This window comes from Actinospineispora eucalypti (genome assembly GCF_039543365.1).
GTDB lineage: Bacteria > Actinomycetota > Actinomycetes > Mycobacteriales > Pseudonocardiaceae > Pseudonocardia > Pseudonocardia eucalypti.
On sequence record NZ_BAABJP010000001.1, the window covers coordinates 562,916 to 675,930 of the forward strand.

At 71.1% G+C, this 113,015-nt stretch carries 102 protein-coding genes (2 of these 102 running past the window's edge); 54 read left to right on the forward strand and 48 right to left on the reverse strand.

What is annotated here, in order from left to right; genetic code table 11:
- On the forward strand, positions 1-470 hold the end of the coding sequence (lpdA, locus tag ABEB12_RS02700; protein ID WP_185058779.1) for a dihydrolipoyl dehydrogenase. The gene continues 937 nt to the left of window position 1, outside the view; the window shows 470 of its 1,407 coding nt (coding positions 938-1,407); its start codon lies beyond the left edge, outside the window; its stop codon occupies positions 468-470.
- A gap of 82 nt (positions 471-552) precedes the next feature.
- Here the strand turns inward: lpdA and ABEB12_RS02705 are convergent, their stop codons facing one another.
- From ABEB12_RS02705 to dapA, 3 genes are all read right to left on the reverse strand, one after another.
- Complete coding sequence (locus tag ABEB12_RS02705; protein ID WP_185058780.1) at positions 553-1,170, reverse strand: LysE family transporter; 618 nt, start codon at positions 1,168-1,170, stop codon at positions 553-555.
- A 2-nt stretch (positions 1,171-1,172) separates the two neighbouring features.
- Positions 1,173-1,475 (reverse strand): helix-turn-helix domain-containing protein, encoded by a 303-nt coding sequence (locus ABEB12_RS02710; protein ID WP_185058781.1) that lies wholly within the window; start codon positions 1,473-1,475, stop codon positions 1,173-1,175.
- 511 nt (positions 1,476-1,986) lie between these two features.
- The gene (dapA, locus tag ABEB12_RS02715) at positions 1,987-2,829 is read right to left on the reverse strand and encodes a 4-hydroxy-tetrahydrodipicolinate synthase (RefSeq protein WP_185058782.1); all 843 of its coding nucleotides are present in this window, start codon (positions 2,827-2,829) and stop codon (positions 1,987-1,989) included.
- A gap of 118 nt (positions 2,830-2,947) precedes the next feature.
- On the opposite strand from dapA, the gene ABEB12_RS02720 reads away from it, so the two are divergent.
- The 3 genes from ABEB12_RS02720 (at position 2,948) to ABEB12_RS02730 (ending at position 7,194) form a co-directional block, all read left to right on the forward strand.
- A complete protein-coding gene (locus ABEB12_RS02720; RefSeq protein WP_345702538.1) occupies positions 2,948-4,237 on the forward strand; it encodes a glutamate-5-semialdehyde dehydrogenase in 1,290 nt (429 codons plus the stop codon).
- A gap of 95 nt (positions 4,238-4,332) precedes the next feature.
- Positions 4,333-5,733, forward strand: coding sequence for a M20/M25/M40 family metallo-hydrolase (locus ABEB12_RS02725; RefSeq protein WP_345702539.1), 1,401 nt, complete (start codon positions 4,333-4,335; stop codon positions 5,731-5,733).
- Between the two features lie 42 nt (positions 5,734-5,775).
- Positions 5,776-7,194 carry a M20/M25/M40 family metallo-hydrolase gene (locus ABEB12_RS02730; RefSeq protein ID WP_221497532.1) on the forward strand — a complete coding sequence of 473 codons (1,419 nt, stop codon included), beginning with the start codon at positions 5,776-5,778 and terminating at the stop codon, positions 7,192-7,194.
- On the opposite strand, the gene boxB is transcribed toward ABEB12_RS02730, so the two are convergent.
- Complete coding sequence (gene boxB, locus ABEB12_RS02735) at positions 7,191-8,603, reverse strand: benzoyl-CoA 2,3-epoxidase subunit BoxB (protein ID WP_185058786.1); 1,413 nt, start codon at positions 8,601-8,603, stop codon at positions 7,191-7,193. The two genes, ABEB12_RS02730 and boxB, sit on opposite strands and share 4 nt — an antisense overlap.
- 68 nt (positions 8,604-8,671) lie before the next feature.
- Positions 8,672-10,360: a 2,3-epoxybenzoyl-CoA dihydrolase gene (gene boxC / locus ABEB12_RS02740; protein ID WP_185058787.1), complete on the reverse strand. Its 1,689-nt coding sequence runs from the start codon at positions 10,358-10,360 to the stop codon at positions 8,672-8,674.
- Positions 10,361-10,664: 304 nt separating this feature from the next.
- Between boxC and ABEB12_RS02745 the strand changes: the two genes are divergently transcribed.
- The 3 genes from ABEB12_RS02745 (at position 10,665) to ABEB12_RS02755 (ending at position 15,716) form a co-directional block, all read left to right on the forward strand.
- Positions 10,665-11,198 (forward strand): cupin domain-containing protein, encoded by a 534-nt coding sequence (locus ABEB12_RS02745; RefSeq protein WP_185058788.1) that lies wholly within the window; start codon positions 10,665-10,667, stop codon positions 11,196-11,198.
- Between the two features lie 136 nt (positions 11,199-11,334).
- On the forward strand, positions 11,335-12,012 hold the full coding sequence (locus tag ABEB12_RS02750) for a hypothetical protein (RefSeq protein WP_185058789.1): 678 nt from the start codon (positions 11,335-11,337) through the stop codon (positions 12,010-12,012).
- Between the two features lie 257 nt (positions 12,013-12,269).
- Entirely contained in the window at positions 12,270-15,716 is a 3,447-nt protein-coding gene (locus ABEB12_RS02755; RefSeq protein ID WP_221497533.1) for a carboxyl transferase domain-containing protein, read from the forward strand.
- Here ABEB12_RS02755 and ABEB12_RS02760 read toward each other — a convergent pair.
- Positions 15,694-16,611 (reverse strand): LysR substrate-binding domain-containing protein, encoded by a 918-nt coding sequence (locus ABEB12_RS02760; protein WP_185058790.1) that lies wholly within the window; start codon positions 16,609-16,611, stop codon positions 15,694-15,696. The genes ABEB12_RS02755 and ABEB12_RS02760 overlap by 23 nt on opposite strands.
- A gap of 72 nt (positions 16,612-16,683) precedes the next feature.
- Here ABEB12_RS02760 and ABEB12_RS02765 point away from each other — a divergent pair, with 72 nt between their 5' ends.
- Positions 16,684-17,265, forward strand: a complete 582-nt coding sequence (locus tag ABEB12_RS02765) for a hypothetical protein (protein WP_185061410.1) — start codon at positions 16,684-16,686, stop codon at positions 17,263-17,265.
- A 561-nt stretch (positions 17,266-17,826) separates the two neighbouring features.
- Here the strand turns inward: ABEB12_RS02765 and ABEB12_RS02770 are convergent.
- Positions 17,827-18,696: an ABC transporter ATP-binding protein gene (locus tag ABEB12_RS02770; RefSeq protein WP_345702501.1), complete on the reverse strand. Its 870-nt coding sequence runs from the start codon at positions 18,694-18,696 to the stop codon at positions 17,827-17,829.
- A gap of 9 nt (positions 18,697-18,705) precedes the next feature.
- On the opposite strand from ABEB12_RS02770, the gene ABEB12_RS02775 reads away from it, so the two are divergent.
- The 3 genes from ABEB12_RS02775 (at position 18,706) to ABEB12_RS02785 (ending at position 22,453) form a co-directional block, all read left to right on the forward strand.
- A complete protein-coding gene (locus ABEB12_RS02775; protein ID WP_185058792.1) occupies positions 18,706-19,500 on the forward strand; it encodes an IclR family transcriptional regulator domain-containing protein in 795 nt (264 codons plus the stop codon).
- A 69-nt stretch (positions 19,501-19,569) separates the two neighbouring features.
- Entirely contained in the window at positions 19,570-20,781 is a 1,212-nt protein-coding gene (locus ABEB12_RS02780; RefSeq protein WP_185058793.1) for an MFS transporter, read from the forward strand.
- Position 20,782: 1 nt separating this feature from the next.
- Positions 20,783-22,453, forward strand: coding sequence for a thiamine pyrophosphate-dependent enzyme (locus ABEB12_RS02785; protein ID WP_185058794.1), 1,671 nt, complete (start codon positions 20,783-20,785; stop codon positions 22,451-22,453).
- Between the two features lie 2 nt (positions 22,454-22,455).
- Here ABEB12_RS02785 and ABEB12_RS02790 read toward each other — a convergent pair whose 3' ends face one another.
- The 3 genes from ABEB12_RS02790 to ABEB12_RS02800 all read right to left on the reverse strand — a co-directional run bounded on the left by ABEB12_RS02790 (position 22,456) and on the right by ABEB12_RS02800 (position 25,873).
- On the reverse strand, positions 22,456-23,265 hold the full coding sequence (locus ABEB12_RS02790) for an enoyl-CoA hydratase-related protein (RefSeq protein WP_185058795.1): 810 nt from the start codon (positions 23,263-23,265) through the stop codon (positions 22,456-22,458).
- Positions 23,266-23,292: 27 nt separating this feature from the next.
- A complete protein-coding gene (locus tag ABEB12_RS02795) occupies positions 23,293-24,543 on the reverse strand; it encodes a L,D-transpeptidase (protein WP_345702502.1) in 1,251 nt (416 codons plus the stop codon).
- A gap of 178 nt (positions 24,544-24,721) precedes the next feature.
- Entirely contained in the window at positions 24,722-25,873 is a 1,152-nt protein-coding gene (locus ABEB12_RS02800) for an acyl-CoA dehydrogenase family protein (RefSeq protein WP_185058796.1), read from the reverse strand.
- A gap of 176 nt (positions 25,874-26,049) precedes the next feature.
- On the opposite strand from ABEB12_RS02800, the gene ABEB12_RS02805 reads away from it, so the two are divergent.
- Positions 26,050-26,391: a hypothetical protein gene (locus ABEB12_RS02805; RefSeq protein ID WP_185058797.1), complete on the forward strand. Its 342-nt coding sequence runs from the start codon at positions 26,050-26,052 to the stop codon at positions 26,389-26,391.
- Here ABEB12_RS02805 and ABEB12_RS02810 read toward each other — a convergent pair.
- A complete protein-coding gene (locus tag ABEB12_RS02810; protein ID WP_425572191.1) occupies positions 26,388-27,641 on the reverse strand; it encodes an aminotransferase family protein in 1,254 nt (417 codons plus the stop codon). The two genes, ABEB12_RS02805 and ABEB12_RS02810, sit on opposite strands and share 4 nt — an antisense overlap.
- 118 nt (positions 27,642-27,759) lie before the next feature.
- On the opposite strand from ABEB12_RS02810, the gene ABEB12_RS02815 reads away from it, so the two are divergent.
- The gene (locus ABEB12_RS02815) at positions 27,760-29,454 is read left to right on the forward strand and encodes a PucR family transcriptional regulator ligand-binding domain-containing protein (RefSeq protein WP_185058798.1); all 1,695 of its coding nucleotides are present in this window, start codon (positions 27,760-27,762) and stop codon (positions 29,452-29,454) included.
- On the opposite strand, the gene ABEB12_RS02820 is transcribed toward ABEB12_RS02815, so the two are convergent.
- The 5 genes from ABEB12_RS02820 to ABEB12_RS02840 are packed head-to-tail and all read right to left on the reverse strand — an operon-like array spanning position 29,444 to position 33,667.
- Entirely contained in the window at positions 29,444-30,787 is a 1,344-nt protein-coding gene (locus tag ABEB12_RS02820; protein ID WP_185058799.1) for an acetyl-CoA carboxylase biotin carboxylase subunit, read from the reverse strand. The genes ABEB12_RS02815 and ABEB12_RS02820 overlap by 11 nt on opposite strands.
- Positions 30,784-31,023 carry an acetyl-CoA carboxylase gene (locus ABEB12_RS02825; RefSeq protein WP_185058800.1) on the reverse strand — a complete coding sequence of 80 codons (240 nt, stop codon included), beginning with the start codon at positions 31,021-31,023 and terminating at the stop codon, positions 30,784-30,786. The genes ABEB12_RS02820 and ABEB12_RS02825 overlap by 4 nt, the downstream gene beginning before the upstream one ends.
- A 4-nt stretch (positions 31,024-31,027) precedes the next feature.
- Positions 31,028-31,999, reverse strand: coding sequence for a 5-oxoprolinase/urea amidolyase family protein (locus ABEB12_RS02830; protein WP_185058801.1), 972 nt, complete (start codon positions 31,997-31,999; stop codon positions 31,028-31,030).
- On the reverse strand, positions 31,989-32,891 hold the full coding sequence (locus ABEB12_RS02835; protein ID WP_185058802.1) for a carboxyltransferase domain-containing protein: 903 nt from the start codon (positions 32,889-32,891) through the stop codon (positions 31,989-31,991). The genes ABEB12_RS02830 and ABEB12_RS02835 overlap by 11 nt, the downstream gene beginning before the upstream one ends.
- Positions 32,888-33,667 carry a 5-oxoprolinase subunit PxpA gene (locus ABEB12_RS02840; protein ID WP_221497534.1) on the reverse strand — a complete coding sequence of 260 codons (780 nt, stop codon included), beginning with the start codon at positions 33,665-33,667 and terminating at the stop codon, positions 32,888-32,890. The genes ABEB12_RS02835 and ABEB12_RS02840 overlap by 4 nt, the downstream gene beginning before the upstream one ends.
- Positions 33,668-33,834: 167 nt before the next feature.
- Here ABEB12_RS02840 and ABEB12_RS02845 point away from each other — a divergent pair, with 167 nt between their 5' ends.
- Entirely contained in the window at positions 33,835-34,557 is a 723-nt protein-coding gene (locus ABEB12_RS02845) for an FCD domain-containing protein (protein ID WP_185058803.1), read from the forward strand.
- Between the two features lie 142 nt (positions 34,558-34,699).
- On the opposite strand, the gene ABEB12_RS02850 is transcribed toward ABEB12_RS02845, so the two are convergent.
- On the reverse strand, positions 34,700-35,632 hold the full coding sequence (locus ABEB12_RS02850; protein ID WP_185058804.1) for a PfkB family carbohydrate kinase: 933 nt from the start codon (positions 35,630-35,632) through the stop codon (positions 34,700-34,702).
- Between the two features lie 237 nt (positions 35,633-35,869).
- On the opposite strand from ABEB12_RS02850, the gene ABEB12_RS02855 reads away from it, so the two are divergent.
- Entirely contained in the window at positions 35,870-36,109 is a 240-nt protein-coding gene (locus ABEB12_RS02855) for a hypothetical protein (RefSeq protein ID WP_185058805.1), read from the forward strand.
- Between the two features lie 77 nt (positions 36,110-36,186).
- Here the strand turns inward: ABEB12_RS02855 and ABEB12_RS02860 are convergent, their stop codons facing one another.
- Entirely contained in the window at positions 36,187-36,633 is a 447-nt protein-coding gene (locus tag ABEB12_RS02860) for a VOC family protein (protein ID WP_185058806.1), read from the reverse strand.
- A 115-nt stretch (positions 36,634-36,748) separates the two neighbouring features.
- Positions 36,749-37,507, reverse strand: coding sequence for an IclR family transcriptional regulator domain-containing protein (locus tag ABEB12_RS02865; protein WP_185058807.1), 759 nt, complete (start codon positions 37,505-37,507; stop codon positions 36,749-36,751).
- A 90-nt stretch (positions 37,508-37,597) separates the two neighbouring features.
- Between ABEB12_RS02865 and ABEB12_RS02870 the strand changes: the two genes are divergently transcribed.
- The 3 genes from ABEB12_RS02870 (at position 37,598) to ABEB12_RS02880 (ending at position 40,859) form a co-directional block, all read left to right on the forward strand.
- Positions 37,598-38,509, forward strand: a complete 912-nt coding sequence (locus ABEB12_RS02870; RefSeq protein WP_185058808.1) for an acetaldehyde dehydrogenase (acetylating) — start codon at positions 37,598-37,600, stop codon at positions 38,507-38,509.
- Positions 38,506-39,546, forward strand: coding sequence for a 4-hydroxy-2-oxovalerate aldolase (gene dmpG / locus ABEB12_RS02875; RefSeq protein WP_185058809.1), 1,041 nt, complete (start codon positions 38,506-38,508; stop codon positions 39,544-39,546). Before ABEB12_RS02870 ends, dmpG begins: the two co-directional genes overlap by 4 nt.
- A gap of 206 nt (positions 39,547-39,752) precedes the next feature.
- Positions 39,753-40,859 (forward strand): nitric oxide synthase oxygenase, encoded by a 1,107-nt coding sequence (locus ABEB12_RS02880; RefSeq protein ID WP_425572205.1) that lies wholly within the window; start codon positions 39,753-39,755, stop codon positions 40,857-40,859.
- 528 nt (positions 40,860-41,387) lie between these two features.
- On the opposite strand, the gene ABEB12_RS02885 is transcribed toward ABEB12_RS02880, so the two are convergent.
- Together ABEB12_RS02885 and ABEB12_RS02890 are read right to left on the reverse strand one after the other, a co-directional pair.
- Complete coding sequence (locus tag ABEB12_RS02885; protein ID WP_185058811.1) at positions 41,388-41,786, reverse strand: limonene-1,2-epoxide hydrolase family protein; 399 nt, start codon at positions 41,784-41,786, stop codon at positions 41,388-41,390.
- A 15-nt stretch (positions 41,787-41,801) separates the two neighbouring features.
- Entirely contained in the window at positions 41,802-42,233 is a 432-nt protein-coding gene (locus ABEB12_RS02890; RefSeq protein ID WP_185058812.1) for a MarR family transcriptional regulator, read from the reverse strand.
- Between the two features lie 194 nt (positions 42,234-42,427).
- Here ABEB12_RS02890 and ABEB12_RS02895 point away from each other — a divergent pair, with 194 nt between their 5' ends.
- From ABEB12_RS02895 to ABEB12_RS02905, 3 genes are all read left to right on the forward strand, one after another.
- On the forward strand, positions 42,428-43,234 hold the full coding sequence (locus ABEB12_RS02895) for an SDR family oxidoreductase (protein ID WP_185058813.1): 807 nt from the start codon (positions 42,428-42,430) through the stop codon (positions 43,232-43,234).
- A gap of 39 nt (positions 43,235-43,273) precedes the next feature.
- On the forward strand, positions 43,274-43,933 hold the full coding sequence (locus ABEB12_RS02900) for a TetR family transcriptional regulator (RefSeq protein ID WP_185058814.1): 660 nt from the start codon (positions 43,274-43,276) through the stop codon (positions 43,931-43,933).
- Positions 43,934-44,045: 112 nt separating this feature from the next.
- Positions 44,046-44,258, forward strand: a complete 213-nt coding sequence (locus ABEB12_RS02905) for a biotin/lipoyl-containing protein (RefSeq protein WP_345702541.1) — start codon at positions 44,046-44,048, stop codon at positions 44,256-44,258.
- Positions 44,259-44,311: 53 nt separating this feature from the next.
- Here the strand turns inward: ABEB12_RS02905 and ABEB12_RS02910 are convergent, their stop codons facing one another.
- A complete protein-coding gene (locus ABEB12_RS02910; protein ID WP_185058816.1) occupies positions 44,312-44,506 on the reverse strand; it encodes a ferredoxin in 195 nt (64 codons plus the stop codon).
- A gap of 113 nt (positions 44,507-44,619) precedes the next feature.
- Between ABEB12_RS02910 and ABEB12_RS02915 the strand changes: the two genes are divergently transcribed.
- From ABEB12_RS02915 to ABEB12_RS02930, 4 genes are all read left to right on the forward strand, one after another.
- Positions 44,620-44,943, forward strand: a complete 324-nt coding sequence (locus ABEB12_RS02915; RefSeq protein WP_185058817.1) for a 2Fe-2S iron-sulfur cluster-binding protein — start codon at positions 44,620-44,622, stop codon at positions 44,941-44,943.
- A 60-nt stretch (positions 44,944-45,003) separates the two neighbouring features.
- Positions 45,004-45,684, forward strand: a complete 681-nt coding sequence (locus ABEB12_RS02920; RefSeq protein WP_185058818.1) for a TetR family transcriptional regulator — start codon at positions 45,004-45,006, stop codon at positions 45,682-45,684.
- A 25-nt stretch (positions 45,685-45,709) separates the two neighbouring features.
- Positions 45,710-47,242, forward strand: a complete 1,533-nt coding sequence (locus ABEB12_RS02925; RefSeq protein ID WP_185058819.1) for a long-chain-fatty-acid--CoA ligase — start codon at positions 45,710-45,712, stop codon at positions 47,240-47,242.
- Positions 47,243-47,582: 340 nt separating this feature from the next.
- Positions 47,583-48,491, forward strand: a complete 909-nt coding sequence (locus ABEB12_RS02930; RefSeq protein WP_185058820.1) for an SDR family NAD(P)-dependent oxidoreductase — start codon at positions 47,583-47,585, stop codon at positions 48,489-48,491.
- Positions 48,492-48,543: 52 nt separating this feature from the next.
- On the opposite strand, the gene ABEB12_RS02935 is transcribed toward ABEB12_RS02930, so the two are convergent.
- On the reverse strand, positions 48,544-49,341 hold the full coding sequence (locus tag ABEB12_RS02935) for an enoyl-CoA hydratase-related protein (RefSeq protein WP_185058821.1): 798 nt from the start codon (positions 49,339-49,341) through the stop codon (positions 48,544-48,546).
- A 2-nt stretch (positions 49,342-49,343) separates the two neighbouring features.
- Entirely contained in the window at positions 49,344-49,757 is a 414-nt protein-coding gene (locus ABEB12_RS02940) for a nuclear transport factor 2 family protein (RefSeq protein ID WP_185058822.1), read from the reverse strand.
- A gap of 88 nt (positions 49,758-49,845) precedes the next feature.
- On the opposite strand from ABEB12_RS02940, the gene ABEB12_RS02945 reads away from it, so the two are divergent.
- Positions 49,846-50,814 carry a DUF7065 domain-containing protein gene (locus tag ABEB12_RS02945; RefSeq protein ID WP_185058823.1) on the forward strand — a complete coding sequence of 323 codons (969 nt, stop codon included), beginning with the start codon at positions 49,846-49,848 and terminating at the stop codon, positions 50,812-50,814.
- Here ABEB12_RS02945 and ABEB12_RS02950 read toward each other — a convergent pair.
- Positions 50,811-52,496 (reverse strand): FAD-binding protein, encoded by a 1,686-nt coding sequence (locus ABEB12_RS02950; protein WP_185058824.1) that lies wholly within the window; start codon positions 52,494-52,496, stop codon positions 50,811-50,813. The two genes, ABEB12_RS02945 and ABEB12_RS02950, sit on opposite strands and share 4 nt — an antisense overlap.
- Before the next feature lie 236 nt (positions 52,497-52,732).
- Here ABEB12_RS02950 and ABEB12_RS02955 point away from each other — a divergent pair, with 236 nt between their 5' ends.
- Positions 52,733-53,872, forward strand: coding sequence for a GNAT family N-acetyltransferase (locus ABEB12_RS02955; protein WP_185058825.1), 1,140 nt, complete (start codon positions 52,733-52,735; stop codon positions 53,870-53,872).
- A gap of 131 nt (positions 53,873-54,003) precedes the next feature.
- Here ABEB12_RS02955 and ABEB12_RS02960 read toward each other — a convergent pair whose 3' ends face one another.
- A complete protein-coding gene (locus tag ABEB12_RS02960) occupies positions 54,004-54,669 on the reverse strand; it encodes a TetR family transcriptional regulator (protein ID WP_185058826.1) in 666 nt (221 codons plus the stop codon).
- 4 nt (positions 54,670-54,673) lie between these two features.
- Positions 54,674-56,506 carry an AMP-binding protein gene (locus ABEB12_RS02965; RefSeq protein ID WP_185058827.1) on the reverse strand — a complete coding sequence of 611 codons (1,833 nt, stop codon included), beginning with the start codon at positions 56,504-56,506 and terminating at the stop codon, positions 54,674-54,676.
- A gap of 183 nt (positions 56,507-56,689) precedes the next feature.
- On the opposite strand from ABEB12_RS02965, the gene ABEB12_RS02970 reads away from it, so the two are divergent.
- From ABEB12_RS02970 to ABEB12_RS03010, 9 genes are all read left to right on the forward strand, one after another.
- Positions 56,690-58,099 carry an SRPBCC family protein gene (locus ABEB12_RS02970; RefSeq protein WP_185058828.1) on the forward strand — a complete coding sequence of 470 codons (1,410 nt, stop codon included), beginning with the start codon at positions 56,690-56,692 and terminating at the stop codon, positions 58,097-58,099.
- On the forward strand, positions 58,099-59,457 hold the full coding sequence (locus tag ABEB12_RS02975) for a cytochrome P450 (protein ID WP_185058829.1): 1,359 nt from the start codon (positions 58,099-58,101) through the stop codon (positions 59,455-59,457). Before ABEB12_RS02970 ends, ABEB12_RS02975 begins: the two co-directional genes overlap by 1 nt.
- On the forward strand, positions 59,454-61,064 hold the full coding sequence (locus ABEB12_RS02980) for a PEP-utilizing enzyme (RefSeq protein WP_185058830.1): 1,611 nt from the start codon (positions 59,454-59,456) through the stop codon (positions 61,062-61,064). The genes ABEB12_RS02975 and ABEB12_RS02980 overlap by 4 nt, the downstream gene beginning before the upstream one ends.
- Before the next feature lie 158 nt (positions 61,065-61,222).
- A complete protein-coding gene (locus ABEB12_RS02985; protein WP_185061091.1) occupies positions 61,223-62,251 on the forward strand; it encodes an ATP-binding cassette domain-containing protein in 1,029 nt (342 codons plus the stop codon).
- A 579-nt stretch (positions 62,252-62,830) separates the two neighbouring features.
- On the forward strand, positions 62,831-64,429 hold the full coding sequence (locus tag ABEB12_RS02990) for an AMP-binding protein (RefSeq protein WP_185058831.1): 1,599 nt from the start codon (positions 62,831-62,833) through the stop codon (positions 64,427-64,429).
- A 108-nt stretch (positions 64,430-64,537) separates the two neighbouring features.
- Positions 64,538-66,136, forward strand: coding sequence for a PEP-utilizing enzyme (locus tag ABEB12_RS02995; protein ID WP_185058832.1), 1,599 nt, complete (start codon positions 64,538-64,540; stop codon positions 66,134-66,136).
- 322 nt (positions 66,137-66,458) lie between these two features.
- A complete protein-coding gene (locus ABEB12_RS03000; RefSeq protein ID WP_221497538.1) occupies positions 66,459-67,613 on the forward strand; it encodes an acyl-CoA dehydrogenase family protein in 1,155 nt (384 codons plus the stop codon).
- Positions 67,613-68,608, forward strand: a complete 996-nt coding sequence (locus ABEB12_RS03005; protein ID WP_185058834.1) for an acyl-CoA dehydrogenase family protein — start codon at positions 67,613-67,615, stop codon at positions 68,606-68,608. Before ABEB12_RS03000 ends, ABEB12_RS03005 begins: the two co-directional genes overlap by 1 nt.
- Before the next feature lie 159 nt (positions 68,609-68,767).
- Positions 68,768-69,448 carry a TetR family transcriptional regulator gene (locus ABEB12_RS03010; RefSeq protein WP_185058835.1) on the forward strand — a complete coding sequence of 227 codons (681 nt, stop codon included), beginning with the start codon at positions 68,768-68,770 and terminating at the stop codon, positions 69,446-69,448.
- A 10-nt stretch (positions 69,449-69,458) separates the two neighbouring features.
- On the opposite strand, the gene ABEB12_RS03015 is transcribed toward ABEB12_RS03010, so the two are convergent.
- Entirely contained in the window at positions 69,459-70,238 is a 780-nt protein-coding gene (locus ABEB12_RS03015) for an SDR family oxidoreductase (RefSeq protein ID WP_185058836.1), read from the reverse strand.
- Between the two features lie 117 nt (positions 70,239-70,355).
- Between ABEB12_RS03015 and ABEB12_RS03020 the strand changes: the two genes are divergently transcribed.
- The 4 genes from ABEB12_RS03020 to ABEB12_RS03035 all read left to right on the forward strand — a co-directional run bounded on the left by ABEB12_RS03020 (position 70,356) and on the right by ABEB12_RS03035 (position 75,191).
- Positions 70,356-71,120, forward strand: coding sequence for a hypothetical protein (locus tag ABEB12_RS03020; RefSeq protein WP_185058837.1), 765 nt, complete (start codon positions 70,356-70,358; stop codon positions 71,118-71,120).
- A complete protein-coding gene (locus ABEB12_RS03025) occupies positions 71,120-72,316 on the forward strand; it encodes a phosphotransferase (protein ID WP_185058838.1) in 1,197 nt (398 codons plus the stop codon). The genes ABEB12_RS03020 and ABEB12_RS03025 overlap by 1 nt, the downstream gene beginning before the upstream one ends.
- Positions 72,313-72,873, forward strand: a complete 561-nt coding sequence (locus ABEB12_RS03030; RefSeq protein WP_185058839.1) for a nuclear transport factor 2 family protein — start codon at positions 72,313-72,315, stop codon at positions 72,871-72,873. Before ABEB12_RS03025 ends, ABEB12_RS03030 begins: the two co-directional genes overlap by 4 nt.
- A 731-nt stretch (positions 72,874-73,604) precedes the next feature.
- Positions 73,605-75,191 carry an alpha/beta fold hydrolase gene (locus ABEB12_RS03035; protein ID WP_185058840.1) on the forward strand — a complete coding sequence of 529 codons (1,587 nt, stop codon included), beginning with the start codon at positions 73,605-73,607 and terminating at the stop codon, positions 75,189-75,191.
- Positions 75,192-75,242: 51 nt separating this feature from the next.
- Here the strand turns inward: ABEB12_RS03035 and ABEB12_RS03040 are convergent, their stop codons facing one another.
- On the reverse strand, positions 75,243-75,734 hold the full coding sequence (locus tag ABEB12_RS03040) for a MarR family transcriptional regulator (RefSeq protein WP_185058841.1): 492 nt from the start codon (positions 75,732-75,734) through the stop codon (positions 75,243-75,245).
- Between the two features lie 179 nt (positions 75,735-75,913).
- Here ABEB12_RS03040 and ABEB12_RS03045 point away from each other — a divergent pair, with 179 nt between their 5' ends.
- From ABEB12_RS03045 to ABEB12_RS03075, 7 genes are read left to right on the forward strand one after another with little or no spacing between them, the layout of a single operon-like run.
- A complete protein-coding gene (locus ABEB12_RS03045) occupies positions 75,914-77,479 on the forward strand; it encodes an FAD-dependent oxidoreductase (protein WP_185058842.1) in 1,566 nt (521 codons plus the stop codon).
- Positions 77,480-77,492: 13 nt separating this feature from the next.
- Positions 77,493-77,957 (forward strand): TIGR03618 family F420-dependent PPOX class oxidoreductase, encoded by a 465-nt coding sequence (locus ABEB12_RS03050; protein ID WP_185058843.1) that lies wholly within the window; start codon positions 77,493-77,495, stop codon positions 77,955-77,957.
- 18 nt (positions 77,958-77,975) lie between these two features.
- Positions 77,976-78,989 carry an ATP-binding cassette domain-containing protein gene (locus tag ABEB12_RS03055; protein ID WP_185058844.1) on the forward strand — a complete coding sequence of 338 codons (1,014 nt, stop codon included), beginning with the start codon at positions 77,976-77,978 and terminating at the stop codon, positions 78,987-78,989.
- A complete protein-coding gene (locus tag ABEB12_RS03060; RefSeq protein ID WP_185058845.1) occupies positions 78,982-80,034 on the forward strand; it encodes an extracellular solute-binding protein in 1,053 nt (350 codons plus the stop codon). Before ABEB12_RS03055 ends, ABEB12_RS03060 begins: the two co-directional genes overlap by 8 nt.
- Positions 80,031-81,725, forward strand: coding sequence for an ABC transporter permease subunit (locus ABEB12_RS03065; protein WP_185058847.1), 1,695 nt, complete (start codon positions 80,031-80,033; stop codon positions 81,723-81,725). Before ABEB12_RS03060 ends, ABEB12_RS03065 begins: the two co-directional genes overlap by 4 nt.
- Before the next feature lie 58 nt (positions 81,726-81,783).
- Positions 81,784-83,082 carry an MFS transporter gene (locus ABEB12_RS03070; RefSeq protein WP_185058848.1) on the forward strand — a complete coding sequence of 433 codons (1,299 nt, stop codon included), beginning with the start codon at positions 81,784-81,786 and terminating at the stop codon, positions 83,080-83,082.
- The gene (locus ABEB12_RS03075) at positions 83,075-83,806 is read left to right on the forward strand and encodes an SDR family oxidoreductase (RefSeq protein ID WP_185058849.1); all 732 of its coding nucleotides are present in this window, start codon (positions 83,075-83,077) and stop codon (positions 83,804-83,806) included. Before ABEB12_RS03070 ends, ABEB12_RS03075 begins: the two co-directional genes overlap by 8 nt.
- Here the strand turns inward: ABEB12_RS03075 and ABEB12_RS03080 are convergent.
- The gene (locus ABEB12_RS03080; protein ID WP_185058850.1) at positions 83,803-84,447 is read right to left on the reverse strand and encodes a M15 family metallopeptidase; all 645 of its coding nucleotides are present in this window, start codon (positions 84,445-84,447) and stop codon (positions 83,803-83,805) included. The two genes, ABEB12_RS03075 and ABEB12_RS03080, sit on opposite strands and share 4 nt — an antisense overlap.
- A gap of 158 nt (positions 84,448-84,605) precedes the next feature.
- On the opposite strand from ABEB12_RS03080, the gene ABEB12_RS03085 reads away from it, so the two are divergent.
- Positions 84,606-85,232: a hypothetical protein gene (locus ABEB12_RS03085; protein WP_185058851.1), complete on the forward strand. Its 627-nt coding sequence runs from the start codon at positions 84,606-84,608 to the stop codon at positions 85,230-85,232.
- Positions 85,233-85,234: 2 nt separating this feature from the next.
- Here ABEB12_RS03085 and ABEB12_RS03090 read toward each other — a convergent pair whose 3' ends face one another.
- A complete protein-coding gene (locus ABEB12_RS03090) occupies positions 85,235-85,609 on the reverse strand; it encodes a nuclear transport factor 2 family protein (RefSeq protein ID WP_221497539.1) in 375 nt (124 codons plus the stop codon).
- A 233-nt stretch (positions 85,610-85,842) separates the two neighbouring features.
- Between ABEB12_RS03090 and ABEB12_RS03095 the strand changes: the two genes are divergently transcribed.
- Complete coding sequence (locus ABEB12_RS03095) at positions 85,843-86,748, forward strand: EamA family transporter (protein ID WP_185058852.1); 906 nt, start codon at positions 85,843-85,845, stop codon at positions 86,746-86,748.
- Positions 86,749-87,085: 337 nt separating this feature from the next.
- Here ABEB12_RS03095 and ABEB12_RS03100 read toward each other — a convergent pair whose 3' ends face one another.
- On the reverse strand, positions 87,086-87,469 hold the full coding sequence (locus ABEB12_RS03100; protein WP_185058853.1) for a hypothetical protein: 384 nt from the start codon (positions 87,467-87,469) through the stop codon (positions 87,086-87,088).
- A gap of 131 nt (positions 87,470-87,600) precedes the next feature.
- On the opposite strand from ABEB12_RS03100, the gene ABEB12_RS03105 reads away from it, so the two are divergent.
- The 3 genes from ABEB12_RS03105 (at position 87,601) to ABEB12_RS03115 (ending at position 90,153) form a co-directional block, all read left to right on the forward strand.
- Positions 87,601-88,830 carry a serine hydrolase gene (locus ABEB12_RS03105; protein WP_185058854.1) on the forward strand — a complete coding sequence of 410 codons (1,230 nt, stop codon included), beginning with the start codon at positions 87,601-87,603 and terminating at the stop codon, positions 88,828-88,830.
- Positions 88,830-89,231 (forward strand): phage holin family protein, encoded by a 402-nt coding sequence (locus tag ABEB12_RS03110; protein WP_345702503.1) that lies wholly within the window; start codon positions 88,830-88,832, stop codon positions 89,229-89,231. The genes ABEB12_RS03105 and ABEB12_RS03110 overlap by 1 nt, the downstream gene beginning before the upstream one ends.
- A 148-nt stretch (positions 89,232-89,379) precedes the next feature.
- Positions 89,380-90,153 carry a DUF559 domain-containing protein gene (locus ABEB12_RS03115; RefSeq protein ID WP_185058855.1) on the forward strand — a complete coding sequence of 258 codons (774 nt, stop codon included), beginning with the start codon at positions 89,380-89,382 and terminating at the stop codon, positions 90,151-90,153.
- Positions 90,154-90,199: 46 nt separating this feature from the next.
- On the opposite strand, the gene ABEB12_RS03120 is transcribed toward ABEB12_RS03115, so the two are convergent.
- Both ABEB12_RS03120 and tenA read right to left on the reverse strand, forming a co-directional pair.
- Positions 90,200-91,510, reverse strand: a complete 1,311-nt coding sequence (locus ABEB12_RS03120) for a cytochrome P450 (protein ID WP_185058856.1) — start codon at positions 91,508-91,510, stop codon at positions 90,200-90,202.
- A gap of 38 nt (positions 91,511-91,548) precedes the next feature.
- On the reverse strand, positions 91,549-92,211 hold the full coding sequence (tenA, locus tag ABEB12_RS03125) for a thiaminase II (protein ID WP_185058857.1): 663 nt from the start codon (positions 92,209-92,211) through the stop codon (positions 91,549-91,551).
- A 157-nt stretch (positions 92,212-92,368) separates the two neighbouring features.
- On the opposite strand from tenA, the gene ABEB12_RS03130 reads away from it, so the two are divergent.
- Positions 92,369-92,587 (forward strand): hypothetical protein, encoded by a 219-nt coding sequence (locus ABEB12_RS03130; RefSeq protein ID WP_345702504.1) that lies wholly within the window; start codon positions 92,369-92,371, stop codon positions 92,585-92,587.
- Between the two features lie 46 nt (positions 92,588-92,633).
- On the opposite strand, the gene ABEB12_RS03135 is transcribed toward ABEB12_RS03130, so the two are convergent.
- From ABEB12_RS03135 to ABEB12_RS03160, 6 genes are all read right to left on the reverse strand, one after another.
- On the reverse strand, positions 92,634-94,229 hold the full coding sequence (locus ABEB12_RS03135; RefSeq protein ID WP_185058858.1) for a hypothetical protein: 1,596 nt from the start codon (positions 94,227-94,229) through the stop codon (positions 92,634-92,636).
- 894 nt (positions 94,230-95,123) lie between these two features.
- Positions 95,124-96,743: a class I adenylate-forming enzyme family protein gene (locus ABEB12_RS03140; protein WP_345702505.1), complete on the reverse strand. Its 1,620-nt coding sequence runs from the start codon at positions 96,741-96,743 to the stop codon at positions 95,124-95,126.
- Positions 96,740-98,005, reverse strand: a complete 1,266-nt coding sequence (locus ABEB12_RS03145; RefSeq protein ID WP_185058859.1) for a cytochrome P450 — start codon at positions 98,003-98,005, stop codon at positions 96,740-96,742. Before ABEB12_RS03145 ends, ABEB12_RS03140 begins: the two co-directional genes overlap by 4 nt.
- Before the next feature lie 67 nt (positions 98,006-98,072).
- Positions 98,073-99,332, reverse strand: coding sequence for a cytochrome P450 (locus tag ABEB12_RS03150; protein ID WP_185058860.1), 1,260 nt, complete (start codon positions 99,330-99,332; stop codon positions 98,073-98,075).
- 73 nt (positions 99,333-99,405) lie between these two features.
- Positions 99,406-100,566 carry an alpha/beta fold hydrolase gene (locus tag ABEB12_RS03155; protein WP_185058861.1) on the reverse strand — a complete coding sequence of 387 codons (1,161 nt, stop codon included), beginning with the start codon at positions 100,564-100,566 and terminating at the stop codon, positions 99,406-99,408.
- A 10-nt stretch (positions 100,567-100,576) separates the two neighbouring features.
- Positions 100,577-101,398, reverse strand: a complete 822-nt coding sequence (locus ABEB12_RS03160; protein ID WP_185058862.1) for an alpha/beta fold hydrolase — start codon at positions 101,396-101,398, stop codon at positions 100,577-100,579.
- Between the two features lie 470 nt (positions 101,399-101,868).
- Between ABEB12_RS03160 and ABEB12_RS03165 the strand changes: the two genes are divergently transcribed.
- Positions 101,869-102,912, forward strand: coding sequence for an RNA polymerase subunit sigma-70 (locus ABEB12_RS03165; protein ID WP_185058863.1), 1,044 nt, complete (start codon positions 101,869-101,871; stop codon positions 102,910-102,912).
- 33 nt (positions 102,913-102,945) lie between these two features.
- On the opposite strand, the gene ABEB12_RS03170 is transcribed toward ABEB12_RS03165, so the two are convergent.
- The 8 genes from ABEB12_RS03170 to ABEB12_RS03205 form a co-directional block, all read right to left on the reverse strand.
- Positions 102,946-104,475, reverse strand: a complete 1,530-nt coding sequence (locus ABEB12_RS03170) for a tripartite tricarboxylate transporter permease (RefSeq protein WP_185058864.1) — start codon at positions 104,473-104,475, stop codon at positions 102,946-102,948.
- Positions 104,475-105,020, reverse strand: coding sequence for a tripartite tricarboxylate transporter TctB family protein (locus ABEB12_RS03175; RefSeq protein ID WP_185058865.1), 546 nt, complete (start codon positions 105,018-105,020; stop codon positions 104,475-104,477). The genes ABEB12_RS03170 and ABEB12_RS03175 overlap by 1 nt, the downstream gene beginning before the upstream one ends.
- A gap of 5 nt (positions 105,021-105,025) precedes the next feature.
- Positions 105,026-106,021 (reverse strand): tripartite tricarboxylate transporter substrate-binding protein, encoded by a 996-nt coding sequence (locus tag ABEB12_RS03180; RefSeq protein ID WP_185058866.1) that lies wholly within the window; start codon positions 106,019-106,021, stop codon positions 105,026-105,028.
- Between the two features lie 129 nt (positions 106,022-106,150).
- Positions 106,151-106,960, reverse strand: a complete 810-nt coding sequence (locus ABEB12_RS03185; RefSeq protein WP_185058867.1) for a prolyl oligopeptidase family serine peptidase — start codon at positions 106,958-106,960, stop codon at positions 106,151-106,153.
- A 73-nt stretch (positions 106,961-107,033) separates the two neighbouring features.
- Positions 107,034-107,807 (reverse strand): 5-formyltetrahydrofolate cyclo-ligase, encoded by a 774-nt coding sequence (locus ABEB12_RS03190; protein ID WP_185058868.1) that lies wholly within the window; start codon positions 107,805-107,807, stop codon positions 107,034-107,036.
- A gap of 76 nt (positions 107,808-107,883) precedes the next feature.
- Positions 107,884-108,897 (reverse strand): TAXI family TRAP transporter solute-binding subunit, encoded by a 1,014-nt coding sequence (locus tag ABEB12_RS03195; protein ID WP_185058869.1) that lies wholly within the window; start codon positions 108,895-108,897, stop codon positions 107,884-107,886.
- Complete coding sequence (locus ABEB12_RS03200; RefSeq protein WP_185058870.1) at positions 108,898-111,009, reverse strand: TRAP transporter fused permease subunit; 2,112 nt, start codon at positions 111,007-111,009, stop codon at positions 108,898-108,900.
- Positions 111,010-112,095: 1,086 nt separating this feature from the next.
- Positions 112,096-113,015: the 3' portion of a metallophosphoesterase gene (locus ABEB12_RS03205; RefSeq protein ID WP_185058871.1), read on the reverse strand. It continues 904 nt past the right edge of the window; only the last 920 of its 1,824 coding nucleotides appear in the window; the start codon falls outside the window, past its right edge; the stop codon is at positions 112,096-112,098.

Consider the following 113,015-nt stretch of genomic DNA (forward strand, 5'->3'; position numbering starts at 1 on the left):
CCAAGCTGATGCTGGCGCACGTCGGCGAGGCGCAGGGCGTGGTGGCCGCGGAGACCATCGCCGGGGCGGAGACCCAGGAGCTGGACTACGTGATGATGCCGCGCGCCACGTTCTGCCAGCCGCAGGTGGCCAGCTTCGGCTACACCGAGGCGCAGGCCCGGGAGTTGGCGGCGGAGCGCGGCTGGAAGATCAAGGTGGCCCAGTTCCCGTTCACCGCGAACGGCAAGGCACAGGGCCTGGCCGAGCCGAACGGCTTCGTCAAGCTGATCGCCGACGACCACTACGGCGAGCTGCTCGGCGGCCACCTGATCGGCCCCGAGGTCACCGAGCTCCTACCCGAGCTCACCCTGGCCCAAAAATGGGACCTCACCGCCCACGAACTGGCCCGCAACGTCCACGCCCACCCCACCCTCTCGGAAGGCCTCCAGGAAGCCTTCCACGGCCTCCTCCACGGCATGATCAACTTCTAATCCCGGTTCAGTGGGTTTGGCACGCTGATTCAGTGGTTGCAGCACGCTGATTCAGTGGTTTTGGCGGGGGTTGCCCTGGGGTTCAGGCCGCCGGGCGGGCCAGGGCGGCGCCGAGCGCGACGAACAGCCCGCCGGTGACGGCATCCACCGCCCGGCGGGCCTTCCGGTACCCGGCGACCGCCGCCGGCACGCTGGCCATCGCGGCGACCAGCACGAACCACGCCAGGCCGGTGCCCAGCATGATCGTCACCACCTCGGCCTGGCCGGCCGTGTCCACGTCCGGCGGGAGCAGGCTGGCGAACAGTGCGCCGTAGAACACCAGAGCCTTCGGGTTGGCCAGGTTGGTCAGCAGGCCGAGGCGCCAGGACCGCCAGCCGGACCTCGGCGCCTCGGCGCCGGCCCCGGGTTGCTCCGGCGCGCGGCGCCACGCGGAGCGCAGCGTGGTCAGCCCGTACACGATCAGGAACGCCGCGCCAGCCAGGCGCAGTACCAGGTAAAGCTGCTCGTAGCGGGCGACCAGTGCGGTCAGGCCGGCCAGTGCGGCCAGCGCCCAGCATGCCTGCCCGGTCACTACGCCGGCGGCCACCAGCATCCCGGCCCGGCGTGAACGGGCCACGGACACCCGCAGCACGGCCAGGAAGTCCGGTCCGGGACTGACCAGCGCGACCATCCACGCAACCAGCAACGGCAGATACTCCATGGCTACCAATCCCCGCCCAACTGGGCCTTCGCCGCCGCGATCCGCTCCTCGTCGCGCTGGTAGAACACCCATTGCCTGATTTTCTTGGCCCGCAGCAGGCCGACCTGGCGGAGCAGCTTGAGATGCTCGCCGCAGCTGGGCTGGCTGATGCCCAGCTTGTCCGCGATGAACACCGAGCAGACGCCGTCCTCCACCAGATCGCCGTCCCGCTGCGGCGGGAAGTGCGCCTCCGGGTCACGCAGCCAGTCCAGAATCAGTAGCCGCTTGTCGTTGGACAGCGCCTTCGCGAGCTCTACCTCCAGCACGGCCTCCACACTAAGGCAATTAGCTAATTTTAGGCGGGTTGCGGTTTAAAGACTCAGCTTGGACGGCCCCGGTTGGGTTTCTTGCTGGCTCGGGTGCCGGCCGTGGCGGTTCGGGGGTTGGTTCACGGAGGGTGGCGGCCACTTTCGTCGAGAGCAAGCTCAGTCCGCTGGAGACCCGCCCGTGAAGCGGACTCACCTTGCTCTCGCCGTCCGGCGCTCCGCCGGCGCCCCACGCCGCCGTCCCACCTGCCCCACCCGTCACGTCGCGGTGACCCTGGGTGACCACCGGCGGGGCGGTCGGCGCGGGTCCGGCGCCGAGCGGTGGCGGGGTCGTCCGGATCCATGATCGAAAGGCGACTGGACTGCCACTCGGCGAAGCCGACCGCGACAACTCCGCCACCGCGGCCACGCAACGTGAACGAAACCGGCGGCGCCGGCACTCAAGCCCAAACGAAACCCACCGCGGCCGTCCAAGCCGATCTTCAAACCCGCACCTACCGGGAACTCGAACTCAGAGCAGGTGCAAGTTCTCCAGCGCCTGCCGGATCACCGCCAGCTCGGACCCGTCGGCCTCGACCAGCGGCAACCGCAGTCCGCCGACGTTGTGCCCGAGCAGGTTCAGCGCCGCCTTCACGCCGATCGGGTTGGTGGTCACGAACAGTGCGGCGAACAGCTCCTGGAGTGAGGAGTTGATCTCCGCGCGCTTTTCCGGTTCGTCGACCATGCGGCGCATCGCGTCGCCGGCGACGTGGCTGGACACCAGGATGCCGCCGCAGCCGCCGATGTCCAGCACCGGCGCGAACAGGTCGTCGTTGCCGGCGTAGACGCCGAGGCCGTCAATGAGTGCAAGGTTGTCGTTGTTGGCCTGCTTGACGTAGTCCACCCGATCGATCTCCGCCAGCTGGGTCAACAGGGAGTTTGGCAGGTCGATGGCCGCCCGGGAGGGGATGTTGTAAAGGATGACCGGCTTGTCGGTGGCGGCCGCGATCTCCCGGTAGTGCGCGGTGATCCCGCGCGCGTTCGGCTTGTTGTAGTACGGGGTGACGGACAGGATCCCGTCCACGCCGAACTCGGTGCACATCTCGGTCATCCGGCAGGCGTGTCGGGTGTTGTTGGAGCCGGTGCTGGCGATGACGGTGGTGCCAGCGGGACGGTTCTGGCAGGCCAGCTCCACCAGGCGCAGGTGCTCGGCGCTGTACAGGGTGGACGGCTCGCCGGTGGTCGCGCACACCACGAACCCGTCCGAGCCGTGCCCGGCCAGGTGCTGCATGAGGTCCACGAAGGCCTGTTCGTTCACGGCCCCTTCGGCGTCGAACGGGGTGACGATGGCGGTGAGTACGGCGCCCAGCGACATGCCCCGCAGCATCTCGCATTCCGGCCGACGCGTCGAGCCGCTTAGTGCTCGCCAATCCACAGCAGATCACAAAAGAGTATATGCAAAATCGTTATATCGATCTTATAATGCGGTGACTATGGGACCGCCCGGCTGGACACCTCGCCTGCAGGCGAAGGCGTACGGCGAGGTGCACGAGGCCGGGGAGCGGGCGCGGCAGGTCTCGGTGCAGCTGCGCGGGCTGGACCGGGCGGCGCGGGACAAGGCGCTGCTGGTGCTGGCCGACGCGCTGACCGGGCGGCGTGAGGAGATCCTCGAGGCGAACCGGGCGGATCTGGCGCGGGCGCCGGAGGACGAAAACCTCCTCCGCGAGCTCACCCTGGACGGCCGGCGCATCGACGACCTGGCCTACGAGATGCGCACGCTGGCCGCGCTGCCGGACCCGCTGGGCGAGGTGGTGCACGGCATGCGGCAGCGCTCCGGGCTGCGCCGGGCGCAGGTGCGCGCGCCGATCGGGGTGATCGCGGTTCTGCACGAGGGCATGCCGTGGGTGCTCCCGCACGCGGCCGGCATGCTGCTCAAGACCGGCAACGCGGTGCTGCTGCACGACGCCAAGGGGTTCGCGGCGGCCACCGACGAGGCGCTGGCGCGGATCATCCGGGACGCGTTGAACACCGGCGCGGTGCCGCCGGACGCGGTGCAACTGATCCCCAGCACGCACAAGGCGGCGGTGCGCTACCTGCTGGGCGCCGAGGAGCACGTGGACCTGGTCATCCCGTTGCTGCCCCGGGGCATACCGGCGCAGATGTTGCCCGAGGCGCGGGTGCCGATCCTGCGGCTGGGTCGCGGCGGCGGGCACATCTACGTGGACGCCGAGGCCGATGTCGAGCTGGCGCAACAGATCGTCTGCGACTCCAAGATCGGTTACGCCTCGTTCCCGCACACCGCGACCACCGTGCTGGTGCACGCGGAAATCGCGCGGAAACTGGTGCCCGGGCTGCATCAGGCGCTGCTCGACAACGGGGTGGCCATCCACGCGGACGAACGGTTCGCCGCGCTGGCCCCCGGCTGCCCGCCGGCCACCGAGGACGACTGGCGCGCGGACGGCCCGTCCGCGGTGCTGGCCGCCGCCGTGGTGGACACCCTGGGCGACGCGCTGACGCACATCGACACCTACGGCACCGGCCACACCGAGACCGTGGTCACCGGTGATCCTGCGGTGGTCCGGCGGTTCACCACCCAGGTGGACGCGGCAACGATCACCGTGAACGCGCCGATCACGCTCACCGACCCGTCGAGCAACCCGCTGGACCCCGCGCTGGCCTACTCCACGCAGCGATTACGCCCGAGGGGTCCGCTCGGCCTGCAGGAGCTGACCAGCACGAAGTGGCTGGTCTGGGCCTCGGGGCAAGGTTTCGACCTCGATTGACTTAGCGCTCAGGGATAGCGTGATCAAAGTCAAAGTGGTACGAACCAGAGGTGCGGATAACCTCGGTTGTTGCCGGTGTGATAGGTGTGCTTCTAGTGGCGGGTTGTGGCTCCGCGCCCCCGCAAAACTCGGCGCCGCCACCCGGCGGAACCGCCCAGGTGGGCACCGACCGGCCCGCGTTCCGGTCGATCTACCAGGAGCTGGTGGAGACCAACACCACCGCCTCGGCCGGTGACTGCACCCTGGCCGCCCAGCGCATGGCCGACCGCCTCAAGAAGGCCGGCTACCCGGACGACCAGCTGAACGTCTACGTGCCGCCGGACCACCCCAAGGAAGGCGGCCTGATCGCCACCCTGCCCGGCACCGACCCGTCGCAGAAGGCGGTGCTGCTGCTGGCGCACATCGACGTGGTGGAGGCCAAAGCCGAGGACTGGGGCCGCGACCCGTTCAAGCTGGCCGAGGACGCCGAGTACTTCACCGCGCGGGGTTCCAACGACGACAAGGCGATGGCCGCGATCTGGGTGGACAGCCTGGTCCGCTACCGAGTCGAGGGCTTCCAGCCCAAGCGCACCATCAAGGTGGCGCTGACCTGCGGCGAGGAGGGCAGCCACCAGCTGAACGGCGTGCAGTGGCTGCTGGCCAACCACCGGGACTGGGTGGACGCGGCGTTCGCGGTGAACGAGGGCGCGGACGGCGCGCTGGACGCCCAGAACAACCGGGTCTTCCTGGAGATCCAGGCCGGCGAGAAGGTGTACCAGGACTTCACCCTGCAGGTCACCGACCCGGGCGGGCACAGTTCCCAGCCCCGCCCGGAGAACGCCATCCAGACCCTGGCGGCCGCCCTCGGCCGGATCAGCATCAACGCCTTCCCGGTCGCGCTGAACGACGTCACCAAGGCCTACTTCGCCCAGCGGGCCGACCTCACCGGGGGCGACCTGGGCGCCGCGATGAAGGCGCTGGTGGCCAACCCGGGTGACGCGGCGGCGGCCGGCAAGCTGGCCACCGACCCGCTCTACAACGGCACCATGCGCACCACCTGCGTGGTCACCATGCTCAACGCCGGCCACGCCCCCAACGCGTTGCCGCAGCTGGCCAAGGCCAACGTGAACTGCCGGATCCTGCCCGGCACGCCCGGCCCCGAGATCCAGCAGGCGCTGGTGAACGCGATCAACGACCCGAGGGTGAACGTGTCGCCGGCCGAGCCGTTCGAGACCGCCGCCCCGTTGCCCACGCTGTCCGACGAGATCCTCGCGCCGGTGCGCGACGTCTCCGGGCGGCTGTGGCCGGGCGTCCCGCTGCTGCCCACGATGGCCCTCGGCGCCACCGACGGCCGGTTCCTGAACGCCGCCGGCATCCCCACGTACGGCCTGAGCGGCACCTTCTTCAAGCCCGGGGACAACCACGACCACGGGCTGAACGAGCACATCTCGGTCCGCTCGCTCTACGAGGCGCGCGATTTCCTTTACGACGTGGTGAAGCGGTACGCCAATCCGTAGAAAACCGTTTTCGAGGGGGGCGGATCAAGGATGATCCGATCGATGTCGACGGCGCTGCTGTGCGCCGGGGCAATGGTGCTGGCCGGGTGCGGATCTCCGCCGACGGCACCTTCCGGAGCACCGTCGGCGCCGGCGGCGCAGGACGACCGTGCGGCTTTCCACGACCTCTACCAGGAGCTGGTGGAGACCAACACCACCGCCTCGGCCGGTGACTGCACGCTGGCCGCCCAGCGGATGGCCGACCGGCTGAAGAAGGCCGGCTACCCGGACAACCAGCTGAACGTCTACGTGCCGCCGGACCACCCCAAGGAAGGCGGCCTGATCGCCACCCTGCCCGGCACCGACCCGTCGCTCAAGGCGGTGCTGTTGCTGGCGCACATCGACGTGGTGGAGGCCAAGGCCGAGGACTGGGGCCGCGACCCGTTCAAGCTGATCGAGAAGGACGGCTACTACCAGGCCCGGGGCGCCAACGACGACAAGGCGATGGCCGCCGTGTTCACCGACAGCCTGATCCGCTACCGGGCCGAGGGCTTCCAGCCCAAGCGCACCATCAAGATGGCACTCACCTGCGGCGAGGAGGGCAGCTTCCCGCTGAACGGGGTGGAGTGGCTGCTACAGAACCACCGGGACTGGATCGACGCGGCGTTCGCGCTGAACGAGGGCGCGTACGGCAACCTGGACGCCCAGAACAACCGGGTGTCCCTGGACATCCAGGCCGGCGAGAAGGTGTACCAGGACTTCACCCTGAAGACCTCCGACCCGGGCGGGCACAGCTCCCAGCCGGGCGCCGGCAACGCGATCCAGTCGCTGGCCCGGATCGGCGCCTACACCTTCCCGGTGCGCCTGAACGAGGTGACCAAGGCCTACCTGGACAAACAGGGCGACCTGACGAAGGGTCCGGTCGGCCCGGCGATGAAGGCGGTCGCGGCCAACCCGGACGACGCGGCGGCCGCCGCCACGGTGGCCGGCACCTCGCCCGGCCTGAACGCCACGCTGCGCACCACCTGCGTGGTCACCCAGATCCAGGGCGGGCACGCGCCGAACGCGCTGCCCCAGGCGGCCAGCGCCAACGTGAACTGCCGGATCCTGCCCGCCACCCCGGTGGCCGAGGTGCAGCAGACGCTGGCCGGCCTGGTCAACGACCCCAAGGTCACGCTGGAGGCCAAGCAGCCGCCGGCCGTGGTGTCCCCGGTTCCGGCGATGTCCGAGGAGGTCCTGGCCCCGGCGCGCGAGGTTTCCGCCCGGATGTGGCCGAACGTGCCGCTGGTGCCGGCGATGTCGGTGGGCGCCACCGACGGCCGCTACCTGAACGCCGCCGGCATCCCCACCTACGGGTTGAGCGGCCGCTTCTTCAAGTCCGGCGACCACCACAACCACGGCCTGAACGAGCAGATCCCGATCAGCTCGCTCTACGAGTCCCGCGACTTCCTGCACGAGGTGGTGAAGCGCTACACCAGCTAGGGCAGGTGCACGTACTCGTAGTCGATGGGCTTGTTGTTGATTCCGGTGTTCGGCGGGCTGACCCAGCTGGCGATCTTGCCGGGCTCGTAGACCGGGCGCATCAGGCTGCGGACGTGCGCCTTGTCCGCCTCGGTGGGCAGCCAGGCGTCCCGCTTGGCGTTCCACGCGTCCGCGCCGACCAGGTCGCCGGCCGGGGTCACGTTGTGCCCGGCGAACTCGCCGACCTGCCGGTTGAAGCCGACGTGCGGCAGGCTCAGGCGGCGGTCCATGCCGGCGCGTTCCAGGATGCGGTTCCAGCGCTTCATGCCGCTCTGGCAGTCCTTGACGTACTCGGAGCGCAGGTCGTGGTTCAGCGCGAGCAGGGCCGAGACCTCGTCGGTGGTGATCGCGCCGTCGCGGACCACGGCCACCTCGGCGGCGTCCTCGGTCAGCGTGTGGTCGTCGTCCCGGCGCTCCTCCTGCCAGCGGCCCTTGAGGCCGGCGGTGAAGTAGTTGGCCGCGTTGGTGGACCGCTCCGAGCCGAACAGGTCCAGCGACACCGAGTAGTGGAAGTTGATGTACTTCTGGATCACGTCCAGCGGGATCCCGCCGTGCGCCGCGATGTCCTCGGAGTCGTGCTCGCGCGTCAGCTCGGCGGTGCGGGCGACCACCCGGTCGACACCGGTGGTGCCGACGAACATGTGGTGCGCCTCTTCCTTGAGCATGAACTCGCAGGTCCGGGACAGCGGGTCGAACGCGGACTCCTTCAGCGAACCGAGCTGGTACTTGCCGTCGCGGTCGGTGAAGTAGGTGAACATGAAGAAGGACAGCCAGTCCGGCGTCTCCTCGTTGAACGCGCCCAGCATGCGCGGCGAGTCCAGGTCACCGGAGTTGCGCTGCAGCAGGGCCTCGGCCTCCGTGCGGCCGGTGCGGCCGAAGTAGGCGTGCAGCAGGTAGACCATCGCCCACAGGTGGCGGCCCTCCTCCACGTTCACCTGGAACAGGTTGCGCAAGTCATACAGCGACGGCGCGGTCTCGCCCAGGCGGCGCTGCTGCTCGACGCTCGCCGGTTCGGTGTCGCCCTGGATGACGATCAGGCGCTGCAGGTCGGCGCGGTACTCGCCGGGGACCTGCTGCCAGACCGGCTCACCCCGCCGCTCGCCGAAGGCGATCCGCCGGTCGTGGTTGCGCTCGGCCAGGAAGACGCCCCAGCGGTACTCCTCCATGGCCACGTGCCCGAAGTGCGCCCAGCCCTCCCGGCCGACGTCCACCGCGGTGCGCAGGTACACGTCCTCGGTGGGCAGCGCCGGGCCCATGGTCTTCCACCAGTTGAGGAAGTTGGGCTGCCAGGACTCCAGTGCGCGCTGCAGCTTCCGGTCCCCGGCCAGGTCCACGTTGTTCGGGATCTTCTCGGAGTAGTCGATGCTCATGATGTCCCTTCGGGACCCGTGAGTGGCGAGTGTCGCTATAGCGCTACTCGCCACTCACGAGCGTGGGGTCAGACTCGCTTGCGGTCGAATTCGGCGCGGCGGCCGGTGCCGTAGCGGCGTAGGGCGCCGTCCGGGCCGCTGGCGTTGGGGCGGACGAAGATCCAGTTCTGCCAGGCGGTGAGCCGGGAGTAGATGCGGCTCTCCATGGTCTCCGGGCCGACGAACCGGTGGTTGGCCTCCATCCCGGTCAACGCGTCCGGGGAGAGGCTGGCCCGTTCCTCCAGGGTGATCCGGATCTCGTCTTCCCAGTCGATGTCGTCCGGCGCGTCGGTGACCAGGCCCAGCTCCAGGGCGTCGGCGGCCAGCAGCCGGCGGCCGGTCTCCTGGCGGAGCTTGGCCAGGTAGTCCTCGTCGCCGTAGAACCGCGACTCCAGTCGGGACAGCCCGTTGGCCATCGGGAAGGCGCCGAAGTTGGACTCGGACAGCACGATCTGGGCCGGCTCGCCCTCCTCGTCGCCGTCCTCCATCAGGCCGTCCAGCATGTACTGGCGGTCGCAGGCCAGGGCCAGCTCGAGCAGCGCGCCGGCGAAGCAGGAGCCCGGCTCGATCAGCGCGATCAGGCTGCGGGAGGTCAGGTCCAGGCGCTTGAGAGTGCGCTTGAAGTAGTGCCGGATCTCGTTGACCAGCCAGTCGTCCCGGCTGTGCTCGGCGATCAGGCGCTCGAAGGCCAGCGCGTGGGCCACGTCGCCCTTGGTGCGGACCAGCCAGGTGCCCAGCTCCAGCTCGTTGGTGCGCAGCCAGAGGATCAGGTCGTCCAGCTCGCGGGTCATGGCCAGCGGCCAGAAGTCGGCGCCCAGCTCGTGCACCCGCTCGACGGTCTCCGGCAGGTCGCCGGTGGGGCCGTGCACGGTGATCTCCACCTGGCGCTGTGCCCGGTCCAGCCGGGCGTGCACGTGCCGGTAGCGGATCTCGTCCTCGGTCTGCTCCACCTCGAGCGGGGGCAGCGCGACGCCGCGCGCATCCTTGGGCCGGGTGGAACGGGCGACCGCCTCGGCGGCCCGCTCGGTGACCTTCTCGTCCCAGACCCGGTGCGGGAACACCGCGTCGACCAGCTTCCAGTCCACCGCCTGGGTGCCGCGCACGCCCTCGGACTTGGTGGCGAACACGTCGGCCCGGTCCTTGCGCACGCGGCGCTTGTCGGTCACCCGGGTGAGCCCGCCGGTGCCGGGCAGCACGCCCAGCAGCGGGATCTCGGGCAGCGCGACGGCGGACGAGTTGTCGTCGATCAGCAGGATCTCTTCACAGGCCAGGGCCATCTCGTAGCCGCCGCCGGCGGCGGTGCCGTTCAGCGCGGCGATCCAGGTCTGCCCGGAGTTCGCGCTGGCGTCCTCGATGGCGCACCGGGTCTCGTTGGTGAACTTGCAGAAGTTCACCTTCCACGGATGGCTGGACTGGGCCAGCATCCGGATGTTCGCGCCGGCGCAGAAGTTACGGTCCTTGGCGCTGGTCAGCACGACCGCGCGCACCTCGGGGTGCTCGAAGCGCAGTCGCTGTGCGGCGTCGTAAAGCTCGATGTCCACGCCGAGGTCGTACGAGTTCATCTTGAGCTCGTAGCCCTCTACGAGGCCGCCGTCCTCGGCGACGTCCAGGCGCAGGTAGGCAACCCCGGTCTCGGCGCTGTGCTCGGTGTCGAGCCGCCAGTGCCGGTACTGCTCGGGCGCGGTGCGGAAACTCACGCGTAGTGGGTTGGCGCTCATCTCGCCGTCCGCCTTTCGTGGTCGGCGTCTACGGTCGGTCAATAGTCTACAGATTCATTGCGAATCGTCAAGTAGTTGTAGAGGATCGTTCGAGCGTTTCCCTCGGATCTATGCCGAGCGAGCGGTGGTCCAGAGGGATGCATCGCAAGGCGGACGACGAGCCGATAGCGGAGCTATCGGGGAGGAGGACAACGCCGCGAGGCGCCCTCTGGGCACCGCGCAGCCGGCTGGATGATCCGTGGGAAACGCTCTAGGTCAAATAGCGTTGAATGGAGGGGTACGCGGGAGAAGAGTGGGGGGCGTCATGTCTGGTCCGTCATCGTTGTCGGGGGACGCGCGGCCGGCGGAGGGGGCGCTGCCGGCCGGCGCGGTGGTGGTGCGCGCGGCCGACGTGGAGACGCTCACCGGCGGGCCGGCCACCATTCGCCTGCTCGCGGACAGCGAGGCCACCGGCGGGGCGCTGAGCACTCAGCGGGTGACCCTGGCCCAGGGCGCGGACGGTGCGATGCCGCACACCCACAAGCTGTCCACCGAGCTGTTCTACGTGCTGGACGGTTCACTGGACGTGCTGGTCGGCGACCGGGTGTTGACCGCCGCCACCGGCGACGTGCTGGTCGTGCCGCCGGAGCTGCCGCACGCGTTCGCCGCGTCCCGGGACTCCACCGCCGACCTGCTGATCGTGCTCACCCCCGGGGTGGAGCGGTTCGAGTACTTCCGCCAGCTCGGCCGGATCGTCCGGGGTGAGCTGGCCGCCGAGAGCCTGCTGGACATGCAGGACCGGTTCGACACCCACTTCCTGGTCAGCCCGCCGTGGCGGGCGGCTCGCTCTTCCAGGTGATCTGGTCGCATCGGCCGGCTGAACGCCTTTCGGGTCACCTGTTCCGGCCCGCCGCCGCGCAGCCGTGGGTGGAGTCACCCCGGCCGTTCCTGAGTTTCTCAGCAAACGCCTAGGTGGCCCGGATAACTTCGAGTTCATGCCCGTGACCGCCCCCAAGCCCCTGATCACCACGCCGCCGCCGGCGCTGCTCGGCTCCATCCGGCTGGCCGCCGTGGGGCTGGCCATGCTGCCGGCCGGGCTGATCGTGCAGCTGTGGCGGCACGATGCGCTGCTGGGCGGCCGGGTGGCGCGGTCGGCGATCCCGCGTGACGAGCGGGCCTGGCGCTGGCCGCACTTCGTGGCCAACGGCGTATCCATGGTCGGCGGCACCGTGATCGTCCCGGCGCTGCTGCTCACCCTGGCCGCGGTGCTGGCCATGCGCACCGCCCGGTGGCGGCCGATCCTCGGTGCGACCTCGGCGGTGCTGCTGCTCGGGGTCAGCCTGGCCGCCGGCAAGGAGCTGCTCGGCGGGTCGGCCGTGTCCGGCCCGGCCACCACCAGCCTGGTCTGCTGGGGCGTGGCCGCCTGGCTGCTGCACCCTTACCTGCCCACGGTTCTGTGGCGCGCACTGCACTGGCTGGCCGCTCCGGCCGCATTGGCCATCGGCGCCGCCCAGCTCTACCTGGGCCATCCCTGGTGGGCCGTCCTCGGCAGTTGGCTCCTCGGCACCCTCCTCCTGGGCGCGCTAGCCACCGCCGCACTGATCACCCGCCCTTCCCTCTTGCCCGCGAGTCGGCGCTCTCATCGGCGCGAGTCGACGTTTCCAGCACCCTGAGTTGACGTTCCTGGCACCCTGAGTCGAGTTCCAGCACGCCGAGTCGACGTTCCTGGCGCACCGAGTCGAGGTTCCAGCACACCGAGCCGACGTTCCGGGCACTCTGAGTCGAGGTTCCAGCACACCGAGCCGACGTTCCTGGCACACCGAGTCGACACCCGCGACCCCTTGAGCCGACGGTTTCCGGTTCTCGGCGGTGCCCCCGGACGGCCGGCGTTCACGGGGCACGGCGGTGGCGGCGCGGTTAGGGTCGGCCGATGACGGCGATCACGCGGCTGCTGGTGGCGAACCGGGGTGAGGTGGCGGTTCGGGTATGGCACACCGCCGAGTCGCTCGGGATCCCGTGCGTCGCGGTGCACGCCGCCGACGAGGCCGACGGCGGGCACCTGGCGGGCGCGTCGGACGCGGTGCGGCTGGATGCCGCCGGGCCGGCGGCGTACCTGGACGCGGCCGCGATGGTCGAAGCGGCTCGGCGGACCGGGTGCGACGCGGTGCACCCCGGTTACGGGTTCCTGTCCGAGCGCGCGTCGTTCGCCGAGGCCTGCGCGCGGGCCGGGCTGACCTTCGTGGGGCCGTCGCCGGCCGCGTTGACGCTGTTCGGGGACAAGGCGGCGGCCCGGGCGCGCGCGGCCGAACTGGCGATCCCGCTGCTCGCCGGCAGCCCGGTACTCACCGGCGAGGACCCAGCGGCGGACGAGCGGGCGGCGGCCCGGTTCGCCGCCGCGCACGGCGGGCAGGTCATGGTCAAGGCGGTCGCCGGTGGGGGCGGCCTCGGCATGCGCCCACTGACGATCAGCGCCGCGACGCCGCGCTCCCGCGCCGAGACGAACGCCGTCGCCGAGACGAACGCCGTCGCCGGGACGCAAGCGAACTCCGTCACCGAGACCCAGGCGAACTCCGTCGGCGAGACCGAGTCAGACCAGCGAACTGCCTCGAATGTTGCGTTTTTGCACGCAGAGCAGGAGGGGGTCGCCGGGGTACTCGCCCGGTGCCGGTCGGAGGCCGAGCGAGCGTTCGGTAGCCCGGCGCTGTATCTGGAGCGGTTGCTGCGCGGGGCGCGGCACGTGGAGGTGCAGCTGCTGGGCGACCGGACCGGTGCGGTGGTCGCGCTGGGCGATCGGGACTGCAGTGCGCAGCGGCGCCGGCAGAAGCTCGTGGAGATCGCGCCGGCGCCCGGCGTGCCCGACGGGTTGCGCGAGCGGTTGCATGCGGCGGCGGTACGGCTGGGTGAGTCGGTCGACCGGTTGGGGCTGGCCACCGCCGAGTTCCTGGTGTACCGGGACGAGTTCGTGTTTCTCGAGGTCAACGCCCGATTGCAGGTGGAGCACACGGTGACCGAGGAGGTCACCGGGCTGGACCTGGTGGAGCTGCAGCTAGCGGTGGCCGCCGGCGCCACGCTGGCCGACCTGGGCCTTACCGAAAGCCCGCCGTGCCGGGGTGCGGCGGTGCAGGCGCGGGTGAACGCGGAAACGCCGCGCGCCGACAGTGAGGTGCATCCGGCCGCCGGCACGCCGACCCGGTTCGAGCCGCCGTCCGGGCGGGGCGTCCGGGTGGACACCGCCGCCGGACAGGGGGTTCCGGTGAGCCCGAGGTACGACTCGCTGTTGGCCAAGGTGATCGTCACCGGCATTGACCCGGGCGCCGCGCTGACCGCGACCGAGCGGTCGCTCGGTCGCTTCCGGGTGGAGGGGGTGGCCACCAACCTGGGCGTGCTGCGCGCATTGCTGCGGCACCCGGACTTCCGGCCCGGCGAGGTGCACACCGGGTTCGTGGACGAGCACCTCGCCGAGCTGCTCGAGCCGCGGCCGGAGTCTGAGTCGGAGCCGCCAGGATCGGGGCCTCAGCCGCGCTCGGGCCTAGGGGCGGAGTGGCGGCCGGAGCTTGAGTCGGGGCCGCCGCCAGGGTCGGGGCTCGAGCCGCGGCCGGGGCTGGGGGTTGAGTGCGGGGTCGACGGGGAGGTCGTGCGGGCGCCGCGGGCGGGCGTGGTGGTGGAGCTGCCGGCGGCGCCGGGCGACGCGCGGCCGAAGGGTGCGCCGCTGGCCGTGCTCGAGGCGATGAAGATGGAGCACGAGATACCCGCACCCGGTCCCGTCGAAGTGATGGAGCTGTTGGTCAAGGTGGGTGACGCGGTCGGCGAAGGCACCCCGTTGGTGCGCGTCGAACCGGCCGGCCACGCCGCCGAGGACGAAACCGACCGGACCGAGCACGACCCGGACCACATCCGCGCGGACCTGGCCGAGACCCTGCACCGGCACTACACCGGCAGCGACGAGGGCCGCCCGGAGGCGGCCGCCAAGCGGCACGAAAAGGGCCGGCTGACCGCCCGGGAGAGCCTGGACGCGCTGTGCGACCCGGACAGCTTCGTGGAGTACGGCGCACTGGTCATCGCCGCGCAGCGTCGCCGGCGCAGCGTGGCGGAGCTGATCGAACGCACCCCGGCCGACGGCATGGTCACCGGAACCGCGCGCATCCACGGAACGCGCTGCGCGGTGATGTCCTACGACTACACGGTGCTGGCCGGCACCCAGGGCGTGCAGAACCACCGCAAGACCGACCGGCTGCTCGAGCTGGCCCGCCGGGAGAAGCTGCCGATGGTGATCTTCGCCGAGGGCGGCGGCGGGCGGCCCGGGGACACCGACCAGGCGGGGTTCACCGGGCTGGACGTGCCGACCTTCCACACGGCGGCCGCACTGGTCGGCGAGGTGCCCACGGTCGCCGTGGTCGGCGGTTACTGCTTCGCCGGGAACGCCGCGCTGGCCGGGGTGTGTGACGTGCTGATCGCGGTGGAGGGCGCCAGCCTGGGCATGGGCGGCCCCGCGATGATCGCCGGCGGCGGGCTGGGCCAGGTGGCGCCGGGGGACGTCGGGCCGATGTCCGTGCAGGTGCCGAACGGCGTGGTGGACCTGCTGGTCTCCGATGACCGGGCGGCGGCGGACGCCGCCCGGCGGTATCTGGACTACGCCACCGGCACTGTATACAGCGAGTATACCCATGAAGATCAACGCCTGTTGCGGGCGATGGTGCCGGAGAACCGGGTGCGCGCCTATCCGGTACGCGGGGTGCTGGACGCGCTGTTCGACACCGGCAGCGTGCTGGAGCTGCGGCGAGGGTTCGGCATCGGCATGGTCACCGCGTTCGCGCGGCTGGCCGGCCACCCGGTCGGCGTGATCGCCAACAACCCGCTGCACCTGGGCGGCGCGATCGACTCCGACGCCGCCGACAAGGCCGCCCGGTTCCTGCGGATCTGTGACGCCTACGGACTTCCCGTGGTCTCGCTGTGCGACACGCCGGGGTTCATGGTCGGCCCGGAGGAAGAGGCGAGGGGTGCGGTGCGGCGGTTCGGCGCGATGTTCGTCGCCGGGGCCAAGCTGCGGGTACCGCCGGTGGTCGTGGTGCTGCGCAAGGGTTACGGGCTGGGCGCGATGGCCATGGCCGGCGGCGGCTTCCGGGCCACCCGGATGACCGCGAGCTGGCCGACCGGCGAGTTCGGCGGGATGAACCTGGAAGGCTCGGTGGAGCTGGGCTACCGCGCCGAGCTGTCGGCGATCGAGGACCCGGTGGCCCGGCGGGAGCGGTACGAGGAACTGGTCGCGCGGCTGTACGAGCACGGCAAGGCACTCAGCGTGGCTTCCACCTTCGACCTGGACGACGTGATCGACCCGGCGGACACCCGGACCGTGCTCACCCGCGCACTCGGCTTCTGAGCGCGATCTCGGCCAGCGCGTCCAGGCCGAGCGCGATGGCCCGCTGCTCCCGGCTGCCGCGCCGGGTGCAGGTGAGCAGCCGCCGGCGGGGCACCGGGTCGCGCAGGGCCAGCCGGACCACGGCCATGCCGCTCGGGATCGGCACCAGCCGGGGCAACAGGCACACGCCCAACCCGTGCGCGACCATGGCGATGGTGGCCGCCCACTCCTTCGCCTGGTGCCGCACCTTCGGCGTGAAGCCGGCGGCGGCGCAGGCCACCGAGGCCAGCTCGAACTGGTCGCAGCTGTGCGCCACCGGGAGCACCCACTCGTCGAACTTGAAGTCCTCCAGCGAGACGGCCGGTTTTCCGGCCAGGGGGTGGTCGGCCGGAACCAGCATGTCCTGCGGCTCGTCCAACAGCCGTTGCTGGTCGAACTTGGGGTCGTCGGCCACCGGCCGGTCCAGGTTGGGCAGGGTGATCGCGATGTCCACCTCGCCGACCAGCAGCAGCTCGAAGGCGTTCTGCGACTCGACCTCCATGATGTGCAGGTCGAGATCCGGTTCCCGCTCGCGCAGCAGCGACGCGGCCGGCGCGATCACCGCCGGCAGCACCGAGGGGAACCCGCCCAGCTGCAGCGACCCGCCGCTCTGTTCGCCGTAGGCCCGCAGCTCGGCTCGCGCCTGCTCCCACTGGGTGGCCAGGCTGTCCGCGTGCTTGAGCAACAGGTGCGCCGCCGGGGTCAGCCGGACCCGCCGGCCGTCCGGTTCGAGCAGCGGGACGCTCAGCTCGTGCGCCAGCGAGCGCAGTTGCTGGGACACCGCCGACGGCGTCAGGTGCAGTGAACCGGCCGCGGCGGTGATGGTGCCGAGCTGGTCGACGACGCGGAGCACGTGCAGACGGCGCAGGTCAATCATGTAGTCAGATTGTACGTTGCTAGTAAGAAATGTGAAATGGACACGAGGGGTTTTCGAGCCGATCCTGGAGTCATGAACACCCAGCGCTGCCGTCGTTGTGGCTGGCCGGAGGCCGAGCCGTTCGAGATTGTGTCCCGCCACGAGACCGCCGAAGGGATCGTTGTATACACGCGGTGTGCATGCGGCCGGCTGCAGGTGCGCCGGGATGGCCCGGCGGAACCGGTGCTGGTCGGCCGGGGCGGTTCCCTGGCGCTGATCGGTGACGGCGTCTCGGTGCGCACGCTGGGTGGGGTGGCGCCGCCGGTCGGTGGCCTGAGCGCGTTGGTCCGGGCCGGGGTGGTGGTCGCGGTTGGCGCGCTCGCCGTGGTAGCGGCGCCGGTGCTGCCGGCCTCGGCTGTGGCGGCGCTCGGCGCGTTGTTCCTGGTCGCGGTGCTGTGTGGCGGCGCGTGGGCGTGGCTGAACTCCAGCCGTCGACCGATCTGGTTCGCGCTGCGCACCGGTGTCGCCGTGGTCGCCGCCGGGTTGACGGTGGCCGGCCTGGCGGCGCTGCTGGATGCCGTCGCCGTGCCAGTCTTGGTCGGCCTCTACCTGGTAGCCGCACTCTGGTTCTGGCGCACCCGTATAACCCGCCCCAACCCCCACCCCTGCCCCTAACCCCACCACCCTCGGCGAGTCGGGGATTCAGGTACAGCGAGTCGGGCTTTCGTGCCCCGGTGAGTCGGGGATTCGGGTACAGCGAGTCGGGGATCTGGGTACGGCGAGTTGGGGATTCGTGTGCGTCGTGGAGCGGGTTGAGGCGGGGCTCGGGCCGGGTACGTGGCCGGTACCTGGTAGCGGCGCCGGTTCGCAGAGTGCTTGGACGGCGGGCTGAGCTGTTCGCGCGGCCAGGAGTCGGCCGGGGGAGGCCTCGCGACTCTGCCGATAGCGACTGTCAGCGAGCAAGGCGGCGCTGGGATGAGCGATTGCCGAGCACTAGCTAGTGCGCTAGCTAGCGCACTAGCTGAGCATTAGCTAGCGCACTAGCTGAGCGAAAGACGAGTCGGACGGGCTGACCGGCAGGAGGCGTCCTCGCCCGCCCCGTCGTCAAAGCGATCCGCGGACCGGCACAGCGGACGAACGCTCCGCGCGCCAGCCATCCGCACCGTGCCCGGGTTCCCAACTCGCTGTACCCAGATCCCCGACTCGCCGTACCTAGATCCCCGACTCGCCTAGGGGTTAGCGGTGGAGGGGGTTGGGGTGGGGGTCGTCGGTTGGGGTGTCGGGGGTGTAGGTGGGGAGATCGGTTTCGGGTATTGGGGCGGCTTGGGCGGTCCAGCGGTTCAGCGAGTGCTTGATCAGCACCGGGTGGTCGAAGCAGGTGCTCACCAGTGAGCTGGTCAGCACGTCGGCCACCGGGCCGGAGCTCAGGGTGCGCCCGCCGCGCAGCAGCATGGCGTGCGTGGTGCTGGCCGGCAGCTCCTCCAGGTGGTGGGTGACCAGCACGCTCGCCAGCGAGGGGTACTCCGCGCGCAGTGTGTCCACCGAGGTGAGCAGGCGTTCCCGGGCGGCCAGGTCGAGGCCGGTGCTCGGTTCGTCCAGGAGCAACAGGTGCGGCTGGGGCATGAGTGCACGGGCGACCAGGGTCCGGCCCCGTTCGCCCTGGGACAGCGTGGCCAACCCCGCGTCGCGCAGCCGCGCGACGCCGAGCAGCTCCATCAGGTCGTCCGCCCGGCGCAGCGCGGTGGCGCTGGGCTTCCACCGGGGCACCCAGCCGTTGCTGCCGGTGACCCCGGTGAGCACGGCCTGCTCCACGCTCAGCCGGGGGTCCAGCGGCTGGCGCGGGTCCACGTGGCCGATCCAGCCCCGCAGCTCGCGCATGTCCACCCGGCCCAGTCGGAACCCGAGCACCTGCACGGCGCCCCGGGTGGGGTGCGCGATCGCGCCGCACAGGGAGAGCAGCGTGCTCTTGCCGGCGCCGTTGGGGCCGAGCAGCGCCCAGTGCTCGCCGGCGTGCACGGTCAGCCGGATGCAGGCCAGGATGTCCCGGCCCTCCCGGACGAAATCCACGTCCACGATGTCCAGCACGGGTTCGGATTCACGGGGCACCCTTGAATCATGAACCATCGCACCGGCAACCGCCCGGGGCGCTCGGTGCTGAGCCGCGCGCTGGCCGTGCTCGGCGTGTTCTCCTCGGAACGCCCGGAGCACACGATCACCTCGATCTCCCAGGCCACCGGGCTGGCCCCGGCGACCACCCACCGGCTGGTCGCCGAGCTGGTCGAATGGGGTGCGCTGGAGCGGGTGGCGCGGGGCCGGTACCGGATCGGCATCCGGCTCTGGCGGGTCGGCGCGCTGGCCCCGGCCGCCCGGGACCTGCGGGACGCCGCGCTGCCGTTCCTGCAGGACCTGGCCTCGGCCACCGGGCACTACGTGCACCTGGTGGTAGCGGACGGACCACACGCCCTGTTCGTGGAGCGGCTGCCCGGGCGGATCGAGGCCGCGGTGCGTTCCCAGGTCGGCCGGCGGATGCCGATGCACGCCAGCGGGCCGGGCAAGGTGCTGCTCGCGCACGCGCCCGCCGACCTTGTCGCCGAGGTGGTGGCCCGAGGCCTGCCCAGGCTGGCCAGCGGCACCATCACCGACCCGGCCGAGCTGGCCGGCGCCCTGGCCGACATCCGCACCACCGGCTACTGCCTGAGCCGCGACGAGATGACCGAGGGCGCCTCGTCGGTGGCCGCGCCGGTGGTCGGCGGTTCCGGCCAGGTGGTCGCGGCGATCTCCGTGGTGCTGAACTCGGATTCGAAGAATCTGCAACCACTGGTGCCGGTGGTGCGGGTGACCGCCGCCGCCGTCTCCCGCGCGTTGGGCGCTCCGGGGGAACGTTTTCCGGTGAGTGAGAGAAGCCGCTGACAAGGGGTTCACCGCTTCCGATACTGCCAACTCCTGTTCCGGAGGGGTACGCGATCGAGGAGGTGACCCATGTCGACCAACTCAACGGCGAGTTCGGTGGGCGAGGGAACGCGAAACGCGGGCTGGGTGCTGCCGCTGTGCTGGGCGGCGGTAACCCTGGAGGGCGCCGACCTGGTGGTGCTGGGCGTGGTGATGCCCTCGCTGCTGCGCTACCCGGAATGGGGGCTGCACCCGGCCACCGGGTCGATCATCGCCACCGTCGGGCTGCTCGGCGTGATGGTCGGCGCGCTGTCGGTCGGCCCGCTCACCGACCTGATCGGCCGCCGCCGAGGCATGCTGATCACCGTCGTCGCGTTCTCGCTGCTGACCCTGCTCTGCGCGGTGGCGCCCGACCCGTGGACGTTCGGCGCCTTGCGCTTCCTCGCCGGGATCCCGCTGGGCGGGGTGCTGCCGGTGGCGCTGGCGCTGGTCAACGAGTACGCCAAGGGCGGCCGGGTGGGCACCGCGACCACCACGCTGATGATCGGCTACCACGTCGGGGCGGTGCTCACCTCGCTGTTGGGCATCGTGGTGATCCCGAACCTGGGCTGGCGGCTGATGTTCGTGCTGCTTGCTCTGCCTTCGTTGGTGCTGGTCCCGCTGCTGCTGCGGTTCCTGCCGGAATCCACCTGGTACCTGGCCGAGCGGCCGGAGGCCAACCCGGTGCGCACGCTGTTCCAGCCCGGCTACCGGCGGGCCACGCTGGCCTTCTGGCTGGCCTCGATCATGGGGTTGCTGCTGGTATACGGGTTGAATACCTGGCTGCCGGAGATCATGCGGGCGGCCGGCTACGGGCTGCGGGCCGGGTTGGCCCTGCTGCTGGTGCTGAACCTGGGCGCCATCCTGGGCATGTTGGTCGCCGGCTGGGTGGGCGACCGGATCGGGCTGCGCCCGGCCACCATGCTGTGGTTCGTCGGCGCGATGGTGTTCCTGGCGCTGCTCACCGTGAAGGTGGCCGGGGTGGGCATCGCGGTCAGCGTGCTGCTGGCCGGGGTGTTCGTGTTCAGCGCCCAGGTGCTGGTCTACGCGTACATCGGGCAGCGCTACCCGACCTGGGCGCGCGGCACCGCGCTCGGCTCGGCCAGCGGCGTCGGCCGGATCGGCGCGATCAGCGGCCCGCTGGTCGGCGGCGCCCTGCTCTCCGCCGGCATCGCCTACCCGTGGGGGTTCTACCTGTTCGCGGCGGTCGCGGCGGTGGCCGCGCTCGCGGTTTTCCTGGTGCCGGCGACTGTGAGGGAGTGACATGCGCACGGTTCGGGACGCGGCGCTGGATGTGCTGCGCCACCGGGGGTTGACCACGATCTTCGCCAACCCCGGCTCCACCGAGGTGGCCTTCCTGGCCGACCTGCCGGACGACTTCGACTTCGTGCTCGGGCTGCACGAGGGCGCGGTGGTCGGCATGGCCACCGGGTGGGCCACCGCCGCCGACCGCCCGGCGTTCGTCAACCTGCACACCACCGCCGGACTGGGCAACGCGGTCTCCGCGCTGGCCACCGCCCGGGCCAACCGGGTGCCGCTGGTGGTGCTGGTCGGCCAGCAGGACCGCCGGCACCTGGCCAACCGGCCGTTCCTCACCGGCGACCTGGAAGGCTTGGCCGGTGTATACCCGGTGTATACCAACCAGCCGCCTCGTCCACAGGACGTCCCGGGCGCACTGGCCCGGGCCTGGCACGAGGCCCGGCTGGGCCGAGGGCCGGCACTGGTGATCGTGCCCAGCGGGGACTGGGCCGAGCCGGCGGAGGACGTGGAGCTGCCCGCGCCGGACGCCATGCGCACGGCGTCCTCGCTGGAGGAACGGGAGCTGGACGAGCTGGTCGCCCTGGTCGGCGGCGCCGCGCGCCCGGCGCTGGTGGTCGGCGCCGACGCGGACCGGCCGGACACCTGGACCGCGCTGGTCGAGCTGGCCGAGCGGCTGGACTGCCCGGTCTGGCAGGAGGCGTTCGCCGCGCGCGCCGGCTTCCCGCAGGACCACCCGCGCTTCGCCGGGCACCTGCCGTCCGGCCGGTCCCGGCTGCGCGACACCCTGGACGGGCACGACGTGGTGTTGGTGGTCGGCGGGCCGGTGTTCCGGCAGTACCTGTACGAGCCGGGACCGCTGCTCCCGCCGGGCGTGAGAGTGGCCCTCCTCACCGACGACCTGGAAGACGCCAAACACAGCCCCGCCGAACTGGCGCTCGTCGCCGAGCTCCCCTCCCTCTGCCAACGCCTGACCGAGCGGCTCCCACCCCGATCCAGCCCGATTCAGCCACTTCAGCAGGGTGGTTCAGCCACTTCAGCGGGGTTGGCGGCCCAATCGGGGATACCGGCCGGCGTGGGGATGGCCGCCGGCGCGGCGGCGGATCCCGGCTCGGCAACCGGGCCGGCCCTGCGCGCGGCGGATGTGATGACGGCACTGGCGCGGCGGCTGCGCCCGGACACCGTGGTGGTGGAGGAGACCCCTTCCAGCCGGCCGCAGCTGCACCGGTTGCTGCCGGCGCGGGAGTCGCTGGGCTACCTGAGCGCGGCCATGGGCGGGCTGGGTTTCGCCTTGCCGGCCGCGATCGGCGTGCGCATGGCCCGGCCGGACCGCCCGGTGGTCGCGGTGGTCGGCGACGGGTCCTCGCTGTACGGCATCCAGGCGCTGTGGAGCGGCGCGCACTACTCCTGCGGCGTGCTGTTCGTGGTGCTGGCCAACGGCCGCTACGCGATCATGGACCGGCTGGCCGAGCAGCACGGCGGCAAGCCGCCCTGGCCGGCGTTCTCCGAGGTCAGCGTGTCCGCCCTGGCCCGGGGGCTGGGCTGCCCGGCGGAGTCGGTGCACACCCAGGAGGAGCTCGGCGACGCGCTGGACCGGGTGGTGCCCACGTTGCCCGCGCGGACCAACCCGCTGGTGTTGGAGGTCGCGGTCCGCCCGGATCCGACGTTCCAGCAGTAACTTTACGAGTCCGTGAACCGGGGTTGCCGGCCTTCCAGGAATGCGGTCATGGCCTCGCCGGCGTCGGCGGTCAGGCTGGCGGTGGCCTGGGTGCCGGCCTCCATGGCGATGCCGGCGCCCAGCGACCCGGTTTCCAGCTGGTGCCACATCACCTGCTTGGTCAGGCGCACGCCGAACGGGCTGTTCCCGGTGATCTCCCTGGCCACGCCCAGCGCGGCGTCGATCAGCGAATCGTCCGGCACCACCCGGGAGACCAGGCCGATCCGGTCGGCTTCGGCCGCGTCGATCAGCCGGCCGGTGAGCATCAGCTCGAACGCGCGGGACGCACCGATCAGCCGGGGCAGCAGCCAGCTCACCCCGATCTCGCAGCCGGACAGCCCGATCCGCACGAACCCGTCGGCGAACCGGGCCGACGCCCCGGCCAGCCGCACGTCGGAGGCCACGGCCAGCGCCAGCCCGCCACCGGCGGCCGCGCCGTTGATCGCCGCGATGACCGGCTGCGGCAGCGCCCGCAGCTCGGTGACCAGCGAGGCGATCCGTTTGATCAGGCGCATCCGGTCCTGGGGTGAGGAACCCGGCAGCCGGCCGTCCTGGCCGGGCGCGTAGCCCTTGAGGTCCAGGCCGGCGCAGAACCCCCGGCCCCGGCCGGTCAGGATCACCACCCGGCAGGAGTCGTCGGCGGCCAGCAGGCCCAGTTGCTCGTGCAGCTGGTCGACCAGGTTCTCGGTCATCGCGTTGAGCCGGTCCGGGCGGTCCAGCTCCAGCAGGTGGATCCCGGGTTCCAGCTCCCGCCGGTGCACGACCTGTGTCATGCGGATCACGATAACGGGGTTACGCGGTCACCGCAGGGCGGATCCGGACTGCCAGTGCGGCCAGTCGAGCTCCCAGTCGCCGTAGGTGTCGTACACCGGAAGCGCCGGCCCGCCCGAGTTGGTGATCTCCACGACGTCCCCGACGTTGAAGTGGTCGAAGAACCACTTCGCGTTGGCCGGGCTCAGGTTCACGCAGCCGTGCGAGACGTTGGAGTCGCCCTGCTGCCCGGTGGACCACGGCGCCGAGTGCACGAACTCGCCGTCGTTGGAGATCCGCAGGTCCAGGTCGACCTTCTCCTTGTAGTAACCCGGGTCGCCCTCGCACACCCCGTAGGTGCACGAGTCCATGGTCATCGTGGGCATCTTGTCGGAGACCACGTGCGGCCCGAGGTGCGACGGGTGGCCCGGCGAGCCGAGGCTGATCGGCATGGTGTTGACCAGTGCGCCGTTGTGGAAGATCTGCATCTGCTCGACCTTGCCGTCGGCCTTGGCGACCCACGAGTCGTGCACGTGCACGGTGAGGTCCCGGTTCAGCTCGCCGAACGTGCCCTTGCCCAGGTCGACGCCGAACATCCCGGCGTGCAGGGAGATCGTGGTGTTCGGCTGCCAGTACTCCTTGCCCCGGTAGTGCGCCTCGCTGGGCGAGATCCAGTACCAGGAACCCGGCTGTTCGGGGCTGGTGGTCACCTTCAGCGCGCGCTCGGCGGCGGCCCGGTCGGTCACCGGGTGGTCGAACTTCACCACCAGCGGCTGGCCGACCCCGACGCTCTGCTGCCCCGGCGCCGGGATGAACGACGGGTAGGCCAGCAGCGCCGGCTTCACCGTGTTCACCGTGCGGGTCTGGTGCACCGGCTGGCCGTCCGCGCCGACCGCGGCCACGTCCACCCGGTAAGCCGTGCCGTAGGCCAGCCCGACCGTGGTGTGCCAGCCGCCCTTGACCGCCTCGCCGGGCACCGACGCGCCGCGCGGGTCGGTCACCTTCACCGTCTGGACCGTCCCGTCGGCCACCGCGACGCTGATCGGCGTGGCCGGGTTGGCGCCGTTGATCGCCCCCGCATCGGTCGGACTCCCCGGCGTGGCGGGCGCCGGAGTGATGGCCGGCAGCGTGGCGGCGGAGGCGATGGCGACGCGGGCGACCGGCGCCGGCGGCGCGCTCTCCGGTAGCGCCTGCTCGATCGCTCCCGGCCCACGTGTCGCCGTGACCAGTGCGGCCACCCCGATCAGTACCGATGCGATACCGAGCGCCCCGGACGCCCACCGCCGAGGCGCGGGCGCCACGGCAAACCCACTAGCACTCCCCACAACACCCCATCCTCACCGACCAAACCTGAGAACCCCCCACCGGGTCCACCCCCGCGAGTCGGGGATCCAGGTACGGCGAGTCGGGATTTCGTGCTCGGTGAGTCGGGGATTCGTGCTCGGTGAGTCGGGGATTGGGGTACGGCTGGGTGGTCGTTCAGTCCAGGCCGCCGCGCTTGACCAGTTGGGCGGCGATGACGTTGCGCTGGATCTCGTTGGTGCCCTCGCCGACGATCATGAGCGGGGCGTCGCGGAAGTAGCGTTCCACGTCGAACTCGGTGGAGTAGCCGTAGCCGCCGTGGATGCGCACCGCGTTCAGCGCGACCTCCATGGCCACCTCGGAGGCGAACAGTTTGGCCATGCCCGCCTCCATGTCCACCCGCTGGCCGGCGTCGTAGCGGCGCGCGGCGTAGAGGATCAGCTCGCGTGCGGCGGTCAGCTTGGTGCCCATGTCGGCCAGGTAGTTGCCGATCGACTGGTGCTGCCAGATCGGCTTGCCGAAGCTCTCCCGCTCCTGCGCGTAACGCAGCGCGTCATCGAACGCCGCGCGTCCGACGCCCAGCGCCCGGGATGCAACCTGTATACGCCCGGTCTCCAGGCCCTTCATCATCTGCCCGAAGCCCTTGCCCTCGACCCCGCCGAGCAGGGCGTCCGGCCCGGCGCGGTGGTCGTCGAAGGAGAGCTCGCAGCTCTCCACGCCCTTGTAGCCGAGCTTGGGCAGGTCGCGGGACACGGTCAGGCCCGGGCCGTGCTCCACCAGCAGGATCGAGATCCCGGAATGCTTGGGCGACGCGGCCGGGTCGGTCTTGCACAGCAGCGCGATCAGCTGGGAGCGGCGCGAGTTGGTGATCCACGTCTTGGACCCGTTGACCAGGTAGCCGCCGTCGTCCTGGCGGCGCGCCGTGGTGGTCATGGCCTGCAGGTCGGAGCCGCCGCCGGGTTCGGTGAGTGCCATGGTGGCCCGGATCTCACCGGTGGCCATCTTCGGCAGGTACCGGTCGCGCTGGGAATCGGTGCCGAACTGGAGCAGCAGCTTGGCCACCACGGTGTGTCCGCCCATCGCCCCGGCCAGCGACATCCAGCCGCGCGCCAGCTCGGCGGTGACCAACGCGTAGCACGGCATGGACACCGGCGCCTCGCCCCACGGCTCCGGGATCGCCAGCCCGAAGATGCCGAGCGCCTTCATCTGCTCGATCAACTTCTCCGGGTACTCGTTGGCGTGCTCCAGCTCGCGCGCCACCGGCCGGACGTCGCGGTCCACGAAGTCCCGCACCGTGTCGACAACGGCCTGCTCCTCGGCACTCAGCATGCCCCATACAATATAGAAAGTAGACGCCGAGCGGCCCCCGATGTCGCGCATCCCACCCAGATCGACGTACGCCGAGCGGCCGCGCACCCCGCGAGAGAATGCCGGCGGCGGCCGTCGGAAATTGTTTCCGAATTCGGTGCTAAACGGCCGCCGGTTGCTGAAGTTTCGATTAAGGATTGGCGCTCTCCGGCCGGCCGGGCGATACAGTGATCGCCATCACGCCGAAGAAGGGGAGCGTCGATATGCGCGCGCGACGAGCATTGGTTCGCATCGGTGTGCCGGTGGTGGCCGCGGTCTGCGCGGTCGGCCTGACCAGCGCACCCGCCCTGGCCATGACACCGAACGCCGGCAGTGGGGCGGCGTTCGAGTCGGTCAGCCCGAAAAGGTGCGTACTGGGTGGCGGGCACATCGTCTATCGCGGCCACAAGTACCGGGGCAACCGGCACCGCGATTGGGACCGCTGGGTGCAGCTGCGCTGCAAAGGCGGTCGCTACTCCGGCGAAAGCATTCGCTACTAAACCTCGTCCAGCGCCGCACGGAGCGCCTCGGCCAGCAGGTCCAGGTGCTCCGTGGTCGCGGTGAGCGGCGGGGAGAACGCGATGGCGGAAATGGTCGCGCGGGAGAGCACCCCGTGTGACCGGGCCGCCGCCGACACCGCGCCCGGCAGGCCGGGGTTCGCGGCCAGCCGCTCCGGGTCGAGTTCCACCGCGCCGAGGAAGCCGACGCCGCCGCGCGCCGACGCGACCAGCGGGTGGTCGGTGAGCGCGGTCAGCCGGGTGTACAGCTCGGTCTCCAGGCCGCGCGCCCGGGTCAGCAGGTCCTCGCGCTCCATCACCGCCAGGTTGGCCAGGCCGGCGGCACACGCGGCGGGGTGGCCGGCGTAGGTCGGGCCGTGCCGGAACGCCACGCCCGGGGTGTCCCAGAACGGCGCGGCCACCTCGGCCGACGCCAGCACCGCGCCGAGCGGCTGGTAGCCGCTGGTCACGCCCTTGGCGCAGGTGATCAGGTCGGGCCGCGCGTCGAACCGCTCGATGCCGAACCAGTTGCCCAGCCGGCCGAAACCGCAGATCACCGCGTCCGCGATGAACAGCACGCCGTTGCGGTGGCAGATCTCCGCGACCGCCTCCAGGTAGCCGGGCGGCGGGGGCAGCACGCCGCCGGCGCCCATCACCGGCTCGGCGAAGAACGCGGCGACCCGCTCGGCGCCGATGCCCGCGATGGTCTTCTCCAGTGCGACCGCGTCGTCCCACGGCACCTGGATGACGTCCGGCACGAACGGCCCGCCGATCCGGTTCGGCGCGATGCCGCCCAGCGCGGTGCCCAGCCCGTGGGTGCCGTGGTAACCACTCTCGCGGGAGAGGAGGACGGTGCGCTCCGGCTGGCCGGTGAGCGCGAAGTGCTGGCGGGCGATCTTGCCGGCGGTGTCGATGGAGTCTCCGCCGCCGCTGGTGAAGAACACCTTCGCCCCGGTCATCGGGGCTCGCGCGGCCAGCTCGTCGGCCAGGCGCAGTGCCGGCTCGTTGGCCATGTCACCGAAGGTGTGGTAGGCGTCCAGCTGGTTCATCTGCTTGGCGACCGCTTCGATGATCTCCTTGCGGCCGTGCCCGACGTTCACGTACCAGAGCGCGGCGGTGCCGTCGAGGTACCGGTTGCCCTCGGAGTCCCAGACCCAGACGTCCTCCGCTCTGACCATGGTCACGCGCTGCTTGCGGACCTGGTTCATCGCGGCGAAGGGGTGCCAAAGGGTTTCCGCTCCGGGGTTGCTCACCGTGGTCTCCTCCGCTGGGCGCCAAATTGTCCGGTTGTTGACAGTAGCCGGGGCGGGGAAAGCAACGACATGATGGAATCCGAAACCGATCCGTACTCGCGTTGTGGATTCCCTAATCATGATCTTTCAGGATGTGTTGGACCACCGGGAGTTCGGCCTGCGCGAACTGGTGCGCGGCCCCCGCTCCCACGGGCGGGCGGTGCTCGGCGCGCACGTGGTGGAGGCGGCCAACCCGTCCCGCTGGGTGCCGCCGCAGTGGATCGTGCTGACCACGGGGCTGCGCCTCTGGCGGGACCCGGCGGCACAGCGGGAGCTGGTCGCCGAGCTCGCCGAGGGCGGCGTCGTCGCGCTGGGCTTCGGCACCGGAATCGTGTTCGACCAGGTGCCGAAGGCGCTGTTGGAAGAGGCGGAGCGGCGCGCCTTCCCGGTGTTCGAGGTGCCCGAGCGCATCCCGTTCCGGGAGATCGTGCGGATGGTGGACACCGCGCTGCTGGGCCAGGACCTGCGCACCTTCCGCCGCACCGCCGCGATCACCGACGGCCTGGTGCAGGCGCTGGGCGAGCCGGACCCGGAGACCGCGCTGGTCGCGGCGCTGGCCGGGGCGCTGCGCGCGGAGGTCTCGCTGCACACCGAGGTCGGCGCGGTGCTTTTCACCACCGGGTCCTACACCACCGGGTCCGGCGCCGAGGCCCGCTGGCGGCGGCTGCGCGAGCTGCCGCTGAACGCGCCGCCGGTGGAGGTGATCGACGCGGACGGGCTGTTCGCCACGGCGGTGGAGGTGGACGGCGACATCACCGGGTGGGTGCTGGTCGAGGTGTCCCGGGGATCGCTCGCGGTGCCGGTGATTCTGCGCGCGCTGACCGTGGTGGGGAAGTTGTTGGAGGGGCTCGGCACGGTTCGCGGGCGTGAGCTGGCCCGGCGGCGAACGGCCCGGGCGGAGTTGTTGCACCGTGCGCTGGCACTGCGGCCCGAGTTGCCGGCCGGTGTGGTGGCCGAGCTGCGTGATCACGGCCGGGCGCTCGGGGTCGACCCGGACGTGCCCGGTCGGGTGCTGGCGTTGCGCCTGGCTGGCGTGGCGCCGGAACCGGAGGCTCCGCGTACCTCAGATCCCGACTCGCCGTACCCGGATTCCCGACTCGCGGGGCGGGAATCCGCGGCCCGACGTACCCAGAATCCCGACTCGCCGTACCCAGATCCCCGACTCGCCGAGCGCGGGAGCCCGACTCGCCGGGGACGAGAGGCCGACTCGCCGGTGGAGGTGGCGGGGGTGGAGCGGGTGTTGGCGGAGTGGCGGGTGTCGTATTTGGTGGCGGGTGATTCCGGGCGGGTGGTGGTTTGGGTGGTCGAGGGGGCGGGGTGGACGGGGGAGGAACTCGGTGAGGCGTTGCTGGGGGTCGCCGACGTCGTCGCGGTGGGGGTTGGGGCGCGAGTCACCGGGCTGGCCCGGGCGCGTGAGGGGTTGGCGGACGCGGAGTTGGCGCTGGCGTCGGCGACCACTGCCCGGCCGGTGGTCAGTGCGGATCGGCTGGGGGTGGCGGAGTGGTTGGTGCTGGCGGTCGGCCCGGAACGGGTGAAGGAGCGGGCGGCCACCGTGCTGGCGCCGCTGCGCGAGCAGGGGTTCCTGGTGGACACGTTGCGGGAGTACCTGCGGTGCGCGCTGTCCGTGCCGGCCACCGCCCGCGCGCTGCACGTGCACGAGAACAGCGTCCGGCACCGGCTGGCCCGGGTCCGCGCGCTGCTCGGCCGGGAGCTGCACGCCCCGGACACGCTGGCCGACCTGCACCTGGCGCTACTACTGGAGGTCAGCCGTTGAGGAAGGCCTCCAGCGAGCCGGTGTGGTAGCGGCCGGCGACGAAGTCGGGCCAGTCCAGGATGCGGCCGTGCAGGGCGGCGGTGGTGGCCACCCCCTCCACCCGCAGCTCGGCCAGCGCGCGGCGGGCGCGGGCCAGAGCGGCCGGCCGGTCGGGCGCCCACACCATCAGCTTGGCCAGCAGCGAGTCGTAGAAGGGCGGCACCACCCGGCCGGACTCGAACCCGGTGTCCACCCGCACCCCCGGGCCGGCCGGCGGGCGCATCAACGACAGGGTGCCGGGGGAGGGGAAGAAACCGCGCGCCGGGTCCTCCGCGTTGATCCGGAACTCCATCGCGACGCCCCGCGCGACCACCTCGTCCTGGGCGAACGGCAGGGGCGAGCCGTCGGCGATGCGCAACTGCGTAGCCACCAGGTCCACGCCGGTGACCAGCTCGGTGATGCCGTGCTCCACCTGGATGCGGGCGTTCACCTCGATGAAGTAGTACGCCCAGGTCGACGGGTCGACCAGGAACTCCACCGTTCCCGCGCCCCGGTAACCGACCTCGCGGGCCAGGCGCACCGCCGCCGCGCCGATCTCCTTGCGCAGCGCCTCGGGCAGCCCGGGGGCCGGCGCCTCCTCGACCAGCTTCTGCCGGCGGCGCTGCAGCGAGCACTCCCGCTCGCCCAGGTGCACCACCGAGCCGTGAGCGTCGGCCAGCACCTGGATCTCCACGTGCCGGGCGTCCACGATGCACTTCTCCACGAACAGACCGCCGTCGCCGAACGCGCTCTCCGCCTCTCGGGCGGCGGAGGTGAACTCGGCCGGCAGCTCTTCCGCCGACCCGACCCGGCGGATACCCCGGCCGCCACCGCCGGCGGCCGCCTTCAACAGCACCGGGAAGCCCACCTCGGTCGCGTACTCGAGCGCGGCCCCGGCGGACGCCAGCCGGCCGCTGCCCGGTACCACCGGAACGTGCGCCGCCTCGGCGGCGGCCCGCGCGGACACCTTGTCGCCGACCCGTTCGATCACCTCGGCCGGCGGCCCGACGAACACCAGCCCGGCCGCTTGACACGCCCGGGGCAGCGCGGGGTTCTCCGCGAGGAAGCCGTAGCCGGGGTGCACCGCGTCGCAGTTTGTGTCGCGCGCCGCGCCAACCACCTGGGAGACGTCCAGGTAGCTGGACCGGGCCGGCGCCGGCCCGATCGGAACGGCCTCGTCGGCCAGCGACACGTGCAGCGCGTCCGCGTCGGCCTCGGAGTACACGGCGACGGCGGTGAGCCCGAGGTCCCGGCAGGCCCGGATCACCCGGACCGCGATCTCGCCCCGGTTGGCGACCAGTACCCGGGAGATCACGTCAGGCGGACCAGCGGCTGGCCGGCGTCCACCGCCGTCTCGTTCTCCACCAGGAACTCGGCCACGGTGCCGGACTCCTCGGCCTGGATCTCCTGGAACATCTTCATCACCTCGATCAGCCCGATCACTGTGCCGGCGTCGACCGCGTCGGACTCGGCGACGAACGGCGGCGACTCCGGATCCGGCCGGCGGTAGAACACCCCGGGGAACGGGGCCGCGATCACGTGTTCGCTCATTGAGTTAGCTCCCCAGTGCTTCGCGGACCCGGGCGATCCGGGCGGTCTGCTCGTGCCGGGCCTCGAGCGCCTCGTCCAGGGTGACCTGCACGAACCGGGTCACGTCGTTGGTCTTGGACTGGCCGGCGCGGCCCAGGTCGGCGCTGATGATGGTGGCGATGGTGGCGTAGCCGCCGCCGGTCACCGCGTCGTTCAGCAGCGCGATCGGCTCGGCCCCGCCGGGCACCTGGATGGAGCCGATCGGGTAGCCGATGTCCACCACGTTGGCCGGGTCGCTGCCCGCTCCGGCCGGCGGGGTGCGCGGCTCGAAGTCGATCGAACCGCCCCGGTACCGGTAGCCCACCCGGTTCGCGTCGGGGGTGACCCGCCAGTCCGTGGTGAAGAACGCGGCCAGGCTGTCCGGCACCACCCGGTAGCTGGACAGCCCGACGACCACCCGCAGCTCCACCTGCGCCGGGTGGCGGGTGCGCAGTTCCTCCGGGACGCTCGAACCCGGCCTCGACGCCTTGGACGCGCCCAGTTTCAGCTCGTCACCGGCCCGCAGCTGACGTCCGTCCAGGCCGCCCATGCCGATCAGCGTGTAGGTGGCCCGGCTGCCCAGCACGGTCGGCACCTCGATCCCGCCGGCCACCGAGAGGTAGGCCCGCGCGCCGGCCCGCAGGTAGTCGAAGGACAGCACATCGCCGGAGCGAACGGCATGCGCGGTCCACCCGTCCACCGGCTCGCCGTTGATCTTCGCCGGCATGTCGGCGCCGGTCACCGCGAGCACCGTCGGCTCGGTGAAGACCAGCTCCGGACCCAGGTACGTGCACTCCAGGCCCGCCTCGCCGCCGGCATTGCCGACCAGCATCGCCCCCACCTCGTAGGCGTACCGGTCCATCACCCCGGACGGCGGCATGCCCAGGTGGTAGCCGCCGATCCGGCCCCGGTCCTGCACCGTGCTGAACAGGCCGGGTTTGCGCACCTCAATCGGCATCGAGCGCTCCTTCCAGCCGGCCGGTGGTGGCGGCGGGGTCGGCGAACCAGTCCGCCGGCACGAACTCCACCTCCCGGATCCGGTAGCGGAACGTGCCGTTCTCCACCGCCTCGCGGGTCGCGTCGTACTCGGCGCGGTCCACCGACCGGTAGCGGTGGACGTCCCCCGGCCTGGGGAAGGTGAACTCCTCGCGGAAGTCGTACAGGCGTTGCGTCGGGTCCACCATCGGCGTGGCGACCCGGCCGAACAGCTGGTAGCCGCCGGCCCCGTCCACCGGGTAGATCGCGCTGAACCCGCCGCCCCAGCCCAGCGCCCGCTCCGGGGTGAAGGTGCGCGGGCGCACGTACTTGGGCACCTCGATCTGCCGGTCGGCCGGGGCCAGCTGGTAGCCCCAGGGCAGCCCCGGCACGAAGCCGATCATGGACACGATGAACGGGGTGCCCACGATGGCCTGGACGAACGCGTCTTTGTCGGGGTAGCCGTTCAGCTCGGCGGCGAACTCCAGATCGGTGCGGTCCGGGGTCTGGTGGCGGTCCCGGAAACGCATCAGCGCCTCGTGCGTCCACTCGTCGGCGAACAGCACCGGGATGTCCACGATCCGGGTGTGCAGCGCGATGTCGTGCGCGTCGCCGACCTCGTCGGCCAGCTCACGCAGCCGTTCCATGATCGCGGCCGGGTGGGCGGCATCCGGGTCGACCCGCACCATGTAGGAGGCGTTGGACGGGCAGATCTCCAGCACGCCGGGCAGTTTCAGCTCGGCCAGCCGGTTGGTGATGGCCTGCGCGCGCAGGTGGGTTTCCAGGCTCATCGCCTCGGCCAGCTGGGCGACGATCCACTCGTCCCCGCCGTGGCTGTAGAGCACACCGTTCGCGTCCGGCTTGGCGGCCGTCATGCGATGGCCTCGATGGCCGCGCCGCACTCGGTGACCGCCGCGCGCACCGTGTGCGCGACATCCACCGCGTTCGGGCCGTCCGAGTGGATGCACACGCTGCGCGCCTCGTGCCGGATCGGCGTGCCGTCCTCGGCCCCCACCAGGCCCTCGGTGAGGAACCGCTTGACCTGCGAGGACGCGAACGCCAGGTCGGTCTTCAGCTTGCGCCGCTGGATGATCAGCCTGCCCTCGGGGGAGTAGGTCAGATCCGGGTAGATCTCCGGCACCACCTCGTGCCCGAGCGCTCCCAGCTCCTGGCAGAACGCCGACGTGCCGGCCGGCGCCGGCCAGTAGGCCTTGGTCTCCGGGGCTAGCTTGTGCACCGCCTTGGCCGCCGCCGCGCCGGCCGCCTGGTTGTCCCGCAGGTAGGCGTACAGCGCTCCGTGCGGCTTGACGTGGTGCAGCGGCATGTCCCGGGCGCGCAGGAAGCCGGTCAGCGCGCCGACTTGGTAGGTGACCAGTGCGGCCACCTCCTCCTCGTCCAGCGGGATGAGGCGGCGGCCGAAGCCCTCCAGGTCGTGGTAGCCGGGATGGGCGCCGACCACCACGCCGTGCTGGTCGGCCAGCGCCACTGTGCGGCCCATGATCACCGGGTCGCCGCCGTGGAACCCGCAGGCCACGTTGGCGGTGGTGATCAGGGGCATGATCTCGGCGTCGGCCCCCATGACGTAGTTGCCGAAGCCCTCGCCGAGGTCGCAGTTGATGTCCATGGTCCGGGGTGGCTGGTGATCGCTCATGCTCCCGTGCCTCCTGCCGTTGCCAGCTGGTGTCCGAAGGCTTCCGCGCCGGACGTGACATGGGCAATGTCGAAAACTCTCACAGCTGGCGGGCGGATTGGTGAATCTCCAAGCCGGGCGCTCGACCATGCTGCCCCGGCCGAACGAATGACGGTTAGCCTGTGCCGATGACCGACCCGAAGCTCGAGGCCGGACTCGGTTCGCCCAGGTTGGGGGAGAAGCGGCAGCTGTCCGAGCGGGTGGCCGCCTACCTGCGTGAAGCGATCATGGTGGGCGAGCTGCCCACCACCGGGTACGTGCGCACCGAGCATCTGGCCGCCCGGTTGGGGGTGAGCGCCACCCCGGTGCGCGAGGCGTTGATGATCCTGCAGAGCGAGGGCGCGGTGCGCTGGGAACCGCGCCGGGGGTTCCGCATGCTCCCGCCCACCCGCCAGGACGTGGACGACCTGTTCAACGTGCAGGCCTACGTGGCCGGTGAGCTGGCCGCACGGGCGGTTTCCGGGCTCGACGCCTCGGAGGTGGCCGCGCTGCGCGCGACCCAGGACGCGCTGGTCGAAGCCGTGCTGCGGGGCGAGACCGAGCGGGTCGGCGAGCTGAACCACCAGGTGCACCGGACCATCAACCGGGCGGCCGGCTCACCCCGGCTGAGCAGCCTGCTCAACCTGTTCGTGCACTACGTGCCGCGTAACTACTACGACCGGGTGGCCGGCTGGGCGGACGCCAGCAAGCGCGACCACGAGGCCGTCCTCGCCGCACTGGAAGCCGGCGACCCGGAAGCCGCCCGCGCCGCCATGGTCGAGCACATCGAGAACATCGGCCGCCTCCTGATCGCCCACCTGGACCGCACCGGCGCCTTCACCCGCACCGACCTATCCCCCACCCCCACCTGATCCAGTCGGTTCAGCAGGCTGGTTCAGTCGGTTCAGCAGACTGGTTCAGTCGGTCTAGCAGGCTGATTCAGTGGGTTCAGCAGGCTGATTCAGTGGGTTCAGCAGGGCGATTCAGTCGGTTTAGCAGGCTGGTTCGGTCGGTTCAGCACGGTGACCCGAGCACGGTGCGGCGGAGGGTTTCCCGGTCGGGGTAGGACTCCTGGGCACCGGGGGCGCGCACGGCCAGCGAACCGGCGGCGCTGGCCCAGCGCGCCGCCTCGCGCAGCGGGTCACCCGCCGCCAGCCGGGCGGCCAGCACGCCGGCGAACGCGTCGCCGGCGCCGGTGGTGTCCACGACCTCCGGCGCGGGTATCGCCGGCACCCGGGCGGTGGAGCCGTCGAAGTCGGTGATCACGGCGCCGGCCGGGCCGAGCGTGGTCACCACCGCGCCCGCGCCCCGCTCCCGCAGCCGCCGGTGCGCGGCCTCGATGCCGTCCTCCTCGGGCAGCCCGGCGACCACCGCCTGCTCGTGCTCGTTGACGATCAGCACCGCGCACCGGGCGATCAGCTCGTCGGGCAGTTCGGCGGCCGGCGCGGCGTTCAGCAGGAACCGGCCCCGGCAGGCCTCGGCGGCCCGGGTGACCACGCCGAACGGGATCTCCAGCTGGGCCAGCACCACGTCGTCCTCGGAGCCGGGCGTGCCCGCCAGCGGGTTCCCGGAGTCCGGCCAGCGGTGGTTCGCCCCGGAAACCACGATGATCGTGTTGTCCTGCTCGGCGACGGTGATCCAGGCGGTGCCGGTGTCCACGCCGTCGACCACCGCGACGCCGGAGGTGTCCACGCCGTGCCGGGCCATTCCGGCTCGCGCCCGCTCGCCCTCGGCGTCCGCGCCCACCCGGCCGATCATGGTCACCCGCGCGCCGGCCAGCGCCGCCGCGACCGCCTGGTTGGCGCCCTTCCCGCCCAGGGTGACCAGCGCCTGCTGGCCGAGAATTGTCTCGCCGGGAGAGGGAAATTTGGCCGCAACCACCACGTGGTCGATGTTGATCGAGCCAACCACGGTGACTCGGCCGGCGGCGGCGGGTCGTTCGGTCACGGCGAACTCTGACACGGCGCGCCGCCGAATGGGAAGAGCGCCTCAGCTTTTGTTCGACTCGTCACGCCGCGCTGAGGTCGACAAACGACAATTCTGATAATTGCTTGAAGCTCGTTCTGTGGCAATTCCTTGATCGGTCGCTATGGTTCCGGGCGTTCCGCGTTCCAGCCCTGAAAGGAATTGTTTATGCGAGCGAAGGAAATTTTGCGTGGAATGGGCCGCATCGGATTTCCGGTGATGGCCGCGGTATTCGCGGTCGGCCTGGCCAGCTCCCCGGCCATGGCGGCCACCCCGGGCGCCCTCGGCGCCTCGGCGGCACCGGTCGCCCAGGTGGCACCGGCCGCGCTCGGCAAGCCGCCGGTGCGGCACCGCACGGTAAGCGCCAAGGAGTGTCGGGCCAACCACGGGCGCGTCGCCGGGCCGCGCAACCACCTGGCCTGCCGGGGCGGCAAGTTCAACGGCGACGAGGTCCGCTAGCACTCGGCGCGAGGCGCGGCTCGCCCCGGAACGGGCCGCGCCCACCCGGCCGCTTCCTCGCGCACACGAACAGCCCGTCAGTTGATGTCGAACTCGTTGCCCTCGGGATCCTTCATACCCACCGCGTAGTGGTCGAGGACGCCGTCCTCCAGCAGGGCGCCTACGGTGGTGGCGCCCAGGTCGACCAGCCGGCGGGCCTCGGCGTCGACTCGCTGTTTGCGGGTCTCGATCGGGTCGGCCCGCCCGCCGCTGGCATGAATGTCGAGGTGCAGCCGGTTCTTGACGGTCTTGACCTCCGGGACCGCGTGGAACCAGATGCTCGGCCCGTGGCCGTGGGGATCGCTGATCCGGTCCGCGCCGTCGACAAGTTCCTCCTCGGGCAGTCCGAGTTGACGGTAGAAGTCGTTCCAAGTGGCGAAGCCGGCTGGTGGCGGCGCCAGCTCGTACCCGAGCGCGGCGGCCCAGAAGCGGGCGAGCCGGTCGGGATCCGCGCAGTCGATGACGAGCTGGAATCTGACGGCCATGGTGCCTCCGTTCGTTGTCTGCGCGGCAGCCTGCCCGGGCACCCCGACAGTTTCACTTGTTCGCGCAGGCGTTCCACGCCCGGGATAAAGCCTTTTCTGTGGTTTATCAGAATGGTCAGGCGCGCAGGGTCCGGGCGAGACCGATTGCGGCGGTACGTACCGCCGCCGCGAGCCGGTTGGTGTCCAGCCGGTTGGCCCAGCCGGTGATGGAGATGGCGGCCAGCGGGCGGCCGTCGGCGGTGAGCACGGGCGCGGCCACGCAGGCGATGCCGACGGCCGACTCCTCGTGCTCCTCGGCCACGCCGCGCTCGCGCACGTTGGCCAGCTCCCGCTCCAGCAGCCCGGGCGCGATCACCGTGCGCGGTGTGCGGCGGGGCAGCCCGGCGGCGAACACCGCGCGCAGCTGTTCCGGTGGCAGGAACGCGAGCATCGCCTTGCCCACCCCGGTGCAGTAGGCGGGCATCCGCCCGCCGATCCGGCTGGGGATGCGCGGCCCGGACGCGGCGCCGTACTTCTGCACGTAGACCACCTCGGTGCCGTCCAACACGGCCAGGTGCACGGTCTCGTGGGTGGCCTCGAACAGGTCGGCGAGCATGGGCGCGGCGGCCTCGGCCAGGCCGCGCTGCCGGGGGGCCAGCTGGCCCAGCTCGAACAATCGCATGCCCAGCCAGAACCCGCTCGCGGTGCGTTCCACCACGTCCCACTCGGCCAGCTCGGTGAGCAGCCGCAGCGCGGTGGGCTTGGCGATCCCGGTGCGCCGGTGCAGCTCGGCCAGGGTGAGCTCGGCGTCGCCCGGCCGGAAGGCGGTGAGCAGCGTGAAGGCCCGGCCGAGTACCGAGTTCGGCCCGTCATCATTCCGGTGAGTGGAACGCACCGCTTCATCGTGGCCGGTCGGAGGGGTCATTGTCTAGCGGAACGCTAGGCGAGCACGCGCCCAGTTTGGCGCGTGCGGGGGAGGGAGTGCATGAGCGCGGAGGCGAAGGTACCGGCGGCGATCGTCGGCCCGGGCAACATCGGCACCGACCTGCTGGCCAAGCTTCGGCACAGCAAGCTGATCGACGTGCGCTACATGGTCGGCGTGGTGGAGTCGCAGGGTCTGGCCAGGGCGCGTGAGCAGGGCGTCGCGGCCAGCGCGGAGGGGGTGGACTGGCTGCTCCGCCAGGACCCGCCGCCGCGACTGGTCTTCGAGGCCACCTCGGCGGCCGCGCACAAGGCGAACGCGCCGCGCTACGCCGAGGCCGGTATACAAGCTGTGGACCTGACCCCGGCGCACCTGGGGCCGATGGTCTGCCCGCCGGTCAACCTGCGCGAACACCTGGACGCGCGGAACGTCTCGATGATCACCTGCGGCGGCCAGGCGACCATCCCGATGGTGCACGCGGTGTCCCGGGTGACCCCGGTGCCGTACGCGGAGATCGTCGCTTCCGTGGCCTCCCGCTCCGCCGGACCGGGGACCAGGGCGAACATCGACGAGTTCACCGAGACCACGGCCCGCGCCGTGGAGTCCGTGGGCGGTGCCCAAAAAGGCAAGGCGATCATCATCCTGAATCCGGTGGAACCGCCGATGATCATGCGCGACACGGTCTTCTGCATGATCTCCGCCGATGCCGACCGGGTCGCCCTCGTCGACTCGCTGCACGCCATGGTCGCCGAGATGCAGCAGTACGTGCCCGGCTACACACTGCGCGCCGAGCCGCAGTTCGACGAGCCGCAACCCGGCTGGCGGGGCCACGCCCGGGTGGCGATCTTCCTCGAGGTGAAGGGCAACGGCGACTACCTGCCGCCCTACGCCGGCAACCTGGACATCATGACCGCCGCCGCCGCCCGCGTCGGCGAGCTGATCGCCGCCGCCACCGACCAGGAGGTGCCCGCATGACCCGCCCCGCGCTGGCCCACGACGTCCGGATCACCGACACCACGCTGCGCGACGGGTCGCACGCGATGGCCCACCAGTTCACCGAGTCCCAGGTGCGGGACACCGTGCGCGCGCTGGACGCGGCCGGCGTCGAGGTGATCGAGGTGACCCACGGGGACGGGCTGGGCGGCAGCTCGTTCAACTACGGGTTCTCGCACACCGACGAGCTTCGCCTGATCGCCGCCGCCCGGGAGGAGGCGCGCAACGCGAAGATCGCCGTGTTGCTGGTGCCCGGCATCGGCACCGTCGCCGACCTCAAGCGCGCCCACGACGCCGGCGCCGAAATGGTCCGCGTGGCCACCCACTGCACCGAGGCCGACGTCTCCCCGCAGCACTTCGCCGCCGCCCGTGACCTGGGAATGGAGACCGTCGGCTTCCTGATGATGGCCCATAAGACGCCGCCCGAGAACCTGGCCAAGCAGGCCCGGATCATGGTCGACGCGGGCTGTCAGACGCCGTACGTCACCGACAGCGCCGGCGCGCTGCTCATGCACGAGGCGCGCGAGCGGTTCGAGGCACTGGTGGCCGAGGTGGGCGACGAGGCCTGGGTGGGCTACCACGGGCACCAGAACCTGAGCCTCGGCGTGGCCAACTCGGTGCTGGCCTACGAGGCCGGGGTGCGCTACATCGACGGGTCGCTGTGCGCGCTCGGCGCGGGCGCGGGCAACTCGCCGACCGAGGTGCTCGCCGCCGTGTTCGACCGGCTGGGCATCTCCACCGGCCTGAACGTGCTGGGCCTGCTGGACGCGGCCGAGGACGTGGTGCACCCGTACCTGAACCGCTGGCCCAAGATGGACCGCAACGCCGTGGTGCAGGGCTGGGCCGGCGTGTACTCGAGCTTCCTGCTGCACGCCGAGCGGGCCGCCGAGCGGTACAAGGTCCCCGCGCACGCCATCCTGCGCCGGTGCGGCGAGCTGGGTTACGTCGGCGGCCAGGAGGACATGATCATCGACGTGGCCATCCAGCTGGCGGCGGACGCGGACGCGGGCCGGAGTTGACCCGACACGCGCGGTAATGCTGGCGATCACTAGGTGTCACGTAGTACAACTGGGGTCCCCCGATTCAGTGACTACGGCTTTACCTCGCTCGTGGAGGGCGACCCTTGACCCAGCTCCCCCACAGCGTGCTCGAGCGCGCGCGTTCCGTTCCGGATCCGGCCGACCGGTGCCCGGTGCACCTGGTGCCGGACGCGCCCGCGGGCCCGGTGGAGGTCGCCGAGGCGAAGGACTTCCTGGAGCGGTTGTACGCCGAGAGCAAGCCGGCGACCCCGTTCGACCAGCGGCTCAGCCAGGTCGCCTCGGAGATCGACCGCACCGGTAGCTACCTGCACACCGCCGGTGAGCTGCGCTTCGGCGCGCGGCTGGCCTGGCGGAACGCGGCGCGCTGCATCGGCCGGCTGTACTGGCAGAGCCTGGCCGTGCGGGACCGCCGGCACCTGGACGCGCCCGCCGACGTGGCCGCCGAGTGCATCGAGCACCTGCGTGACGCCACCCGCAACGGGCAGATCCGCGCCACCCTGACCGTGTTCGCCCCGGACCGCCCGGGCCGGCCCGGCCCGAAGATCCACAACGAGCAGCTGATCAGGTACGCTGGGCACCGGCTGTCCGCCGACCGGTCCGGAGCGGTGTGCGGCGACCCGCGCATGGTCGACTTCACCGAGCGGGTGAAGGGCCTCGGCTGGCGGCCCCGCGCGCGGCACGGCGAGCCCCGGCGCGAGGGGGCGTTCGACGTGCTGCCGCTGATGGTCTCCGGCGATGATGTTGAACCGGAGCTTTTCGACCTGCCGGGGGACGCGGTGCTGGAGGTGCCGCTGCGCCACCCCGAGCACCCGTGGTTCGCCGATCTCGGACTGCGCTGGTACGCGGTGCCGGCGATCAGCAACATGCCGCTGGTGATCGGGGGCGTGCGCTACCCGGCGGCGCCGTTCAACGGCTGGTACCTGAACACCGAGATCGGCGCGCGCAACCTCGCCGACCAGGACCGCTACGACCTGTTACCGCTGATCGGGCGGCTGCTGCGGCTGGACGTCAGCTCGCCGCGCACCCTCTGGCGGGACCGCGCGCTGGTCGAGCTGGTGCGGGCGGTCCAGTACTCGTTCGACGCCGACGGCGTGCGGATGGCCGACCACCACACCGAGTCGGAGCGCTTCATCACCCACGTGGCCAACGAGGAACGCGCCGGCCGCCCCTGCCCCACCGACTGGAGCTGGATCGTCCCGCCCATGTCCGGCGGCCTCACCCCGGTCTTCCACCGCTACTACGACCCGCCGGACGACGCCCTGCGCCCCGCCTTCCTCCCACCCGAGGGTTGACCCTCCCGGCGACTCGGGGATCCGGGTACGGCGAGTCGGGGATCCGGGTACGGCGAGTCGGGAGTTCGTGCTCGGTGTGTCGGGGATTCCGGTACGGAGTGTCGGGGTTTGGCGCACGACGGGTCGGGGTTTGGTGCACGGCTCGGGCGGCGCCGCGTGGCGGCGGACCTCCCCGGTTCTTCGGCGCCTGTCCACCGGTGGGTCGTGACGATCGGCGCCGGCGCGGCCGCGTTGAGCGGGATCTTTCATCGAGATGGACAGGACGGTTGTACCTACCGAGATCAAACAACCTTGGTGTCCATCTCGATGGCCACCAAGGTTCCTGCTTGCCGAAAATCCAGCCACGCTCCGGAGCCAGCCACGAACCACACGGTCGGGCGGCGCCCGAGCCGCGTTAGTTGGCCAGCATGCCGTGCCGGCGGTCGTGAATCTCCGCCGCGTCCGGAGCCGCCACGCGTCACCCACCCCGAGCCGTACCCGAATCCCCGACTCGCCGTACCCGGATCCCCGACTCGCCGAGGTCGGGGGTCAGGTGGTGGCTTCGAGCATTGGGCGGGGGTCGAAGTACTCGCGCCACTCGGTGATGCGGCCGTCCCGGAACTTCATGACCCCGAGGAGCTCGACGGTGTAGGCGTGGTTTCCTTCGGCGTCCAGGTGTCGGTCACTGCGCTCGCTGAACACCAGGTCACCGACCGCCTCGATGGTGCGTACGGTGGCGATGATGGCGCCGACCGGCTGGGCGGCGGCGAGCCCGTCGATCAGCCCGAGGATCTCCGCCTTGCCGCGTACCACGGGTAGCCCGCTGTTCTGGTACACACAGTCGTCGGCGATGAACTCCTGGTAGGCGCCGCGCAGGTCGGCCCAGGTGCCCTTGCCCCAGCGCTCGATGAATGCGCGCGCGGTGTCCAGGTTGGCCTGTTCGGTCACGGTGTCTCCCCGGGGTCAGTACAACGCGTGCAGCATGGACTCCAGTGCCTGGCGGAGCACCGCCCGGCTCTCGGCCGGGAGGTCGGCCAGCGCGGCCCGCTCGGCCGCGTGGGCGATCGGCGTACTGGCGGCCAGTGCGGCCTCGCCGGCCGGCGTGATGGAGATTTCCAGGGGCAGCCCGGGTTCGCTGCCCCGCCGCTTGACCAGCCCGGCGGACAGCAGCCGGCGGACCACGCCGCCGACCGCCTGCGGGGAGATCTGCAGGATCCGGGCCAGGTCGGCGCGGCTGACCTGGCCGGCCTCGGCGATCACGCTCAGCGTCACGTACCGCCGGAAGGACAGCTGGTGGGCCATCAGCGCCCGGTCCAGGTGACGCTCCAGGTGGTGGCTGACCTGGGTGATGCGCACGGTGGCCAGGACCTCGCGCAGTTCCACAGCGGCGGTCATGTGGTCTCCCGTCATTGGGCGGCCGGGCGGCGTTAAAGATGAGTAGGCTACTTTGAGTAGTATCTACTTACTACAATGGAGCCGCCGGAGTCAAGCATAGTTAGACAGCAATCGCTACCTTGCGCTCACCGGACATATGAGTAGTTTGTGCTCACTCCCGAAACGCAGCGGCACCAACCACATGGAGGTACGCCATGGCCGTCCCCGACGTCTCCGGCCGCTCGCTGGCCGACCTGCTGTCGCTGAGCGGCCGCCGGGCACTGGTCACCGGCGGCGCCAAGGGAATCGGCCTGGCCTGCGCCCGCCGGCTGGCCGAGGCGGGCGCCCGGGTGGCCGTCGGCGACCTGGACAAGGCCGAGGCGCAACAGGCCGCCGCCACCCTCGACGGGGACGCGATCGGCCTGGCCCTGGACGTGCGCGACACGGCCTCGGTGGACGCCGCCGTCGAGCAGGTCAGGACCGAGCTGGGCGGGCTGGACATCCTGGTCAACAACGCCGGGGTGTTCCCGATCATGCCGGTGCTGGAGACCACCGACGAGCAGTGGGAGAAGGTGCTCGGCACCAACGTGGACGGCGGCTTCCGGTGCGCCCGCGCGGCCGGCCGGGCGTTCGCCGAGGCGGGCACCGGCGGCGTGATCGTGAACCTGGCGTCCATCCAGTCCTTCCGGGCCACCGCGCCCGGCCTGACCGCCTACTGCACCAGCAAGGGCGCCGTGCTCGGGCTGACCCAGTCGCTGGCGCTGGAGCTGGGGGCGCTCGGCGTGCGGGTGGTCGGGGTGGCGCCGACGGTGGTCGACACGCCCGGGCTGGCGCTGAACAAGCCGGTCTACGAGGCCGCCGGGCTGAGCGACGTGATCGCCGCGTTCTCCGCGCAGCTGCCGCTGGGCCGCGCCGCCGTGCCGGACGACGTCGCGCGGGTGGTCCTGTTCGCGGTCAGTGACCTGGCCGTCCTGGTCAGTGGGACCACCCTGGTGGTGGACGCGGGCCACTTGACGCTGTAGTGCGCCGGTTACCCGCGAGCGAAAGGTATCCTCGGCGACGTGGCCAACGAGGCGGAGAGTGCCGGGTCGAGTTCGGAGCGTGCGCGGGCGCCCCGGCGGGCGCCGGGCGAGGTGCGCGAGCTGTTGCTCGAGTCGGCGAAACAGATGTTCTCCCGGCACGGCTACGACTACTCGAGCACCAAGCGGATCGCCGAGCGCGCCGGCGTGGCCGAGGCGTTGCTGTTCCGGCACTTCGGCAGCAAGGCGCAGCTGTTCCGGGAGGCCATCGTGGAGCCGATGGTGACCACGCTGCAGGCCTACGCGGACCAGTGGTCCGGCTACGACCGGCCGCACCAGGTCGAGTCGCCGGTGCACGACTTCGTGAAGACGTTCTTCGGCACGTTGTCGGACCGGCGCGGTTCGGCGTTGGCCCTGACCGCGGTGTCCAACTACTCCACCGACATCGTGACCGACGCCGGCGCGCCGTTGGCCAACGTGCTCACCGCGATCGAGAAGATCGTGGTGCAGGAGGCGGCACAGTTCGGCTACTCGGGGCTGAACCCGCCGATCACCGGGCGGGTCGGCGTGGGTTCGGTGCTGGCCGCCGCCGTGTTCCGGTCCTGGCTGTTCGACCGGATCGTGCCGGAGAGCACCGACGACGACCTGATCGCCGAATTGCAGACCATGCTCATCCACGGCGTGCGCAACCGCCCGGCTTAGGCGCGTTGACAGCTCACGGGTACCCCGCTAGCGTCCGCTGCACTAGAAAGTGCGTGCTTGCCCCACTGTGGCGGCCGCCGGAGCGGGAGGAAGTCGCGTGGCGGATCTGATCGTGCCTCGGGTCGGTGTCAGCGTTAAGGAAGTGACGATCGTCGAGTGGTTGGTGGAGGACGGCGCCACCGTCACCACCGGTCAGCCCATCCTGGTGGTCGCCACCGACAAGACCGAGGTGGAGATCGAGGCGACCATGGACGGCACCCTCAAGCACGGAGCCGCCCCCGAAGAGGACTACGTGGTCGGCGCGGTCATCGGCGCCATCGATTAGGCCGTGTTTAAGAAGTCCCGGTCGATGGGCTTCGTGATCCAGGTGGTTTCCGCCTAGTCCTTCTCGACGATGATGGCCATGTTCGGGCATTCGTAGGCGACCTTCTCCGCCTGTTCCAGGGTGAGCGTGCCGGCGTCGGTGACTTCGGCGATGCCCTCCTCGGTGAGGTCGAACGCCTCGGGCGCGAGGAACATGCAGCGCTGGGCGCCCATGCAGAGCTCGTCGTCAACCTTGATTTTGAACGACATACTGAGTCACTCCCGCGTGGTGGTGTGCCGCTGGCCATGCTGCCAGTGCCTTGCTTGACGGGCCATCCAGCTCGCGCGTAGCGTACATCAGGTTGTAAGTGCATACTTCTTTAATGGAGCGTTCGCGGATGGCCGGTCGGATACGGGTACTCCCGTCCGGCGTGACCTTCCACGTCGCCGACGACGAGTCCGTCTTCGCGGCGGCCACCCGCCAGGGGGTCCGCTGGCCCTCGGTCTGCCAGGGCGACTGCGAGTGCGGGGTCTGCTACATGGTGGTCGAGGACGGCGCCGACCGGCTGAATCCCCGGTCCCGGCAGGAGGCCGACCGGCTCGCGCTCGGCCTCAAGGCGAACGAGCCCCGCGCCCGCCTGGCCTGCCGCACCCACCTGCACGGTGACGTGACGGTGACCCGTCGGGGGGTGCGCGCGCATGGCTGACGCGCCCGTTGCCGGTCTGAGCATGAGGGATACAGAATCCGGCATACTAGGATTGCTCAGGTGACAGAGGCCGAAGTGGACAGACCGCGTCTGCGGCGCAGCTCCGACGAGATCCGGGGGCTGCTGCACGCCGCGGCGACCACGTTCTTCGCGCGCAACGGTTACGCCGGCACCAGCACCCGGGCCATCGCCACCGAGGCCGGGGTCTCCGAGACCTTGCTGTTCCGGCATTTCGGTACCAAGTCGGGGCTGTTCGAGGCCACCACGCTGGAACGCCTGCGCACCGGGGTGGACCAGTTCCTGGCCCGCTGGGAGCGCAACCACCGGCGCAACGACGCCGGCATCGGCACCGAGGCGCATGCCCGCGAGTTCCTCGCCGACCTGCTGCGGTTCACCCGCGACCAGCGCGGGGTGATGTTCGCGATCATCACCGTGGACGCGGCGGAGGACGAGGACATCGTCACGATCCAGGCCACCGCCCTGGCCACCTTCCAGAAGCTGCTCGCCGCCGTCCAGCGGCACGTGCTCACCGATGCCGACGGCGAACTGTTCCCCGGGGTGAAACCCGAGCTGACCGCGTCGGCCGTCGCCGCCTGCGTGATGTGCGTGACCGTGCTGGACGACTGGTTGTTCCGGGAGGGCATCTGCCAGCCCGGCGTGGCCGAGATTGACCAAGAAGTTATCGACTACGTACTGGACGGAGTCGGTCACCGCGGCGAACATGGGGCACCCCCAACCTGAGAGTCTTCACAGCTACGGAGGCGCGATGGCCCAGCACCTGGCGGATCTGGTACTGCGTTGGGAGGCCGAGCGGCCGGATCACCAGGCACTGCGCTACGGCGACCGGTGCTGGACCTGGGCGCGGTGGGCCGACCGCATCCGGCGCAACGCGGCCGCGCAGCGGGCCCTGGGCCTGAGCCCCGGTGACCGGGTAGCCACGCTGGACAAGAACCACCCCGCCGGCCTGGAGACCACCCTCGGCTGCGCGATGGCCGGCACGGTGAACGCCAGCCTCAACTTCCGGCTGGCCCCCGAGGAGTACGTCTACCTGCTCAACAGCAGCGGGGCGCGGCTGCTGCTGGTCGGGGCCGAGTTCGCCGGCGTGATCGAGTCCATCCGGGACCGGTTGACCCACCTCGAGCACGTGGTGGTGGTCGGCGACGGGACGGAGGACGACGAGTACGAGCGGTGGCTGGCGTCCGCTTCACCGGATGTCGCGCCGGTTGCCGCCGCGCCGGACGAGGTGGTGCTGCAGCTGTACACCTCCGGCACCACCGGCCGGCCCAAGGGCGCCATGCTCACCCACCGGGGCCTGCTCGCGCACAGCGCGGCCGCCGCCGAGGCGTTCCGCATCGGCCCGGACAGCGTCGCCCAGGTGGCCATGCCGCTCTACCACGTCGGCGGGACCAGCTGGGCGCTGATCGTGGTCTACGTCGGCGGCACCATGGTGCTGGACCGCGAGGTGGTGCCGGACGCCGTGCTGGCCGAGCTGGCCAGCGGAGTGACGCACACCTTCCTGGTGCCGGCGGTGCTCGCCGTGCTGCTCGGCATGCCCGGCGTGGGCGAGATGGACTTCTCCTCGGTGGAGGTGATCTCCTACGGCGCCTCGCCCATCACACCGAAGGTGCTGGCCGGGTGCCTGGAGGTGTTCGGCGCCAACTTCCTCGGCCTCTACGGGATGACCGAGGCGTCCGGCATCCTCACCGCGCTGCCCCCGTCGGCGCACCGGGACGCCGCGCACCCGGAGCGCCTGCTCTCCGTCGGTCTGCCCATGCCCGGGGTGGAGATCCGGGTGGTCTCGCCGACCACTGGCGGCGATGTGGGCGTCGCCGAGGTGGGCGAGGTGTGGGCGCGCAGCTCGCAGCTCATGCTGGGCTACCACAACCGCCCGGAGGAGACCGCCGACGCGTTCGCCGAGGGCGGTTGGTACCGCACCGGTGACGCCGCCAAGCTGGATAGCGCCGGCTACCTCTACCTCACCGACCGGATCAAGGACATGATCATCAGCGGTGGGGAGAACGTGTACCCGGCCGAGGTGGAACGGGTGCTGTCCGAGCACCCGTCGGTCGCCGAGGTGGCCGTGATCGGCATCCCCAGCGACCGCTGGGGTGAGGTCCCGCTGGCCTACGTGGTCCCCGCGCCGGGGCTGACGGTGGACGAGCCGGCCCTGCTCGCCTTCTGTCGCGAGAGCCTGGCCAAGTACAAGTGCCCCGCCGTCATCCGCACGCTCGCAACCCTCCCCCGCAACCCCACCGGAAAAATCCTCAAAACCGAACTCCGCAAACTCCCCACCCCCTAACCCCCCGCCCTCCATATCGCGCCCCTCCACCCGCCCATATCGCGGATTCCACCCGCCCATATCGCGGATTCCACCAGGCCATGTCGCGGATTCCACCAGGCCATGTCGCTGGTGCGTGAGGGTGTTGTCGCGGGATTTCCGCCATCGGGCGGGCGCTGTTGCGCCGGCTTGCCCGCGCCGACCAGTGGAATCCGCGACGTGGCCTGCTGGAATCCGCGACATGGCCTGGTGGAGGGAGCGATATGGGCGGGCGAGGGGCGCGATGTGGGGTGGGGTGGCGCGGGGTGAGAGGTGAAGTTAGTGTTCACTTCAAAGCTGTCGAGATGGGGAGGCGAGTTGCGTGGGGAGTTTGGACGGGCTGGTTGCGGTGGTGACCGGCGGCGGGCGGGGCATCGGGCGCGAGCATGCGCTCTTGTTCGCGGCCGAGGGCGCGAAGGTTGTCGTGAATGACCTCGGCGGTGGGGGTGACGGGACCGGCGCGACGGCCGGGCCCGCCCAGGAGGTCGCCGACGAGATCGTGAAGAACGGCGGCCAGGCGGTGGCCAGCCCGCACAACGTGGCCGACGAGGCCGGCGCTCAAGGCATCGTGGACACCGCCGTCGAGGCGTTCGGCAAGCTCGACATCCTCGTCAACAACGCCGGCGTGCTCCGGGACAACGTGCTGGTCAACGTCACGCCCGAGGACTGGGACGTGGTCGTGGCGGTCAGCCTGCGCGGCACCTACCTGGTCACCAGGGCGGCGGCCAAGCACTGGCGCGAGCGGTCCAAGGCCGGCGACCAGCCAACCGCCTCGGTGATCAACACGACCAGCGAGTCGGGCCTGTTCGCCAATCCCGCCCAGGCCAACTACGCCGCCGCCAAGTCGGGCGTGTCCACCTTCACCCAGGTCATCGCCAAGGAGCTCAAACGGTACGGCGTGCGGGCCAATGCGATCGCGCCCCGCGCCCGTACCAGGCTGACCGAGGTGATCGGCGGCAAGGTGGTGGAGCAGATCCAGCCCAAGGAGGGCAAGTTCGACGCCTGGCACCCGGCCAATGTGGCGCCGTTCGTGGCCTATCTGGCCAGCCCGGGCTGCCCGCTGACCGGCGAGTCGTTCGTGGTCGGCGGCGGCCGGGTGCACCGCGTCCGCCCGTGGCAGCTGGACGACAACTGGCAGCTCAAGACCGACGGCCGGTGGTCGGTGGACGAGCTCACGAAAGCGGTCGACGAGCTCGGCCCGCCGGAGCGGGTCAAGGGCCTCGGCGAATAGGTCGTGAGTGGCGAGTGTCGCTATAGCGACACTCGCCACTCACGGGGGCGCGTCAGCGCCCAGTGAATTTTGGCGGGCGCTTGTTCTTGAAGGCGTCGATGGCCTCCAGCATGTCCTGCGAGGTCATCGTCGCGCCTTCCAGGTAGAAGGCCAGGTCGAGCACCTCGTTGCCGCGCAGCGCCAGGTGCCGGTTGAGCGCCCGCTTGGTGTACTGCACGGCCAGCGGCGGCAGCTCGGCCAGCCGCACCGCCAGCGCCAGCGCCGCGTCGTACACCTCATCACGTGACGCGACCAGGTCGCTCACGATGCCGAGGGCGTGGGCGTCCGCACCGGTCATCGGGTCGCCGGTGAGCAGGTGTCGCTTGGCCCGGGCCAGCGGCATGTTCGCCGGCCACACCACCGCGCCGCCGTCGCCGGCCACCAGCGCCATCCGCACGTGCGTGTCGGCGATCTTCACGTCCGGCGCGGTGACCACCGCGTCGCCGAGCAGGACCACGGTGGCGCCCAGCCCGTAGGTGTCCCCGTGCAGCGCCACCACCAGCGGCTTCGTGAAGTCGGCGAAGGCGTAGAACAGCCGCCGGCCCTCGTCGATCAGCTGCATCCGGCGGGTCGGGTCGGCCGCCGCCGAAAGCATCAGCTCGGTGTCGCCGCCGGCGGAGAAGAACTTGCCCTCGGCGGTCAGCAGCACGGCCAGCACCGACGGGTCGTCGGCCAGTGAAGCCATCGCCTCCGTCAGCTCCACGTGCATCGCCGCGTCGAACCGGTTCATCACCTCCGGCCGGGTCAGCCGCAGCTCGGCGACGCCGGGGTGGTTCTCGAAACGGGTGATCGCCAGCGTCCGGTAGGTCATGCTCAGCCTCCGGCCGGCGCGGGCGCCAGGCCCCGGGTCAGCGCGACCGGGTCGAAGAACTCGATGGTTTCGACGATCTTGCCGTCGCGCAGCCGGAACAGGTTGGCGTAGGTGTTCGCGTACGGCTGGCCGTTGGCGAAGGTGCCGCGCGAGGTGTACTCGGCGATCACCCGGTTCGGGTCGGCCTCGGCCCGGATGTCCATGGTGGGGAAGACGATCTCCTGCCACAGCCCGCCGGTGACCGGCGCGAGGAACGCCTCGAACGCCGCCTTGCCGTCGATCCGCTTCGGCATGCCCTCCGGGGCGAAGGGCAGCAGCAGCGCCACGTCCTCGGCGACCTCGGCGACCATCGCGGCGGCGTCCAGCCGCTTGAGGCCATCCAGGTAACGGCGGACGGTTTCCACCGGTTCGCTCATGTCCGGCTCCTCTTCGTCGGCGGCAGACGAAACACTAGTCTGTGTAGCGAGTACCCGCTACACAAGCCGGCCAAAGGGAGCGAGAGGCATGATCCGACCCGAGGACGACAGCTTCCACCCGGGCTCGCCCGACCCGTACTGGAACGAGAGCGCCTGGTTCGGGTTCGGCGTGCCGGAGCGGTCGATGACCGGCTGGGTCTACTTCTACCACCGGCCGAACATGAACTTCACCGTTGGCGGCGTGGCGCTGTGGGATCCCACCGGCGAGTACCCGTGGACCTGCCGGCACTACGACTGGGGTCAGCCGATGCCGCTGCCGGACGGCGCGGACATGTTCGACTTCAAGTTGCCCAACGGGCTGGCCGTGGCCTGCCGCGAGCCGTTGCGTTCCTTCCAGCTGGACTACGACGGGCCGGGGCTGGGGGCCGAGCTGACCTGGGAAGCGCTCGCGCCGCCGCAAGCCGCCGGGCGGGCCGGCGCTTCGGACATGCCGACGGGCAGCGACGGCTGGGGCAAGGGCCACTACAACCAGCCCGGCCGGATCCGGGGCGAGCTGCGGCTGGCCGGCGAGCGCATCGAGGTTGACTCGCTGTACCTGCGCGACCACTCCTGGGGCACCAGGCGGCCGGCGCGCAACCCGCGCGGCAACTTCGCCTCGGCGGTCGGTGACGGCGGGCGCAGCGGCTTCTGCGTGTTCGCCGCCAGCGACCTGGACTGGGCGGAGGACCCCGGTGTCGGGGTCGCCGACCCGCTCTCGTTCGGCTGGTACCTGCGGGACGGGGTGCCCAGCCGGCTGGTCGCCGCGACCCGGACGGTGGTGGCCCGGGACGGGCGCGGCCGACCGCTGGCCGTGAACCTGGAGGGCACCGACGAGCTCGGCCGCACCCTGCGCGCGGAGGGACGGCTGCGCAACTGGCTGTGGTGGCAGGGCTACGCGAACATCCTGATGTTCTGGTCCATGGCCGACTGGACCTACGACGGGCGGACCGTGGTCGGCGAGGAGCAGGACATCCTCCCGCTGGACCAGGCCCGCCGGCTGTTGCGTCGAACCAGCTAGGCCGAACCTGAGGCCGAACCGGCCAGGTGGTTCGCGGCGATGTAGGCGAAGGCGGCGGCGGCGCCGATGGAGGCGCCGGCGCCGGGGTAGGTGCGACCCATCACCGTCGCGCTGCAGTTGCCGGCGGCGTAGACGCCGGGGATCGCCTCCCCCGAGGTGCTCACCACGCGGGCGTGCTCGTCGGTGAGCAGGCCGCCACAGGTGCCCACGTCACCCGGATAGACCGGCACCGCGTAGAACGGCGGCCGGTCGATCGCCCCCAGGTTCGGGTTGGGGCGCACCCGGGGGTCGGAGAAGTACCGGTCGTAGTAGCTCTCGCCCCGGTGGAAGTCGGCGTCCCGGCCGGCGGCGGCCATCGCGTTGAACCGGCGCACCGTGTCGCGCAGCCCGGCCGGGTCGATGCCGCACGCCGCGGCCAGCCCCTCCAGCGTGTTCGCCTTCTTCAGGTAGCCGTTGCCGAGCAGTGAGCGGGGCGTGACGCCGGGCAGGATGTCGCCCAGTGAGTAGCGCCTGCGGTGCCGGCTGTCCAGCACGAACCAGCTCGGGACGGCCGGCACCCGTTCGTGGCGGGCGTAGATCGCCCGGCCGAACCGCGAGTAGTCGGTGGCCTCGTTGACGAACCGGCGGCCGGAGGAGTCGACGACGATGCAGTGCGGCATGGAGCGGTCGAAGACGTGCATCTCGCGGGTGCCGTCCGGGCGCTGTCCGGTGCCCATCCAGATCGCCTCGTCCATCAGGGCCACCGCGCCGCCGATCGCCTGCGCGGCGGTGATGCCGTCGCCGGTGTCGCCGGGGTTGCTCATCGTCCACTCGGTGGAGGACGGGTGCGGACCGTACTCCTTGCGCATCGCCTCGTTGTGGGAGAAGCCGCCGCAGGCCAGCAGCACCGCGCGGGCACGCACCGCCACCGTGGTCCCGTCCGGCCGGGCGAGCTCGGCTCCGGTCACCCGTCCTTCGCGTGAGACCAGCGAACGCAGGCCCAGCTCGGTGTACAGGGGGATGCCCCGTTTGGTGAGCGCGAGCAGCAGCTGTCCCATCAGGCTGGCCCCCAGCCCGTCCACCCGCCGGCCGCGCAGCAGCCCGCCCAGCGCCCGGCCGGCGATCCGGGCGGCGGTGGCGGCGCCGTGTCCGGTGCGGGTGGCCACGCCGGCCGGGCTGACCTCCTCCATGTGGATCGGCACGCCGGGGAACAGCTGCCGCGCGCGCAGCCGTTCCCGCATCGGGCCGAGCCGGCGCAGGTCGAACGTGGCGCCGCGCACCGAGCGGCCCTCGGGCAGCCCGCCCGGGTTCTCGGGGTAGTAATCGCTGTAGCCGTAGCAGCGCTCCAGCTCCAGCCCCTGCTCGCGCAGGAAGCCGATCATCTTCGGCCCCTGCGAGATGAACGCCGCGCGGCGCTCCCTGGACGACGCCGGCCCCGGGTCCCCGCCGCCGTCGATCACCGAGTCCAGGTAGGCGTGCGCCCACTCCGCGGAGTCCGCGACGCCGTCCTCGACCAGTAGCGGGTTGTTCGGGATCCACATCAGGCCGCCGGAGAGCGCGGTGTTGCCGCCCAGCACGTCGGTCTTCTCCACCACCACGGTGCGCAGGCCGGCGGCGAACGCGGCCAGCGCGCCGGTCATCCCGGCCACGCCGGACCCCACCACCAGCAGGTCGGTCTCCTCGGGCAGGGCCGGCTGAGTCATGGCGCTGTTCTACTCCGCCGGCCGTTAGACAGCAAGTGCTCTCTTTCTGTCGCGAACGATAGGATTACTACTGTAGGGATTCGACATACCTTGAGGGGTCGCGATTCACCTGGCCGTGCTGTGCCGAGGTCACGGTCCGGTCACGTTGGGCCTATCCTTCTGGGTTCGTCCACCCGCCAAACTCGCCAACCGGACGACCACAGCGCTGGGCCGCGGTCCAGCGGAGGAGGAACTGCGTGCCTGACAAGGCAGTCCGCGAACAGTTGACGATCACCCTCGAGGACCGGCCCGACGACGAGTGCCTCGCTAGCTGGGACCGGCTGGTCGCCTCGGCGGGGGACAGCGATGTGACCCAGCTCAGCGCGTGGGCGCGGGTGCGCCGGTTGGCCGGGTTCGAGTCGCTCTACCTGCACGTGTGGCGGGGCGCGGAACTGGCCGGCGGCGCGTTGGTGCTGCGCAAGAAGGTCGGCCCGCTGGGGCGCGTCGGCTATCTGCCGTACGGGCCGGTGCTGGTCGACGAGCCGGGGGAGCCGGGTGAGCCCGGGCGGGACCGGCGATCGGTGTGTGAGCGGTTGGCCGCCGGGCTGGCGGCGATCGGCCGCCGGGACGTGGCGCTGTTCGTGCAGCCGCCGGGTGGTGGCGAGGACATGGCGCTGGAGCTGTTGCGCCGGGGTTTCCGGTTCTCCCGGGACGGCGGTGCCCGGGTCGCGCCGGCCGAGACCATCCGGGTGGACCTGCGGGTGCCGGAGGACCAGCTCCGCTCGCGGCTCAGCCGGCGGCTGCGCACCTGGGCCAACCAGTGGCCGCGCAAGGGGGTCACCGTCCGGACCGGCGACGAACGGGACCTGCCCCGGCTCACCCTGCTCGCCGAGGCGACCGCCAAGTTCCAGGGGTTCCCGCCGTTCGCCGAGTCCTACCTGCGCGCGCTCTACACCAACCTCAACGGGCACGCCGTGCTGCTGATCGGCGAGGTGGAGGGGCGGCCCGTCGCCGCCGAGCTGTTCACCGGCTGCGGTGGCGTGTTGAAGAGCCGCATCCGGGGCCTGGACCGGGCCGACCCGCGCGCGGAGAGCCTGAACGTGGGCAGCGCGATGACCTGGGAGGCGATGCGCTGGGCCAAGGCGAACGGCTACCACGCCTACGACTTCGGCGGCATCCGCCCCGAGTCGCTCGCCGCGCTGCGCGCGCCCGGCCCCACCGACCGCGCCGCGCTGGCCGGCCCCGACCAGTTCAAGGTCAAGTTCGGTGGTGACCTGCTCAGCTACCCGCCGCCGGTGGAGATGATCGGTTCGCGCGCTCTGCGCGGCGGTTACGACCTGCTCCAGCGCGGCGACCTCCTGACCACCGTCCGCGAGTCCCTCCGCGGCGGCCGCTAACCCCTCCCCCTCACCGCCGATTCAGTGGGTTCCGCACGCTGGTTCAGTGGGTTCAGCACACCGATTCAGTCAGCACTGTTGACTGAACCAGTGTGCTGAAGTGACTGAATCACCCTGCTGAAGGCACTGAATCAGGTGGGGGTGGGGGTGGGGTCGGAGGGGTTGCGGGCTGATAGGGCGGTGTACATGTAGTTGGTGATCTCGCGGATGATGCGTTCGCGGGACGGATGGGTGGGGCCGGGCTCGAAGAGCAGGTCGTCGTGCAGCACCATGCCCATCACCATGGCGAACGAGCAGCGCACGGTCACCGGGTTGTCGAGGTCGGTGAAACCGAGGTCGGCCGACGCCTGGCGTACCCAGTCGTCCATCTTGAGCAGCTCGTGGCTGATCACCGAGCCGTGCCCGTTGCTCTCCGAGGGCAGCGAGCGGAACCGGGTGATGCAGATGTACGCGAGGATCATGCCCCGGTTGTCGGCCAGCGTGTCGTAGAGCAGCTCGACGAAGGAGCGGACCACCTCCTTCCCGGAACGGGGCTGCCGCAGCTCGGTGGTCCACTGATCGGTGAACGACGTCCAGAACCGCTGGTAGGGCTCCACCACCGCCTGGTCGAACAGGCCGGCCTTGGAGCCGAACTGGCGGTAGATGGTGGCCTCGGTGACCCCGGCCTCCAGCGCCACGTCCCGCGTGGTCGCACCGGCGTAGCCGCGCGCCGCGAACAGCTCGCGCGCGGTGGACAGGGTCAGCTCCCTGACCTCCTCGGTGGAGCGCCGTCGCCGGGGCTTGGGGTTATTGCTCACTCAACTACCCTACCTGCGTGTATAGCTGTTCGATCTCGACGGCGTAGCGGGCGTGCACGCCCCGCCGCTTGAGTTTGGCGGTCGGGGTGAGCAGGTCGGTGTCCGGCAGCCACGGGTCACCGAGCACCAGGTGTGCCCTGATCCGCTCGGCCGGGGCCAGCCCGGCGTTCACCCGGTCAACCGCGGCCGCCACCTCGGCGAGCACCGAGGGCGCCTTGGCCAGCGCCGGCGGGTCCAGGTCGGTCAGGCCGTGGGAACGCCCCCACTCGCGGGCATAGTCCGGGTCCAGCACCAGCAAGATGGACACGTAGGGGCGGCCGTCGCCGATCGCGCAGGCCTGGCCGATCAGCGGGCACTCGCCCTTGATGCCGTTCTCCAGCAGCACCGGGGACACCTTGTGCCCGGACTGCGGGACCAGGATCTCCTTCTTCCGGTCGATCACCGACAGATTCCCGTCGTCGTCCCAGCGGCCGATGTCGCCGGTGTGGTACCAGCCGTCCTCGGTGATAGCCTCGGCCGTCTTCTCCGGGTCGTGCAGGTAGCCGGCGAACACCGACGGCCCGCGCACCAGGATCTCCCCGTCCGCCGCGATCATCATCTCCAGGCCGGGCACCGGCCGGCCGGAGGTGGCGAACACGATGTGGTGCGGGTCCCAGGACATGAACCCGGTGGTCTCCGACGACCCGTACACGTCGGAAACCGGCACCCCGGCCGAGATGAAGAAGCGCAGCGTCTCCGGGGCCAGCGGGGCCGCACCGGTGATCGCCATCCGGATGTCGGCCAGCCCCAGCCGGCGCAGCACCGGGGTGATCGCCTCCTCGCGCACCGAGGACCACCGCGCGGCCAGGTCGGACGGCACTTCGGCTCCCGAGTTGCGTAGGCAGTGCACCTGCCACCCCACCTCCAGCGCCGCCTCGAACCCGGCCCGCGCCGAGGGGTCGCCGATCAGCGAGGCCTCCACCCCGGCCCGCAGCTTCTCCCACAGCCGGGGCGCGCAGAACCACCACTCGGGCCGCACCTCGGCCATCATCCGGCCGACGTCGGCGATGTTCTCGCAGGTGGTGACCGCCGTGCCGCCGAGCAGGTGGTAGTAGTGGGTGATCTGCCGCTCGCCGATGTGGGCCATCGGCAGGTAGGACAGCTGGCGCAGCCCGGCCATGTCCAGCCCCATCATCGAGAAGTGCACGGTCATCGCGTAACAGATGTTGCGGTGGGTGAGCATGACGCCCTTGGGTGCCCCGGTGGTGCCCGAGGTGTAGATGACCGTGGCCAGGTCCTCCGGCCGCACGGACGCCGCGGCCGCCGCGAGATCCAGCCCGGGGCCGTCCAGCAACGACGCGAACGGCGTCACCGCCGCGGAGGGGGCCTCGCCGGTCAGCAGCACGATGTGCCGCAACGCCGGCAGCTGGGAACGCACCGCGAGCACCCGCTCCAGGAAGTCCAGGTCCTGCACCACGACCACGGCCGCACCGGAATGCCCGAGCACGTAGGCGATCTGGTCCGGCGGCGCGGAGTTGTACAGCGAGAACGGGGTGCCGCCGGCGAACATCGTGCCCACGTCGACGAAGTGGAACTCGGGCCGGTTGCGGCACAGGATGGCCACCAGCTCGCCCCGGCGCAGCCCCAGCCGGCGCAGCCCGCCCGCCACCAGCGAGACTTGCGACGCGTACGAATCCCAGCTGAACTCACCCGACGGCCCGCGCAGGGACATCTCCCCGGACCGGGCCTCCACGGTGGAGAGAAAGCGCGAGCAGAGCGTCTGCCCGGCCACCTGGCGCTCGAACTCGCGGCGTACCCGGAGGATCTCCTCGCGCGCGGGATGTGTGGGATGCGTCATACTCTGGCTCCGTCCCTAGATAGTCATCGCTCTCCAAATAGCGGCACCGCACCGCTGGACAGCGTGACTCTTCAAGCAAGCACTTGCTACCTAGTGAGAGTGGTCGTAGCGTACTGTGCCGCGGCACACACCGACAGCGTCCGAGTGCCGCGTTCCCGTGCGGCAACACCGGAGGCTCCCACCATGACCACGTTCGACACCCCGAGAGCGGCACAGAAAACCCAGGCGCGCAGTTCCGGAGCCGTCCCCCAGGAAGTGCTGGCCACCGAGGCGGAGTACCAGGTGGTCCCGGGCGTGCTGCGCACCGAGGTGCCGGCGGACTTCGGCACCAAGGACCTGCCGAGGGAGCGCTACCTGTCCGCCGACTACCACCGGCTCGAGGTGGAGCGGATGTGGTCCAAGGTCTGGCAGATGGCCTGCCGGGAGGAGGACATCCCGAACGTCGGGGACGCGCTCAACTACGAGATCGTGGACGAGTCGATCATCGTGGTGCGCACCGGGCCGGACCAGTTCAAGGGCTACGTGAACAGCTGCCTGCACCGGGGCACCCAGCTGATCAGGGGCAAGAGCAGCCAGAACAGCTTCGTCTGCCCGTTCCACGGCTGGTCCTGGAACCTGGACGGCAGCATGAAGAACCTGCCCTGCGCCTGGGACTTCCCGCAGCTGGACAAGGCCAAACTCAACCTGCCCGAGGTGAAGGTGGACACCTGGGACGGCTGGGTCTTCATCAACCTGCACCCCGAGAGCTCGAGCCTGGACGAGTACCTGGGCGAGATCCTGCCCGCTCATTTCCGCGAGATGCCGCTGAAGACCCGGTTCAAGGCGGCGCACGTGCAGGCCCGGGTGCCGGCCAACTGGAAGGCCACCATGGAGGCCTTCATCGAGAGCTACCACGTGTTCATCACCCACCCGCAGATCGTCAACTTCACCGGTGACCACAACACCCAGTACGACGTCTTCGACCGGCACAGCAACCGGATGATCACGCTGATCGCGGTGCCGTCGCCGAGCCTGGGTGACTCGGTGGACGAGCAGGAGGTGGTGGACTCCTTCGCCGAGTTCCTGCAGACCGAGGCCCCGGACATCCCCGAGGGCAAGACCGCGCGGGACGTCGCCGGCGAGATCCACAAGGAGACGTTCCAGCAGATCTACGGCGTGGACATGTCCAAGATGTCCAACACCGAGCTGATCGACGCCATCGAGTACGCGCTGTTCCCCAACTTCATCCCGTGGGCCGGCGACGGGTTCCCCATCGTCTACCGGTTCCGCCCGGACGGGGACAACCACATGTCCTGCATCGTGGACGTGATGCTCATGGGCATGTGCCCGGAGGGGATCGACCCGCCGACGGCGGAGATCCACTGGCTGGACCCGGCGCCCGGTTCCGACTCGCCGGACTGGACGCAGGCCCCGGAGCTGGGGGCCCTCGGCCCGATCCTGAACCAGGACATGGGCAACCTGTCGCGCGTGCAGCGCGGGCTGCGGGCCAGCAAGAAGGACGTCACGTTCTCCGCCTACCAGGAGTCCCGCATCCGGCACTTCGCGCACATCCTCGACCGGTACCTGGCCGACGGCTCGGAAGGGGAGGCCTGATGTACGACCAGGGAACCTTCGACGGCCTGCCCTACGACCCGGCCGAGTACGACCCGCGCTCGCCCCAGGTCAAGCAGAACATCGAGGCACACTTCGCCGCGCTGCGCCAGCACTGCCCGGTGCACCACCACGTGTTCAGCGAGGCGGAGCAGAAGGAGATCAACGAGAACCCCTTCGTGGCCGGCCCGACCACCGACCTGTACTCGTTCCTGAAACACTCCGACGTGGAACGGATCCTGCAGAACCCGGACGAGTTCCTGTCCATCGAGGGGGCCGGGCCGGAGCGGATGACCCCGGTCGAGGGCACCGGGATGCTGGTCTGGTCGGACGGCGACCCGCACCGGCGGTCCCGCAAGATCTGCCTGCCGGCGTTCTCCCCGAAGAACATCGCCCCGCTGGCCCCGATGCTCCAGGTCCGCATCGACGACCTGATCGACGGCTTCGCGCACAAGGGCGCCATCGACCTGATGGAGGAGTTCGCCCTCCCGGTCACCAGCAGCATGATCGCGCACCTGATCGGGCTGCCCATCGAGCGCTCGCCGGAGATCCTGGAGTGGGGCCAGGCGATCATCGGCACCTTCGGCGGCGACGACGAGTCCTACCAGAAGGGCCTGTGGTCGCTGGGCAAGATCGGCGAGTTCCTGGCCGAGGTGGGGCCGGACCGGGCGCGCCGCCTGGCCGAGGGCGAGGAGCTGTTCGACGCGGTCACCCATGTGCTGACCTCGACCGACGAGAACGGCTCGCGGTTCACCCCGCAGGAGGCGGTGGTCGCGGTCTCCCAGTTCCTCGGGGCCGGCATCGAGTCCAGCGCCACGGCCATGTGCAACGGCATCTACCTGCTGTGCACCAACCCCGATGAGCGCCGGAAGCTGGCGGACAACCCGAAGCTGATCGGCACCGCGGTGGAGGAGATCCTGCGCTTCATGGCCCCCATCGAGGGCACCTGCCGCACCGCCGCCGAGGACACCGAGGTCGCCGGCACCCGGCTGCGCAAGGGCCAGAAGATCCGGCCGGTCTACGCGAGCGCCAACATGGACGCCGACGTGTTCGACAACCCGCGCCAGTTCCGGGTGGACCGGGAGCGCGCCGAGCTGTCCAAGCACATGACCTTCGGCAAGGGTGTGCACTCCTGTCTGGGCGCCGCCCTGGCCCGCCGCGAGCTGGCGCTGGGTATCTCCACGCTGCTGCGCCGGCTGCCCGACCTGGCCCTGGACCCGACCAAGCAGCCCACCCGCAACCCGATCTTCCTGGTGCACGGCTTCGACTACCTGCCGGTGCGCTGGGACCCGGCGGGCGTGCTGCCCCGCGCGGAGGACCCGGCGGCCACCGCCAAGGGCACCCTGGCGGAGTCGAGATGAGCGGGTTTTCCGATGACTGGGACGTGCTGAACGACCCGAGCGACCCCGGGCTGCACTGGACCACCGGCAACATCGGCGAGGCGGTGCCCGGCGTCCAGACCCCGCTCAGCTGGAGCCTGTGGGGGCCGACCATCGAGGAAGGCATGCGGCTGTCCATGCGGGACATGGGCGCGTTCTCGCACGCCGAGTCCCAGCTGCCGCCGCGTGGTCGGCGGCTGTGCCAGGTGTTCTACGGGCGCGGCGCGCTGTCGGTGGAGCTGTTGGCCCGGCTGGGCGACCGGATGCCCGGCACCACCGGCCAGCAGGTGGCCACCGGCGTGTACGGCGAGGCCCCGGAGACCATCGACTACCGGCCCACGAAGCGCCGGTACCCGGTGGTGGCGGTGGCCGTGCCGTATCAGATGGCGCGCATCGCTCGACGGCTCCAGGCGGCGCGGGCGCGCAGCGAGGCGTTCTGGCCCCGGGAGACCGGCCGGGCGAACACGCTGGCGCTGCCCGAGGCGCTGGCCGTGTTCGCCGAGGCGACCGCGCAGTTCAAGCGGTGCGTGTACCTGCAGTCGATGGCGCTGTTCTGCGCGGTGCAGCCGATGTATCAGGCACTGGCCGCGCTCACGCAACGCACCGGCATCGGTGACCCGAACGTGCTGGCCGGCGGCTACGGCGGCGTGCCGGAGACCGAGGTGGTGGCCGACCTCTGGCGCACCTCCCGGGGCGAGATCGAGCTGGCCCAGGTGGTGCGCAAGCACGGGTTCCACGGGCCGGCCGAGGGCGAGCTCTCCGGGCGGGTGTGGCGGGAGGACGACAGCCCGCTGCGCAAGCGGGTCGGCGACTACGCCGGCCGCCCGGACGGTGACGACCCCCGCCTGCGCGACGCCGCCCGCCGGGAGGAACGGCTGCGCCTGGAACGGGAGATCCTGGCCGCCGTACCGGCCGCGGCCCGGCCGGCGGTGAAGGCGCTGCTGGCCAACGCGGCCCGGTCCATCCCGTTGCGCGGGGTGTCCAAGACGGCGTTCCTGCAGGCCTTCGACGTGGTGCGGGCGACGGCCCGGCGTTCGGGGGTGCTGCTGGCCGAACGCGGCGCGCTGGCCGACCCGGAGGACGTCTTCTTCCTCACCGAGGCGGAGCTGCGCGCTGTGCCGACCGCCGCGGTCCAGGAAGTAGTGGCCAAGCGGCGGGCCCGGCACGCGGAGTACCTGACGGTGCGGCTGCCCGAGCACTGGGTGGGCAGCCCGGTGCCGATCCCGGTGGCGGTGGCCGACGACGGCGCGGCCCGGGTGCAGTCGCTGACCGGCGTCGGGGTGAGCCCGGGGGTGGTGGAGGGCCTGGCCAGGGTGGTCACCGACCCGGACTTCGACGACGTGGAACCCGACGAGATCCTGGTCTCCGCGACCACCGACCCGAGCTGGTCGTCGATCATGTTCATCTCGTCCGCGCTGGTCGTGGACATCGGCGGCGCGCTGTCCCACGCCGCCGTGGTGGCCCGCGAGCTGGGCATCCCGTGCGTGGTGAACACCAAGGACGGCAGTCGCCTGCTGCGCACCGGTGACCTGATCCGGGTGGACGGCACCGCCGGCACCGTGGAGGTGTTGAAGCCCGCCGCCGGGTAAGGGGTAGTGTTCGGCGTCACGAATGTCGCTATACATGCTGGTTCCCCGGCCGGCGTGGGCGCGACGACTTCGACCTACTCAGGGTAAGGTGCGGTGACTCACACCCACCTGGCCCACTTGGCCAGCGGTATCCGACACGCGGGAGCGCACAGATGGGTATTGGCGTAGAGGTTCAGGTGCAGGGCCTCTCCAAGTCCTTCGGCAGGGCGAACGTCTGGTCAGACGTGTCCTTCACCATGCCGCGCGGAGAGATCAACGTTCTGCTCGGCCCGTCCGGTACCGGTAAGTCGGTGTTCCTGAAGTGCCTGATCGGGCTGTTGAAGCCGGAGAAGGGTTCGATCTTCATTCACGACACCGATCTGGTGAAGTGCAAGTCGGACAAGCTGTACGAGATCCGCAAGCTGTTCGGTGTGCTGTTCCAGGACGGCGCGTTGTTCGGGTCGATGAACCTGTACGACAACATCGCCTTCCCGCTGCGTGAGCACACCAAGAAGAACGAGCGCGAGATCCGGGACATCGTGGCCGAGAAGATGGCCATGGTGGGTCTGACCGGTGACGAGAAGAAGCTGCCGGGGGAGATTTCCGGTGGTATGCGCAAGCGGGCCGGGTTGGCCCGGGCGCTGGTGCTGGACCCGGAGATCGTGCTGTTCGACGAGCCGGACTCGGGTCTGGACCCGGTGCGCACGGCGTATCTGAACCAGCTGATCGTGGACCTGAACCAGGCCACCGACTCGACGTTCCTGATCGTCACGCACGACATCAACACGGCCCAGACGCTGCCCGACAACATCGGCATCATGTACCACAAGCACCTGGCCATGTTCGGGCCGCGTGAGCTGCTGCTCACCAGCGACGACCCGGTGGTGGCGCAGTTCCTGAACGGGCGCAAGGAAGGCCCGATCGGGATGTCGGAGGAGAAGGACGCGGACGAGCAGGCGGCCGAGGCGGGCGGGGCGAAGTTCGCCGTGCCGCCGATGAAGCCGCAGCTGTTGCCGCTGGACGGTGGCACCCGGGCGGCGGTGGGTCGGCGCCTGGAGCGGGTGATGGGCATGCTGCACGAGCTGCCCGATCGCGCCCAGCGCGCGATCGTGGAAAGCCTCAGCCCCACCGAGCGCCAGCGCTTCGGCGTCAACGGCGGAAGCGCCCAGCACCGGGACGAACCCACCACCGAATTCCCCCGCCCCTGACCCCGCCCCCTCGGCAAGCCGGGCGTTCCTACCCGGCGAGTCGGGGTTTTGGGTACGGCGAGTCGGGGATCCGGGTACGGCGAGTCGGGGATCCAGGTACGGCGAGTCGGGGATCCAGGTACGGCGAGTTGGGGGATTTGGGTACGCGTTCGCCCGGGCCGGCGGGGTTCCGGTTGGCTGCGGGTCGGCTTGACCGACGGCTCGGAGGGTGCGGACCGAGGGCTTGGCGGCCCGTGCCGGCCGGTGGTGTCGGGTGATGGGTCGCGATCTGCCCGAGGTTATTTGCGTGGTGGATCGGTCGAAACGCCCGGAACTCGCGGATCGAAAGGGTGGCGAGCACGTCGCCCGGGGTATCCGCGGACGTAACGGCCGAGCTGAACAGCCCACCCAGCTCCGGCCGTTTAGACCCTCGGCAAAGCCGAGCCGCCGACCGAACAGGTCGCCGACGAGCCTGCCCTGTGCACGAATCCCCGACTCGCCGTACCCAGATCCCCGACTCGCGGGTGGGGTATTGAAATGGCCTGAGCCCGGCTAGTGTCTGTAGTGATTGCTCACTTCGCGCGGGAGGTTGCCTTGCCCATGGAGCCGGGTTGGGGGCGGGAGGTCGTCGTCGACGACAGCGGGGCGTATCCGGTGCGGGTGTACCGGGACCGGCGTCGGCTGGTGCCCGAGCTGCTCCGGGACTGCCGACGCTGGGCGGACCGCGAGTGCCTGGTGCAGGGGCAACTGCGGCTCACCTTTGCCCAGCACGAGAACGCCGTGCTCCGGGTGGCCGGTGAGCTGGCCGCGCGCGGGGTGCGCCGGGGTGACCCGGTGCTGTTGTATGCGCGCAACAGCGTGGAATGGGTGGTCGCGTACTGGGCGGTGCTGCGGCTGGGCGCGGTCGCGGTGCTGGGCAACGGCTGGTGGAGTGCGGCCGAGGTGGCCGGCGCGATCGGTGCGATCACGCCCAAGCTGGTGATCACCGACGAGCGGCTGGCCGGGTGGCTCCCGGCCAGCGTGCCCGCCGTGGACACCGCCGCGCTCACCACCCTGGTGACCAGCCGCCAGGACCCGCCCGAGCCGCCCGCTCAGGCCGGTGCGGAGACCGACCCGGCCGTGGTGATCTTCACCAGCGGCACCACCGGCGCGCCCAAGGGCGCGGTGCTGCCGCACCGCGCGGTGATCGCCAACCTGCACAACCTGATGTACCTGAGCCGCCGGCTGCCGCCCGAGCTGCCGGACGACTACCAGGGCAACATCAGCCTGCACACGCTGCCGCTGTTCCACGTGGGCGGTATCCAGGCCCTCGGCATGAGTTTTCTGACCGGGGCTAAGATGATCTTCGTGGAAGGGCGGTTCGACGCCGGGCAGGTGTTGGAGCTGATCGAGCGGGAGCGGGTCACCAGCTGGGCCTGCGTGCCGACCATGCTGGCCAGGGTGGTCGAGCACCCCGACGTGTCCAAGCGGGACACCTCGTCGGTGCGCTCGCTGACCGCCGGCGGTTCCTCGGTGCCCACCGAGCTGGCCGGCCGGGCGGCCAGGGCGTTCCCCAACATGACGAAGGGCATGGCCTCGGTGTACGGGTTGACCGAGGCCGGCGGGACGGTGACCTTCGCCTCGGGGAAAGACATGCTGGCCAACCCCGGCACGGTCGGGCGGCCGGTGCCGGTGGCCGAGCTGCGCTTCGAGCCGACCGGCGACCCGGAGTACGACGCGCTGGGCGGGGAGATCCTGGTGCGCTCGCCGCAGGTGATGCTCGGCTACTGGGGCCAGCCGGAGTCGGACGCCGGGGTGCGCCCCGACGGCTGGCTGTGCACCGGTGACCTGGGAAAACAAGGCGAGGACGGCTGGGTCTACCTGGTCGGGCGGAAGAAGGACATCATCATCCGCGGCGGGGAGAACGTGGCCAGTGCGCACGTGGAGGCGCGGCTGCGCGCGCACCCGGCGGTGGCCGAGGTGGCCGTGGTCGGCCTGGCGCACCCCGACCTCGGCGAGGAGGTGGCCGCCGCGGTGGTGCTCCGGCCCGGAGAACTGGCCGACCCGGAGGAGCTGCGGGCGTTCGCCGCCGAGGAGCTGGCCGGGTTCGCGGTGCCCTCGCGGTGGTGGGTCCGGGACGAGCCGTTGCCCACCAACGCGGTGGGCAAGGTGGTCAAACGGGAGCTGGTGGGAGAGTGGCCTACTCGATCATGTAATTGAACGTTGCATTGAACCGACGGCCGTAATTCCTACGCTATCGCGCATGAATATCCTTCCGTAAACTCGGGACTCCTGGGCAGTCCCCGCCGCTGAAGGGGCAGGTACCTCATGGCCGGCTCGGTCGCGGACCCGATCAGGGGCGACTCCGAGCCGGACCGGTGGTGGACCCTCACCAACGTCAGCGAGGCCACCCCGTTGGTGCTCGCCCCGCTGGAATGGTCCTACTGGAGCCGGGCGCTGGAGTTCGGCGGGCGCGGCGCGTGGTGCGACTTCGGGTTGCTCGGGCCGTCCGAGGTCTACCAGCCGGTCGACCAGAACGAGCGGCTGACCGGCTGTTTCTTCGGCCGCCAGGCGGTGAACGTGGACCGCACCCGGGAGATCATCGGCATCATCCCCGGCCGGTCCACCGACGACTTCGAGCGGGACGTGTTCGGCATGGTCCGGCCGGGCCTGAAACCGGTGCCCAACCGGTACCGCCGGTTCCCGGTCATCGCCTGGAAGAGCGGGCGCACGCTGTCCCAGCACACCGCCGACCTGGAGCACTTGTACGCCGAGCAGCTGCAGTGGTGGCGCACGCAGGTGCTGGACGGCGGTACGCGGGACCCGTGGCGGCTGATGGAGGAGTCCGGCGAGCGGTTCGTCCGGTTGATGCGGGCGCACGTGCGGTCCCGCATGGTGCTCCAGGTGTTGCAGTCCATGATCCGTTCGGTGTGCGCCCGGCGGCAGCAGGAGCACCTGGTGCACCAGCTGCTCTCCGGCTACGGCAACGTGGCCAACACGCTGATCGCCGAGGACATCTGGCTGGTCTCCCGGGGCCGGCTGTCCCGGGACGAGGTCATCCGCGAGCACGGTTTCCACGGGCCGAACGAGGGCAACCAGCGCGCCCGGTCCTGGCGGGAGGACCCGTCCGGGATCGACGCGCTGGTCCGGGCGATCGGCCGGCGCGCGGAGAACGACCGGCCGAGGGTGCGCGAGCGGTTGGCGGTGGAGGCCCGGCTGCGCGCCGAGGCGGAACTGCTGGAGGGGCGGCGCGGGCTCGGCCGGGTCATGGTGCGGATGTTGTTGCGCGCCGCGGCGACCGCGGTGCGCAACCTGGAGCTGGGCAAGGCCGCCTACGTCAGTGCGCTGGACGGCAACCGGGCGGGCGCACGCGGGGTCGGCGCGCAGTTGTGCGCCGCTGGGTGGCTGGCCGAGGCCGACGACGTGTTCTACCTGACCAGGGACGAGCTGCTGTCCGGTGAATGGTCGGCGGAGCGGGCGGACCTGATCTGCCGGCGGCGCAAGCAGCACGCGGAGTACCAGGGCATGACCCTGCCGGTCAGCTTCGTCGGCGTGCCGTCGCCGTGCCGGGCGCCGGAAGCTCCGGCCCAGGAGCGGGCGGAGATCAAGGGCATGCCCGGGGCGCCCGGCCGGGTGTGGGGCCGCGCGCGACTGGTGCTGGACCCGGACGGCGCGGAGCCGCTCGACGAGGGCGAGATCCTGGTCTGCCGGACCACCGATCCCGGCTGGGTGGCGCTGTTCGCGCTGGCCGACGGGCTGGTCATCGACATCGGCGGGCCGGCCAGCCACGGTGCCATCGTGGCCCGTGAGCTGGGCATCCCGTGCGTGATCGGCACCGGCGACGGCACCCGCCGCCTGACCACCGGTGACCGTGTCGAGGTGGACGGCGACACCGGCGTGGTCACCCTGCTCCCCACCCCACCCTGATTCAGTGCGTCCAGCACTCTGGTTCAGTCACTTCAGCAGGGTGATTCAGTGCCTATAGCACTCTGGTTCGGTTGCTTCAGCACGGGTCGCTTCCGGAGACCGCCGGGGGCGGGCGCGGTCAGGCGGTCGGTCGCGTCGGCGCGGCATCTCGTGCCGCTCGGCGCCGAGGGGTCACCTCGGTCTCATGAGTGGCACCGAAGTCACCGAGCCGGCAGTGCTGAAGGCACTGAATCACCGTGCTGAAGTGACTGAATCACTCTGCTGGAGGCACTGAATCGGCGGCGGGTTGAAGCTAGTGGTTACTTCTTATATGGTCCGAGGTGTGACCCTGCCAGCGCCGGCGCGCGCGGAGTACGACGAGTTCCGGGTGGACTTCGCGGCCTGGCTGGACGAGCACGGGGCCGACCTCGAGCCGCTGCGCACCCTGCCCGAGGACATCCACGAGCAGCATCGCACGCAGAGCAGGGTGCAGCGGCTGCTGTTCGACCACGGATGGCTGCGCCGGGGCTGGCCTGAGGAGGTCGGCGGGCTGGGTGGCTCCAAGGTGGTGCGCGGGGCGCTGGCCGAGGCGCTCACCGAGCGGGGCTACGAGTACCCGTTCGCCATGGGCATGATCGAGGTGCTCGGGTCGGCCATGGTCAAGTTCGCCGAACCCGAGCTGGGCGCGGAGATGTTCCCCAGGTTCCTGGCCGGCGAGGAGTACTGGGCGCAGGGCTTCTCCGAGCCGGAGGCGGGCAGCGACCTCGGCTCGCTGCGCACCCGCGCGGTGGACCAGGGCGACCACTGGCGGCTGACCGGGCAGAAGATCTGGACCACCTGGGGGCAGTTCGCCCAGCGCGGCGTGGTGTTGGCCCGCACCGGCGAGCAGGCGCAGGGGTTCGCCGGGATCACCGCGCTGTTCATCGACATGGACTCGCCGGGCGTGGACGTGCGGACGCTGCGGGCGATGAACGGCACCGACGAGTTCTGCGAGATGTTCTTCGACGACGTGATCGTGCCCAAGTCGCGCACCATGGGCGCGGTCGGCGGGGGCGCCAAGTTCACCATGGCGGTGCTGGAGTCGGAGCGCGGCGTTTTCGCCTGGCAGCGGCAGACCTGGTTGCTGCGCCGGCTGTCCGACCTGCTGGCCGAGCCGGGAATCGACGAACGGGCGGCCGGCCGGATCGGCGAGGTGTACGCCACGCTGTACGGGCTGCGGCTGCGCGCCCGGGACACGTTCCGCCGGGTGGTGGCCGGCGAGCTGATCGGGCCCCAGTCCTCGGTGGACAAGATGCTGCTCTCCACCGCCGAGAAGGGCGTCTTCGACGTGGCGTTCGAGCTGCTCGCGGACGACACACTGCTGGGCGACGGCTCGGTCAACCGCGCCTGGCGGTCCGACTACCTGTATGCCCGGGCGTCCTCCATCTACGGCGGCACCGCCGAGATCCAGCGGAACATCCTCGCCGAGCGGATCCTCGGTCTCCCGAGGGAGCGTTGATGATCAGCACAGATGAAGTGCGCATGCTGGCCGACACCGTGGCCAAGGTGCTCGACGACACCCCCCGAGGGGAACTGCTCGCCACGCTGGACGAGCTGGGCTGGTTCGAGCTGTGGTCGGCGGAGCCGCGGGCGGCCGCGCGCGCGTTGTTCGGCCAGCAGGGCCGGCTGGCGCCGCGCACGTCGCCGACGTTGTTCCCGCTGCTCGGGGCGCGGGCGCTGGGCCTGGAGGAGGACCTCGCGCAGGCTCCGCCGGCGCTGTTGCCCCGGCTGGACGGGTTCACCGACGGGTTCGTCGCGCCGGAGCCGGACGGCTCGGTGGTCGCGCTCGGGCAACTGGATGCGCTGGACGCGGCCGAGCGGGCGGTGCTGCCGGTGGCGCTGCCGGACGGCCCGGCGCTGCTCGCCGTGCCGGTGGCCGGGCTGGACCGGCTACCCGTAACCGGGCTGGATCCGGAGCTCGGGCTGTGCCGGGTGGTGATGGGCGAGCAGGCGCTACGCGGGGCGGACCGGGTGGCGGTGGGCGCGCCGGCCCGGGAGAGCTGGGCGGAGGCGGTCGCGGTGGGGCAGCGGTTGCTGGCCGAAGAGCTGCTCGGCGTGGTCGCCGAGCAGCTCCGGTTGGCGCTGGACCACGCGCGCTCACGCGAGCAGTTCGGCCGCCCGATCGGTTCCTTCCAGGCGGTCAAGCACAAGCTGGCCGAGGTGCACGCCTCGGTCACGGTGGCCGAGCTGGCGGTGCACGAGGCGTGGCTGGATCCCCGCCCGCTGGTCGCCGGCCTGGCCAAGCTGCTGGCCAACCGCGCGGTGGAGGTGGCGAACACGCACTGTCAGCAGGTGCTGGGCGGCATCGGGTTCACCTGGGAGCACTCGTTCCACTGGTACCTGCGCCGGGGCCGGGTGCTGGCCGCACTGCTCGGCAGTCGCGCGCAGCTGACCGGGCGGCTGGGTGCGGACTGCATCGCCCGGCGGGCGTTGCCGGTGGTCGCGCGGCTCTGATCGGTATGCTTGAACTTTAAAGTAACGCTGTGCGATTAATCTGAGATGAATGAATGGGCGGCGCCGCGCGGGCGGTTTTTGATATCGCCTTAACCGTGGAGGAGTTTGTTGAGTACTCGACCAATTGGACGGCGCGACATTGCTCATAGCGATGTAGAAATGTTGCCGTCGACCGGTATTGTCGGTCCGGTGGCCAGTGCTCAGCCGAAGCCCCGCGCCCCCCGGCGTTCGTCCGCCGAGATCCGCCGGTTGTTGCTGGAAGCCGCCCAGGCGTTATTCGAGCGTCAGGGCTATCAACTGACCACCACCGCGCAGATCATCGAGCGCGCCGGCGTGGACGCCCCGACGCTTTACCGCCACTTCGCCTCGAAGGCCGAACTATTCGAGGTTGCAATTCTGAGTGCGTTGCGCGACTTTCTCGACCAACATTTTGCCCACTGGCGCTCGGTGCCGCCGGGCACCGAGGATGTAGAGGCGTTGACCCGCCGTTTTGTAGTGGGATTCTTTGACGCTTTGGAGTCGCACAAGGAATCCTTCCGATTGCTCGTGTCCGCGACGCACGAGGAGGGTGTGCTCGGCGACCTGGCCCGGTCGATCAGCCGGCAGTTCACCGAGGGCCTGGTGGCGATGAGCGAGGCGGTGCTGGGTGAGGCCGAGGCGCAGGGTTACCGGGGCATCAAGTCGCCGGACTCCACCACTGCGGCCTCGCTGGGCATGGTGTTGTCCGTAGTGCTGTTCGGGGACTGGGTTTTCCCGCCCGGGGAACGCCCGAGTCGCGAAGAACAGATCGACGAATTGGTTGCAATGATGATGCACGGGTACATGCACCGCCCGGGCTGACGAAAACAGTTCACACCTGGGCGCCGCCGTCCACCGCGAGCGTCTGCCCGGTGATGAACGCGGCCTGCTCGGAGCACAGGAACGCGACCGCCCAGGCGACGTCCTCGGCCGCGCCGAGCCGGCGCAGCGGGATCATCTCGTTGAGGATCTTCCGCCGCTGCGCCTCGGTCACCTCGGTCTGCCACACCGAGGCGCCCAGCCCGGAGTCGATCCAGCCGGGGCCGACGCAGTTGGCCCGGATGCCGAACCGGCCGCACTCCCGGGCCACGCCCTTCACCAGCGTCTCGATCGCCGCCTTGGGGCCGGCGGACAGGATGTCGGCCGGGGCCACCCGCCCGGTGGCGCTGGTGATCAGGGCGACCAGGTTGCCGCCGTCGCCCTGCTCCTTGAACGTGCGCACCGCGCTCTGCGTCAGGTGGAACGCGCCGTGCACGTCGGTGTGCACCACCCGGTGCCATTCCTCGTTGGGGATCTGCCCGATGAAGTGGAAGCCGAACGACGGCCCGGCGGCGTAGACCACCTGGGCGACCCGGCCGTGCCGCCGGCCGGCGTCGGCCAGCAGTTCGTCGACCGCGTCCGGGTCGGTCAGGTCGCACCGGACGGCCGTGCAGTCGCCCCCGCCGGCGGAAACCTGGTCGCACAGCTCCCGGGCCCGGTCCGCGTTGCTGTGGTACGTCACCACCACCGGCACGCCGGCGCCGGCCAGCCGGACCGCGACGGCGGCGCCCAACCCGCCGCTGCCGCCCCCGATCACCGCCGCGCCCTTGGCGTAGCTCAGCTCACCGGTCATCGAGAGACTCCTTCGATAGTGCGGGCCCGCTAAGTAGGGTCTGGTGTGCTCGGCGAGCCGAGTCTAAGCTATGGAGTGCGTACTTACTCACGACCGGAGCCGTTCGGGGAGGCAAGCATGTACGACGCTTGGCAGGTACTGGACACGGTCAACCGGACACCCTGGTTGTTCCTGGCGTTGTGCGGCTGCGCGATGATCGCCAACTACGTCTGGTTCATCGACGCCTACCGGGTCTCCCTGCGTGAGCGGATCATCAACATCCCGCTGTGGTGCACGTTCTTCTGGTTCGCCCACGACACCTCGGTGGTGTACCGGTTCGACACCTGGTTCAACTACTACGACCACTGGTTCACCAAGTTCTGGTGGATCGCCCTGGTGTTCACGGTCAGCTTCGAGATCCTGTTCCTGATCCGGGCCGTCCGGTTCGGGCCGGCCGAGCTCTGGCCGGGCGGCGGCCGGAAGGGCTTCACCGCGTTGGTGCTGGTCGGCGTGGTCTGCTTCGCCATCATGTGGGAGAACGTGAAGGGTGCGCTGGGCGACCCGCTGTACCTGTTCATCTTCGGCATGACGATCGTCAGCTTCCCACCGCTGGTGGTCTCCCACCTGATGAAGCGCCAGCACGCGCGCGGCTACACCGCCGTGCAGATGGCCGCCTACACGGTGATGGCGGTGTGCTACTTCGTCGCGGTGTGCACGCTGCTGCCGCACATCTTCCTCACCCCGCTGTACCTCGGCCTGGCCGTGATCAGCGCGGCCGGCGGCATCGCGCTCACCTATGTCGTCTACCAGATGAACCACAACGGAAAGCTGTTCGGCCTGCGCGGCGAGCAGCCGGCACCGAAGGCCGGCGACGCGGCGGTGCCGGAGCTGGCGGCTCCCTGATGGTCGAGGCGCTGGCGAAGAAGGCCCAGGCCGCCGGCGCGATCGCTCGCGTGGCCGGCCACGTGCTGGTGGAGAAGGCGCGCAACTCCCGGCCAACCTCGCTGGACGAGGTGCCGCGCTCGGTCGACGCGCTCACCCCGGAGTGGCTGACCGCCGCGCTGTGCCGGGACGTCCCCGGCGCCCGGGTGCTCGGCGCGACGGCGGTAAGCGGCAGCGACGGCTCCACCTCCCGGCGCGGGCTGCGCATCGAGTACAACGCGGCCGGCACGGCGGCCGGGCTGCCCACCTCGGTGTACACCAAGTCCACGCCGAGGCTGTTGTCCCGGCTGATCACCGTGCCGGCCTCCGCGCTGGTCGGGGAGAAGCTGTTCTACGACGCGGTGCGGCCGGGCCTGGACATCGAGGCGCCGGTCGGCTACCACATGGCGCTGCATCCGGCGGCCGGCCGGTCGATGTTCCTGATGGAGGACGTGGCCACCAGCAAGGGGGTCACCTTCGGCGACCCGACCAAGCACGTGCTGGACCGGAAGAACGCGGAAAGCATGGTCGAGCTGCTCGGCACGCTGCACGGCGCGATGTACGAAAGCCCCCGGCTCGGCGGCGAGCTGCGCACCATCAAGCCGGTGCTGCGCTGGCAGGTGGACCTGAACCACATGATCAATTTCCCCGGCCGGTCCCTGGTGGGCTTCGACCGGGCGGTCGACGTCATCCCGTCCGCGTGCCGGCGGCGCCGGGCCGAGGTCTGGCCGGCGGTGATGCGCTCGCTGGAGATGCACCAGCGGGCACCCAGGACGCTGCTGCACCAGGACGTGCACGCGCGCAACTGGTACATCCGCCCGGACGGCGTGATGGGCCTCTACGACTGGCAGTGCATGGCCCAGGGCATCTGGGCGCTGGACGTGGCGTACGCGCTCTCCGCCGGCCTCACCGTGGGGGACCGGCGGGCCTGGGAGCGCGAGTTGCTGGAGCGGTACCTGGAACATCTGGCCGAGGCGGGTGGCCCTAAGCTCACCTTCGACGAAGCCTGGCGCACCTACCGTCAGCAGGCCTTCCACGGATTTGCGTTCTGGCTCTACACGATCGGGTATGGCAAGCTACAGCCCCAAATGCAGCCCGACGACGTCTGCCTGAAAATCCTGGAACGGCAGGCAAACATGATCGTTGACCTGGACTGTTTCGAGGCACTGGACGAATGACTGAGCTCACCGAAGAGGCAACCACCGGCGAGATGGCCGGGATGAGCCAACAGATCGCCGTGCTGCTCGCCGAGCGGGAAATCCGCGCGGCGCTGGCCCGCTACTGCCGGGGCATCGACCGGCTGGACGAGGATCTGGTCCGCTCCGCGTACCACAACCCGTCCTACGACAACCACGGCGTTTACCAGGGTGACGGCTACGCGTTCGCCTCGTGGGTCGTGCCGATGCTGCGCCAGGCCTACGAGACCACCATGCACTTCCTGGGCAACTCGCACATCGAGTTCTCCGACAACGACGGTTCGCTGGCCGGCGTGGAAACCTACTTCATCGCTTACCACCTCCAGGTGGACGAGGCGGGCAAACGCTGGAACCACGTCTTTGCCGGCCGGTACGTCGACCGGTTCGAGTGCTGGGACGGGGAGTGGAAGATCGTGCACCGCACCGTGGTGCACGACTGGGACGAGGTCCGGCAGGTGACCGAGCGCTTCCCCGGCGAAATGATGGAGACCTTCATCCCCGGCCGGCGGGACCACGAGGACGTCTCCTACTGCAAGTGACCGGCGGCGAGCGGTGCGTCCAGGCGGACCATCGCTCGCTGGGCTGGATCCCCGGAAATCGGCCTGGCGGCGCGTGGCCGCGTCCAGGTCGAGACCGGAGACCCCTGGAGCGCATTGAGCACGCTATGGCTCTGCGTGGAAATATGCGACGCCCTGCCAGGCAGGCGGCGGCCGCCCTGACCGACCGGCTGAGTGTGATTCCACTGCCCCGTTCGCCGAGACGCCGCTCAGGTTTCATCGGCCTTCGAGACGCAGCCCTCGGCCAAGTCTCGACGTACCGCAGGACCGCCCGCTGCGCATTCGGGCCCGAACAAGGACCAAGCACAGCCCACAAGGGTCACTGGCCCGAACCCCTCCCGGGCAGGGTGGTGTCGCATATTTCCACGCAGAGCCATAGCGTGCTCGACGTGCTTCGGAGTCTCGGGCTTCGACATGGTTGGCGAGTGCCGCCCAGTCAGGACAGCGGAATCGCGAGACACTAGGCCGAACGGCCTAAGCCGGGGTGCGTTCATCGCACCACGTTGGTCGGTGGGCGCAGAAGGCCTCTCATTTTGCCCGCCGCAGAACGCTCCCTCATAACGTCAACGACGCCAACGGGGTTTGGATGCGGTCCGGCGCGGGGAAATTTTCCGCCGCCCTCGCCCGAGCTCCCGAGGCGCCCGCGGCCCGCGCGCTCCCCATCGAACGGGCCGAAGCCCTGCCGCCGACCCGCCCCGAGAGGGTTGCCATCCGTGCCTGCCCACAACGCCGATCTGGCGCGCCGCCGGGAATCCGCCGACGCCGACCTGCTTGCCGAGCCCATGGAACAGGGTGCCGCCGCCGGCGGGCCGCCCGCTCTCCCCGGGGTGCCCTCGGTGCCAGCCCCCCGGCAGTCGCCGGACGTGGAACCGGAGCTGTTCAGCCACCCGGTGTACCGGAGCAGCCAGCAGCGCGCCGGTAGCGGCCCGGCCACCGAGACCTGGGGACCGGCCACCGAGGCACGGAAGTCCGCGGCCGGGACGCGCGGGGCCGCCCCGACCCCGCCTACCGCCTCCCGGTCCGTTCCGGCGCCGAGGGCGGAGTGGACGCCGGGAGCGGCCGGTCGGCATGCCAAGCCCGGCCGCCGGCGCCGGACGGCCGTCGAGGCCAAGGAGCCCGGCTGGCGGCGTATCGCGCTGACCGCGTTGGCCGTCGTGGTAGCGGTACTGCTCGGTTACGGCGGCATCGTGGCCTTCCAGAGCCGTCCGGCCAGCGAGGAGCAGGCAGCTCCCGCTCCCGCGCCGGCCGCCCCGGCCGCTCCGGCCCCGGCGCCGGCCGACCCGCTGAAGCCGCCCGCGGCGCAGGCTCCGGCCCCGCAGGCGGCCGCGCCGACGCCCCGCACCGGAACCCCGCCGGCGGGCATGCTGGCCCGGACCGGGCAGCGCAGCGGCAACGCGGACAAGCTGACCCTGCCCGCCGGCGGCACCCTGACCGTGTACGACAACTTCCCGATGGCCGGCGCCCCGGCGGTGACCCGGGCCGTCGTGGTGGTGCACGGCACCGGCCGCAACGCCGAGGCCTACTACCAGCGCGCGCTGGCCGCCGCCAAGACGGCCGGCGTCGGCGACCGCACCATGGTCGTCTCGCCGTGGTTCAAGGGCGACAAGGACGACAAGGTCTCCTCCGGCGAGGCGAGCTGGACCAACGACGCCTGGAAGCAGGGCTACCCGGCGCAGTCCTCCGGCGGGGTGTCCAGCTTCACCGCGATGGACAACATCATGGCTACGCTGGCCGACAAGAAGCGCTTCCCCAAGCTCACCCACATCACGCTGACCGGGCACTCCGCCGGCGGCCAGTTCACCCAGCGCTATGCCGCGTTCGGCAAGGCACCGAACGTGCTGAACTGGGTGGACTTCAACTTCGCCGTGATGAACCCGTCGTCCTATGTGTACTTCGACGCGGCCCGTCCGGGGAAGAACGGCGCGTTCTCGGTGCCGTCCGGCTCGAGCTGCCAGGAGTACAACCAGTACAAGTACGGCCTGGACGGCCGGCAGAGCTACCCGGCTCAGCTGTCCGCATCGGCCGCGATGGCCCAGTACGCCTCCCGCCAGGTCACGGTGTTCACCGGCGGCGCGGACACGGTGGACAACGGGGACCTGGACACCGACTGCGGCGCGATGCTGCAGGGCGCCAACCGGATGGTGCGGGGTCAGAACTTCGTCAACCACTTCAAGGCGCTCAAGCCCGGCGCACCGCACAAGTTCGTCGTCGTGCCCGGGGTCGACCACGACGGGGAAGCGATGCTGGGCTCCCCGCTGGCCAGGACGGCCCTGTTCGGCGCCTCGGGCAGCTCGAGCTAGCGCGGAACGCGCTCGCCGAGCGCGCGCCCAGTTCGGCGCGCGCGGGAGACACTAGCGGGCGGAGGCGAAGGGGAGTTCGGCGCGGTGGTACATCTGCTGGCTGACCTGGTCGAGCACGTCGGTGAGCTGGCGGGCGACCGGGTCGGTCACGCCGTCCAGGCCGAACCGGGTGGCGGCCAGGTCGTTGCCGGCCCTGGTCACCAGCTGCCGGCCCTCCTCGGTGAGCGTGGCCAGCACGGTGCGCCGGTCGGTCGGGTGGGGCTGGCGGATCACCAGGCCGCGCTCCTGCAGCTGCTCGATGGCCAGCGCGACGGTGGTCTTGTGCACCAGTAGCGCGCGGGAAAGCTGGCCCAGCGGACGCCGCTGGTCGGGCGAGATCAACAGGGTCGCCATCAGCTGGAACGCGGTCTGGGTCAGGCCGTGCGGACGCAGCACCCGGGTCAGCTCGTTGGCCACCAGCTGGTGGATGTGGGTGAGCGCGGAGACAGCCTGGAAGTGCTCCGCGCCCGACTCGCGCTGCGTGTTCCAGGGCAACAGTGCCATGGCTGAGGTCCCTCCGGCAGGATCCCTAAATTCTATATTCTATGGAATCCGCGCGTCCATCCGCTGAACGAGGGATCTAGCTAGTGTGTGGTGACTTCACAGCACCTTACCGTATTTGTCTAGCCCTCGGTAGTCTAGACACCAACGATTATTTAATACAACAGTGTTAGGATAATGGGGTGAGCGAACACGTCGACGTAGTGGTTATCGGGGCCGGCCACAACGGGCTTTCCGCGGCGAACTACCTGGTCAGAGGGCGGAAACGGGTACTCGTCCTGGAGCGGCGGGAGATCGTCGGGGGGTTCGCCACCACCGAGGCGACGGTGCCCGAGGCGCCGGGCTACCTGATGAACACGTACGCCGCCGACTTCGTGCTGGGCAACATCCCGCCCACCGTCGACGACGAGCTGGACCTGGCCCGGGAGGGCCTGCGCTGGGTCCGGCCGGACCCGTTCTACAGCTACCTGGACCCGGACGGCGGGTCGTTCGCGTTCTGGCGCAGCGTGGACCGCACCGCCGAGGAGATCCGCCGTTTCTCCCCGGCCGATGCGCGCGCCTACCCGGAGTTCAACGCGGTGCTGCGCGACCTGTGGCTGACCGCCGCGCCGTACCTGCGCGGGCACCCGACCCGGGTCCGCCCGGCCGACGCGGTGCGGATTCTGGGCGGCGCGGTGCGGCGGCGGCGGAACCTGGCCCGGGCGGCGCGGATGCTGGTCAGCTCGCCCGGCGCGATCATCGAGGAGTGGTTCGAGAGCCGCCAGGTGCGGGCGGCCATGGCCAACTTCGCGGTGGCCACCATGTGCTCGCTGGACGAACCGGGCACCGGGATCATCATGGCGATGATGGCGCTGCAGCACGAGTTCGGCGTGCGCCGGCCGGTCGGCGGCATCGGCGCGTTCACGGGCGCGCTGGCCGCTTCCGCGCGGCGGCACGGGGCGGCGATCCGCACCGGCACCACCGTCGAGGGGATCGAGCTGCGGAACGGCCGGGCCACCGGGGTGCGCCTGGCCACCGGTGAGGTGATCACCGCGGATCACGTGCTGTGCACCCTGGACCCGTGGACGATGTGCCACCGGCTGCTGCCGGACGGGGCGCTGCCCGAGCGCACCTACCGCGAGCTGCGGGGTCTGGGCATGCTGCGCAACAACATCTCCGCGTTCAAGGGGGACGTGGCGGTGAACGGGCCGGTGCGGCTGCCCCGGCACAGCCGGGAGGCGGAGCTGCTGCCCGGGGTGATGCTGATGGCGCCCAGCCTGGAGTACGTGCGCCGGTCCACCGCCGCCGGGCTGCGCGGCGAGCTGACCGAGGAGGTGCCGCTCTGGCTGGCGGTGCCGTCCGCGCTGGACCGCACGCTGGTCCCCGACGGTGCACCAGGTGAGGCGCTGTACGTGTTCCTCCCCGCGGTGCCCTATGAGCTGGCCGGTTCCACCTGGGAGACCGAGAAGGACAAGCACCTGGACCGGTGCCTGAACATCATCGAGGAGTACGCCCCCGGTCTCACCGGGAACGTGATCGGCGCGCACGCCACCAGCCCGGCCGACCTGGAGCGGATCTCCGGGCTGCACAAGGGCCACCTGTTCCACGCGGACATGAGCCTGGCGCAGTTCGGCCCGTGGCGGCCGGTGCCCTCGCTGGCCGGCTACCGGACCCCGGTGGACGGGCTGCTGCTGGCCGGCGCGGGCAGCCACCCGATGGGCACGCTGCACGGCTGGCCCGGTCGATCGGCGGCCCGGCAGATTCTCTGAGAGGCTGCACCGCATGGCCAACCAGCGCGCGAAAGCAGTCCTGAGCACGGAGGAGCTGCACCAGCTGCTCGACGAACCCCGCACCGTCATGCTCGCCACCATCGGCCCCGACGGACTGCCGCACCTGGCCGCGATGTGGGCGCTGCGGGATGGCGACAACGTACTGATGTGGACCTACGGCAGCAGCCAGAAGGCGGAGAACGTGCGCCGCGACCCGCGCGCCACGCTGATGGTCGAAGCCGGCACCGCCTACAACGAGCTGCGCGGGGCCAGCCTGGACTGCTCGGTGGAGATCGTCGACGACCTGGAACGGAAGCAGCTGGCCGGCGCCCGGATCGGCGCCAAGTACCTGGGCATCTCGCCGGACGCGGTGAGCCCCGACCAGATCCCCGAGCAGGTGCGCAAGCAGGCGGCCAAGCGGGTGCTGCTGGTGTTCAAGCCAACTCGAATCCGCAGCTGGGACCACGGCAAACTCTGAGAGCCCTAAGGTAAGTGCATGTCAGCGCTGACCTTTGCCGGGGTGGGGAAGGACTTCGGCGCGGTCACCGCTGTCGCGGGCCTGGACCTGGAGGTGGCCGCCGGCGAGGCGGTGGTGCTGCTCGGCCCGAGCGGCTGCGGGAAGACGACCACGTTGCGCCTGGTCGCCGGGTTCGAACGGCCCTCGCGCGGGGAGATCGGCATCGACGGCGAGCTGGTCGCCGGGCCGGGCGTGCACGTGCCGGCCGAGCGGCGCGAGGTCGGCGTGGTGTTCCAGAGCTACGCGCTGTGGCCGCACATGACGGTGGCCGAGAACGTCGGCTTCGGCCTCACCACCCGCCGCCCGGTCGCGCGGGCCGAGCGGTCCACGCGCGTCGAGGAGGCGCTGGCCCGGGTGAGGTTGGGCGGGTACGGGCCGCGTTACCCGCACGAGCTGTCCGGTGGGCAGCAGCAGCGGGTGGCGCTGGCCCGCGCACTGGTCACCCGTCCCCGGGTGCTGCTGCTGGACGAGCCGCTGTCCAACCTGGACGCCAGCCTGCGCGAGGAGATGCGGCTGGAGATCCGCCGGCTGCAGCGCGAGCTGGCCACCACGATGATCTACATAACCCACGACCGGACCGAGGCGCTCACCCTGGCCGATCGGGTCGTGGTGCTCGCGCGGGGCCGGGTGCAACAGGTCGGCACCCCCGAGGCGCTCTACCGGCGGCCGCGCAACGAGTTCGTCGCGCTGGCCATGGGACCGGCCAACTTCCTGCCCGGCCCGAGGGGGACGTTGTGCGTCCGCCCGCCGGACATCCGGCTCACAGCGGCCGACGGCGACGGCCCCTCGGCGCGCTCCGGGACCGTGCGGGACGCGGTGTTCCACGGCGACGAGATGCACTACCTGATCGACGTGCCCGGGCTGGCCGACCCGCTGCGGGTGGTCGCCGGACACGCCGCGCCGCGCCACCCGAGGGGTTCCCGGGTGGCGTTCGAGGTGCGCGACGGAGCCAGTTCCCTACTAGTCGACGAGGACACCACCGACCATGCCTAGTGCCCGCCTCGCAGCCGCGCTCGCCACCGGGCTGCTCGTCGCGCTCACCGCGTGCGCCCCGCCGCCGGAGAACCCGGCGCCGGCCGAGTTGCCCACCGACGAGGCCGCACTGGTGGCCCAGGCCAAGAAGGAGGGCCAGGTGGTGCTCGGCGCCGGCGGGCACACCCGCGAGCAGGCCCAGCTGCTCGCCGACGGCTTCCAGCGCAAGTACGGCATCCCGGTCAAGTTCATCCGGGAGACCTCGGGGGACATCGCGCGCAAGACCCAGGCGCAGCTGACCGCCGGGGCGGTGGACTTCGACGTGATCAGCCTGAACGACGAGTCCACGCTGCGCGCCTGGGACGCCGCGAAGGCGCTGGCCGATCCGGCCGTGCCGAACCGGGTGCAGATCCTCAGCGGGCTGGTGAACAGCTCGCCGGCGCCGAGGTACCTGCCGTTCACCTGGAGCGCACTGGGCTACTCCTACAACACCAGCCGGATCTCCGAGGCGTCCGCGCCGAAGACCTGGGCCGACCTGGCCGCGCGGCCGAGCACGTTCGCCGTCTCGGACCCCGGCACGTCCGGGGCCGCGCTCACCTATCTGGCGTGCATGCAGCAGATCGACCCGGGTTTCCTGCCGGCGTTGAAGGGGCGCCGGTCGCTGGTGGCCAGCTCCGCGCTGGCGCTCACCCAGATGCTGGCCACCGGTGAGGCGGACTTCGGGCTGCCGGCGATCGAGTCGGAGGTGGCCAACGCCCGCCGGCACGGCGAACCGCTGGCGGTGGCCTACCCGGAGGGCCGGATCGGTGCGCTGCCGTCCTTCGCGGCCGGGCTGGCCCAGGCGAAACACCCGGCGGCGGCCCGGCTGCTGGTGCGCTACCAGCTGTCCGAGGATCTGCAGCGGGAACAGGCCGGCCAGGGTTCCCGGTCCGTGCTCGGCACCGTGCCGCCGCCGCAGGGCGCCGAGCAGCTGGCCGCCGACCGGCTGGTGATGATCCCGGCGGACCAGGTCAAGGCGCAGAAGGCCGAGCTGGTGCGTGCGTTCAAGGCCAACGTAGGCGGATGATCCGGCCGCGTTCGCGCGAGGCCGGGCCGATGGCCTGGCCGCGCTGGCGCGCGGAGAGGGCGCTGCCCTGGCTGTGGGCGGCGGCGGTGTTTCTGCTGGTCGTGCTGCCGGTGGCCGGCCTGGTCTGGCGCAGCCTGCGGGTGCCCGGTCGAGCCGGGCTGGGGCTCGGCAACTACGCCGCCGCGCTGGTCGAGGACGGGGTGGCCCTGGCGGCCTGGCACTCGCTGGTGATCGGGCTGGGCAGCACGGCGGGGGCGCTGTTGCTGGCGGTGCCGTTCGCCCTCCTGGTCAGCCGGACCGACCTGCCAGGACGCGAGTTCTTCCGGTCGGTCGCGGTGCTCACCTTCGCCGCGCCCAGCTTCATCGCGGCCCTGGGCTGGATCCTGCTGCTCGGCCCGCGCGGCGGGTTGCTCAACGAGTACCTGCTCGGCCCGCTGGGGTTGCCCCGGCTGAACATCTACGGCCCCGGCGGGATCGTGCTGGTGCTGGTGCTGTTCCTCTACCCGCTGATCTTCCTGCCGGTGTCGGACGCGCTGGACAACATGGACGCCCGCCTGGAGGAGGCCGCCGCGTCGCTCGGCGCGTCCCGCCGGCGGGTGCTCCGCTCGGTCACCCTGCCGCTGATCACGCCGACCGTGCTGGCCGGCGCGATGTTGGTGTTCATCAGTGCGTTCGCCATCTTCGGCCCGATCGCGCTGCTCGGCGGGCCGGTCGGCTACGAGACCATCCCGAGCGCGCTGCTGCGCATGATGGCCTTCCCGCCGCGCATCGAGCTGGCGGCGGTGCTGGGGTTGCCGGTGATCGTGCTGCTCGGCGCGATACTGGCCGCGCAGCACCGGGTCCTGGGCCGCCGGCGGTTCGTCACCGGGGCCGGCAAGCCTTTGCGGCCGCGTCGCTGGCGGCTGGGGGTGTGGCGCTGGCCGGCGTTTCTGTTCGGCGCTGCCGTGATGCTGCTCAGCGTGGTCCTGCCGTTCGGGGTGCTGCTGCTGACCTCGTTCCGCCGGGCGGTCGGGTTGCCGCTGCGCCCGGAGAACCTGGTGCTCCTCGACAACTACCGCCTGCTGTTAGCCGAGCCGGGCGTGCTGATCTCCTTCTGGAACAGTCTGTGGATCTCCGCTCTGGGCGCGCTGCTGGCCGTCGCGCTGGCGCTGGTCGCCGGGTGGCTGGCCGCGCGGGGTTCGATCCGGTGGCTCCGCCGGGTGATCGCGCCGGCCATGCTGGCCCCGCTGGCCTTCCCCGGCGCGGTGCTGGGCATCGCCGCGATCATCGCGTACAGCGGCTCCCCGCTGTGGATGGGCGGCACCCTGGGCATCATCCTGGTGGCCTTCGTGATCCGGGTGCTGCCGCAGTCGTACTCCTACCTGGCCGCCGGCTTCGAGCAGCTCAACCGCGAGCACGAGGAGGCGGCCCGCTCGCTGGGCGCCGGCTGGGTGGGAACCGCCCGCCGGGTGCTGGTACCCCTGCTGCGCGGCCCGCTGCTATCCGTGGGAGTGCTCAACTTCGTCCTGCTCTTCCGCGAGCTGGACATATCCGTGTTCCTCTACACCGGCGCCAACCCCGTCGCCCCGGTGTTGTTATACCAACTGGCCATCGAGTCCCGCTTCCAACTGGTCGGCGCCCTCTCCGTGGTAATCCTGGCCATCAACCTCACCGTCGTCTGGCTGGCGAGGCTGGCATTGCGGACGCCGTAACGCGGCGGTGCGGAATCTGGCGTGGCGATGTCTGACACTCTTGGGTGATGATCTGGGCATGAGCGAACAGCCGTCGCGCGGGCGGATCGCGGTCGCCAGCTTCATCGGCACCGCGATCGAGTTCTACGACTTCTACATCTACGGCACCGCGGCCGTACTGGTGTTCGGCAAGTTGTTCTTCCCGGCCTACTCGGACACCGCCGGCACACTCGCCGCGCTGGCCACGTTCGCCGTCGGGTTCATCGCCCGGCCACTGGGCGCGATCCTGTTCGGCCACTTCGGTGACCGGATCGGGCGCAAACAGATGCTGATCGCGTCGCTGCTGGTGATGGGGTTGTCCACGGTGGCCATCGGGTTGGTGCCGCCGTACGCCTCCATCGGGGTGGCGGCGCCGCTGCTGCTGGTGCTGCTGCGGTTCGGCCAGGGCATCGGGCTGGGTGGGGAGTGGGGCGGCGCGGTGCTGCTGGCCACCGAGTACGCCCCGCCGGGCAAGCGCGGGCTGTACTCGGCGTTCCCGCAGCTCGGACCGGCGGTCGGCTTCGTGCTGGGGAACGCGATGTTCCTCGCGCTGAACGCCGGGATGAGCAAGGAGGCGTTCGAGTCGTGGGGCTGGCGGGTGCCGTTCCTGGCCTCCGCCGTGCTGCTGGTGGTCGGCTACTACATCCGGATGAAGATCGCCGAAACGCCGGTGTTCCAGGCGGCGGCCGCCGCCAAGGCCCCCGACCGGGTGCCGTTCGTGGAGCTGCTGCGCCGCCAGCCGGGCGTGCTGGTGCTGGCCACGTTGTCGTTCATCCTGGCCCACACGACCTTCTACACGGTGACCACGTTCTGCGTGTCCTACGGGACCACGAACCTGCACATCCCGCGCGGGACCATGCTCACCGGCGCGATCGTGGCGGCGGCGGTGATGGGCCTGGCCACGCTGTGGTTCGCGCAGATCTCCGACCGGGTCGGCCGGCGCTACATGTGCATGGGCGCGGCGGTGCTGGCCGCGCTGTGGGCGTTCCCGCTGTTCGCGCTGATCCAGACCCGCTCGGCGATCGGGGTGGGCGTGGCGATGGTGGTCGGGCTGCTGGTGTTCGCGCTGCTCTACGGGCCGATGGGGGCGTACCTGCCCGAGCTGTTCCGGGTGCGCTACCGGTACTCCGGCGCATCGTTCGCGTACAGCGCGAGCGGCATCGTCGGCGGCGGGATCAGCCCGCTGGTCGCCACCGACCTGCTGGCCAAGACCGGCTCCACCACCTGGGTGTCGGTGTACCTGATCGGCATCGCGCTGGTCTGCCTAGTCAGCCTGATGGCACTGCGGGAGACCAAGGACGCCGACTTCACCGACGGCCTCAGCGCCGCGCGTGTTTGACCTGACCGGGGCCGCCGCCGTGGTGACCGGCGCGGCCCGGGGCATCGGCCTGGCCGTGGCCCGGGGGCTGGCCGCGCAGGGCGCCCGGACCACGCTGCTGGACCGGGACGCCGAGGCGCTGGCGGCGGCGGCGATCCCGCCGCCGCACCGGACGATCCCGCTGGACGTCACCGACCACGACGCCCTGCGCAAGGCCGTGCGCACCGGGCTGGCCGAGGGCGACCCGCTGATCCTGGTGAACAACGCCGCCCTGCTGCACACCGCGTCGCTGCTGGCCATGGACCTAGACGAGTGGCGGCGGGTACACGAGGTGAACCTGGACGCCGCGCTGGTGGCCACCCAGGCCGCCGCCTCGGTGATGGTCGGGCGCACCGGGCGGATCGTGAACATCGCCTCGGTGGCCGGCAAGCAGGGCGGCGGCCTGTTCGGCACCGCCGCCTACGCCAGCGCGAAGGGCGGCCTGCTGGCGTTGACCAAGTCGGCCGCGCGCGAGCTGGCGCCGGCCGGGATCACGGTGAACGCGGTCGCCCCCGGGCCGGTGGACACCGGGCTGGTCGCCGGAATGGCGGAAGCCGACGCGGCCCGGGTGCGCGGGCTGGTCCCGCTCGGCCGGTTCGGCCGGCCCGAGGAGGTGGCCGCCGCGGTGTGCTTCCTGGCCTCGCACGAGGCCTCGTTCATCACCGGCGAGGTGCTGGACGTGAACGGCGGCCTATTAATGGACTAAGGCTTCTCGAAGTGCTGGTAGTCGATCGGGCTCTGCCAGGAGCCGCCCCAGCCCCAGCCGTGGTCGGTGAACGCGGCGACCGTCCGGTCACCGGCGTGGATCACTCCCCGGTCGGTGCGGTTGCGGTCCTTGAACGGCTCGCCGGCCGGCGGCAGCACCGAACCGGTGCGGCCGATGTACGGGTTCTGTACCGGGTTGATGTCAATTGCCCGGCCGAACGAATGGTTGGACCAACCACCGCCGCCGGTCTTGGGCCGGCAGTTGAATGCCGAGGTGTTGTTGGCCGCCATGGAGCGGTCGTCGTCCGCCCCGTAATGGTCCACTGTTTCCATGCGCTCGATCGGATATCGGTCCGCGCGCAGCCGTTCGAAGATCGTCACAATTTCACCGGCCACCTCTTCCGCCACGACGAGCTCGCCCACCCGCTCGGTGCCGTCGAAGCCCAGGTACGGCACGCGCACCAGGCGCAGGCGCTCCGGCGCCAGTGGGCATCCCGGCCGCCAGCTGGCGCCCAGCCGCTCGGCGGTGACCGGCTGTATCGCCCCGTCATGCCCCGGTTCGCGGGCGTTCGCGGGGTTGGCCGGGGTGGTGGCGCAGCCGGTGGCGGCGAGCACCGCGACCGCGAGGACGAGGGAGCGCATGGGTGGGAACACTAGCGGCCGACTGGCGGGGGCGGCGAGTGACAAGATCCGAAATGCTGAAGGCTGAGTGATCCAGCTAATGAGGATGCTTTTTATCGCACGGAGTAAGGGACTACTCTGTTTGGTCGGTTCGGGTCGGTCATCGGAAGAGACACTGCATGGTTTCCCAAGCGACATCCAGCACGCTTGTCTGGCGTGCGGCTGTCGCGTTCCTGGAGTGGTTCACCAAGTTCCGCTGGGGTTATAAGGCCAGGCTGATGGCCTCCTCCGCGGCACACTTTGGCCCGATCAAGGCCGTGCTCTGGCTGAGCTGGAACATCGCCCGCTACGAACGGACCCGCGCGCGTTTCGGTCCGGTTCGCACGCACCTCATCTGCACTACGATATCGATTATCAACGGCTGTGAGTATTGCACGTACGGCCACGGCTATGCGTTGGAATTGGCCTATCTGCGCCGGTACGAGCGACTCTTCCCGCTCAGCGAGGCGCAACTGGTGGAGCTGCGCCACGAGCCGCCCGCGATGATCCGGCACCGGCTGGTGGAGGCCGTGCTGGCCGCCGAGCTGCACAACGAGGTGCACTACCTGGAGCGCACCATCTCGCTGACGCTCGGCGACGCCCGCCCGACCGACCGGGACGAGGTGTACATCGCGCACCTGGTGCGGATGTTCCGCGTGCTCAACGGGGTGGCGATCGACTCCGGCATCGAACCGGACGAATCGCCCACCCCGATGAACAAGGACCACCTGCTCCGGCGCCGCTACGACGGCATGCGCAGCGGCTGACCTCAGGAAGCCGCGGGGACCTTGTCCAGGAAGCCGTACACCCGGTGCAGCCGGCCCGCCTCGGTCACCGCCACGTCGAACCCGATCACCAGCGGCTCCTCCGCACCCGGCGCGCCGAGGTGCCACTGGAACCGGGCGGTCCCGTGGTGTGTGTCCACCGGCCCGGGCAGGCTGAACTCCAGCCCGGCGAACTGTTGCTGCACGGCGGCGATCGTGGCGTCGATGGCGTCCCGGCCCCGGGCGTCGGCCAGCGGGTCGGTGTAGCCGGCGTCCTCGGTGTACAACTGGTCGATGAGCGCGCGGCGCTGGTCCGCGTCGGTCTCGTTCCACACGTCGATGTAGCGCTGGGCCAGGTCGGTCATGTCGTTGTTGGTCATGACTATGAGGTTGCCAGACTGAGGTAATGGGCGCGATTCCCTCAGAGGTAATGAGTCTGAATCCGATTGACCGGCTCGGGTAGTGTTCGGTTCATGCATCGGTGTTTCCCGATCACCCCGCCGCCCGCCCGCTGAGCGGGCGAACCGGCTTCCCTTTCTGACGCGCGTCTTCGCGCTGTTCGAGTGCGCCCGCATACGCGGTCCCCCTTTCCCTTTCATGCGGGAGCACTCTCATGTCCTCTGTTCTTTCCGTGATCACCGCCGGCGTGCTCTGGGGCACCGGCGGCCTTTCCGGCGCGCTGTTCGGCCGGCTCGCCGACCTGCACCCGATGGCCGTGGCGACGCTGCGGCTGGCCGGTGGCGGGTTGTCCGTGATGTTGTTGCTGGCGTTGACCGGACGGCTGGGCGCGTTGCGCGCGGCCGGCCGGCCCGGCGCGACGCGGGTGCTGGCCGTCGGCCTGCTTACCGCGTCCTACCAGGCGTGTTACTTCGTGGCGGTGTCGCTCACCTCGGTGGGGGTGGCCACCCTGGTCACTCTGGGTTCGGCGCCGGTGTTGGTGCTCGCCGCCGAGGCGGTCGGGCTCCGGCGGCTGCCCGGGCCGCGCCAGCTGCTGGCCATCGGGCTCGCCGTGGTCGGGTTGCTGCTGCTGGTGGGGCTGCCCGGGGTGGGTGGTCGCCCGGGTGGCGCGGGCGGGATTTTCGCCGGCACCCTGCTGGCGCTGGTCTCCGCCGCCGGGTTCGCGCTGCTCACCCTGCTCGGCCGACGCCCGGTCGCCGGGCTGGACGAGCTGACCACCATCGGCGCCGGCTTCGCCTCGGGCGCGGTCATGCTGGGCGTGGTGACGCTGCCCTGGACCGGCCTGGGGTTCACGCCGAGCGTGGCCTCGGCCGGGTTGCTGTGCTTCCTGGCGCTGGTGCCCACGGCGGTGGCCTACTCGCTGTACTTCACCGGGCTGCGCGGGGTCCCGGCCAGCTCGGCGGCGGTGGTGGCGGTACTCGAGCCACTCACCGCCACGGTGCTGGGCGTGCTGGTTCTCGGCGAGCACCTGAGCCTGGCCGGGTCGGTCGGGGCCGGCCTGCTGTGCGCCGCCACCTTGACCGCCGGCGTCGGCACCCGCACTGGCGCGCGGACGGGCTGACCGGACCGTTCGACCCTCGTCCCACCGGTCCCATATGTCCCAACCGCAACGAGAAGCTCGGGCTCGACGAATAGCGGTTGCCGCTTCCGGCATACGTAACGCCGTTTCTATGTCGGAAGCGGCAACCGAAGTTTCCAGAACCCGGGAGAGAGGTCCGGGGGCGGGATCAGACCGGGTCCGAGTCGGCGGGCGCCGTGGCGGGACCGGGGCCGATCCGCGGCGGCGCCGCCGGGAGCGGGCCGGTCAGAATCCGCGGCGGCGCCGGACCGGGGCCAGTCGGCGACGGCGCCGGACCCGGGGCCGGTCGGCGACTGCGCCGCCGGCGTCGGCGCCCGGGTCAGAAGTGGTCGGCGCCGGTGAGTCTGTGTTCCAGCGCGTCCGCAGCCTCGGTGACCAGGCGGAACGGCCGGTCGAACCCGTCCAGGGACAGATCGGCCAGGCTGGCCGCGTGGCGCAGCAGCGCGACGCCTTCCGCCACCACGATGCCGCCGATGTTCGACTCGCCGGCCAGCTCGAGCAGGCGTCGCAGGTCCACGTCGTCCGCCCGGCCGACCGCGGACTCGATCACGATCCAGTCGTCGGCGGGGACGTGGTGCACCGCCACCCGCTGGGTGCGGTCCCCGGTGGTCGGGAGGTGGAACCGGAGGACGTTCTCGGACTGCTGGAAGATCTCGTACCGGACGCGGACGTAACCGATCAGGTCGATCCAGGTGGTGGCCACGGCCGCATGCTAGCGCGGACCGCGCTCGCCGAGCGCGCGCCCAGTTCGGCGCGCGCGGGAGACACAGCGCGGACCGCGCGGGCATCAGCGGCGCACGGCCGGGTCGCCCGATCGCCGGTATCGTCCGGTCCATGTCAGAACTCACGCCTGCGGTCGATCCGGGCGAGGTGGGCCTGGACTCGGAGCGGCTGGCCCGCATCGACACACACTTCGCGCGCTACGTGGACGACGGCCGCCTGGCCGGCTGGCTCGCCGTGGTCGCCCGCCAGGGCCAGATCGCCTACCTGGGCCTCGGCGGGCAGCGGGACACCGAGGCCGGGCTGCCGGTCACCGCCGACACGCTGTGGCGGATCTACTCGATGAGCAAGCCGGTCACCTCGGTGGCCGCGATGACCCTGGTGGAGGAGGGCCGGCTGGAGCTGACCGACCCGATCCACCGCTTCCTGCCCGAGTTCGCCGAGCCGAGGGTGTACGTGAAGGGTTCGGCGGTGAAGCCGGTGACCGTGCCGGCCACCGAGCCCATCCGGGTCTGGCACCTGCTCACCCACACCGCCGGGCTCACCTACGGCTTCCACCACACCCACCCGGTGGACGCGATCTACCGGGCCAACGGCTTCGAGTGGGGTACCCCGAAGGGCCTGGACCTGGCCGCCTGCTGTGAGGCCTGGGCCAAGCTGCCGCTGGTCTTCCAACCCGGCTCGGAGTGGAACTACTCGGTGGCCACCGACGTCCTCGGCCGGGTGATCGAGGTGGTCTCCGGGCAGTCGCTGGACCAGTTCTTCGCCGAGCGGATCTTCGAACCGCTGGGCATGACCGACACCGGCTTCGTCACCCCGGACGTGGAACGCACCGCCGCGCTGTACACCCCGGACCCGCGCACCGGTGAGCGGCGCCGCAACGACGCGATGGGCGCGGCCGTGCTCAAGCCCCGGTCGTGCCTCTCCGGTGGCGGTGGCCTGGTGTCCAGCGCGGCCGACTACCACCGGTTCACCCAGATGCTGCTGGGCGGCGGCGCACTGAACGGCACCCGGGTGCTCGGCTCCCGCACGCTGGCCTACATGGCGCGCAACCACCTGCCGGGCGACCAGGATCTCGAGCAATTCGGCCGACCGCTGTTCGCCGAGTCGCCGATGGCCGGGATGGGCTTCGGGCTGGGCTTCTCCGTGGTGAAGGACGCGGCGGCGGTGCGGAACCTGTGCAGCGAGGGGGAGTTCGCCTGGGGCGGCGCGGCCAGCACCGCGTTCTGGGTGGACCCGCGCGAGGAGCTGACCGCGCTGTTCTTCACCCAACTGCTACCGTCCAGCACCCATCCAATTCGGTCCGAGCTGCGGACCTTGGTCTACCAGGCGGTGGTCGACTGATGGCACTGGCATTCGTGATCAAGGTGGTGGTCACGGCGGTAGCGCTGTGGATCGCCACCATGATCGTTCCCGGACTGGCGGTCGGCGGGGGTGACTCGTCCGCCATGATCCTCACGCTGCTCGTGGTCGCGCTGATCTTCGGCCTGGTCAACGCGGTGATCAAACCGATCGTGAAGACCGTCGGTTGCGCCTTCTACCTACTGACCCTGGGCCTGATCGGGCTGGTGGTGAACGCGCTGCTGTTCCTGCTGGTGGGCTGGATCGCCGACCAGCTGGGCGTGCCGTTCACCGTGGACGGGTTCTGGGCGGCGTTCTGGGGCGCGATCGTGGTCGCTGTGGTCGGCTTCGTCCTCCACCTGATCATCCCCGACCGCTTCGACCAGCGCGGCGGGATCGGCTGAATTCCCGAAACCGCCTCGGTGCACGGGCCGGGCATGGCAGTTTGGCCGGGTGCCGGGGAGACCGTTTCGGGGTAGCGAGGCGATCGCGACGGGCCGGCTGACCCGCGGTCAGCTTCGAAATTCGCGATTCCGGCGGATCCACCCCGATGTGTACGCCCCGGCGGATCTCGAGCTGGACCTGGTTGCACGGTCCTTGGCGGCGTTCGAGTTCGCCAGGGACAAGGGCGGGGTGCTCGTCGGTTACTCGGCCGCCGCCCTGCTCGGGGCGGATTGCGCACCGCTGGATGCGCCCGCCGAGGTAGCGGTGGCCGTCCGCACGAACGCCCGGCCTGGCCTGCGCATCGTGCGCGCTCGCATCGAGGCCGGGGACGTCGTGGCGCGGTGGGCGTGCCGGGTGACGACACCGTTGCGAACCGCGTGGGACCTGGCCCGCCGGTTGGATCTAGTCGAAGCGGTGGTGGCGGTCGACGCGTTGGCTCGGAAGGGACGGTTCGCGCCGTCCGAGCTGCTGGCGCGGCGCGCGAAAGCGCCCGCCGCGCGGGGGTGCCGGCGGCTGGACGGGGTGGTGGAGCTGGCGAATCCCCGAGCGGAATCGCCGATGGAAACTCGGCTACGGCTCGCGCTGCGCCGGGCCGGCCTGCCGATGCCGCGCGTGCAGTACCAGGTTTGCGACGAGCACGATTATGTGGTGGCCCGGGTGGACCTGGCCTACCCGGCGGCCAAGCTGGCCGTCGAGTACGACGGCGCGGTCCACTACGACCCGATCGTCCACGAACGCGATCGTCGCCGGGACAACGACCTCGCCGACCTCGGCTGGCACGTGATGCATCTGTGCGCGCAGGACGCTCTGCCCTCACAGATGCAACACACCGTGGCACGGATACGCGCTCAGTTGGGGATGCGGACACCCAGGGGCGGCTGAAGGCTGTTACGCCCGACCAAAACAGCCATCAGCCGCCACTCGATGGTTAGCCCGCCGGGATGGGCGCGGCCAGGCGGGCGGGGACCGAGGTGTAGCCGCGCAGGTTGGTGGTGGGGCGGCGCTGGGGTGCGCCGACCAGCGAGAGCTCCGGGAACCGCTGGTAGAGGGCGCGCAGGGCGACCTCGCCTTCCATGCGGGCCAGGGAGGCGCCCAGGCAGTGGTGCACGCCGGAGGAGAACGAGAGGTGCTTGCCGGCGTTCTCCCGGGTGATGTCGAAGCGGTTGGGGTCGGTGAACACCCGGGGGTCCCGGTTCGCGCCGCCGAGCAGCAGGACCACGAAGTCCTCCGGCTCCAGCGCGATACCGGCGATCTCGGTCTCCCGCAGCGCGCGCCGGGCGGTGCGCTGCACCGGCGAGTCGAACCGGAGCATCTCGTCCACCGCGTTCGGCCACAGTTCCGGCCGGTCGGCCAGCAGGGCGCGTTGCTCGGGGTGCCGGTCCAGCAGGGCGATACCGGTGCCCAGCAGGTTCACCGTGGTCTCGAAGCCGGCGGCCAGCACGAGCAGCGCGGTGGCCAGCAGCTCGGTCTCGGTGAGCTGATCGTCGTCCTCGGCGTTCACCAGCTGGCTCAGGATGTCCTCGCCGGGGTTGCGGCGCAGCTCGACGAAGTGCCCGCGCAGCCAGTCCAGCAGCGCGTCGATGCCCTCCTGCGCGCGATGGAACTGGCGCAGGCTCATCCCGGGGTCCAACGACGTCGCGGCGTCGTCACCCCAGCGCAGGAAGTGCTCGCGCATGGATGTCGGCGCGCCCAGGATCTCGCAGATCACGATCACCGGCAGCTGGGCGGCGTAGCGCCGGACCAGGTCGACCTGCCGGTTGCCGTCCTTGGCCAGCTCGTCGAGCAGCTCGGTGGAGATCTGTTCGGTGCGCTCGCGCAGCGCGTTGACCGCGCGCACGGTGAACGCCCGGGTGACCAGCTTGCGGTAGCGGCTGTGTACCGGCGGGTCCACGGCCAGCATGGACGGCGGCTCGATCACGCTGCGCGCCGCGCCGGACTCGAACCAGCCCAGCACCGCGCGCAGTGGGCGCGGTCCGCCGCCGAAGGCCACCGTGCCCATCGCGTCCGAGCGCAGCACCTCGGTGGCCACCGCGTGGTGCACGGTGATCCGCCCGCCGGCCAACCCGCTGGCGAACGGCTCGGGCACCCGCAGGCCCTCGTAGTAGGGGTAAGGGTCCGCGTTCACCGCGGGATCGGTGAGCAGCCGGGCGCCCGGGTTGCCCCGGCGCAGTTCGCGCTTGAGCACCAGCCGGATGAGTCCGTGCGTCGCCGCCCACCGCGCCGTGTCTGGAAGCCGCATACGTACACCGTACGGGCGAATTCTCAAGTGGCCAAGCCTCAGATCGGCCAAGCTTCCCGGCGGTAACCGGCGTCCCAGAACATCCACTCGTAGCGGGACGTGGTGAGGAAGTGCTCGGCCACCCGCTCGCTCTCGGCCGGGGCGAGCTCGGCGCCGACCCGGTCGGTGAGCGCCAGCACCGCGTCAACCACGGCCTGGAACTCGTCGCCGCCGTACATGGCGATCCACCGGGCGTACAGCGGGTCCGGGGAGGACCGGGCGAGCAGCTCCTCACCCACCCGCGCGTAGATCCAGTAGCACGGCAGCACCGCGCCCAGGCCCTCGGCGAACGAGCCGTTGTGCGTGGTCGCCAGCAGGTAGCTGATGTAGGCCCGGGTGGTCGGCGCGACCGGCTCGGCGGCGGCCTCCTCCGGCGAGCTGCCCAGCGCGTCCATCAGCTCGGCGTGCAGCTCCCGCTCGGCCGCGATGGCGCCGGCGGCGTGCTCGGCGAACATCACCGTGTCCGCCTCGGTCGGCGCCTTGGCCGCACACACCGCCAGCGCCCGGGCGTACCCGCGCAGGTAGTGCGCGTCCTGCACGATGTAGTGGCGGAACGACTCGCGGGGCAGCGTTCCGTCGGTCAAACCGGTGACGAACGGCTGCGCCAGCACCGCGCGGTAGATGTGTTCGATGCTGGACCAGAGCCGCCCGGAGTACGTCATGGCTACCGACTGTAGTTTCTCGACTACCCAGATGCCACGAGGTTGTTGTCTCAGATACGTGACTGCCGCCGACGTCTGGGTAACCATGGAGCTAGCCATATGCGACTCAGCGCAGAGGCGCCGCCGAATTTTTGCCGACCCAGGCGGAGGTGCCCGGATGTCCGTGCTCAACCCGTTGGACCACCACGAGCGGATGCGGTTGCGCGCGGCCGCGTTCCGCGCCACCCGGGTATACCCGGGGCCGGTCGGTGAGCTGCTCTCCCGCGAGCTGCTCTCCTGGGAGGAGTTCGGCTATCGGCTCGGGTCCCGCGGCCTGGTGATGGGCATCGTGGACGCCGTGATGAACGCCGAGATCGCCCAGACCGAAGCCGCCTGACCCGTGAGTGATTTGTGTGGCTGTAGCCACACAAATCACTCACGGGTCAGCGGATCAGGCCGTCGGCGGCGTCCCGGCGGTCCTCGTCGTCCGAGCTGCGCCGCCGGGTCGTGGTCCGGTCGTCGTCCTCGCCCCGGTCCCGGGTGTTGGCCGTGGCCGTCCGCCTCGGCGTGACGCGGGTGCGCGGCGGCGGCTTGTAGGTCGCCCTCGGCTTGGGGGGTGTCGGGGTGACCACCGGCGGAGGTGGCGGCGGCGTGCTGTACGGCACCGGCGGAGCGCTGTACGGCACCGACGACGGCACCGCCCCGGCGCCGGCCGAGAACGGGTCGGTGGACGGCGCGACGCTCGGTGCGACCTCGCTCGGCGTGGTCACCTCGCTGTACGGCACGGAGTTGGGGATGTCGCTGGTGTCGGTGCTGGACTTCATCGCGCTCAGCCCGAGGATCCCGGCCAGCACCACCACGCCGGCCAGCAGCCAGGCGAGCTTGCGGTTCGACTGGGCGGTGGCCGCCTCTTCCTCGGGCGACTGCGCGGGCACTTTCGGCACCGGTGCGGACATGGAAGCCATGTCCATCGGGCCGGACATGTCCACCGGGTTCATCGGACCCGACATGTTGACCTGGTGCATCGGACCGGACATGTTGGCGGGGTGTATTGGCCCGGACATGTTGCCCGGGTGCATCGGTCCGGCCATCCGGTCGTCGTAGGCAGGCATCACCGTCGTTGCCGCCGCATCCCAGTCGTCCTCCCGCACCGGCGGAGGTGGAGGACCGCCTGGGCTCGGGGAATCATCCACTGTTCCCGGCGCGGCCGCCACCCCGGCTCCCGTGCCGGGCGGTTTGGGTGCATCGGCGCCGGTCCGCGCGCCGTCCGGACCGCCGGCGGCCGCGGCCGCCCCGATCCCGGCGGCCGCCGAGGCGGCTCCCGCCGCGCCGAAGGCAGCGGCTCCCGCGCGCTCGGGCGGCGAGTCGCTCGGCGCCGGGGCCGGGCCGTAGGGGGTGGAGGAGAACGCCGCCGGTTTGGCCGGTGGCTCGGGCTCGTCGCGCTCGGTGTCCGTGGACCGGACGGGGAGCGGTGGCCGGGCCGGCGGCCCCGACTTGGCCACCGGCTTGGCGTCCTCGGCCGGTGCGTCGTCGGGCTTCGCCGGTTCGGGCGCATCCTCGTCGGATGCGGCGGAGCTGGCGTCGTCGCCGGACCCGCCCGGGTCGTCGGTGGGGCCGGAAGTGCTCGCGGGCTCGTCCCGCTCGGGTTCGGTGGATCGGACCGGTCGGGGCGGCGGCGCTTCGGCCGCATCCTCGGCGGGCTCGGCCCGTTCGACCTCGGCGGCCTCGACCTCGGGCTCGTGTACCGGCGCCGGCGGACGGGCGGGCGTGGCCGGACGGTCGTCCTGGTCCCACTCTTCTGAATTGTGGCCGTCCGGACCGCGGTTCTCGGGTGCTTGGCCGTTGGGTCCCCGGTTTTCGGGGGCACGGCTGTCCGGACCGCGGTTCTCCGGAGTCTGGTTCTCCGGCGTCGGGGATTCGGGCGTGCGGTCGTCCGACTTCCGGTTCTCCGCCGGCCGGTTCTCCGGGCTGCGGGCCGGCGACGGTGGTTCGGTGGGGCGGCTGCGGGTGGCCACCTGAGCCCGGTCGGGGGCGTTCATCGGCCGGCCGGGCGGGCGACCCGCGCCGGTCGGAGCGCCGACGGGGCGGGGCCCGCCGTCCGGACGTGCCCCATTTTCCGGTCGAGCTCCGTTCCCCTGGCGTGGTCCGCCGTCCTGGCGTGGTCCGCCCTTCGGCCGGGGTCCGGGTTCCGAGCGCGGACCGCTGTCTCGCGGCGGGCCGTTCTCCGGACGCGGGCCGTTCGCGGGCCGGGGACCGTTGTCCCCGCGTGGTCCGTTTTCCGGACGGGGCGCCTTTTCCTGGCGCGACCCGTTGTCGGGGCCGGGCGCGTTCGCCGGGCGAGGTGCGTTCGCCGGGCGTGGTGCGTTGTCCCCGCGCGGCCCGTTCTCGGGGCGGGGCGGGGACGCGGGGCGGGGGGCGTTCTCGCGGCGGGCGTTCTCCGGTCGGGGGCCGTTGTCGCCGCGAGGTCCGTTCGCGGGGCGGCCTCCGTTCCCGGGGCCGGGCGGGTTGGTCGGTCGGGGTGTGTTGTCGCCGCGGGGTCCGTTCGCCGGGCGGGGGGCGGCGCCGTTGGGTGGGACGGGGCCGTGCGGGCGCACCGGACCCCTCGGCGGTGCGCCCTTCGCCGGCGGTGCGCCGTTGGCGGGGCGTGCACTTCCGGGGCCGGGACCAGGGCCGTTCGGGCGTCCCGGACGGCTTCCGCCGTTGCCGGGCACCGGGCCGTCGCCGTCGATCGGATCGCCGCTGGCCGAGGCAAAGTAGTCGTCAAAGTCCTCGGGCTCGCGGCGGGTTTGCCCCGGTCGTCGTGCCTCGTCCAATGCCATCCCCTGCGCCGCCTCGGTGGTCATCAGGTACGCGCCAAGCCCGGTTCGGTCGAACGCGAACGTGCACCACGGTCTCACGTGCGCCATCTGGGCGACACAGGGGGCCGGCCGAATTCACCTCAGGCGCTCACGTAACTCACGCTTTAGCACCTTGCCGGCAGCGGACACCGGGATTGAATCCACCAGGTGTAGTTCGCGCAAGTGTTTATACGGCGGCAGATCAGCGTTAACCGAGGCCCGCAGCGCCTCGGGGTCCAGGTCGGCGCCGGGGCCGGGTACCACGAACCCCACCGGCAACTCGCCGGCGGCCGGGTCGGGCCGGCCGACCACGGCGGCGGCGGCCACCCCGGGCCGGCCGAACAGCTTCTCCTCCAGCTCCCTCGGGTACACGTTGTAGCCCTTGTAGAGGAGCATGTCCTTCTTGCGGTCCACGATGGACAGGTAGCCGTCGTCGTCCAGCACGCCGATGTCGCCGGTGTGCAGCCAGCCGTCCACCAGCACCGCCGCCGTCTCCTCCGGGCGGTTCCGGTAGCCGAGCATGACCTGCGGTCCCTGGATGCACACCTCGCCGGGCTGGCCGGGGGGCAGCGGTTCCTCGGAGCCGTCCGCCACCACCTTGATCCGGGTGTCGTACACCGGCAACCCGACCGAACCGATCTTGCGCACCGCCGAGCGGGCGGCCGGGCCGGCGGTGGCGCCCATGGTCACCTCGGTCAGCCCGTAGCCCTCGCCGATCACCGCGTCCTCGCCGAACCGCGCGCGCAGCACCTTGATCAGCTCGACCGGCAGCGGCGCGGCGCCGGAGGTGAGGCCGAGGACGCCGGAGAGGTCGCGGGTGGCGAAGTCCGGGTGCGCGGCCAGCGCGGCGAACAGCGGCGGCGCGCCTCCCATGCCGGTCACCCGGAACTTCTCCGCGTCGGCCAGGTAGCGGCCGGGGTCGAAGCGCTGGTGCAGCACCTGGGTGGCCCCGGCCAGCATGGACACGTTCAGGCTGCCGATGGTGCCCATGGCGTGGAACCACGGGGTCAGGTTGATCGCCACACCGGTGCCCAGCCGCCCCGGGTACTCGCCCGGATCACCCATCTGGTCCAGCCACAGCCCACCGGAATCGTCCACCTTGGGCACCGAACCCGAACCCCAGCAGGCGTACTGCAGCGTGTTCACCACGACGTTGCGGTGCGGGATGCGCACGCCCTTGGACCGCCCGGTGGTGCCGCCGGTGTAGCCGAGGTGGGCCAGGTCGCGCGCCGGGTCGATCGCGACCCGAGGGCGGGTGGTCGGCTGGTCGGCGAGGAAGTCCTCGAACTCGTCGCCGAGCAGCACCACGCGGCGCACCGAGGTCTGGGCCAGCGCCGCCTGCAGGGCCGGCGCGGCCGGGGCGAAGGAGACCGCGAGCACCGCGCCCGAGTCGGCCAGCTGGGCGGCCAGGTCGGCCGGCGGGAGCAACGGGTTGGCCGGGCTGTACGTGGCGCCGGCCAGCAGGATGCCGTGGTAGGCGACGGCGAACTCCGGGCAGTTGGCCAGGTGCACCGCCACCACGTCGCCGGTGCCCACCCCGGCAGCCCGCAGCCCGTGGGCGAACGCGCAGGCCCGGCGGTACAGCTCGGCGTAGGAGAGCTCGCGGCCGTCCATGTGTAAGGCCACCCGCTCGCCCCAGCGGGCCGCCGCGCCGGCCAGGATCGCGCCGGCCGGGACGTCCGGATACTCCAGGCTGCCGGGCGAGGAGACGATCACCGGGCACCGCCGGCGGTGAACGCGACCGGCAGCTCCTTGATGCCGTTGATGAACATCGACTGCAGCCGCCGGGGCGGCGCGGTGGCGTGGATGTCCGGGATCCGGGTGAGCAGCTCGCGGAACATCACCTTGATCTCCCGCCGGGCCAGGTGCGCGCCCAGGCAGAAGTGCGGGCCGGGGCCGCCGAAGCCGATGTGCGGGTTGGGCGAGCGGAGGATGTCGAACCGCTCGGGCGCCTCGAAGTGCCGGGGGTCCCGGTTGCCGGCCCAGTAGAACATCAGCACCTTGTCACCGGCGTCCAGCCGCTGCCCGGACAGCACGGCCGGCTCGGCCAGGTTGCGCCGCATGTAGATCACCGGGGACGCCCAGCGGACGATCTCCTCCACCGCGCCCGGGGTGCGCTTGTCCAGGTCGGCCAGCCACAGCGCGCGCTGGTCGGGGTTCTCGGTGAGCAGCTGGATGCCCCAGCTGATCGCGTTGCGGGTGGTCTCGTTGCCGGCCACCACGAGCAGGATGAAGAAGGACGCCAGCTCCTCGGGGGTGAGCGACTCGCCGTCCACCTCGGCGTTCAGCAGGGCCGAGGTGAGATCGCCGGTCGGGTTCTTGGCCCGCTGCGCGCCCAGCTCGCGCACCAGTTGGGCCAGCTCCATGCCGGACTGGAGCAGTGCGCCGAAGAAGTTGCCGTCGGCCACGTACTCCGGGTCCTGCGCGCCGAGGATCACGTTGGTGTGGTCGAACACGAACTTGTGCTGGCTTTCCGGGATGCCCATCATGTCGCAGATGATGGTCAGCGGGAGCTTGGCCGCGATGTCGGTGACCGCGTCGGCCTCGCCCCGCTCGAGGATGTCGTCCACGATCTCGGTGGCGATCCGGGAGACGTTGTCGCTGAGCGCGTCCAGCATCTTCGGCGTGAAGCCCCGGGACACGATGCGGCGCAGCCGGGCGTGCCGGGGGTCGTCCATGTTGATCATCGAGCCGAAGAACTCGTTGAGCTCGACCGGCGTCTCGTTCGGCCCGGTCGCGTTGGGCTCCGAGTTGTAGATCGCCGGGGTGCGGCTGGCGGTGACGATGTCGTCCAGCTTGGTCAGCGCGTAGTAGTCGCGACCCGGCTCCATGTGCTCGACCACGGGCGGGGAGAAGAACGGCAGCTCGGCGCTCTCCCTTAACTCGTTGAACGCGGCGTGGCGCTCCTCGATCGACCGGGTCCAGAACCCGGCGATGTCGGACAGGTCCAGGGTGGCGGCGCTGCCGGTGGTCGTCATGGTTCGAGCATGCCGACAGTTGCGCCGGCAGGCCAGACGCGCGTTCGTACGTTGTACGTGACGTCTGTCACGCGGTCGGCGTGAATGCCACCGGCAGGCTCTTCACGCCGTTGATGAACATCGACCGCAGCCGCCGGGGTGGCGCGGTGGCGTGGATGTCCGGCACCCGGGTCAGCAGCTCGCGGAACATCACGCCGATCTCCCGGCGGGCCAGATGCGCGCCCAGGCAGAAGTGCGGGCCGGGTCCCCCGAAGCCGATGTGCGGGTTGGGCGAGCGGAGGATGTCGAACCGGTCCGGCGCCGCGAAGTGCCGGGGGTCGCGGTTGGCCGCCCAGTAGAACAGGGCCACCTTGTCGCCCCGGTCCAGGCGCTGCCCGGACAGCTCGGCCGGCCCGGTCAGCGTGCGCCGCATGAACATCACCGGCGACGACCAGCGCACGATCTCCTCCACCGCGCCCGGGGTGTGCTTGTCCAGGTCGGCGAGCCACAGCGCGCGCTGGTCCGGGTTCTCGGTGAGCAGTTGCAGGCCCCAGCTGATCGCGTTGCGGGTGGTCTCGGTGCCGGCGACCACGAGCAGCGAGAAGAACCCGGCCAGTTCCTCCGCGTCCAGCGCCTCGCCGTCGATCTCCGCGTTGAGCAGTGCGGAGGTGAGGTCGTCGGTGGGGTGGGCGGTGCGCTGCCGGACCAGGTCGTCGGTGAGCTCGCGCAACGCCCGGATGGCGTCCTGGAACGCGGTCAGCATGGTGCCGCCGGGCGGCACGTACTCCGGGTCCTCGGTGCCCAGGAAGATGTTCGACTGGTGGAAGACGAACTCGTGCTGGCTCTCCGGGATGCCCATCATGTCGCAGATGACGATCAACGGCAGCCGGGCGGCCAGGTCGGCCACCGCGTCGCACTCGCCGCGCCCGGCCACGTCGTCCACCACCCGCCGGGTGATCCGGGCGACGTTGTCGGTCAGAGCGTTCAACATCTTCGGCGTGAAGCCCCGGGACACGATGCGGCGCAGCCGGGCGTGCCGGGGGTCGTCCATCGCGATCATGGACGTGATCAGGCCCTTCGGCCGGTCCACCACGCTGGTCACGCCCCGCCGCGAGCTGTACACGCCGGCCGCCCGGCTGGCCGCGACGACGTCGTCCAGCCGGGTCAGCGCGTAGTAGCCCGGCCCCGGCGGGAAGCCGTCGAACACCGGCTCGGCGAAGAACGGCAGGCCGGGCCGCGCCCGCAGCTCGTCGAACGCGGCATGGCGTTCCTCGATCGGAAGGGTCCAGAACCCCGCGATGTCGGAAAGGTCCGGCTGGGCACGCGTGACGACACTGTCGGTGCTCATGTGACGAGCGTAACGAGCGCGGAACGCGCTCGCCGAGCGTGCGCCCAGTTAGGCGCACGCGGGGATTACCCCGTTACTTTGCGAGGGCACCTATTGCGGCGCGGACCTCCCGCACGAAAATCTCCGGCTGCTCCAACGCGGCGAAGTGGCCGCCGCGGGGCGACTCGCCGTAGTAGCGCAGCTCCGGGAAGCGGAACCGGACCCAGCGCTCGCTGGCCTGCCCGATCTCCTCCGGGAACCGGGTGTAGGCGCTGGGCGCGGTCACCGCCACCGGCTCCTTCAGGAACTGGCCGAAGCTCTCCCAGTACAGCCGGGCCGAGGAGGTGGCGCTGTTGGTCAGCCAGTACATCATCACGTTGTCCAGCAGCACGTCGCGCGGCACCGCGTTCTCCGGGTGCTTCACGCCGTCCCGGGCGCAGTCGGTCCAGGCGTGGAACTTCTCCACGATCCAGGCCAGCTGCCCGGCGGGCGAGTCGGCCAGCGCGTAGCCGAGGGTCTGCGGACGGGTGGACTGCTGGGTGGAGTAGCCGGCCTCCTGCTCCGCGTAGTGCCGCAGCCGGCCGAGCATCTCCTGCTCGGCCGGGGTCGGCTCGCCCAGCTCGGCGAACGCGGCCGGCGAGGACAGCGCCATGTTGACGTGGATGCCCCGCAGGCCCGGCGGGTTCTGGATGCCGAGCACCGCGGTGACCAGCGAGCCCCAGTCCCCGCCCTGGGCGTAGTACTCGGCGTACCCCAGCTCGCCCATGAGCTGGTGCCAGGCGCGGGCGATGCGCTCCGCCCCGGTGCCCGACACGGTGGGCTTGGCGGAGAAGCCGTAGCCGGGTAGTGCGGGGATGACCAGGTGGAACGCTTCGCTCGGGTCCTCGGGGTCGGTCAGCGGGGCGATCACCTCCAGGAACTCCAGCACCGAGCCCGGCCAGCCGTGCGTCATGATCAGCGGGCGCGCGTCCGGGTGCTTCGAGCGGATGTGCAGGAAGTGGATGCCCAGCTCGACGCCGTCCACCTTGAGCTCGGCGAAGAACTGCGGGTGCGCGTTCAGCCGGGTGGCCACCCGGCGCATGTCGTAGTCGTTGCGCCAGTAGTCCACCAGTTCGCGCAGGTAGTCCCGGGGGATGCCCTGGGACCAGTCCGCGACGGGTTCCTTCTCCGGGAAGCGGGTCTGCGCCAGCCGTTGGCGCAGCTCGTCGATCTGGGCGTCGGTGATCTCCACGGTGAACTGCCGAACCTGGGCCATGGGTTGGAGGCTAGCGGCGATCACCGACACTTGCGCGGTCACGGAGAACTTCGCGCAGTCGTTCCGCGAACGCCGGCGGGTCCTCCACGAACCCGACGTGGCCACCGGGGAACTTGGCGGGGCGCCGGTCGAGCGCGGCGGCCAGCCCGTTGGAGGTGCGCTCGCAGAACTGCCCGCCCGACTCCTCGCCGATGCCGATCACGATCTCCGGCCCGCCGGCGAGGGCGGCCAGATCGGGTTTCCAGTAGGTGGTCGGGCGGATCATGTGCTCGTACTGGTAGCGGTCGTCCGCGCGGGCCTGTGGGGTCGCCGGCAGCAGCTGGTCGACCACCTCGGCCGGCAGCTGGATGCCGGCGTTGGCCAGGAACTTCACCCAGCCGCCCCGCACGTCGCCCGCCAGGTAGGTGGTGATCATGTCCTCGGTGGCTTCGCGTGCGCGCGCCCGGTCTTGCTCGGTGGGCAGGAACTCCAGCAGCGGCGGTTCGTGCGCGACCACGGTGTGCAGCCGTTCCGGGAACGCCTGCGCGCAGGCCAGCGTGCTCACCGCGCCGCCACTGGACGCGAGGACGGCGGCCGGCCCCGCGTCCACGTGTTCGATCAGCCGGGCCAGATCGCCGGCGCGCTGCTCGGGGGTGGAGTCGCGGTCCGGGTCGGCCAGCCGGCTGCGGTTGATGCCCCTCGGATCGGTGGTCAGCACGGTGTGGTCCTCGGCGAGCAGGTCGGCCAGCGGGGCGAACGCGTCGGCGTCCATAGGGGCGCCCAGCAGCACGACCAGCGGGCCGGCGCCGCGCAGCTCGTAGTAGAGGTGGCCGTCGGGGGTCGTGAGGATCATGGGGTCTCCTTCTGGTTGTCCGTAAGGGGAGACTCCCGGGGTGGCGGGGAATCATCGCCGGCCGCCGGTTTTGGTGGGGTGTGGGTTCTTCAAGGGCGCTTGGACGGCCGCGGTCGGGGTGGTCTTCCGCCGCTTGGGTGCCGGCCGGTGCGTTCGGGCCTCGGCTCCTGCCTGCTACGCACGGTCACCGCCGAGCCGCTTTCCGTCGACGACATCCACCTGAGCGGGGTTCGATCATGGGGTGCACCCCGCTCACGTGGATCTCGATGAATCGGCGGCCGTCACAGCCCCCGGCACCCGACCACCGTCCGTAACCAGATCCCGAACCCGCGCCGGGCGAACGCACGGGCGGCACCCGGGCGGCGGAAGATCGGCCGCCGCTGGTGCCCCAGGACTCCCAGCAAACCCACTCGCACCAAGCGGGAAATAGCCGCGGCAAATTGTCAGGGGGCGCTGGCACACTCGCTCGCATGGGTGAAGTGACGACGCGCGTGGCCACCGAGGATCCGGATCTCGAGCGGGCCAAGGCGGGCGACGACGCGGCGTTCAGCCGGCTGGTGGAGCCGTTGCGCCGGGAGCTGCACGCGCACTGCTACCGGATGCTCGGGTCCATCCATGACGCGGACGACGCGCTGCAGGACGCGTTGCTGCGGGCCTGGCGCGGGATCGCCCGGTTCGAGGGGCGCTCGTCGCTGCGTTCCTGGCTGTACACCGTGGTCACCCGCAGCTGCCTGGACACCGCCGAGCGGCGGGGCAAGCGGGCACTGCCGGTGGATCTCGGCCCGGCCAGCGACCACGCGGTGCTGCAGGACACCCCGCTCACCGAGGTGGCCTGGCTGGGGCCGTACCCGGACTCCGCCCTGGCGGACGGCCCGTCCGCCCCGGATGCGCACTACGAGCAGCGGGAGGCGGTGGAGCTGGCGTTCGTGGCCGCCTGCCAGCACCTGCCCGGCAACCAGCGGGCCGCGCTGGTGCTGTTCGAGGTGCTCGGGTACTCGGCCGCCGAGATCGCCGGCATCATGGACACCTCCACCGCCTCGGTGAACAGCGCGCTGCAGCGAGCCCGCTCGGTGGTGGCCACCCGGGTTCCCGAGCGCACCCAGCAGCAGACCGCGCGGGAGGTCGGCGATCCGCGGGTACGCGAGCTGGCCATCGGGTACGCCGACGCGCTGGAGCGTGGCGACCCGGATGCCCTGGTCGCGCTGCTGACCGAGGACGTCACCTGGTCCATGCCGCCACTGGCGAACTGGTACACCGGCCGGGACGTGGTGGTGGACTTCGCCCGCCAGGTCCCGCTCTCCACCTGCGGCAGCTGGCGGACGCTGGTGACCAGCGCCAACGGCCAACCCGCCGTGGCCGCCTACCGAAAGGTGAACCGGGACGACCCGACCGCGCGCCACACCGCCTGGTCGATCAACGTGCTGACCCTGCGGGACGGCCTGATCGCCGAGATCACGTCGTTCCTGGACCCGGACCTGCTGCCGCTGTTCGGCCTGCCCAGCTCCCTGCCCTAGGTCCCGCGTGCGCCGAACTGGGCGCGGCCGTAATCAGCTGGGCGGCGGAGCACTGGCCTCCGACTGCTCGGCCAGGGCGGCGCGGCGGCGCCGGGCGACGGGTAGCACCACCGGGATGAGCAGCGCCAACGCCACCACGATCCACAGGGTGACGGTGATCGGCCCGGAGACCAGGATCGCCGGGTCGCCCTCGGAAAGGGCCAGCGCGCGGCGCAGCTGGCTCTCCGCGATCGGCCCCAGGATGAGCCCGACCACGGCCGGCGCGACCGGCACCTCGGCGTAGCGCATGAGCAGCCCGAGCAGCCCGATCGCGCACAGGATGACCAGGTCCACCGTGGTCCCGCCGGCGGCGAACGCGCCCAGCGTGGCGAACACCAGCACGCCCGCGTAGATGCCGTAGGCCGGGATGGTGAGCAGCTTCGCCCACACCCGCGCCAGCGGCAGGTTCAGCACCAGCAGCATCACGTTGCCCACGTACAGGCTGGCGATGAGCGTCCACACCAGCGGGCCGGACTCGGCGAACAGCCGCGGACCGGGCTGGATGCCGTAGGACTGGAAACCGGTGAGGATCACCGCCGCCGTGGCCGAGGTCGGCAGCCCGATGGTGAGCAGCGGGACCAGCACGCCGGCCGCCGCCGCGTTGTTCGCCGCCTCCGGGCCGGCCACGCCCTCGATCGCGCCGTGGCCGAACTCGTGCCGGTGCGCGGACAGCTTCCGCTCCAGGCTGTAGGACAGGAAGGTGGGTACCTCCGCGCCGCCCGCCGGCAGGCTGCCGATCGGGAAGCCCAGCGCCGTGCCGCGCAGCCACGCCGGCCAGGACCGCCGCAGGTCGGCGCGCGAGAGCACCGCCCGTTCGCGCAGCGGTTGCACGGTGGTGCCGCCGGTGCCGGAGCGGGCATGCGAGAACGACTCGGTCAGCGCGAACAGCGCGACCACCACGATCACCACGTCGATGCCGTCCAGCAGCGGCGCGACACCGAAGGTGAGCCGGGGCTGGCCGGTCTGCACGTCGATGCCGATCAGCCCGATGGCAATGCCGACCAGCAGGCTGGCCAGGCCCTTCAGCAGGTTCGGCCCGAGCAGCGCGGAGACGGTCACGAACGCCACCGCCATCAGGGCCACGTACTCCGGCGGGCCGAAGGTCACCGCGAACTTCGCCACCACGGGGGACAGGAAACTCAGCCCGATGGTGCCGATCGTGCCGGCCACGAAGCTACCCAGCGCGGCGGTGGCCAGCGCGGCGGCGGCCCGACCGGCGCGGGCCATCTTGTTGCCCTCCAGCGCGGCGATCATGGAGGCGCTCTCGCCGGGGGTGTTCAACAGGATGGACGTGGTGGACCCGCCGTACATGCCGCCGTAGTAGATGCCGGCGAACATGATCAGCGCGCTGGCCGGCTCCAGCCGGAAGGTGACCGGCAGCAGCAGCGCCACGGTCAGCGCCGGCCCGATGCCGGGCAGCACGCCCACGGCGGTGCCGATGGTCACCCCGATCAGCGCCCACAGCAGGTGTTCCCAGGTCAGCGCGCTGGCGAAGCCGTCGAGCAGCAGTTGGAACTGATCCATCAGAAACCCCACGGGCCGACGGGCAGGCTCAGCCCGATCAGCCGGTCGAACACCAGGAACGCGATCGCGGCCACCGCCCAGCCGTAGGCGAGCACGTTCCAGCTCCTCGGCGCGCCGAGCAGCAACGCCGCCGCCGCGAACAGCCCCGCCGAGCTCACCACGTACCCGACAATCGGCAGCAGCACCGCAAACGCCAGCAGCACGGCCACCAGCGCGCCAACCCGCCACCAGCCTCCGGCCGCAGATTTCCACGCAGAGCTGCTCTGCGTGGAAATCTGCGACATTCCGTCGCCTGATTGCGAGTCCGGCTCCGGTTCCGGCTTCTCCGGTGACCTGAACCTCAGCGCCGCCCGCGCCTGGACCAACAGCCCCGCACCGACCAGACCGAGCAGCGCACCGATCGCCACCGGCGCCGCGCCCGGCCCCAGGCCCGGCCCACCGGCCGGCCGCCGTGCACCGTCGGCGATCATCACTACCGCGCCGACCAGCAACAACAGCGCAAACAGCGCGGTCGCGCGCTGGGTGGTCCGTTCCGACTCCGGCATGCCGCTCACCGCAGCCCGATCGACGCGAGCACCTGGGTGACCCGGTTCTGTTCGTCGGTCACGAAGCGGGTGAAGTCCGGGCCGGCGAGCGTCGCCTCGCCCCATCCCCGCCGGGCCAGCGCGTCGCGCCAGGCCGGGGTCCGGGTCATCGCCACCAGCAGTTTCTCCAGGCTCTCCCGCTGTTGCGGGGAAATTCCGGGCGGCGCGACGACGCCCCGCCAGTTCTGCAGCTCCACGTCCACGCCGCCCTCCCGCAGGGTCGGCACATCGGGCAGCGCGGGCACCCGGGCCGGCGAGGACACCGCGAGCGCGCGCAGGGTGCCGGCCTGGATCTGCGGGAGCAGCTCGGACACCCCGGAGATGCCGGCGGTGGACCGCCCGGAGAGCAGCGTGGTCAACGCCTCGCCGCCCCCGGAGTGCGCGATGTAGTTGACCTTGGAAGGGTCCGCGCGCAGGGCCTGGGCGATCAGGCCGGCCAGGATCTGCTCGGCGCCGCCGGCCGAGCCGCCGGAGATCGACACCCCCGGCAGGTTGGTCCGCATCGCCGTGACCAGGTCGTTCATCGAGCGCACCGGAGAGTTCGCGGTGACCACGATGACCTGGTAGTCGGTGGTGAGCCGGAGCAGGGGCGTCGTGTCGGCCAGAGTGTTCGGCGCATGGTTGCGCTGGATGGCGCCGACCATGATCAGCCCGGTGACCATCAGCTCGGTCGGCTCGCCGGTGCGCCGGACGAACTGGCTCAGCCCGATGGTGCCGCCCGCGCCCTCCACGTTGTACACCTCGGTCCGGCCGACCAACTCGCGCAGCGCGGACTGCATCTCACGCGCGGTCTGGTCCCAGCCGCCGCCCGGCGCGGCCGGCGCCATGATGCGCAGCTGCCGGCCGTCCAGCACCTGCTGCGCGGCCGAACGGGCCGGCGCGGGTGCGGTAATCACGATCAGCGCGGTGGCCAGCAACGCCACGGCCAGGGGCAGCCATTTCCCGTAGTTCGCTCTCGGCATGCCCGCCCATCCCCGCCGCCCGGCGCCACCGGTAATCGATGTCCAGTTGTATTTATCAGGCGCGTTTGCCCGTGTCAGCCCGTGCGCGAGTGTCTTAGTAGTGACTTAGTTCTGGGCGGCCCGCGGACACTAGGCGGCCCGCGCGAGCTGGCCGCGGAACCAGGCGGTCAGGCCGGCGTCCACCTCGGCGGCCAGCGGTAGCTGCGGCGCCGGCTCGATGCCGGGGTCGTCGGCGAGCGGGTGCCCCAGCCCGGGGATCGAGAGCAGCTCGGACCGCTGCCCCAGCGCGGCGACCAGGTCCAGGGCGTCGGCGCGCAGCGCCGGGTGGTCGTCCTCCCCGCTGACGACCAGCAGCGGCGCGCGGATGGCGTCGGCCTTGGCAACGAAGTCCAGGCGGTCGACGACCTGCTCGGTTTCGGAGTCGTAGGGGTACTCACCGGGGAACAGCTCGACCACGGAGCGCATCCGGATGGCGGCGTTCACCACGGCTCCGGCGAACACCGGGGTTTCGGTCTCGGCAAGGACCCGCAGCGCCACGGCCCCGCCCAGGGAACCGCCGAGCACGCCGATCGGCCCGTCCCCGACCGGCAGCTGGGCCCGGATGGACTCCAGCGCGGCCGGGAGCTCCTCAGTCGCCTGCTCGACGAACGGGTTCAGGAAGGACATGAGCGGGTCCTTCTGGAACAGCGCCACGATCGCGTCAGTGCTGCCGCCGACCATGCGCGCCCCGCACATCGGCATGGCCAGGTGCACCCGCCAGGCGGGCACGCCGGCCATCGGCAGTGCGGCGGCGAACGCGGCGTCCGACCTCGGCGCGTCCAACATGTGCCAGGTGACGATCAGCGGCGCGGCGCCGCCGGCGGCCGGCGGCAGTGCGGTGAACGGAACTCCGGCGGCGTTGCCCTTGATCGGTGTGGGCGGGTGGGCGGGCGGGTGCATTGGCCCACGGTAGAGCGGCCGCCACTCGCCGGGAACGGTTATCGCCACCGGCGAAACCGCGCGCCGGTCGCCGCTAGTGCCCGGCCTTCCGCAGCGCCCGCAACAGCGGGATCGACTCGATCTTCTCCTCGGTGAGCTCGTCCCACCGCACGCCGTCCGCCGGCCGGGGAGCGCGCTCGGCGCGCGCGTCGATGATCCGTTCCGGGGTGACGATCAGGTCGACCGGGGCGTCGTGCGGGGCGGTCGGGATCTCCCCGGTGGCGCGCACCTGCAGCTCGTGCACCGTGGTCACCACCAGGGTGTCCGGCCCGATCAACCCGGCCGCGCTGGCCAGGGCGAACTCCAGGTCGGCGAATCCGCCGCCCTTGCCCAGCCGGGCGCCGTCCGTGCCGACCGCCACGCAGCCGCTGATCACCAGGTCCACCGGCGCGAGCTCGTCCACCGGTACCCGGCGCGCGCTTCGGGTGGCCCCGGCGATGGAGGCGGCCTTTCGCGGCGGGTCGGCCAGGTCGTCCGGGTCCAGCAGGAAGAACGGGTTCTCCTCGGCCAGCCTCGGCACCGCCATGTACACCGTCTTGCCGTCACGCAGCGCGCGCTCGCGGACCGGTAGCTGCGCCGAGTCCGGGTTGGCCTTGATGGTGCGCGCGGCCCGCCAGAAGTCGGTCTCCCGCAGCCGCTCGGCGGCCGCCTCGGCGCCGATGAAGTTGGAGATCCGGTTGCGCGCGCCGGGGAACCGGGACGCCTTGCCTTCGGTCAGCGCGGTCCACACGTCGTCGCGCAGCGCCGCCTTCGCCTTCAGTACCTCCGGGTCGCCGCCCGCATCATGATCATGCCGTTTGCCCCGCACCCGCGTACCTTATGCGCCGCTGCGCGGTGCTCGTGAGTGGCGAGTGTCGCTATAGCCACACTCGCCACTCACGGGTTCAGCCGGCGCCGAGCTGGTCCAGGGCCTGCTTGGCCCCGGGGTGCAGCGGTACCGGGGCGGTGTCCCGCGCGCTGGTCAGCAGGATGTCCTTGGCGGCCGGGTTGGTGGCGACCAGCTTTTCGGTGCTCTGGTAGAGCGTGCGGGTGAGCACGCAGGCCAGGCTGGCGTCCATGTCGGCCGGCACCAGCAGCAGGTTCGGCACCACGATGGTCTGCGTGTCAACGGCGCCCGGGTAGGTCGAGCCGGCGATGGTCGCCACCCGGTAGACCGGGTTGGTCCGCTGCAGCGTGTCCACCACGCCGGAGGTGTCGATCAGCTTCACCCGGTCGCGCATGCTGGTGAACAGGTCGGTGATGTTCGGCGTGGGCAGTCCGGCCGAGTAGACCAGCGCGTCCACCGTGCCGTCCTTCATGCCGTCGATGGTGGCGCCGATGTCCAGCCGCTGCGCCTGGATGTCCTTCGCCGGGTCCAGGCCGGCGGCGGCCAGGATCCGGTTGGCGATGACCTCGGTGCCGGACTTGGGCGAGCCGGTGGACACCCGCTTGCCGCGCAGGTCGGCGATGGTGTTGATGCCGGCCTCGGTACGCGCCACGACCTGGGTGTAGTTCGGGTAGATCTGGCCCAGCGCGGCGATCTTCTGCGGTTTGCCGTCGAACGCCCCGGCGCCGTTGACCGCGTCCGCCGCGCTGTCGGCCAGCGAGAACGCCACCTGGTGGGTGCCCGCGCCGAGCTGCTGGATGTTCTGCACCGAGGCGCCGGTCTCGGCCGCCGTGGCCTTCAGCTTGCCGCCGGTGGCCTCGGTGACCAGCTCCCCGTAGCGGCCGCCCAGCACGTAGTACACGCCGCCGGTGTTGCCGGTGGCGATGCTGATCCGGGTGTCCTTGGTGATCTCGCAGCCACCGGGGGCGGCGGTGGCGTCGGCCGGCGCACCGGTCTGCCTCCCGCCGCATCCCGCCGTGACCGCTAGCGCGCCGGCGACCAACGCCACCAGTGCCGTCCTGGCGAACCTCATCTAAAGTCCCTCCCCGACCTGCCGAACGTCAGATCCGCGCCGCGCGCGGATCACGAGGTGGATCATTACAGCGCACGCCAACAGCGCAAAGCCGGAAATGATCGTGGCGGGCGCAAGATAGAGCAGAAGGAGTGCCGCCGGCAGGCAGAGCGCGCGCTCCACCAACCCGGCCCGGTCGACCAGCCAGCCCCCGGTGACCACGGCCAACGCCGCCACGGCCGCCGACGCGACCAGCGTCGTCCACAGCACGGTGACCGCCGACCCCTCGGTGAGCAGCGCCGCGCCGTTGTCGGTGAGCACGAAGGCGAACGGCACCAGGAACGCCGGAAGGGTGTACTTGGCCGCCTGCCACATGGTCGGGATGACCTTGCCGCCGGTGATCGCGGAGGCGGCCACGGCGGCCAGCGCCGTCGGGGGTGTCACCTCGGAGAGCACCGCGAAGTAGAAGATGAACATGGCCGCTTCCGGCGGGGCCACGCCCAGGTCGGTGAGCGCCGGCCCGACGATCACCCAGGCGATGATGAACGACGCGGTCACCGGCACCGCCAGGCCCAGCGCGGAAACCGCGATCGCGGCCAGCACCACGGTCACCACCAGCACGCCGGTCGGGTTGTCGGTCACCGCCCGCGCCGCGCCGACCAGAATCGACGCCAGCTGCAGGCCCAGCCCGGTCTTGGCGATGGTGGACGTGATGATCCCGGCCGCCGCACACACTGCCGCAACCGCCAGCACGCTCCGCAGCCCGAAGGCCAGCGCCTGGAACAGGCGCTTCGGGGTGAGCGCGTTCCGCTTGTCCAGGAAGGACAGCACCAGCTGGATGCCGATCGCGTACACCACGGCGGTGAACGGCGGGATGTCCAGCGCCAGGAAGACCACGATCACCACCAGCGACAGCAGGTGGTAGCCGTACCGGCCGAGAATCCGCCACGGCCCGGGTGCCCCCGGCTCGCGAACGGTGACCGCGCTGGTGCCGTGCCGCCGCGCGTCGATCTCCACCGCCAGCAGGATGCCCAGGTAGTAGAGCAGCGTCGGCACGATCGCCCAGAGCAGTACCTGCAGGTAGGAGACGCGCAGATACTCGGCGATGATGAACGCCGCCGCGCCGAGGGTCGGTGGCGAGAGGATCGCCCCGATGCCGGCCGCGGCCAGCATTCCGCCGGCGTTCTCGGCCGGGTAGCCGGCCCGGCGCAGGATAGGCCAGGTCACCGAGCCGAGGCTGACCGTGGTCGCCGCGCCGGATCCGGAGACCGTGCCGAGCAGGAACCCGGACAGCGTCACCGTCCGTCCGGGCGCGGTCCGCGAGCGGCCGAACGCGGCGAACGACAGGTCGATGAAGAACCGCCCGGCCCCGGACAGGTCCAACACCGCCGCATACAGCGCGAACAGCACGATGTAGCTGGCCGCCACGGACAGCGGTACTCCGTAGAACCCGGACGCGTCGTTGTACAGGCCGTTGATGATCTCGTCGGCGTTCAGCCCCTGGTGCGCGATCGCCCAGTTCTGCGGCAGCAGCCCGCCGTAGTAGGAGTACGCCAGCGCGAGCAGGCAGGCCGCCGGCAGCACCCAGCCCGTGGTGCGCCGGCACGCCTCCAGCACCAGCACCAGCAGCACTCCGCCCGCGACCAGGTCGGCCGGGCTGAGCAGACCCTGCCGGTCCAGGAACGCGTCATACCCGGTGAGCGCGGGATACAGCGCGACGACCAGCGACGCGGCGGCGAGCACCCAGTCGGCCGGGCCGGGGTTGTCCGGCCGGCCGGCGTTCCGTCGCCGCGCCGTGGCGCGGTAGCAGAGAAACACCAGCGGCAACACGCAGGCCAGGAACAACATCAGCGCGTACTGCCGACCGGCGGCCAGCGGGAAGAACACCTGGTACAGCGAGAACACCGCGATCAACGCGGCGGCCACGTCCACCGCCCGGAGCACCCAACCGCTGAGCGCCCGCGCCGGCCGCTCGTCGTCGTACCCCGCGAGCGCCTCTTCCCCCGGCGCCGCCTGCGTGAGAAGAGGGTTGGCGGGCGTGTCAGAAGAGTCGGGCGTGCCAGAAGAGTTGTCGGGCGTGCCGGCCGCGTCGTCGACTGGCTGACTGGTCGACTCCGACCCGCGCTCCGGCATGCGCTGACGGTATCCGGGCACGCGCGCTTTCGTCACCCAACGCACCCGGGATCTTGGACAACCTTAATCCCGCCGTGTCCTCGGCGAGGCCGAGGAATCCATGACCGAGCTGATCACGGTGCCCATCCGGGCAAGAAATCTTCCGGACGGAGACAAGAACCTAAACCATCATTGATAGCCTTTCTATTTGCACCGTCGTCGCGCTCCCACCGGACCACGCGGCATTCATCGAGGTGTTTGAGTGTCGTGGATCTACCTGGACGGAACGAGCTAGGGTCGTTACCGGCGCATTCCGTGATGCCGGCCCGAGTGGTTGACCATTCGGTGGTACGTCCGGCGGATCCGGCGCTTGATGTGGCGGGCCTCGCGGAAGCGTGGCCTCCCGCCGGGCGTCGCCGCCCGTTGGGTCGATACGTGGCCCCCATCGTGCCGCTTGCGACGCGGCTCCCGTCCGTACCTGAACGTCAGCCCACCGGACGGTCAGGGAGTCCGGCAGCGGCTCGATCACATCGCCCGGGCAAATCGCGATCAGCCCGAGTGCCCTGGCGGGCTGGCGCCGCAATGGGTCGGTCACCGTCCCGGACCCTTGCAATCGCACGATCACCTCGATCTCCTCGCGCACGTTTTCTCGTTGCGCGCACTCAGGGAAACTCGACGCTCCGAACCGCGGGTATCCGCCCGCCGGCCCAGGTAAGCGCGGAACGTGACCATCGCGCACGGGGTCGCCGATCGTGAAGTTGATTCGAACATGCGTTCATGTTAGCATAGATTTCGTTCGGGATGACAAGCTCGGGAGCGAGGATGAGTGGACGCGTCACTTCCGCCCGCAAGGCAACAAAAGCACCGCCATCACCAGTAGTAACGACGCGGGCCTGTCCAGGCCCGGGGCCACCATGATCCGCACCGGTGATCGCGCGCAGGCCGGCGTGATCACCTCGGCGCGATCACGCTGGCCCCGGCGGGCGGGTAGGCCGGATGGGCGGGAAACGGCCGAGGTCGGCTCGGCCGACTTTCGTCAGGCCAGCCTTGTCAGACCAGCCTTGTGAGGTCAGCCCGGTCAGGCCGGCTTGGTTGGGTCAGCATCGGTCAAGCCGGTACGGAGAGGCCGCTCGAGGTGCGACTCCAGCCGGAACCGCCGAGTGCAACCGGCCCGCCACCGCGCGCCCGCCTCACCAGGGTCACCGAGTCGATCTCCTGGCCGGTGTCCGCGATCGTCTTGACCGTCATGGTGGAGTCCGCGCCGGCGGCGCCCGGCACGACATCCACCGAGAGCATCGCGTAATCCAGGTACCGGGATTGTGACCAGTCCACGGTCTCCGGGGTCTTCGCGCCGTCGGAGGTGTTCAGGAAGCTGTTGACCATGGTGCCGCTGTCGGGGCCGGTGTTGCCCCGGTAGCGGTCGGTGACGCCGTCCTGCCACGAGTAGCGGGGCCGGCCGCCCGAGCCCACGCAGATGTAGGTGGTGCCTTCGGTCTCGGGTCGGATGGTGGCGCCGTCCGGCGCGGCCAGCACGCTCCGGCCGGCCCGGATCGGGTTGGTCCGCTCGTACTGGTGGTTGTGCCCCTGCACCACCAGGTCCACGCTGAACTCGTCGAACAGCGGGGTCAGCGCGGCGCGCACGCCACCGTCCGAGGCGTGCGACTTGCTGGTGGCGTACGCGCAGTGGTGGAAGAACGCCACGATGAAGTCGATGTTCGGGTCGGCCCGCATGGCGGCCAGGGTGCGCCGCACCCAGTCCACCTGGGCGCCGCCGCTGTACCCGGTGTTCGCCCGGATCTCCGTGGACAGGTCGTTGGCGTCCAGGCTCAGCACACCCAGATTGGAGTAGCGGAACGTGTAGACCGAAGGGCACCCGTGAGGCCCGGTCGCCGGGAGGTCCAGCCGGGCCAGGTGGCCGCCGTAGCCGTGCCGCGTGCCGCCGGACTTGTTGTCGTCGTAGAGCGCCTCCATGTCGTGGTTGCCGGTGGCGAACATCCACGGTGTGGTGGCGGCGCTGGACTCGATGC

Coding starts and splice junctions, on each gene's coding strand:
- ABEB12_RS02705 (WP_185058780.1), bottom strand. CDS start 1,170: ATGGAGTATCTGCCGTTGCTGGTTGCGTGGATGGTCGCGCTGGTCAGT.
- dapA (WP_185058782.1), bottom strand. CDS start 2,829: ATGTCGCTGGGCGCCGTACTCACCGCCATCGTCACCCCGTTCGACGCC.
- ABEB12_RS02720 (WP_345702538.1), top strand. CDS start 2,948: ATGGGACCGCCCGGCTGGACACCTCGCCTGCAGGCGAAGGCGTACGGC.
- ABEB12_RS02730 (WP_221497532.1), top strand. CDS start 5,776: ATGTCGACGGCGCTGCTGTGCGCCGGGGCAATGGTGCTGGCCGGGTGC.
- boxB (WP_185058786.1), bottom strand. CDS start 8,603: ATGAGCATCGACTACTCCGAGAAGATCCCGAACAACGTGGACCTGGCC.
- boxC (WP_185058787.1), bottom strand. CDS start 10,360: ATGAGCGCCAACCCACTACGCGTGAGTTTCCGCACCGCGCCCGAGCAG.
- ABEB12_RS02745 (WP_185058788.1), top strand. CDS start 10,665: ATGTCTGGTCCGTCATCGTTGTCGGGGGACGCGCGGCCGGCGGAGGGG.
- ABEB12_RS02750 (WP_185058789.1), top strand. CDS start 11,335: ATGCCCGTGACCGCCCCCAAGCCCCTGATCACCACGCCGCCGCCGGCG.
- ABEB12_RS02755 (WP_221497533.1), top strand. CDS start 12,270: ATGACGGCGATCACGCGGCTGCTGGTGGCGAACCGGGGTGAGGTGGCG.
- ABEB12_RS02760 (WP_185058790.1), bottom strand. CDS start 16,611: ATGATTGACCTGCGCCGTCTGCACGTGCTCCGCGTCGTCGACCAGCTC.
- ABEB12_RS02765 (WP_185061410.1), top strand. CDS start 16,684: ATGAACACCCAGCGCTGCCGTCGTTGTGGCTGGCCGGAGGCCGAGCCG.
- ABEB12_RS02775 (WP_185058792.1), top strand. CDS start 18,706: ATGAACCATCGCACCGGCAACCGCCCGGGGCGCTCGGTGCTGAGCCGC.
- ABEB12_RS02780 (WP_185058793.1), top strand. CDS start 19,570: ATGTCGACCAACTCAACGGCGAGTTCGGTGGGCGAGGGAACGCGAAAC.
- ABEB12_RS02785 (WP_185058794.1), top strand. CDS start 20,783: ATGCGCACGGTTCGGGACGCGGCGCTGGATGTGCTGCGCCACCGGGGG.
- ABEB12_RS02790 (WP_185058795.1), bottom strand. CDS start 23,265: ATGACACAGGTCGTGCACCGGCGGGAGCTGGAACCCGGGATCCACCTG.
- ABEB12_RS02800 (WP_185058796.1), bottom strand. CDS start 25,873: ATGCTGAGTGCCGAGGAGCAGGCCGTTGTCGACACGGTGCGGGACTTC.
- ABEB12_RS02815 (WP_185058798.1), top strand. CDS start 27,760: ATGATCTTTCAGGATGTGTTGGACCACCGGGAGTTCGGCCTGCGCGAA.
- ABEB12_RS02825 (WP_185058800.1), bottom strand. CDS start 31,023: ATGAGCGAACACGTGATCGCGGCCCCGTTCCCCGGGGTGTTCTACCGC.
- ABEB12_RS02830 (WP_185058801.1), bottom strand. CDS start 31,999: ATGCCGATTGAGGTGCGCAAACCCGGCCTGTTCAGCACGGTGCAGGAC.
- ABEB12_RS02835 (WP_185058802.1), bottom strand. CDS start 32,891: ATGACGGCCGCCAAGCCGGACGCGAACGGTGTGCTCTACAGCCACGGC.
- ABEB12_RS02840 (WP_221497534.1), bottom strand. CDS start 33,667: ATGAGCGATCACCAGCCACCCCGGACCATGGACATCAACTGCGACCTC.
- ABEB12_RS02845 (WP_185058803.1), top strand. CDS start 33,835: ATGACCGACCCGAAGCTCGAGGCCGGACTCGGTTCGCCCAGGTTGGGG.
- ABEB12_RS02855 (WP_185058805.1), top strand. CDS start 35,870: ATGGCCGCGGTATTCGCGGTCGGCCTGGCCAGCTCCCCGGCCATGGCG.
- ABEB12_RS02860 (WP_185058806.1), bottom strand. CDS start 36,633: ATGGCCGTCAGATTCCAGCTCGTCATCGACTGCGCGGATCCCGACCGG.
- ABEB12_RS02870 (WP_185058808.1), top strand. CDS start 37,598: ATGAGCGCGGAGGCGAAGGTACCGGCGGCGATCGTCGGCCCGGGCAAC.
- dmpG (WP_185058809.1), top strand. CDS start 38,506: ATGACCCGCCCCGCGCTGGCCCACGACGTCCGGATCACCGACACCACG.
- ABEB12_RS02890 (WP_185058812.1), bottom strand. CDS start 42,233: ATGACCGCCGCTGTGGAACTGCGCGAGGTCCTGGCCACCGTGCGCATC.
- ABEB12_RS02895 (WP_185058813.1), top strand. CDS start 42,428: ATGGCCGTCCCCGACGTCTCCGGCCGCTCGCTGGCCGACCTGCTGTCG.
- ABEB12_RS02910 (WP_185058816.1), bottom strand. CDS start 44,506: ATGTCGTTCAAAATCAAGGTTGACGACGAGCTCTGCATGGGCGCCCAG.
- ABEB12_RS02915 (WP_185058817.1), top strand. CDS start 44,620: ATGGAGCGTTCGCGGATGGCCGGTCGGATACGGGTACTCCCGTCCGGC.
- ABEB12_RS02925 (WP_185058819.1), top strand. CDS start 45,710: ATGGCCCAGCACCTGGCGGATCTGGTACTGCGTTGGGAGGCCGAGCGG.
- ABEB12_RS02935 (WP_185058821.1), bottom strand. CDS start 49,341: ATGACCTACCGGACGCTGGCGATCACCCGTTTCGAGAACCACCCCGGC.
- ABEB12_RS02940 (WP_185058822.1), bottom strand. CDS start 49,757: ATGAGCGAACCGGTGGAAACCGTCCGCCGTTACCTGGATGGCCTCAAG.
- ABEB12_RS02945 (WP_185058823.1), top strand. CDS start 49,846: ATGATCCGACCCGAGGACGACAGCTTCCACCCGGGCTCGCCCGACCCG.
- ABEB12_RS02950 (WP_185058824.1), bottom strand. CDS start 52,496: ATGACTCAGCCGGCCCTGCCCGAGGAGACCGACCTGCTGGTGGTGGGG.
- ABEB12_RS02965 (WP_185058827.1), bottom strand. CDS start 56,506: ATGACGCATCCCACACATCCCGCGCGCGAGGAGATCCTCCGGGTACGC.
- ABEB12_RS02970 (WP_185058828.1), top strand. CDS start 56,690: ATGACCACGTTCGACACCCCGAGAGCGGCACAGAAAACCCAGGCGCGC.
- ABEB12_RS02975 (WP_185058829.1), top strand. CDS start 58,099: ATGTACGACCAGGGAACCTTCGACGGCCTGCCCTACGACCCGGCCGAG.
- ABEB12_RS02980 (WP_185058830.1), top strand. CDS start 59,454: ATGAGCGGGTTTTCCGATGACTGGGACGTGCTGAACGACCCGAGCGAC.
- ABEB12_RS02990 (WP_185058831.1), top strand. CDS start 62,831: ATGGAGCCGGGTTGGGGGCGGGAGGTCGTCGTCGACGACAGCGGGGCG.
- ABEB12_RS02995 (WP_185058832.1), top strand. CDS start 64,538: ATGGCCGGCTCGGTCGCGGACCCGATCAGGGGCGACTCCGAGCCGGAC.
- ABEB12_RS03005 (WP_185058834.1), top strand. CDS start 67,613: ATGATCAGCACAGATGAAGTGCGCATGCTGGCCGACACCGTGGCCAAG.
- ABEB12_RS03010 (WP_185058835.1), top strand. CDS start 68,768: ATGTTGCCGTCGACCGGTATTGTCGGTCCGGTGGCCAGTGCTCAGCCG.
- ABEB12_RS03015 (WP_185058836.1), bottom strand. CDS start 70,238: ATGACCGGTGAGCTGAGCTACGCCAAGGGCGCGGCGGTGATCGGGGGC.
- ABEB12_RS03020 (WP_185058837.1), top strand. CDS start 70,356: ATGTACGACGCTTGGCAGGTACTGGACACGGTCAACCGGACACCCTGG.
- ABEB12_RS03025 (WP_185058838.1), top strand. CDS start 71,120: ATGGTCGAGGCGCTGGCGAAGAAGGCCCAGGCCGCCGGCGCGATCGCT.
- ABEB12_RS03030 (WP_185058839.1), top strand. CDS start 72,313: ATGACTGAGCTCACCGAAGAGGCAACCACCGGCGAGATGGCCGGGATG.
- ABEB12_RS03040 (WP_185058841.1), bottom strand. CDS start 75,734: ATGGCACTGTTGCCCTGGAACACGCAGCGCGAGTCGGGCGCGGAGCAC.
- ABEB12_RS03050 (WP_185058843.1), top strand. CDS start 77,493: ATGGCCAACCAGCGCGCGAAAGCAGTCCTGAGCACGGAGGAGCTGCAC.
- ABEB12_RS03055 (WP_185058844.1), top strand. CDS start 77,976: ATGTCAGCGCTGACCTTTGCCGGGGTGGGGAAGGACTTCGGCGCGGTC.
- ABEB12_RS03060 (WP_185058845.1), top strand. CDS start 78,982: ATGCCTAGTGCCCGCCTCGCAGCCGCGCTCGCCACCGGGCTGCTCGTC.
- ABEB12_RS03065 (WP_185058847.1), top strand. CDS start 80,031: ATGATCCGGCCGCGTTCGCGCGAGGCCGGGCCGATGGCCTGGCCGCGC.
- ABEB12_RS03070 (WP_185058848.1), top strand. CDS start 81,784: ATGAGCGAACAGCCGTCGCGCGGGCGGATCGCGGTCGCCAGCTTCATC.
- ABEB12_RS03080 (WP_185058850.1), bottom strand. CDS start 84,447: ATGCGCTCCCTCGTCCTCGCGGTCGCGGTGCTCGCCGCCACCGGCTGC.
- ABEB12_RS03085 (WP_185058851.1), top strand. CDS start 84,606: ATGGTTTCCCAAGCGACATCCAGCACGCTTGTCTGGCGTGCGGCTGTC.
- ABEB12_RS03090 (WP_221497539.1), bottom strand. CDS start 85,609: ATGACCAACAACGACATGACCGACCTGGCCCAGCGCTACATCGACGTG.
- ABEB12_RS03095 (WP_185058852.1), top strand. CDS start 85,843: ATGTCCTCTGTTCTTTCCGTGATCACCGCCGGCGTGCTCTGGGGCACC.
- ABEB12_RS03105 (WP_185058854.1), top strand. CDS start 87,601: ATGTCAGAACTCACGCCTGCGGTCGATCCGGGCGAGGTGGGCCTGGAC.
- ABEB12_RS03110 (WP_345702503.1), top strand. CDS start 88,830: ATGGCACTGGCATTCGTGATCAAGGTGGTGGTCACGGCGGTAGCGCTG.
- ABEB12_RS03120 (WP_185058856.1), bottom strand. CDS start 91,510: ATGCGGCTTCCAGACACGGCGCGGTGGGCGGCGACGCACGGACTCATC.
- tenA (WP_185058857.1), bottom strand. CDS start 92,211: ATGACGTACTCCGGGCGGCTCTGGTCCAGCATCGAACACATCTACCGC.
- ABEB12_RS03130 (WP_345702504.1), top strand. CDS start 92,369: ATGTCCGTGCTCAACCCGTTGGACCACCACGAGCGGATGCGGTTGCGC.
- ABEB12_RS03135 (WP_185058858.1), bottom strand. CDS start 94,229: ATGAACGCCCCCGACCGGGCTCAGGTGGCCACCCGCAGCCGCCCCACC.
- ABEB12_RS03145 (WP_185058859.1), bottom strand. CDS start 98,005: ATGACGACCACCGGCAGCGCCGCCACCCTGGACCTGTCCGACATCGCC.
- ABEB12_RS03150 (WP_185058860.1), bottom strand. CDS start 99,332: ATGAGCACCGACAGTGTCGTCACGCGTGCCCAGCCGGACCTTTCCGAC.
- ABEB12_RS03155 (WP_185058861.1), bottom strand. CDS start 100,566: ATGGCCCAGGTTCGGCAGTTCACCGTGGAGATCACCGACGCCCAGATC.
- ABEB12_RS03160 (WP_185058862.1), bottom strand. CDS start 101,398: ATGATCCTCACGACCCCCGACGGCCACCTCTACTACGAGCTGCGCGGC.
- ABEB12_RS03165 (WP_185058863.1), top strand. CDS start 101,869: ATGGGTGAAGTGACGACGCGCGTGGCCACCGAGGATCCGGATCTCGAG.
- ABEB12_RS03170 (WP_185058864.1), bottom strand. CDS start 104,475: ATGGATCAGTTCCAACTGCTGCTCGACGGCTTCGCCAGCGCGCTGACC.
- ABEB12_RS03175 (WP_185058865.1), bottom strand. CDS start 105,020: ATGCCGGAGTCGGAACGGACCACCCAGCGCGCGACCGCGCTGTTTGCG.
- ABEB12_RS03180 (WP_185058866.1), bottom strand. CDS start 106,021: ATGCCGAGAGCGAACTACGGGAAATGGCTGCCCCTGGCCGTGGCGTTG.
- ABEB12_RS03185 (WP_185058867.1), bottom strand. CDS start 106,960: ATGCACCCGCCCGCCCACCCGCCCACACCGATCAAGGGCAACGCCGCC.
- ABEB12_RS03195 (WP_185058869.1), bottom strand. CDS start 108,897: ATGAGGTTCGCCAGGACGGCACTGGTGGCGTTGGTCGCCGGCGCGCTA.
- ABEB12_RS03200 (WP_185058870.1), bottom strand. CDS start 111,009: ATGCCGGAGCGCGGGTCGGAGTCGACCAGTCAGCCAGTCGACGACGCG.